A 111,991-nucleotide genomic window follows, 5' to 3' on the forward strand; every position below is an offset into this window, starting at 1 on the left:
CCTCGAGACCTTGGCCGACGCGGGCCGGCAGACCAAGGACGCGGGCCAGCTCGTCGAGCGCGTTCGCCAGCGCCTCGGCGCGGCGATCTGCCAGTCGCTTGTGGCCGAAGGCAACACGCTGCAAGTGCTGACGCTGGACCCGCAGGTCGAGGGCCAGCTGCTGCATGGCCTGCGCCAGGCCGAAGCCCAGCACGGGCCGGCGGTCGATCCGCTGTTGTCCGAGCAGTTCCTGTCGCGCCTGGTGCAGCAGGCCGAGAGGATGATGAAGAGCAACCTGCTGCCGGTGTTGCTGTGCGCGCCGGAGCTGCGCCGCCACCTGCGGCTGCTGAGCGAGCGGGTGCTGCCGCACCTGCGCGTGCTGGCCATGACCGAGGTGCCGAACACGGTGGAGCTGCGCTCCTACGCCGTGGTGGGCACCGCCCTAGCCGCCTGACCGAACCGACCTCCGAAGCCATGACCTCGATCTCCGCCATCACCCTGAACGCGCTCGGCAACGACCAGGCCCGCATCGAGCGTGTCGCCACCAACCTGGCCAACGTGCAGACGCCGGGCTACAAGCGCGAGCTGTGGGTCGAGCGCGCTGGCGCGCCGAGCGCCTTCGCGCAGGCCATGGCCGCGATGCAACAGGGCGCGGAAGGCGTTGACGCGCGCGGCGTGCCGCTGGCCGACATCACCCCCCTGCCCCAGGCCGCGCTCGGCCGCGACATGCATCCCGCCACCTTGCGCCCCACCGGCCGCACGCTCGACCTGGCCCTGGCCGGCTCGGGCCTGTTCGAAGTGGCCACCGAGCATGGCCCGGCCTATACCCGCCGCGGCGAATTCCAGGTCGACGCCCGCGGCCGCCTGGTCACGCCGCAAGGCCACGCGCTGCTCGGCCAGGGCGGCGAGATCAACGTGACGAGCGAGCACGTCGGCATCGACGCCGCCGGCCGCGTGCTGGACAACGACAAGCCGATCGCCCAACTGCGCGTCGTCGACGCCAAGGCCGAGCAACTGCGCGCATTGGGCGGCGGCCTGTACGCGGCCGATGGTGCGGTCCAGGAGCTGCCGGCGGCCCAGGTCGCCGTGCGCCAGGGCTTCTTGGAGAACGCCAACGTCGACAGCGCACACGAGATGGTGAGCCTCACGACCAGCGTGCGCCACTTCGAGGCCATGTTGCGCGTGGTGCAGGGCCGTGACGAGATGCTGGGCACCGCCATCCGCAAGCTGGGCGAAGTCTGACGCCTGCCGCTTTACTCAAGACTGACTGACCAAGGACTCCCTCAGATGTTCGACGCCCTGCAGATCGCCGCCACCGGCATGCATGCCCAGCAGCAGAACGTGGACGCGATCGCCAACAACCTGGCCAACGTCAACACCAACGGCTTCAAGAAGGCCCGCGTGAGCTTCACCGACCTGGTGTCGCGGCAGCAAGCCGATGCCGCCGCCAATGCCGCAGAGGCCGACGCCTCCCTGCCCACGCGTGGCACCGGCGTGTCCGTGGCGCACGTGGCGCGCTCCTTCGACGCCGGCGAGGCACGCAAGACCGATTCCGCCTACGACGTGACGATCGCCGGCGACGGCTTCCTCGAAGTGCTGATGCCCGACGGCAGCCGCGCCTACACGCGTGGCGGCACGCTGCGCGTCTCGCAGGATGGGCAACTGGCCGCGGCCAGCGGCCAGCCGCTGAAACCCGGCATCAACATCCCGGACGACGTGCAGGACCTGACCATCACGACCGACGGACGGGTGCAGATCAAGACCGCGCGTCATCCCACGGCCGTCGAGGTCGGCCAGCTGGAGCTGGTGCGCTTCATCGCGCCCTCGGGGCTGGAGCCCTTGGGCGAAGGCCTGTTCCGCGCCACCGAGGCCGCAGGCGAGCCGATCGCCGGGCGCGCCGGCCAGGACGGTTTGGGCAGCGTCCGCCAGGGCTATCTCGAAGGCTCGAACGTGAAGATGGTCGAGGAGATGGTCAACCTGATGGTGGCGCAGCGTGCCTACGAGGCGAGCGTCAAGGTGGTCCAGGCCTCCGACGAGATGCTGGGCATGGTCAACAACCTGCGCAAGTGAACGGGTCGAAGAGCGTGCCCTGCCCTGCCCTCGTTCCGCCGAGTCGCCAGATGGCCTCGGCCGCCTTGCTGGCGCTGCTCGCGCCTTTGGCAGGCGCGGCCGTGGCCGATCGCGCTACGGCCGGCGACGCCGCGCTCGGCCATGTGCCGGCGCTTGCCACCAGCGAGCGGTGGGTGGCGCCGGCCGAGCTGTTCGCGGCGGCCGAGCAGGCGCTCAAGCCCCTGCTCGAGGCCCGCGGCGCGCGGGTGGAGCTCACCATGCCCCGCGATGCCGTGCGGGGCGTGGTGGTCGACGCCGGCGCTGTCGAGCTGGCGGCACGCGCGCTGCCGGGCGACTTCGCCTGGTCATCGCGTATCGCGGTCTGGGTCGACATCCGGCAGGCGGGCGCGACGCGCCGTTCCGTGCTGGTGCCGGTGCAGGTGCAGGCCTGGCAAGCCGGGTGGAAGGCCGTCCGCGACCTGCCCGCTGGCACGCGACTGTCGCAGACCTTGCTCGAACGCGGCGAGGTGGACGTGGCGGCCGGTGGCCAGCCCGCGTGGCAGGGCGACCCCGAGGGCCAGTCGCTGCGTGCCCCGGTGATGGCCGGGCGATACCTCGGCGCATCGCAGGTCACGCCTGCGCATGCCGTGGCGCGCGGGGAGCGGGTCGAACTGGTGCACCGGATGGGTGTGGTGGAAGTCCTGGCCGCGGCCAGTGCGCTTCAGGACGGCGAGATCGGCCAGCACGTGCAAGTGCGCGTCGACGCGTCGCAAGGGCCTGTCATGGCGCGCGTGGTCGCGCCGGGACGGGTGGAGTTGCAGAGATGATGAACAACGAACAGCGGCGCGCCCTGCGATGGGTGGCGACGGCGGCACTGGCATGCAGCCTGGGCCTCCTCGCGGGGACGGCGAGTGCCCAGAGCCTGTACGACGAGACGACGTTTCGTCCGCTGACGGCGGACCACAAGGCGTTCCGGGTGGGCGACGTGCTGACGGTGCAGGTCGTCGAGAGCGCCACGGCGGCGGCGAACGCGGACACCGGCACGCAGCGGCGCAACAACCTCGGCGTCGACCTGTCGCTCGACTACCACCGCAGCCGGCACGCCAGCGCGAATGCCAGCGTGGGGGGCGACTTCGACGGCGGCGGCCGCACGGCGCGCGACGGCCGCCTGGTGGCGCAGCTCACCGTCTCCATCCGCGACGTGTTGCCCAACGGCGACCTGCTGGTGGCCGGCGAGCAGCAGCTGACCATCAATGACGAGCGCCAGCGCATCGCCGTGACCGGCCGCGTGCGGCCGCAGGACATCTCCGAGGCCAACGTGGTGCTGTCCACGCGCATCGCCGATGCCGACATCACCTACGTCGGCGAAGGCCACCTGGCCGATCGCCAGAAGCCGGCGTGGTGGCGCCAGGTGACCGACTGGCTGGGCTTCTGACCATGCGACTGACCTCGTTCAATGCACTCGTGCAGCGCCTGCTGCTGGCGGCCCTGCTGGGCGTGCTGCTGCCCGCCATGGCGGTGACGGCTCCGGCGACCGCAGCCGCCGACGGCACGGTGCGCGTCAAGGACCTGGGCCGGCTGCAAGGCTGGCGCGACAACGCGCTGGTCGGCTACGGCCTGGTCACCGGCCTGGCCGGCACCGGCGATTCGCCTTCGAACCGGGCCACGCGCCAGGCTCTGTCCAACCTGCTGTCGCAGTTCAACCAGGAGATCCCGCCCGACCAGGTGCAAAGCCGGAACGTGGCGGTGGTGATGGTGACCGCTTCGCTGTCGGTGCTGGCACGCGAGGGCGACACGCTGGACGTGACCGTGACCTCCAGCGGCGATGCCAGAAGCCTCGTCGGCGGCGCCCTGCTGATGACACCGCTGCGCGCTGCGAACGGCCGCACCTATGCATTGGCCCAGGGCCCCTTGTCGGTCGGCGGCTACCGCTACGACGCCAACGGCAACGTGGTGCAGAAGAACCACCCCACGGTCGGCTCCATCCCCGGCGGGGCGACGGTCGAGGTGGGCATGCCCCGCACGCCTGGCGAGACCCGCCAGGTCACCTTCGTGCTCGGCAACCCGGACTACACCACCGCCATGCGCGTGGCCGACGCCATCAACCAAGCCTTGGGCGCCGGGGTGGCGGAGCCGCGCGACGCCTCGGGCATCGAGATCCGCATCCCCGAGGACGACCGCTCGCGGCCGGTGGCCTTTCTCGCCCGCATCGAGAACGTCTGGGTCGAGCCGGACCGGCGGGCCAAGGTGGTGATCAACGAGCGCACCGGCACCGTCGTGGCCGGCGGCGACGTGCGCATCCAGCGCGTGGCGGTCTCGCATGGCGACCTGCGCGTGTCGATCGCGGCCGAGACCTCGGTCTCGCAGCCGGTGCTGATCGGCAGCAACGCCTCCGGTGCCCGCACGGCCCTGGTCACCAACAGCCAGATGGACGTGACCGAGAGCGGCGCCGGCTTCGTGGCCAGCGGCAACACGGTGGCCGACCTGGTGCAGGCGCTGGCCCGCATGCGCACCAACACGCGCGACATCATTTCCATCCTCCGCGCCGTCAAGGCCGCGGGCGCATTGCACGCCGAGCTGGTGGTGCAGTGACGGTGCCCTCTTCAGGACGACAAGCATGAACACGATCAACGGCATCGAGGCGCTCACCCTGCCCGCCCTCACCACCGCGCTGGACGCGGCCGCGATCCGCCAGCAGGTGATCGCCAACAACATCGCCAATGCCAACACGCCGGGCTTTCAGGCGCAGCGAGTGAGCTTCGAGGTGGCGCTGGACGCCGCCGCAGGCGACGGCGCGCCGGTCTCTGCGCGGCTCGAGCCGCAAGTCGGCCTGAGCGTCGACGGCGCGGTGCGCCTGGACAGCGAGGTCGCGGCCATGGCCCAGAACGGCGCGCACTACCAGGCGCTGCTCAAGGCGCTCAACCGCCACCTGTCGGTGCTGGCCAGCGCGGTCAGCGACGGCAAGCGCTGACCTTCAAGGACATTCCCATGGCAACTCCCAATCCTTTCGCGATCTCCGCGGTCGGCATGGACATCGAGCGCCTGCGCGCCGACGTCGCGGCCATGAACCTGGCCAACGCGAACGTGGCCGTCGGCGTCAACGGCGAGGGCTATCGCCCGATGCAGGTGGTCGCACGCGGTGCCGCCGGCGTCACGCCGTTCGGCACGCAGTTCGAGCAATGGATGCAGGCACCTTCCGTCAGCGTCGAGCCGACGCTCGCCACGACGCGCCAGGTGCTGGAGCCGGGCCACCCGCTGGCCGATGACAAGGGCTTCGTCCGCTACCCCGCTGTCGACCACACCTCCGAGATGCTCACGATGATGGGCGCGATGCGGGCCTACGAGGCCAACGTGGCGGCGATGAACATGACCCGCGCGATGGCGCTGAAGGCGCTGGAGATCGGAGGTGCGCAATGAGCTTTCCGGACTTCCTCGCGCCCGTCGCGGCGCTGCCCGCGGTCGAGGCCACCGGCCCCGCGGCCCTTCCGGCCGTCACGCAGGCTGCCCAGGGCGGTGGTTTCGGCCAATTGGTCACCCAGGGCCTGGAGCAGGTCAACGGCACGCTGCTCGACGCCCAGGTGGACATGCAGCGCCTGGCCGCGGGCGACGTCGGCAACCTGCACCAGGTGATGCTGCGCATGGAGGAGTCGCGCCTGTCGTTCCAGCTGATGCTGCAGGTGCGAAACCGGCTGCTCGAGTCCTACCAGGACGTGATGCGGATGCAGGTGTAGGCCTGGTTTCTTCGAGGGCAAGATCGCCAAGTGGTGGACGCCCGACGACGTCGTCTTCGTCGAGTCGATCCCACTCGGCGCGACCGGCAAGATGCTGAAGAACCGCCTGCGCGAGCAGTTCAGGGACCACCCCCTGCCCACCGCCCACTGAAAAGGCCCCCCGATGGACGCCCTCGCCCTGACCTCCTGGGCGCCGCGCGCCCGCACCCTGCTGCCCGGCCTGCTGGCCAGCGCGGTGGTCGCCTCGGCGGCCACCTTTCTTTCGCAGCACTACGGCGCGCCGGTGATGCTGTTCGCGCTGCTGCTCGGGCTGGCGATGAACTTCCTCTCGGGCGACCACGTCTGCGGCCCCGGCATCGAGTTCAGCGCCCGCGTCGTGCTCAGGCTCGGCGTGGCGCTGCTGGGCCTGCGCATCACCGCTTCGCAGGTGGCCGCGCTGGGCTGGCAGCCGGTGCTGGGCGTGGTGCTGCTGGTCGTGCTGACCATAGGCCTGTCGATGCTGGTCGCGCGGCTGATGGGCTTCCAGACCCTGTTCGGCCTGCTCACCGGCGGCGCCACGGCCATCTGCGGCGCCTCGGCGGCGCTGGCGCTTTCGGCCGCGATGCCGGCCCACGCCCAGAAGGAAAAGGCCACCCTTTTCACGGTGATCGGCGTCAGCGCGCTGTCGACGCTGGCGATGATCGTCTACCCCATGGTCGCCCGCTGGGCCGGGCTGGACGACCGGCTGGCCGGGATGTTCCTCGGCGGCACGATCCACGACGTGGCACAGGTCGTCGGCGCGGGCTACGGGATTTCGCACGAGGCCGGCGACGTGGCCACGCTTGTCAAGCTCATGCGGGTGGCGATGCTGCTGCCGGTGATCATCTTCGCCTCGGCGCTGACGCGCGCGCGCGAGCGCAGCACGGGCGAGTCGGCGGGCCCTCGGCCGCCGCTGCTGCCGGGCTTCGCGCTCGGCTTCGCGCTGCTGGTGCTCGTCAACAGCACCGGCTGGGTGCCGGCGGCCGTGCAGCAGGCGGGCAGCGATGCGTCGCGCTGGTGCCTGGTGGCCTCCATCGCCGCCATCGGCATGAAGACCCAGCTGAAGGAGCTGGCCACGGTGGGCCTGAAGCCCATCGTGCTGATGGTCGGCGAGACGGTGTTCCTGGCCGCGCTGGTGCTGGCGGCGCTGCGCTGGGTGAACTGAAAGCGGGGACGGGCGCACATCCGGCGTCGGGGTTCACCCTGGCTGTCGTCAAACGGCAAGCGCGCGTCGCCGAATGGGCATCGCCCGCCGGGGTGGATTCGAACAATGGCCACACCTACCCATCCCCCCGGAGACAAGCCGAATGAACCGTCACTTCCTCGCCTGCGCCGCGCTGTTCGCCCTCGCCGGAGCTTCCCATGCCCAGTCGGGCGTCAACATCTACGGCGTGTTGGATACCAACCTCGGCTGGGGCAGCGGCTCGGTCAGTGACAACAAGCAGGTAGGCACCGGCGGCCTGATGGGCAGCCGCCTCGGCTTCCGGGGCACCGAAGACCTCGGCGACGGCCTGAAGGCCAACTTCGTCATCGAGCACGGCCTGAACAGCGACACCGGCATGCAAGCCTCGCCCGCGCCGGGCCTGTTCTGGAACCGCCTGGCCTACGTGGGCCTGGGCAGTCGCTTCGGCGACGTGAACCTCGGCCGCCAGTACACCCCCACCTTCCTGGTCCACGCCACCTACGATGCCTTCGGCCCGCAGGGCGTCGCCGCGCAGCAGGTGCTCCTGGGCTCGATGGAGTTCGCCCAGCCGGCCAGCATCCGCGCCGCCAACTCCGTCAGCTACCTCACGCCCAACACCCTCGGCGGCTTCGCGCTGACGGCGATGGTCAGTGCCAACGAGGGCTCGCCCACCGGGGGCAAGTACACCGGCCTGAGCCTGACGTGGCAGGGCGGCAGCCTGTCGACGACCGCGGCCTTCGCGCGCTACTACAACCCGGCGCTCGACGACCTCGACGCGTTCACCCTCGGCGCGCGCTACAGTTTCGGCGCCTTCACGCTGTATGGCCTGTATGACCGTGCCAACAGCGGCAACGGGCCGGACAGCCATGGCGTGCAGGTGAGCGGCACGTACACCGTCGGCGTGCTCGACCTGAAGGCCTCGATTGCCCGCTCGGTGCTGAAGTCGCCCGGCGGCGTCGAGATCGGCAGCACGCAGCGCGCCGGCGTGGGCTTCGTCTACAACCTTTCGAAGCGCACGGCGCTGTACGGACAGTACGCCCACCTCGCGAACAGCCACGGCGCCGCCGCGGCAGTCAACGGCGCGGTGACGGGCCCGAACGAAGGCGCCAACGGCGTCGACCTCGGCATCCGCCACGCCTTCTGACCCACCGACACCAAGAGGCACGACGATGCACCTGCATGCCATCGACGACCGCGCCCCCGCCCACCACGGATGGCTGGTGCGCCCCGGCCATGCGTGGTTCGCCTTCGCGATGACCTTCGGCCTGATGCTGTTCGACTACATCGACCGGCAAGTCATCGTCTCGCTGTTCCCCTACCTGAAGGCCGACTGGGGCCTGAGCGACAAGCAGCTCGGAGGCCTGGTCTCGATCATCTCGATCGTGGTCGCCCTCGGTGCCATCCCTGTCGCGCTGCTGGCCGATCGCTTCAGCCGCGTGCGCAGCATCGTGCTGATGGCCACGCTATGGAGCGTGGCCACCATCTCGTGCATGTTCTGCAGCGGCTATGGCCAGCTGTTCGCCGCGCGGGCCGCGGTTGGCGCCGGCGAGACGGGCTACGGCTCGGTCGGCGCGGCCCTGATCGCCAGCCTCTTCCCGGCGCGCCTGCGCTCGGCCCTGCTCGGGGCCTTCTTCGCCGCCGCCTCGCTCGGCTCGGTGCTGGGGGTGCTGCTGGGCGGCCTGATCGCTGCACGCTGGGGTTGGAAGGCCGCCTTCGGTGTCGTCGGCTTGCCCGGCCTCGTGCTGGCTCTGGCGTACGTCCTGGTGCGCGATTACCGCACCGTGCCGCTGACGGCGAAGCTGGAGCGCGCCACTTCGTCAGCGGGCAGCGTGGTTCGCCACATTGCCCAGGCGATGCTGCGCTCGCGGACCCTGCTGTGGGCCTGCCTCGGCGCGGCCATGCAGCTGATCGTCGTGTCGGCCGTCTGGTCCTGGCTGCCGAGCTTCCTCAACCGCGTGCATGGCATGGCGCCCGACCAGGCCGGCAAGCATGCCGCGCTGGTCGTTCTCGCCGGCGCGCTCGGCAGCTTCGTCTGGGGCCTGGTGGTCGACCGGCTGGCGCAGCGCCGCCTGCGCAACAAGCTGCTGGCCGTCGCGCTGCTGTGCCTCGTGTCGCTGGCCCTGCTGGCCTATGCCTTCGGCGCCGCGCCGGCCGAACACCAGCTGGCCTGGATCGTCATCGGAGGCTTCGTGATGACCTGCAGCGTGGGCCCGATCGCTTCGGTGGTGATCGATGTCGTGCACCCGGCCGTTCGCTCGACCGGTGCCGCGGTGCTGTCGCTGTTCCAGAACCTGCTCGGCCTGGCGCTGGGCCCCTTCGTGGCCGGCGTGCTGTCCGACCAGTGGGGCCTGCCGACCGCGCTGAGCGTGATCCCCGCCTTCAGCGCCATCGCCGCGCTGCTGTTCGTCAGGGCCGCGGCGAGCTACGAAGCCGAAGTGTCCGCCCTGGCCAGCATCCGCCTGGCCGCCGAAGGCGACGACGCGCCCTCCCTGCCCGGCACGCCGGCCACCGCCTGACCCCGTTCCCCCACTTTCCCCTGGAGATTCCCATGACCAAGGCCATTCGCTTCCACCAGACCGGCGGCCCCGAAGTGCTCAGGCTCGAGAACGTCGAGGTCGGCGAGCCCGGCCCTGGCCAGGTGCGCGTGCGCCACACCGGCATCGCGGTCAACTTCATCGACATCTACTTCCGCATCGGCCGCTACCCCACTCCCTCGCTGCCAAGCGGACTCGGCTCGGACGCGGTGGGCGTGGTCGAGGCCGTCGGCGAAGGCGTGGCCTACCTGGCGCCGGGCGACCGCGTGGGCTACATGCTCGGCCCCTTGGGGGCCTACTCGGAGGCGCGCGTGATGCCGGCCGAGGTGCTGATCAAGCTGCCCGACGGCATCTCCGACCGCACGGCGGCGACGATCATCATGAAGGGGCTCACGGCGCAGTACCTCTTTCGCCAGGTCTTCCCGCTCAAGGCCGGCGACACGATCCTTTACCACGCCGCGGCCGGCGGTGTCGGCCTGATCGCCTGCCAGTGGGCCAAGGCGCTGGGCGTGACGATGATCGGCACCGTGGGCTCGGACGAGAAGGCGGCCGTGGCCAAGGCCCACGGCTGCACCCACGTCATCAACTACAACAGGGAGAACTTCGTCGAACGCGTCAAGGAGATCACCGACGGCAAGGGCGTGCCGGTGGTCTTCGACTCGGTCGGCAAGGACACCTTCATGGGCTCGCTCGACTGCCTGCAGAAGAAGGGCACCCTCGTCAGCAACGGCACGACCTCGGGGCCGGTGGTGATGGACGTGACGCTGCTCGCGATGAAGGGCTCGCTCTGGGTCACGCGGCCGGCGATGGTCGACTACGCCCTGCCGCGCCCGAACCTGCTGAAGATGGCCGACGAGCTGTTCGACCTGGTGCTGCAGGGCCACATCAGGAGCGAGCCGCAGCAGGTGCTGCCGCTGGCCGAAGCCGCCGAGGCCCATCGCCTGCTCGAATCGCGCCAGACCATTGGCGCGACGATCCTGGTGCCCTGACGAGGGCCGACACGATGAAGCTCTACGTCTCCCCCGGCGCCTGCTGCCTGGGCGCCGAGGTGATCGTGCACGCGCTCGAGCTGCCGGTCGAGATCGTCAGCGTGCCGCTGCGCCAGCCCGATTCGCCGATCCATCAGGTCAACCCGCTGGGCCGGGTGCCGGCGCTGTGGCTGTCCGGCGAATGCGTGGTGACCGAGAACTCGGCCATCCTGCCCTACCTCGCCGACCAGCGCCCCGGCACGCCCCTGTTCGCGCCGGCCGGCAGCGCCGAGCGCGCGCGCATCCAGGCCTGGATCGGCTACATCAATTCGGAGGTGCACGCGGCGGCCTTCCGGCCGATCAACCGCCCCGAGCGCTACTCGAGCGATCCGGCGATGCACGCAGCCATCCGAGCCCGGGGCCGCGAGCAGCTCTTCACCGCACTGCGCCATCTCGACCGCCGGCTGCTGCGCGAGCAGTGGCTCGAAGGCGGCCGCTTCACCATCGCGGATGCCTACCTCGGCGTCTTCGCGCGCTGGATCGTGCCGCTCGGCGCGCCCTTCGACGAACTCGAGGGCCTCGTTCGCTTCCGCTCGGCCTTCCATGCACAGCCGGCAGTGCAAGCCGCGCTGGCGAATGAAACCGCCCTGGCCGCCTGATCGCCTCAGCCGGACCGGGCCGCCCGGCTTTGCGACGGGCTGCAGCCGAACTGGCCCTGGTACCAGCGCGAGAAGCCGCTGGGCGCGGAGAAGCCCAGCAACGCCGCGACGTCGATCAATGCGCGGTCGCTCTGCGTGACGTAGCGCGTGGCCAGCTCGGTGCGGATCTGGTTCACCAGCTCGGAGAAGCTCAGGCCCTGTTCGGCCAGCCGGCGCTGCACCGTGCGCGAGACCAGCCCCAGGTGCTCTGACACCAGGTCGATGCTGCAACGGCCCGAGGGCAGCAGCAGCAGCACGGTGCGGCGCACGTCTTCCAGCACGCTGCGCGATTCGTCCACCGGCACCGCCTCGTCGAGCAGGCGCTGGGCGTAGCGCGCCATCAGCGGGTCGGCACTCGGGTTCTTCGCGTCGAGGTCGGATCTCGAACAGACGATGCCGTTGAAGTCGTGGCCGAATTCGACGCAGGGTCCGAACACGCGCAGGTGCGTGTGGATGTCCTTCGGCGCGGAGTGGGTGAAGCAGACTCGGCGCGGGCGCCACTCCTGCCCCAGCACGCGCCGCATCAAGCGCAGCAGCACGCCTATGGCCATCTCGATCGCCTGCCGCACCGGCACCCCGGGGGCGACGACGATCTCCTCCCGCACCACCACCACGCCGGCTGATTCCTCGAGCATCAGCGACAACGAGCCGTTCAGCGCCGCGTGGTAGCGGATCAGCACCGCGATCGAATCGCGCAACGTCGGCTGGTCCCGGATCAGCAGGCCCACCGGGCCGAGGTTGGACAACTGCCGCGTCTCGGCCATCCGCAAGCCGAAGCTCTCGATGCCGGACAGGCGGGCCGATTGATCGAGCAGTTGCGCCACCCTTTCGGCCGGAAGCTTCAGGTCGGGGTCGGCCAGCATGCCCGGCGACAGGCCGGCGTCCATCAGCAGGCGGTTCGGGTCCAGCCCGGCGCTGAGCGCCACCTCGGCGTAGTTCGTCAGGCTCGCGGCCCGCACCAGGTTCTGCATGTCGCGCAATGGTAAGTTGGCGTCCTGGCGCGTCAAGCCGGGTCAACACGGCTTCCTCACACTGGACCCTGCCAACGAGCGACAGGAGACCTGGCCATGAGCAACACCCCCGCGGCGACCGCCCCCGCCATCGTGCGCGCCGGCGCGCTGAAGGATTCGATCCGCGTCGAGCCGCTGACCTGCACCATCGGCGCCGAGCTTTCGAACATCGACCTCGGCATCGTCGCGGAAGACGACGCGCTGCTGGGCGAAGTGCGCGCGCTGCTGCTGAAGCACAGGGTGCTGTTCTTGCGCGACCAGACCTTCACGCGGGCCCAGCACGTGGCCTTCGCGCGCCGCTTCGGCGAGCTGGAGGAGCATCCCGTGGCCGGCAGCGACCCCGAGCATCCCGGCCTGGTGCGGATCTACAAGTCGCCCGAGTCGCCCAACGACCGCTACGAGAACGCCTGGCACACCGACGCGACCTGGCGCGAGAAGCCGCCGTTCGGCTGCGTGCTGCGCTGCGTGGAGTGTCCGCCGGTCGGCGGCGACACGATGTGGGCCAACATGGTCGAGGCCTATGCCCGCCTGCCCGACGACGTGAAGCACAAGATCGACGGCCTGCGCGCGCGCCACAGCATCGAGGCCAGCTTCGGCGCCGCGATGCCGATCGAAAGGCGCCTGGCGCTGAAGGCCCAGTTCCCCGACGCGGAGCATCCTGTCGTGCGCACCCACCCCGAGACCGGCGAGAAGGTGCTCTTCGTCAACGCCTTCGCCACTCACCTGACGAACTACCACACGCCGGCCAACGTCCGCTTCGGCCAGGACGCCAACCCCGGCGCCGGCCAACTCCTGGCCTACCTGATCAGCCAGGCCTATGTCCCCGAGTTCCAGGTCCGCTGGCGCTGGAAGCCCAACAGCGTCGCGTTCTGGGACAACCGCTCGACACAGCACTATGCGGTGATGGACTACCCGCCTTGCCATCGCAAGATGGAGCGTGCGGCGATCATGGGCGACCGGCCGTTCTGACACCGGGCGCGCAGTCTCGTTGTTGCTGGCCGCCGCGTGCCTCAACCGGGCCCGGGCGCCGCCGTCAAGCCATCACAGGTCGCCCGGTACGACTCTTCGGGGTGGAAGCGCTGCCAGTCTTCCTCGGACATCCCGTGGCGCATGCGCCGGCACGCCTGTGCCAGCAGGTCGACCGGGGTCAACGGCCAGACGCGGACCGCGCCTTCTTCGTCCAGCACCGCGACCCGTGTTCCGCCGGCCGCGAAGACGATGGCCCGCGCCGGCGCCTGCAGCTCCAGGCGCGCTTGTTCCTGCCGCGTCGAGACTTCCCACACGCGCAGCGTTCGGTCAGGGCCTGTCGTCGCCAGCCATTGCCCGTCTGCGCTGAAACTGCACAGCGGTGGGTGGGCGGCCTCGTCGACCACCGCCACGTCGGCGCCGGTGCGTGTGTCACGAACGACCAGGCTGTCGGCGAGCGCCATGGCAGCCAGCCGGCCGTCAGGCGAAACCCCGCACGGCGTCGCGGCGAAGCCACTGCGCTCGCGGCCCAACGGGCTGGAGGCGGGCGCGATGGAGTCCGGCATCGGCCAGCTGCGCAGCGTGTGCACGGCCCCGATGCGCCGATTCCCTTCGAAGTGGAACAGCGTGACGGGCCCGCCGCCGTCGCCGACGGCCAGGTGAGCGACGTCCGAGGCGGTTCGTTCTGCGGCCGGGACCAGGGCTCCCGAGGCCACCGACCAGGTCGTCAACCGGCCCTGATCGTCGATCGAGACCAGCGTCTCGCCCTTCGGGCTCAGTGCCAGGTCGTGCACCGGGCGCGGGAGTTTCACGAGAAGACGCTCGCCGCCGTTCGCGGTATCGACGACGCGCAGGCGATCGTGCTGAACGAGCGCGAGCCAACGCCCATCCGCGCTGAACGCGGCCCGCTCAGGAGGCTCCCCGAGCAGCCGCGTCGACGGCGCATCCGCGCTGCCGACCGTCCAGCGCGTGAGCGTCGCGCCACGCAGCGCCAGCAGCGAGCTTCCGCCGGCATCCAATGCAATGGCCATGCTCTCTCGACCGGCATCGAACTCGACCAGCGCACTGCCCTGCGGCTGCACGCGCCACAGGTCCACCGCGTCGGGCTGCTCGACGGCGACCAGCTTGCCATCCGGGCTGAACACGGCGAGACCTTCGGCCTGCCGCAGCAACCGCCCCAGCGGCAGGCCGGTGTCGGCCCGGAGCAACTGCGCCAGCGTGACCCCCGCGTCGGGCTCGATCCAGTACCGGCCCCCCGGGCCCACCGAATTCGGCGCGTTGCGGGTGAAGACCTTTGGCGCGCCGGCATCGGCGAGTGAGACGACGGCGACGCGCTCCGGCTGCTCGCCGTGGGGCACGAGCAGATACTGCGAGTCGACGCTGAATGTGGGCTTGCTCGCCCCCGGCAGGTCGACCCTGCGAGAGGGTCGGGCGTCGCCGCTGCGGGCAGCCTCGATGGTCCACACTCCGATGCCGCCGTCGTCGAGCAACCCGGCCAACCAGCGGCCATCGGCGCTGAATGCCGGGCCGTACAGGAACGGGAGCGCCGGCCGCGATTGCAGATCGCCTGGCCGGATGAGCCGGGTCCTGCTGATGCCGCGCCGGTCGTCGGCCACGGCCACCGCCACGGTCCCGTCAGGCGCGACGGCCACCCCGATGGCGGCGGCTTCCAGGTCGACCTGCCACGACGGCGTCTCGTTGCCGACAGCACGAACCGCAAGAACATGTCGGCCACTGCCATCGTCCAGCACGGCGGCGGCCCAGCGGCCGTCGGGCGACAGCGTGGGATCCGGGTACGCGTGCCTTCCGGCCGTCAGCACGCGCGTGCCGCCGCCAGCGTCCGTCCACCGTGCCACGATCCAGGGATCGTTGGCGACCCACGCCAGTTGCCCGTCGTTGCGGACGACGAGCGCCGCCAAGCGTGTCGCCACGGGCAGCGGAATGCTGCGGACCGGCTCGAGCGACTGCTGCAGCGCTCGGCGCAGCGCCAGGTCGGCATCGAATGATCGCTGGCCGAGTGCCACCAGGCGCCGGATCGCTTCTGCGGCGAGTTGCAGGCTGCGCTCGGCCGGTGCCACGTTCGCACCGTCGGGCGGCTGCTGCTCTCGCACTCTCTCCGACGCCGCCGCCAGGCGCCGCACGGTGGCCATCGCTTCCTGGCGCTGGGACTCCCGATGCGCCAGGATCGCCACGCTGCCGACCACGGCGATGGCCGCGAGCGCCACGCCGCCGACCGACATCCACAGCGTGCGCTGCCGCGTCGCGTGACGGCGGCTGGCCATGATCAGCTCCGCCTGCTCCGCGGTCGGCGATGGCGTCTTCGTCGGGCCAACGGCCAGCCATTGCTCCGCCGATCGAAGGTCGCGGCCGCGAAGCAGCAGGCTGGCATCCCCGGGCGACGCCTGCCACTCGCGGGCCCGCACGAGCAGCCGGGTGTGCGCGTGCACCCAATCCAGGTCGGTGTCCGCGGCCTCGAGCAGGCGGGCCACGCCTGCGTCGAACTCGTCGCCCTCTCGAAGAAAGATCCAGTTCAGCCGCGCCAGCTCGGCCGGTACCGGCGTGTCGCCGGCGTCGCGGATGACGACCGGCAACACGCGCTTGCGTTGCGCATGGGCATGGGCCAGCTCGCGGGCACAGACCACGGAAGCCAGCGACGACGGGCTCATCACGAACACCACGGCATCGGCGGCATCGATGGCGGTCTCGATCTCGCGCATCCAGTCGGCGCTGGGCGGGATGCCCTCCCAGTCGACCCAGGTTTCCCGGCCATGCGCCTGCAGCCCCGCGTGCAGGCGGCGAACGATCGGCGTGTCGGCGCGCGAGTAGGAAACGAACAGGCTCATCGGGGGGCCGTGACGGGCGGCGCAACAGCCAGGGTCGCCAGCGTACCAGCGCATCGCCGAGGCTCGCGACCGCGCCGGGTCGCCTTTCAGGGAGGGACGTGGCTATACTGTGATTATGTCCAGCCATCGCAGCTCCGGCGAGCCCCTCCGAGTCGGGCGTCCGCCGGGCGAGCAGGCGCCTGCACCTCGTGCGAACGTCGCAATCGGCTTCGGTTCACCCTCGCAGGAAACGGGCGTCACGCGGCTGGACCTCAACGACCTGCTCGTCAGGCACGCGCAGGCCACCTACCTGATGCGCATCGCTGGCGAAGCCATGCGCGAGGCCGGCATCGATTCCGGCGACATCGTCCTCGTCGACCGCGCCATCCCGCCAGCGCATGGCCACATCGTGATCGCCGTCATCGACGACGAGTTCGTCTGCAGGCGCTTCGTCAGGCGGGGGCACGGCGTGACTCTGCAGGCCGCCTCGCCAGGCCATCCCGACATCGTCCCCCGTGATGGCCAGGAGTTTCAGATCTGGGGCGTCGTGACCAACGCCATCAAGCCGATGCCGGTCTGAGCCTGGCCATGTACGCACTCGTCGACGTCAACAACATGTACGTGAGCTGCGAGCGGGCGTTTCGCCCCTCGCTGGTCGGCCGGCCGGTCGTGGTGCTGTCCAACAACGATGGGTGTGCCATCGCGCGTTCGAACGAGGCCAAGGACCTGGGCATCAGGATGGCCCAGCCGTGGTTTCAGATCCGGCACCTGCGGCGCGAGGCCGGGCTGATCGCGTTGTCGGCCAACTTCGAGCTGTACGGCGACATGTCCAGCCGCATGATGACGATCGCCGGCGAGTACGCGCCGCGGCAGGAGATCTACTCGATCGACGAGTGCTTTCTCGACTTCGAAGGGGTTCGAGACGACCTCGCCGGCATCGGCCGCGAGTTGCGCGCCAAGGTGCTGCGCTGGACGGGACTCCCAACCAGTGTCGGTTTCGGGCCCACCAAGACACTGGCGAAGCTGGCCAATCACGTGGCCAAGACGGCGGACCGAAAGCCTGGGAGCTACCCCTCCGCGTGGGCACAGGTCTGCAACCTGGCGGACCTGAACGCCGATGAACTGCAGCACCTGATGCGAAGCACCGATGCGGGCGACGTCTGGGGCGTCGGCCGAAAGACGTGTGCGCGACTGGCAGAGCAAGGGATTCGCACGGTTCACGATCTCGCCCATGCCAACCCTGCGACCTTGCGCGGCCAGTTCAGCGTGGTGATGGAGAAGACCCTGCGCGAGCTGCACGGCACCCCTTGTCTTGATGTCGAGGATGCACCCGCCGCCAATCAGCAAATCATGTGCTCGCGTTCCTTCGGCTCGCCGGTCACCGAGGTGGCGGCCTTGGAAGAGCTCGTGAGCCAATTCGCATCCCGAGTGGCCGAGAAGGCCCGCCAGCAGCGCAGTGTCGCCGGCGCGGTGCACGTGTTCGTTTCCACCAGTCCGTTTCGCAAGCAGGATCTTCAGCACAGTCCCAGCGGCACCCTGCCCTTGAGCCGCCCCACGGCGGACACGCGGGTGCTGGTGGGTACGGCGGTGCAGCTCGTGCGCGGCATGGCACGGCCTGGCTTCCACTACGTCAAGGCCGGAGTCATGCTGGTGGACCTCCAGCCGGATCACCAGGTCCAGGCCGAGCTCGACCTCTTTGCAGGCGTCGAAGAACCCGTTGCGGCCAGGCGCGACCGCACACAGCTGATGGGCACGCTCGACGCGGTCAACCAGCGCTTCGGCAAGGGGGCCATCTCGGTGGCCAGCGCGGCGCGACTGGAAGCCCACTCAGGCTCGGTGGCGGCCGCCAGGCAGGAATGGCGCTCCCCTCGCTATACCACCCGTCTGGACGAAATACCTAACGCGCGGGCTTGACGCCTTCTCTGAATTGCCAATGACTGATAACCGCCCATCCTGGGTGCCGGATTCGTTCCTGGCGCTGTTTGTAGAACCAGGGCGGTCCAAGCCCAACGCGTCGACAGACGTGATCCAGCAGCGGTACGCGTTCTGCGAAGACCTGGCCACCTTGCTGACAGACACGGCGCGATCGCGGCTCTGGGAGCTCCGCATCACGGAGGCTGACGTGCTCGATCGTATCCATGCCGGGCTCACCGCAGGCCAGATCGATATCACGACGGAAGAAGCGCTTTGGGTCCGGCACCGGCTGGCCGAGTTGCTCGGTTGGCGTGAGTGAGCGTGCTTGACGCATCAAGGCTGCGCAAGCAGGAACCGCCGCTTCTGTCGGCGCTTCGATCATCCCGCTGGCCGACATCACCAGTCCGCCTGCAACGCCAGTGTCCTTCCATGGGCCCCGCCCCGTAGAGCGAGGCGTAGACAGTGGTCGTCGCTTCACCAAGGCCAGGCCGCCCGCCCGATTTGCCCTGGGCGCGTCAAGCGCTCGCCCTGAGCCTCACCAACGCAGGGACGGCGTCAGCACCGGCGCGTCCCACAAGGCCTTCAGCTCGTCGTCCAGCGCCGTGAGGGTCAGCGACGCACCCGCCATCTCCAGCGAGGTGGTGTGGTTGCCGACGAGGGTGCGCGCCACCACGAGGCCTTCATCGGTCAGGCGCCGCCGGGCCAGGTGGTTGAGCAGGTAGAGCTCCATCAGCGGTGTGCCGCCCAGGCCGTTCACATGCAGCAGCACCTCGCGGCCCCGGGCGAGCTGCAGGTCTTTCAGGATGGGCGCGAGCAGCAGGTCGACGATCTCCCGCGCCGGCGCGAGCGGCAGCCTCTGCCGGCCGGGTTCGCCGTGGATGCCTACGCCCAGCTCCATCTCCTGCTCGCCGATCTCGAACGTGGCCACGCCCGATTCCGGAACGATGCAGCTGGTGAACGCCACGCCCATCGACGCCGTGGCGCCGTTGACGCGATCGCCCAGCGCCTTGCATTCGTAGAGCTCGGCGCCGGCCTCGGCCGCCGCACCGACCATCTTCTCGACCACCAGCGTGCCGGCCACGCCGCGTCGCCCCGTGGAGTGCGGCGAGTGCTCGATCGCCACGTCGTCGTCGACCACCACCATCAGGTGATCCAGGTCGTCCAGCATGTCGCTGGCCATCTGGAAGTTCAACCGGTCGCCGGCGTAGTTCTTGACGATGAACAGCACGCCGTGGCCGGCGTTCACCGCATGCGCGGCGGCCATCCACTGGTCAGGCGTCGGCGAGGTGAAGACCTGACCCGGACAAGCGGCGTCGAGCATGCCGGCGCCCACGTAGCCGACGTGCAACGGCTCGTGCCCCGAGCCACCGCCCGAAACGAGCGCGACGCGGTCCTGCTTGTGCACGCGGCGGTGCACGAAGGCCGGCTCGGCGTTGAGCTGCACGATGGCCTCGTGCGCCAGCGCGAGGCCTTGCAGGCTGTCGGGGATCAGGTCGTCGACCTGGCTGAGGAACTTCTTCATCGCTACGGGATGGTGGCGTGCGGGCGGGTGGCTGTCATGCGAGGTTCTCCGCGGTCAGGATCTCTACGCGCGGGCTGCTGACCGCCAGCGCCCCGCGCACACCCTCGCACAGTGCGCGCAGCACCCGCGCCGCGGTCGACACGGCGTACTGCACGTCCTGGTGCAGCACGAAGCCCAGGGCGCCGGACAGCAGCATCGCGCGGTGGACGTCGAGCAGGTCGTGGGCGATCAGGCCGACCTCGCCCGCATGGCCCAAGCCCTCTAGCGCGCGGTGCACGCCGTGGCTGCCGGGCCCGACGTTGTAGACGCCCACCAGCCGCTCGCCGCCCAGCGCGGCCGGCGCCAGGGCCTGCTGCACGCGCAGGCACGCCTCGTCGTCGGTCTCGGGCATGTCGTCCACCCGCAGCAGCCTGGCGCCCGGGAAGCGTTCTTGCAGCACCTGGGCGAAACCGATGCCGCGGTCGATCTCGGCGGCGTAACGCGTGGCCGGTGCCAGCAGCGCGCAGGTGCCCGTGCCGCCCGGGGCCTCGCGGCCCAGCAGGAGGCCGGCCGTGCGGCCGGCGGCGCGGTTGTCGGCGCCAATGAAGGTCTCGCGCATCGAACCGGGCACGTCGGAAAACAGCGTGACCACGTGCGTGCCGCCGCGCACCAGTTCGTTGACCGCCAGCTTGACCGCCGGAGTGTCCGGCGCGAGCAGCGCGATGCCATCCATCTCCGCCAGCTGCGCCAGTTCGTCGGCGAACGCGGCCGGCTCTCGCACCGGCAGGCGGCGCGTGACCTCGGTGATGTGCTGGTGACGGAACTCGCCCGCGGACTGCGCGACGACGCGGTCCACGAGATCGAAGAAGCCGCGCCGCGCCGCCGGCAGGACGAACGCGAAGCGAAACGAGGTGGTCGAGCGAGGCCGGCCGCGCACGGGCGCGCCGGCTCCCAGCTCCGCCATGGCTTGGCGCACCCGCTGGACGGTGGCCGGGTTGACGCCCGGCCGGTTGTTCAGCACCCGGTCGACCGTGGCGGTGCTGACGCCGGCGACTTCGGCGATCTGGGTGATGGTGACAGGGGTGGCCAACAAGCGCCTCAGAAAAATCAATCAAGCCATCTTCGCAGATGGCGTGGAAAGGGTCCATCCGGCATGGTCCCGATGGCGCCCGCCCTCAGCCGGGCCGACGGGGCCCGGATGCATGCCAGCCGCGACGCGATGGTCTTAGGGTTTGCGTTGATTGATTTATTTATTGCCGTCTTTAACCTCAACGTCACCGACCGGCCTCGCATTCAAGCCGGCCCCCGGCAGCGTGGCGTACCGCCACTCCCGACTCGACTGCACCAGGAGACGACCGGAATGAAGCTCACCACCAAGCCCTCCGCGCTCACTGCCGCGCTGCTAACGGCCGGCCTCGCCCTGCCCGGCGCCGCCCAGGCCCAGGCCAAGCAACTCACGCTGTGCTGGGCCGCCTGGGACCCGGCCAATGCCCTGGTCGAGCTGTCGAAAGACTTCACCGCCAAGACCGGCGTGCAGATGAAGTACGAGTTCGTGCCCTGGCCCAACTTCGCCCAGCGCATGCTCAACGAGCTGAACTCCAAGGGCAAGCTGTGCGACCTGCTGATCGGCGACAGCCAGTGGATAGGCTCGGCCGCCACCGAAGGCCACTACGTCAAGCTCAACGAGTTCTTCGACAAGAACGCGATCAAGATGGCCGACTTCATGCCGGCCACGGTGACGGGCTACTCCGAGTGGCCCAAGGGCACGCCGAACTATTGGGCCCTGCCCGCGATGGGCGACGCGGTCGCGTTCACCTACCGCAAGGACTGGTTCGCCAAGCCCGACCTGCAGGCCGAGTTCAAGCAGAAGACCGGCCACGCGCTCGAGGCCCCGAAAACCTGGGACGAATTCAAGCAGGTCGCCCAGTTCTTCCAGGGCCGCCAGGTCGACGGCAAGAAGGTCTACGGCGCGGCGCTCTACACCGAGCGGGGCTCCGAGGGCATCACGATGGGCGTCACCAACACGCTCTATGCCTACGGCTTCGAATACAGCAACCCGAAGAAGCCGTACGACATGAAAGGCTTCGTCAACAGCGCCGGCGCCGCCAAGGGCCTGGCTCTCTACAAGGACCTGTTCGACTGCTGCACCCCTCCCGGCCATGCCAACGCCTACATGACCGAAGACCTGGACGCCTACAAGAGCGGCCAGGTGGCGATGCAGATGAACTTCATCGCCTTCTTCCCCGGCATCTCGAAGGACCCGAACGTCGGCGGCGAGAAGACCGGCTTCTTCGCCATCCCCAAGGGCGACCGCCAGTTCGCCCAGCTCGGCGGCCAGGGCATCTCCGTCGTGAAGTACTCCGACAAGAAGGACCTCGCGCTCGAATACATGAAGTGGTTCGCCCAGCCCGCCGTGCAGAAGAAGTGGTGGGATTCGGGCGGCTTCACCTGCCTGCGTTCGGTGCTGGAAGCCCCGGGCTTCGACCAGAGCACCTCGTACGCCAAGGTGTTCCTCGACTCGATGAAGATCGTCAAGGACTTCTGGGCCGAGCCCGACTACGCCCAGTTGCTGCTCGCCATGCAGAAGCGCAGCCATGACTACGTGGTCGCCGGCAAGGGCACCCCGCAGGAAGCGCTCGACGGCCTGGTCAAGGACTGGACCGAGGTCTTTGTCGAGGACGGCAAGCTGAAGAACTGAGCGTGCCGCGCGTGAGCACCCCATCCCCGATGAGCACCCTCGAAATCGGTGGCCGCGCGGCACCCGCCGCCGGCCACATGGCCCCCGCCGTGCCGCAACGACACGCCACCCGCCGTGTGCCGCGCGGCCTGAGCGACCGCACGCTCGCCTGGTTGTTCGTCGGTCCGACCCTGCTGCTGCTGCTGGCCTTCAACATCTTTCCGCTGTTGTGGACCATCGCGCTGTCGTTCACCAACTACCGCGCGAACCGCCCCAACGCCGAGTTGGTGTGGGTCGGGGCCAGCAACTACGCCCGCGTGCTGGCAGACGAGGACGTGTGGGCCAACATGCAGGCCACCGCCCACTTCCTGCTCTGGTCGATCACGCTGGAGCTGCTGCTGGGCTTCGGCCTGGCCTTGCTGCTGAACAAGCGCTTCAAGGGCCACAGCTTCTTCTCGACCGTGATCCTGCTGCCGATGATGCTGGCGCCTGCCGTCGTCGGCACCTTCTGGAAGTATTTCTTCGAGCCGCAGTACGGCATCTTCAACCACCTCGTCGGCTTCCTCGGCGGCCCCTCCGGCTTCACGATGCTGGGCGACACCCGGCTCTCGCCCTGGGCCATCGTGCTGGTCGACACCTGGATGTGGACGCCCTACGTGATGCTGCTGCTGCTGGCCGGGCTGCGCTCCATCCCGCCCTACCTCTACGAGGCCGCGGAGATCGATCGCGCCAGCGAGTGGACCAAGTTCTGGCGCATCACGCTGCCGATGGTGATGCCCTTCATCGTGCTGGCGCTGCTGTTCCGCCTGATCGAGAACTTCAAGATGTTCGACCTGGTGGACCAGCTCACCAACGGCGGCCCCGGCTCCGTGACCGAGCTCGCCTCGATCCACCTCAAGCGTGAAGCCTTCGAGAAGTGGCGCACCGGCTACGCCTCGGCGCTGGCCATCATCCTGTTCGTCGCCATCTACGGGCTGTCGCTCGTCACCGTGCGCTACCTCGACCGGGTGAAGCAGCGATGAGACATCCTGGGTCAACCCCCCGGGCCGAGCGCCGGGCCGCTCCCAAGCCGGCCCGCATCCCCTCGGGGGATCGGCCGACGTACTCGTCGGGCGAGGGGCTGACATTGCGCCGGGCCGAGCGCAGGGCCGCTCCCAAGCCGGCCCGCATCCCCTCGGGGGATCGGCCGACGTACTCGTCGGGCGAGGGTCTCCAATGAGCGCCACCATCGACCGCCCCGGGCCGCTGGAGCCCACGCGCCGCGCCCAGTGGGCCGCGGGCATCATCGTCGTCGCCTACGCGGTGCTGTCGCTGATCCCGCTGGTGTGGATCGTTCTCACCAGCTTTCGCACGCCGCAGGATTCCATCGCCTACCCGCCCAAGCTGGCGGCCGAGCCCTCGCTGGTCGGCTACGTGAACCTGTTCACCACCCGCTCACGGATCAGTGCCGAGGATCTCGCCGCGCTGCCGCCAGCCGCCGACTGGGTGGAGCGCACGGTGCGCGAGCAGCAGATGATCCTCGCCGGCCCATCGCGCTTCGGCGACCGCTACCTCAACTCGGTGCTCGTGGGCTTCGGCTCCACGCTGCTGTCGGTGGCCCTGGGCACGCTCGCGGCCTATGCCTTCTCGCGCTTTCGGGTGCCGGGCAAGGACGATTGGATGTTCTTCATCCTCTCGACGCGGATGATGCCGCCGATCGCGGTGGCCATCCCCGTCTACCTGATGTACCGCGCGGTCGGCCTGTCCGACACCCACCTCGGCCTCATCCTGCTCTACACCGTGGTCAACCTGTCGCTCGCGGTGTGGCTGCTCAAGGGCTTCATGGACGAGATTCCGCGCGAATACGAGGAGGCCGCGATGGTGGACGGCTACACGCGCTTCCAGGCGTTCGTGAAGGTGGTGCTGCCGCAGGCCGCCACGGGCATCGCCACCACCGCGATCTTCTGCCTGATCTTCGCGTGGAACGAATACGCCTTCGCCCTGCTGCTCACGAGCGGCTCGGCGCAGACCTCGCCACCGTTCATTCCCACCATCATCGGCGAGGGCGGTCTGGACTGGCCGGCGATGGCGGCCGGCACCACCTTGTTCGTGCTGCCCGTGCTCGTGTTCACCGTGCTGCTGCGCAAGCACCTGCTGCGGGGCATCACCTTCGGAGCCATCCGGAAATGAACCTCACCAGCGTCCGGCGAATCGCCGAACCCGCGAGCATCGTGATGATTGGCCTCGGCCTGGCGATGCTGATGCAGCCCTGGTCGCTGTGGCTCTACGGCCATTCGTTCGGGGTGCTGCTCGCCGGCGTGGCGGGCTACACGGTGGCGGGCAAGCTGCCGCAGGCAAGCCAGGTCAGACACCATGGCTGAGATCCGCCTGCAGAACCTGCACAAGCGCTTCGGCGATTTCGTCGCCGTGCGCGATTCCACCCTCACGCTGAGCGATGGTGACTTCGTCGTCCTGCTCGGCCCATCCGGCTGCGGCAAGACCACCACGCTGCGCATGCTGGCCGGGCTGGACACCCCCAGCAGCGGCGCCATCCACCTGGGCGGTCAGGACGTGACCTGGGCCCGCCCGCGAGAACGCGACATCGCGATGGTGTTCCAGCTCTTCGCGCTCTATCCGCACCTGGGCGTGCGCGGCAACCTCGAGTTTCCGCTGCGCAATGAGGGCCTGAAGCGCGCCGAGATCGACCAGCGTGTGAAGGAGGCGGCCGCCATTCTGCGCATCGAGCACTTGCTGGACAAGCGCGTCGGCGGTCTCTCGGGCGGCGACCGCCAGCGCGTGGCGCTCGGCCGGGCGATCGTGCGCAAGCCGCAGGCGTTCTTGATGGACGAGCCCTTGGGCACGCTGGACGCCGAGTTCCGCGAGCTGATGTGCGTGGAGTTGCGCCGCCTGCACGAGCGGCTGCGCACCACCACCGTCTTCGTCACGCACGATCAGAACGAGGCGATGGCGCTGGCCGACCACATCGTCGTCATGGACCGCGGCGAGGTGCTGCAGGCGGCCGACCCGTCGACGGTCTATCACTTTCCCAGCTGCCGCTTCGTGGCCAGCTTCATCGGTCGGCCGGCGATGAACTTTCTGCCCGTCGACGGCGCCGTGGCCTGCGGCGATGGCGCCATCAGCCTGCGCGGCGGGGCGCGCCTGCCAGTGCCCACGACGCAAGCCGGCGCGGCCGGCGCGGTGCTGGGCGTGCGCCCCGAGCACATCCGGCTCGGCGCCGATGGCCATGGGCTGGCCGGTGTGCTGGGCCATGTGGAGTACTTCGGCTCTCACTGGGTGGCCGAGGTGGCCACGGCCGCCGGCACGCTGAAGGCGGTGATCGACAAGAGTCGCCGCCCGGCGACGGGCGATGCGGTCGGGCTGCATTTCGACACCGAGCGACTGGTGCTGTTCGATGCGGTCACCGAGCGGCTGCTGCCCAGTGCCAGCAGCCGCAGCCACCACGAAGGAGGGGCACGTCATGGCCAGCATTGAGCTCGCTGGCGTGGGCAAGCGCTTCGGGCATGTCCACGCCGTCGACGGCCTGTCGTTGCAGGTGGCCGATGGCGAGTTCCTGGTCCTGCTCGGGCCGAGCGGTGCTGGCAAGACCACCACGCTGCGCCTGATCGCGGGGTTAGAGAAGCCGGACAGCGGGCGGCTGCGCATGAACGGCGAAGACGTGACCGACTTGCTGCCCGCCGGGCGCGACTGCGCTTTCGTCTTCCAGCAGTATTCGCTCTACCCGCACCTCACGGTCTTCGACAATCTCGCCTTCCCCTTGCGCTCGCCGCTGCGGCGCATGCCGGAAGCCGAGATCCGCCTGCGGGTCGGCGAAGTGGCCGAGCTTCTGCACATCGAGAGCAAGCTGGCGCGCAAGGCCACGGCCTTGTCGGGCGGCGAGATGCAGCGCGTGGCGATCGGGCGAGCGCTGGTGCGCCGGCCGCAGGTCTTCCTGATGGACGAGCCGCTGTCTTCGCTCGACGCCAAGCTGCGCGAGGAGTTGCGAGTCGAGCTGCGCCGCCTGCAGCAGCGCCTGGGGGCCACGGTCGTCTACGTCACGCACGACCACGTCGAGGCCACGACCATGGCCGACCGCATCGGCATCCTCGATGGCGGACGCTTGCAGCAGATCGGCACGCCGGCCGAGGTCTACACCGACCCGCGCTCGCTGCCCGTGGCGCAGCGGCTGGGCTCGCCGGCGATCAACCTGCTGCCGGCACAGTGGTTCGCCGGCCACGCCCCGGCGGGAACGGCCACCGTCGCCATTCGGCCGGAGGACGTGGCGCTCGGGCCGGACGGCGCGGGCTTCGAAGTCATCGAGTGCTCGCTGGTCAAGCACCAGTTGGTCGCCGAGCGTGATGGCATCGAGGTGCAGGCCCGCTTGCTGCTGGACGACCCACTCTCGCCGGGCAGCCTGGCGCATTTTCATTTCCCGCCCGAGCGCTGCCTCTATTTCGACGCCACCGGCCAGCGCCTGTGAAGGACTCACCCCCATGAACACCAGCACCCTGCGAATCATCGATGCGCTGGAGGCCGTGCAGGCCGCGATCATCGTGAACGAGGCCGACATCGAATCGCTCGATCGCGCCATCGGCGATGGCGACCACTTCATCAACGTTCGCCGCGGCGCCGAGGTGCTGGTGGCGATGCGCGACGAGCTGGTGCCGCTGCTGCCGGCCGCCGCCTTCCAGAAGATCGGCATGAAGCTGCTGTCCACCATCGGCGGCGCGTCGGGCCCCCTGATCTCGAGCTGCTTTCTCGCCATGAGCAAGGCGCTGGCCGGCAACGAAACGCCCGGCCTTCGGGATTGGGCCAGCGCCTTCGCCGCCGGCGTGGACGCCATCAAGGCAAGGGGCAAGGCCGATGTCGGCGAGAAGACCATGCTGGACGTGCTGATCCCTGTCTCGCGCCAGTGGCTGGCGCTGGCCCAGGCCGGCACGCCGCTGCCCGCGCTGTGCCAGCGCCTGACGGACGACGCCCGCGCCCACATGCTGGCCACGCGCGACATGCTGGCCACCAAAGGCCGTGCGGCCTTCCTCGGGGAACGCGCGCTGGGCCACATCGACCCGGGCGCCAAGACCTGCCAGGTCGCCATCACCGCCGTCTGCGCCGTGCTGCTGCAGCCGCGGCCCCAATCCACGAGCATCACGAGCACCGCCCCATGAAGAAGTTCGTCAACCACGTCGACACCATGCTGCGCGAGGCCCTCACCGGGCTTGTCGAAGCGCACGCAGACCTGCTGGTGGTCGAGTTCGAGCCGACCTTCGTGATGCGCGCCCAGCCGGCACGCGGCAAGGTCGCGTTGATCTCGGGCGGCGGCTCCGGCCATGAGCCGCTGCATGCCGGCTTCGTCGGCCCGGGCATGCTGGACGCCGCCTGCCCCGGCCAGGTCTTCACTTCGCCGACGCCCGATCAGATGCTGGCCGCGGCGGCCGCCACCGACACCGGCGCGGGCGCGCTGTTCATCGTCAAGAACTACGCCGGCGACCGCATGAACTTCGAGATGGCCGGCGAAATGCTCGAGACCGAGCATGCCACCGTGCTGGTCGACGACGACGTGGCGGTCGAGAACTCCACCCACACCACGGGCCGGCGCGGCGTGGCGGGCACGCTGATCGTCGAAAAGATGGTCGGCTCGGCGGCCGAGGCCGGTGCCACGCTGGCTGAATGCAAGGCTCTGGGCGACCGGGTCAACGCCGCCACCGCCAGCATGGGCGTCGCCTTCACCAGCTGCACCGTGCCGGCCGCCGGCCGCGCCACCTTCGACATCGGCCCGGACGAGATCGAGATGGGCGTCGGCATCCACGGCGAACCGGGCCGGCGCCGAGCACCCATGGCCAGCGCCGATGAGATCGTCAACACCCTGCTCGATGCGATCCTGGCCGATCTGAAGCCCGAAGCCGGCCGCCGTGCCCTGCTGCACGTCAACGGCTTCGGCGGCACGCCGCTGATGGAGCTGTACCTGTTGCACCACTTGGCGGCCAAGCGCCTGAAGGCCGAAGGCATCACGCCCGCGCGATCGCTGGTCGGCAACTACACGACCTCGCTGGAGATGGCTGGCGGCTCACTGACGGTGACGCTGCTCGACGATGAACTGAGCGCCTTGTGGGATGCGCCGGTGCGCACGGCGGCACTGAGGTGGTGAAGAGTTCTGGGCACGTTCGACGACTGCGGGATCTTGCTGGAAGTTGATTCGGCAGGAAGGCGTCCGGAGGCAGACCTCCACCGAGTACGGCGCCAGCGACAGCTACCGCGTGTTCAGCGTCACTGCCGAACTCACGGCGCTGGGGGCAGTGCAGTACACCAAGCGCACTGACAAGTTCGACTACGACGAGTCGGGCCGCAAGCGCACCGAGTCCAAGGGCATCACCAATGCCAACACGACGGGCTTGGTGACCAAGTACTGGTGCGACCGCGTCGGTACGTCACCAAGACACTGCTGCCGCTGGGCACCACGGACAGCAGGTGCCGCTCCATCCCTTCGTTTGATGACAAGCCGGCACGCGGCGCCTTGAAAGGCCCACTGCCACTACCTAACATGACTTGGCATACGGGCGCAGCACTGCGGCCTTGCTGCCGATGGCGCCGTACCCGTCGTCGTTCGAAGGACTTTGATTGGCAGGACCCGATGGAAAAGATGTCCCGGTGCCCGGAAGGACATTACTACGCCAAATCCGCGCACGTAGACGGTTGCCCGCATTGCAAGGAGATGATGTTGCAGAACACTCCCAGGAACCGATCCGGAGGCGATCGCGCGAACGATGACGCCGCCGACCTCAGCGAGCGCACCATCCCTGCCCGCCGTCCGGAATCGCGCGCCCCCAAGGACGACACGCCCAAGGACGATGACGGCCGCACCTCCCCGGTATGGCGCCGCAAGACCGGCATCGATCCCGTCTGTGGCTGGCTCGTGTGCTGGGAAGGCGCGAACCAGGGCCGGGACTTTCGGGTGCTGTCCGGCCGGAACACGATCGGACGCGACACCGGCTCCGACATCTGCATTCGCGGAGACGAAACGATCTCGCGGACGAACCACGCCAGCATCTTCTACGACGCCCGCAAGATCGCATTTCACATCGTCGTCGGCGATGGGCGCGATGGCGTCTACGTCAACGATGACGTCGTGCTGGACAAGCAGCAGCTGAGTCCGTACGACATCGTCGAGGTCGGACACACCAAGCTGATGTTCGTGCCCCTGTGCGGCGATCGGTTCCAGTGGACGCAGGATCCCAAGGATGCCAAGGCACCCCGCGCGACCCGCGTCACAGGGCCGGACGACGACGACGACGATGACGAGGCAAGGCGTCGCCGGCACGATTCGGACGGCCTGACCACCTGATCACGGCAAGGCCGGGCACACCATGACGCTGATTCGCTTTTTCGCCCTGGCGCTTCTGCTCCCCGCCCTGCCCGCGGTCCATGCACAAGGCTTGCGAATCACGCAGGTCGTGGATCAGGAAACGCAGTTGCTGGCCTTCCTCAGCACGGAGGAGATCTGGGCTCCGCCTACCGCCGCGGGCGGCACTTCATTGCGCGAGATGAAGGCGGCTTTCGGCAAGGTGCCGCTGCCCGCCAAGGACGAAGGCGCATGGCAGCCGGATGCGCCGGTCGCCGTGGTGGTGGCCATGGATGTCTCCGGCTCGATGCAAAGCGTCAGCTTTCCGCTGCTTTGCGATGTCGTGTCCAACGTGCTCACGGGCCTGCCGCGCGACAGCAAGGTGGCGTTGGTCACGATCGGGGCCAACCCCGCCGTCAAGGTCCCGTTCGGTCCGGCAAGCGCCGTGATCGCTGCGGTGAGCCTGCTGACGGCGGGCGAACCGGAAACTGCGCTCAACGAAGGGCTGCAGCGCGCGCAGGACATGGCTGCCACCAACCGCGAGCTGCCACTGCGCCGTTTCGTGCTGCTCGTCACCGACGGCATGGACGAGAGCAAGAAGGCGATCGGCAACGAAGAGACGCGGGCTCGCCTGGAAAGCGGCGACATTCCCATCTACGCGGCCGCCGTCGTCAAGAAGGAACCCACGCGAGCGAGCGGGCTGGACCGCTTCGGCGACGTGATCCGCGCCAGCGGCGGCAGCCTGCTGATCAGCACCCCGGTGGCCTTGCGCGACGACCTGAAGAGCCTGATGTCGCAGGCCCTGAAAGCCGAGATGGTCGCCATCGAGTGTGGCCAGCCTTGCGCGCGCGACGGCGGCCTGCGCGAGCTGCAGGTCTCGTCGACGAACCTGGGCGCGAAGCTCAGCGGCGTCCGCCGGACGCGCCTGCTCGCCGTCGGCGATCCCGTACCGCCGCCGCCGATCGTGGATCCGCCCCCCTCGAAGAGCTGGTTCGAAAAGCTCGTCATCCAGATCAAGATCGTCCCGGCGTGGAACTGGCTGCTGATCATCTCCGCGCTGTGCGGCACCGCGACCACGGTGTATGTCCTGAGAGATCGCATCGTCAGGACCCTCACGACCGGGGTGCGCCAGAAGGAAGACCGGGTGGTCGTGGTCGGGAATCGCGAATCGCCGAAGAAGCCGTCTGCCGCCGCCATGTCGCTGACCGTGGACATCTCGGACGTCGGTCGCCAGCACGTCAGCGTCGACGCCAGCGGCATCGTGCTCGGACGATCGAAGGATGCGGACGTCTCGTCGGAGGACGACGCCGAGGCCTCCGCGCGGCACGCTTCGCTCTACCTGGACAAGGGCGTGCTGATGCTGCGCGACCTGAACTCTTCGAACGGCACCTATCTCAACGGTGTGCGCATCGTGAGGTCGGAGCCTGTCCACGACCGCGATGTCATCGGCATGGGCCGCACGGACGTCCGCGTCTTCTTCGGGCGCGTCTGACATGGCCAGCGTCGACTCCCCCATCGATTTCTACCCATTCACCGACCGAGGGCGCCGCGAACACCAGGAGGACTACTTCTACACCGATCCGCCGAAGCCCAAAGGCGACGCCTGGCTGGGCATCGTGACCGATGGGATGGGCGGGCTCGCGCATGGCGACGTGGCCAGCAAGACGGGTGTGCATGCACTGACGCAAGCCTTCCGGCAGGGCGTCGATGCCGGCCGCAGCGTGCAGCAAGCGCTGTCGGAAGCCGCCAAGCGGGCGCATGAAGCCGTGCTCGAGGCGGCCGAGGTGGCGGGCTCGTTGCGAAACATGGGCTCGACGGTCGTCGCCTTCGTGATCGACGGGACGCGCCTGATGTGGTGCTCGGCGGGCGACTCGCGGCTCTATCTGTACCGCCACGGCAAGGTGAAGCAATTGTCGCGAGACTTCACCATCGCGGAGGAGATCCGGCGCGGCGGCACGGTCAACGACTGGGAGGCGGATGGCTCGTCGAATCCGAAGGCCCAGGCGCTCACCAGCTTCATGGGAACCGACGAATGGCGCTCCGACGAAGGCGCGCAGGATCTGCAAAGCGGCGACATCGTCGTGGCCTGCACCGACGGTGTCTACGGGACGATAGAAGCCGAGGGGATCGCCGATGCGTGCCGGATGGCCGATCGGGGATCGGCCACCGCCGAGGAGATTGCCGGGGAGATGCACCGCCTGATCAACGATGCCGGCAAGCAGAACCAGGACAACAGCACTGCCATCGTCGTTCGCTACGTGCCGAAGAAGCCTGTCTTCCCCGGACTCGCCCTGTATCGCAGCACGCCGAAGAAGTCCGGTCGTCCGGCACCGATCTTGTCGCGCACCGCCACCGGCGCGGCGGCTGCCACCGTGGCGCTTCTCGTGGCCGGAGCGGGGCTGCGGATGCATCAAGACTCCTCCACCGACGCCTCGGCACCGTCGGAAGCACTCACGCAGGCATCGGCGCCCGGCAAGCCCGTCGAGACCCGCCCGGCCGCAAGTGCGCCTGCGCCGCCTGCGCCCCCTGCGCCACCTGCACTGGCCGATCCGGCGCAGTCCGACGAGCAGGCGCTCCGATTCATCGAGCAGTGGCATGAACAGCTGAACACCAACGCCGCGACCCCCAAGGCGGTGATCGACAACCTGCGACTGGTGAAGGGCCAAGGGGGTGAAAGGCTTGCGCTCGCCGTGCAAGCGCTCGAGGACCACGCCGCGTTGAAGACCCAGCTGAACAACGCGCGCGCCAAGGGCGCTGCAGGCGCACCCATGGCAGAGAGCGTCAGGATCAAAGCGCTGGAGCAGACCAATGCGTCGACCCCGATCGGCAGGATCGCCGGCAAGCATTTCGCCGCGTTGGCCAAGGATGCCGCGCAAGTCAGGGAGGACCTGAAAAAAAAAGTCGAAAGGGTCCCGGACGCAGCCAGTAACACCACGACGCGGGTAGCCGCCGAAGCGGCCCCGGGCGCATCGGGCGGCGCTTCCATGCCGCCGGCATCGGCCAGCACAACCGTGCCGCCGATCCCTGCACTGACAGTGCCGGCAACCTCCGTTGCCGCAGCTGCGCAGCCGGGGTCCGCACCGGCGTCTGCCCCCGCTCACGCTTCCGCACCCGAAGGCGCGAGCGCTCCTCCTCCGCAGCCGCCGCGTTGACCATGCTCTGCCCGAACTGCTTCGAAGACAAAGGCGACGGCGTCGCCTGCGCTCACTGCACCTTCGACGAGTCGCGGTCGCCGCCGAAACGCCTTTGCCTGCCCTACCACTATGCCCTGCACGATGGTCGCTACGAGGTGGGATGCATCCTCGGCAAGCCGGGCGGGTTCGGCGTCGCCTACAAGGCCTACGACCACAAGCGCCCATCGGTCGTCGTGATCAAGGAATTCCACGGTCCCGAGAATGACGAGGTCACACGCCTGGCGGGCGCGAGCCGGTTGCGGGTCGCTTCGGGGTTTCGAGACGACTTCGAAGCGCTGCTGGAGGACTTCCGCAAGGAGGTTCAACTGCTGGGAAAGCTCAGGCACCGGAACATCGTCTTCGTCACAGACGAATTCGAGCAGAACGGAACCCACTACTACGTGATGCCGTATGTCGAGGGCGGTGACTTGCGTGCCCGGCGCGAGGCCAACGGCGGCAAGCTCGACCAGGATGTCATGCTCATGGTCGCGCACGACCTGCTGGATGCGCTCGACGTGGTGCACAAGGCCGGCTACGTGCACTGCGACATCAAGCCAACCAACGTCCTGCTCACGACGCAGCGGCCCAAGGCCATCCTGATCGACTTCGGGGCGGCCCGGCGCAAGCGCGGCGACCGCCCCAAGTCCTATTCCAAGCGCCACGCGCCGCCGGAGTTGTTCGACGAAGACACCCGCTACCTCACGGACGCCACCGACATCTTTCTGCTTTGCGCCACGCTGCATCACTGCCTCGTGGGGCAGGCGCCGCCCGTATCCCCGGACCGCGTGAATGCCGATGAAGATCCATACCGCCCGATCGCATCGCGGGTCGCCGGCCTGCATCCCAGCTTCGCCGCTTTCATCGATGCCGGCCTGTCACTGGATCCGAGCGATCGCCCAGGATCCGTCGCCGAAGCGCGGCGCATGATCCCTCCAAGAGTCCAGGCGCCCCCGCCTCCGCCCCCACTGCCTGCGCCGCCCCCGCCTGCGTCTTCACCGCCGGCTCAGCCGGCGCCGTTGACTCCGCAGTCTGCGACACGGAAAAGGTCGCCTCACCCCGCAGCCCTCCTCCCCGCGGCATTGGCGCTGGTTTTCATGATCACGCCGCAAGGCAGCGAACTTGTCGGCCCGCTGCTGACGCTCGTGGTGCTCAACGTCGGAGGCTTCCTGCTCTGGAAGCAGCACGTCAATGTCAACCGGCCGCCGCCCGGGCGGCAGGGGATTCGCCTGACCCTCTACCTCGCGGGCGAGACGCCTCGGACCTTGACCCTGGGCCCGATGCAATCCGTGGTGATCGGCCGCCGTTCCCCGCCCAGCACGCTGGCCATCGCCAGCCGGACGCTGTCGAGCCAGCACGTCAGCGTCACCATCGAAGAAGACGGCAGCTTCACGCTGCGCGACCTGGGATCGACGAACCACACGTTCGCGCGCCAGCCTGGGGACGACGACGATCCCGAGGGCTGGGCCCAGGTGAGTCTGGTCACCAAACGCGAAGGCGAGTTCATGCTCGGCGCCCACTATGACGGCGGCGTTCGACTCGACATCCAGCCGGAGTGGATCACGCCATGAGCGGCAGAACCTTCGGCCGCTGCCAGGAGTGCTTCCAGTACGTCGTCCTGGACGACATCTGCGGGCGATGCGGCTGGTCGCTGCCCGACAAGCGACGAATCAAGCGGGCCCTGCCCTTGTGGAGCGTGGTGAACAACACCTACGTCGTCGGACGCGTGCTGGGCTCCGGCGGCTTCGGCATCACCTACCTCGCCTACCACGAGCGCCTGCACCGCCGCGTGGCGTTGAAGGAGTACTTCCCCGAAGGCCTGATGGAGCGGGCTTCCGATGAAGTTTCGCTGGTCTGCGAAGAGGCCGCAAACCAGGCGCCGTTCGAGCGCGGAATGGACCGCTTCTTCCAGGAAGGCGAGGTGCTGGCACGCTTCGACCGGCGCGACATCGTGCATGTCTACGACGTGCTGCATGCCAACCGCACGGCCTATCTGGCGATGGAATATCTCGATGGTTCGACCCTGCTCGAGAAGATCCGCGCCGACGGGCCGATGGCGGTGCCGCAGGCGCTGCAGCTGATCACTGCGGTGCTCGTGGCGGTGGAGGCCCTGCACGAGCAGAACGTCGTGCATCGCGACCTGAAGCCGGACAACATCTACCTCGCGTCCGATGGCCGTGTCCTTCTGCTGGACTTCGGCGGCGCCAAGCAGCTCGACGTCGACAGCGAAAGGACCATCGACGGGCATTACGCGGGCGGCTATTCGGCCCCCGAGCAGGAGGACCGGGACCTCGGCGAGATCGGCCCCTGGACGGACGTCTACGGCGTTGCCGCGACGCTGCACAGGATGCTCACCGGCCTGAAGCTGCGCAGCGCCTTGCTGCGCATGCATGACCCGCGCATCGACTGGGGCGAACGTCCCATTCCCGATCCAGTGCGCCGCGCGATCGAGGACGCCCTGACGCCCTCCTACAAGGACCGGTACCGCTCTGTCCGGCAGTTCAAGTCGGCCCTGCTGCGACAGGAAGCGGGCCCTTCCAAACAGGCCGGCGCGCAGCCAGCGACGCGAGCGAAGGAAGCGCCGGCCGCGTCGTCGGACCGGCCGGCGACATCGAACTGGTCGCCCGCGCTGATGCCGAGACTTGCCGCGGGCGGGGCCGCCGTCGTCGCGGTCGTGGCGGCGGTGGCCCTGCTGAACTGGGACCAGCAGACTGACAGCGGCAGGACGAGGCCCTCCCCGGAACTTGTCCCATCCGTCCCACCAGCCAGACCAGCCCCGCCAGCCCCATCGGCACCACCCGCGGTTCCGCCGCGTTCGCCCGAAGCCCTGGCCTCGCAAAGCCGTCAGTTGCTGGAAGGCATGCTGCTGGCCGCCGGCAGGGACCGCTGGACGGATGTGAGCGCCACGCCCGCGAAGATCCGCCGCCTTGCCGACCCAGAAGGGGCGCCGAACACCTCTGCCTCCGTGTATGTCGGCCAGGCGGACAAGGCCATCGCGCAGCGGGCTTACGAACGCGCCGAGCGCCTGCTCCTGCAGGCCGTCGACAAGCATCCGAACGACGACCAGGCCTGGGCCGCGCTCGGATACGCCTGCCTGCGCCTCGACAAGAAGAAGCAAGCCCGGCAGCACCTCTGGCGCGCGCTGTCGCTGGCCGCCGATGCCGGCGGCACCTGGGCCACCTTGGGTGAAGCCCTGGCCGCATCCGGCGAAACGGCCCAAGCCGGCCAGGCCGCCCGGCTCGGCGTCTACTTCTCGGCCAACCGCGGCGCACTCATCCAGCACCTGAAGGCATCGCCGGACGTGGATCCCCAATTCCGGGCGGTCGTCAACGCGCTCGGCGATGCCTTGTCAAACGTTCCGGCGAGGTCCCCATGAATCCGCGTATCGCATGCATCGGCCTTCTGCTCTTGCTTCCGCCGGCGGCCTGGGCACAGACCCTGACCAAGATCACCGTCACGCCCGAGCGCGCATCGATCGGGCAGGAGGTGACGATTCAGATCGACCTGCGGGCCGATGACCCAAGTCGCAACTGGTGCGGCGTGCGCTTGAATTTCGGCGAGGGAGATTCCAAAGTGCTCCGCGTCGAACAACTCTCCTTCTCGCGCCAGAAGGTCTTCAACGCCGCCGGGACGTACACCGTGTCGGTCCACGGCGAACTGAGCCAGAGGGGCGTGCTGATCGCCTCGGCCTGCAACGGCGGCCCGCTGCGTCAGCAGGTGTTGGTGGTCGACCCCGTGGCCGAGGCCAAGGAGCATGAGCGCATCAAGGCGCTGCAGGATCAGTTGGCCGCCGCGCAGGCGGCCGCGAGCCAGGCGCAGGCGGAAGCCGCGTCGGCGGCGGCAGCTGCTGCCAAAGCCCACGCCGCCCGGTCCGCCGTACCGCCGCGCACGGCGGCAAGCCAGGATCCCCCTGTGGTCAAGCCGCCCGACGCGCGTCCGAAGTAGCCGAGTCTTCCGCGGGCCTCACCGCCGCACCAGCGGCATGTCGTACCGGATGCCCTGCGCTGCGAGTTGCCGCCCCTTCTCGCGGTTGGGTCCGGCGGGCTCCATCTCGTAGTTGTCCGGGTTGTTCATGAAGGCCTCGATCTCGGGCGCCCTCAGACCGTAGAACACGCCATTGGCATTCCACCAGTGAACCGCGTCGACGGTGTGCCCGACGTCGCATTCGGCAAGCGGGTATCGGCTGCCCTCGTACAGGATCCGCGCGCTCGCGGCATCGGCCGACTCGCCCGGCCCAAGCGGCGCGTCCGCTGACGAGAACACCTTGCCCTGCCGGATCATGCGCTGCAGGACCCGTTGCCGCAGAAGCCTGCCCATGGCCGTGTTCGCGGGCGGAACCTCACCCAGGAAGGTCTCGCGGGCATCGGGCTGCGCCGGCTCGATCCTCGGAGAGGCTTCCCAGATCTTGCCCGTCGGCGAAACGCGCCGCGACCTCGGCCTGTCCACCCGGTACTGGATCATCCACATCGGCAACCCCCTCACGTCCTCCTGCACGCGCGCGGTGACTTCGGCCAGCTGTCCGTTGTCGAGCAGCCTGATCCAGTTCGCCAGCGAGCGCCGTGCGTAGATGAGGTCGATCAACGGCTGGATCTGGTTGCGCAGGTCGATGAACAAGTTGTTCATCGCCAGAACGTCTGCTTGTTGCCGGGGGTTGTCGGGGTGATGCAGCCTGTCGACCAGACCGACGATCTCGGTTGCCGTCTGCAGCGCCTGGACGCGGCTCGCCTCGAGATGCGGCCCGTTGGCAGCCTCGCCGATCACCCGCCGCAGTTCGGCCTTGCCGAGGAACTCGATGACCGGCATCTCGACCGAGGCCACGGTCAGCACCGCCGACGTTTCCCCACCTCGGAAGAACAGCTGGTGCGGCTGGCCGGAAGCGTCGTTGAAGCGCTGGCGATGGGACCACCAGTTCACCACCGCCCGCACGCCGGCGCTCACCGCACCGCCGATCGCCGACAGCCCCGCGCTCACGCGGTCCAGCAGCCACAGGATCCCTTCGTCGACCCGCGTGCGCAGGCGGTCCACGATGTCGCGCAAGGCCGTGCCGATGCCGCCGAGCCCGACCTGATCGGCCAGGAACCCGATCACCACCGGCATGCCGCGGCCCATCACTTGCTCGAATGCGGCGCCGGCCTGGGCCACATTGCCGGAGGCGACTTCGGTCACGCGATCGAGGACCCGCCCGGCCATGTCGATGATCCGGGCCGCCCAGCGGCGCGCGGTCAGCATGGCGCGGTAGACGCGGCGCGCCACGTCGAGCACTTCGGATAGCCCGCCGCTGGCCGCGGCCGCCGCGCCCATCTCGGCCAGCTCGGTCATGACGCGGCCGGCGACCCACTCGCTGACGCCCGTGAGTATCGAGCTGCCGAAATCCCGCGCCCGCGCCACCAGGCCGGCGGCGTTCTCCGCCGGCGACCGCGAGGTGTCGATGGCATCGTTGATCCAGTCCCAGGCGCGCCGAAAGCGGCTGGTCCACCTGGTGAGGGCATCCACCGCCGCCGGGAAGCGCTGTCGCGCCAGCTCGATCACGTGCGCGGTGGTCAGGCCCATCACATCGACCGCGAAGCCGAACAAGTCCCTCGGCGAGGTCCAGCTTTCCGGCGCCTGGATGCCTCGCTCGCCGAGCTCGCCGAACAGCCATCCTTCGATCCCGTTTCTCAGGTGCGTGCCGAAATGCGCCGCCATCAAGCGAAAGCCCTGGCCGATGGAGCGCACTGTGTTCTTGATGAATTCCAGCGGATTGCGCGAGACGATGTCCCAGGCCGCCATGGCCTTGCCGAACAAGGTGGCCAGCAACTCCGGCGGCACGTTGAAGGCGCGCAGCACGAGTTCGAAGGTCGCCTTGGCCGCTCCGACGAGATCTCCGTCGGTGAAGATCGAGCGCACGATGCGCATGACCTGGGCGCGCGTTCTCTGCCAGGCGGCGCCGTCGCTCACCAGCGATTCGAAGATCTCGATCTGCCGCAACAACAGCGGGACCACGAAGTCCACCACCGAATCTCGAATGCATGCCGGCAAGGCATGCCATGCCGATTCCAGCAGCACGCCGGGCAGCGTACGCACGTCGGCAACCACTCCCTGCAGCCGGCGCAAGAACTGGCCCACCGACTGCATGAAGCGCTGCAGCTGTCCGCCGGCGCCGATGAAGGCGTTGACGGCGCCATTCAGCTGCGCGCTCGCCCAGGCTGCCAGGGCAAGGGCCTGCCCGGACAGCCCCTGCACCACCGGCGCGGCAAAGCGCAATGCCGAGCGGCCCATGGCGCCTGCGGCGGCATCGAGGCCCGTGGCCACCCCCCCGAGCGAACCGGAGACCGCAGCCGCAGCCTGGCCAGCCGCCCCGCCCATGTGCTGGAGCGCGTTCGTGAGCATCGGCACCAGCGTGTGGCCGATGTGCGCGTGGGCCCGCACGAGCGGTCCGCCTTGCGCGAGGTCGGACGCGAATCGCCCGAGTCCACTGGCCAGCGCCGGTGCCTGGCGGGCAGCGGCCATGACCGGTCCGACCACGGCCTGCATCGCACGGCCGAGGCCACTGCGCACCACACCCAGCTGCGCACCGATGGGCTCGAGCAAGGCCCGCGCCGACACCCACGCGGCCTCCAGGCGCCCCTGCACCCACTGCAGGATGCCGTTCTCGCCTTGCGGCCCGTCACCGATGCCGATCAGGTTCTTCAGCCAGTTCCATGCATCTTCGCCAAGAGCGCGCAGCGGTTGCGACAGCGACCAGATCCAGCCGGCCAGCTGCGTCAACTCGTTCCATCGATCCGCCGCATAGGACTGGACCCACGACACCACCGGCGCACCCAGCGTGTCCCAGGCCTTCCCGAGCGCCGCCTGCACGGTCGCCAGCACGGGCTGCACGCGCTCGACGATCGGCGTCAGCAGGCGCTCGGCGGTCTCTTGAATGCGCTGCGCGGCCCGGCTCACCGGGCCGCAGTCGCCCGAGGCCACCTGGACGGCCGCCTCCTGGAGCCGGGCAGCCATGGGAGCGAACTCGGCAGCGAGCTCTGCACCGATACCGGCGAGGCCTCTCGCGGGCGCCAGGAAGCGGTCGACGATGCCGCTGGCCGCATGCGCCGCGCGCGCTCCCAGCCAGTCGAGCAAGCCCGCAGGTCCGCGCCGCAGGATGGGCGCCAAGGAGGGCGCGAACTGGTTGACCACGCCCCACGCGGCGGTGTCGAGCAGTTGCCCCAGGGAATGGGCACCTGCACTGCCGCTGGCGGCTTGCGGCGCGGTGACGGGCGCGGTGACGGGCGCGGTGACGGCTGCGGTGGTGGGCGCGCTGGCAGCAAGCGGCGCCGCGGTGGGCGCGCCGGGAGCGCTGGGCGCGCGCATCAAGGCCGGACTCTCTGCGCGGAGCAGCCGCTGCGCCGTCTGGTTGCCGTGCGTGCGCTGCAGATCCAGCAAGTACGCCGCGCGCGTCTGCGCGGTGGCGCCGCGCATCGAGGGCGACATCGCCCGCGCGTCCGGCGCAGGTGAGCGTCGCGCCGGCATCGGGCCCGCGGCGACGGGCCGTGCCGGCCCCGCCTCGCGATGGATCGTGGCGTGATGCGTCATCCCACGGCCCCGGCGCCGTCGTGCGCGCCTTCGCGCTTGTGCTCTTCGTTCCGCCCGGGCGGCTCGTCGTGGCGTGGGGAGGAGTGGGCCTGCCTGGCCTTGTCGTCCTCGTCCGGCGTGGCAGCACGCTCCGCTTCCACCACGGCGCGCGCGACGCGTTCGGCTTCCTGCTCGTGCGGATCGTCGGGATGGCTCACCGTCATGCGCAGCTGCAGTCCGGTGCCGTTCTGCTGCACGACGTGGGTCAACTCGTGAGCCAGCAGTTCGCGGCCCGACGACTTCCCCGGGTCGTACTCGCCCTGGCGGAAGAACAGGTCGTTGCCGGTCGCGAAAGCCCGCGCGCTGATGCCCCGCGCGAGGCCATCCGCGCGCGCATCGGTGTGGATGCGAACGGCAGAGAAGTCGGCACCCAAGGCGCGCTCCATGCGGCTGCGCGTGCCGCTGTCCATCGGCTGGCCGGCGCCGCGCGACTCGCCGATGCCGCGCTCGATGCGATCGAGGTGAGCCTCTTCGCCGGAAGGCCCGGAGCCGGCGCGCAGCACCTGGCCCACGTACTGGTTGCCGAAGTCTCTCTGCAGCTTGAGCAGCGAGCGTCTGACGGAGGCGTCCGGCGCCACGGCCGCCCGATGGACGGCCTGCGCGTGCGCCCCGGCGCAGGCGCCGTCGCCGAGCCGGCAAGTGATGCCGCCGACGGGCGCTGCGTCGGCGGTGCGCCAGGCCCAGCGGCGGTCCGGCGCGTGGGCGGACCGCGTTGCGGGAATGGCCTGCCAGCAGGCCTTGTCGATGGTGTCGCGCTGAACCATGACTCGCTCCCCGTTTTCAGCGGCCTGCTTCGGCCACTGCGGACCATTCATCGCCGCTCATCAGCATCCCCGACTTCTCGTATTCGCGACGAACCGCATGCAGCAGATGCGCCTGGCTCATTCGACGTTCGGGCTCCGGCCGGCCCGCATCGGACGCCGCCAGGAAGGCCGCCGCCAGGGCCGCATTGCGAATGAGGCCGCCCGTGATCTCGAAGCGGTGGGCCAGGGCACGCAGATCGACGTCGTCGCCACGCGGCAGCCCTTCGGGCCAGATGCTCTCCCAGATGGCCAGCCGGTGGCTTTCGTCCGGCACCGGAAAGTCCACCACGAAGTGAAGCCGCCGGATGAAGGCGTCGTCCATGTTGCGCTTCAGGTTGGTGGCCAGAATCGCGATGCCCTCGAAGGCTTCCATGCGCTGCAGCAGGAAGCCCACCTCGATGTTGGCGTAGCGGTCGTGCGAGTCGCGAACCTCGCCGCGCTTGCCGAACAGTGCATCGGCCTCGTCGAAGAACAGGATCACGTCGGCCTGCTCCGCTTCGTCGAAGATCCGCGCGAGATTCTTCTCCGTGTCGCCGATGTACTTGCTGATCACCGTGGAGAGGTCGATGCGATAGAGGTCGTAGCCCAGCGCTCTGGCAACCACGCCGGCGGCCATCGTCTTGCCCGTGCCCGAGGGCCCCGCGAAAAGCGCTGCGACCCCCTTGCCCAAGGACATCCGGGAGCCGAAGCCCCAGGTCCCGATCACCTTCTCCCGATGTTTCACCTGATCGCACAGCTCCGTCAGCTGTGCGAGGCACTCGGCCGGCAGCACGAGATCGCCCCAGCGGTGCGGCGTGGCCATCTTCTGCGCGAGTTCCCCCAGCCGGCGGCAGGCCTGCCGGCGGCACGCTTCGAACAGGTCTTCCTGCGTGATCGGGGCCGCTTCGCTGCCTCGCAGGCGAGCCATCCCGCCGGCGGCCACCGCGGCCGCCGGGATGCTGCTGCAGGCGATACGGAATCGCCCGGCCAGCGCTTCCAGGTCGGCCTCCGGAGCGAGCGGCAAGCCCTGCAACGCCGCGCGCCAGACTGCCAGTCGCTGCGCGGTGTCGGGCGCCGGCACCTCGCAGGCCACCCAACCTCTGCGGGGGTACGCCGCGGCGGCGTCGCCCGGTCCGAGGGCCAGCACGATGGCCGGCACGCTCGACGCATCGACGATCGCGGCCACGGCCTCCTGGCGTTGCACGACATCCTCGCCGGACATCCCATCGAAGCCATGCCAGCACGTGACAGCGTCGCGCAATCGCGCTTCACGTTCGACGAGTTCGGCCAAAGCCTTCAAAGATTCGGCGCCTGCGGCGGCGCGCATCAAGCGCGCCACATCCACCTCGATCAACGAACGCTGCTGCGCCTGCGCCAGCGCCTGCGCCATCGCGAGCGCACTGTCTTCGTGCAACGCGGATCCGCGCAACACCAGGACCGGCGCCTCGCCTGCGATGCCCTTGGTGACCGCCCACGCGCCGGCGCAGGCCTCCCGCGCACGTGCATCGATCCCGAGTGCCCCGGCATCGCCCGTGCCCTGCGCGAGGCGAGCAAAGGAGCCGATGCTTTCGTCGAGGGCCTGGCTGGCCGCTGCGTCTCTCAGCAGCCAGTCCACGATGCGATCCTCCACCTTGACATAACGGGCCAGCAGCGGTGGATGCGGCTGCGCCGCTTCGTCGACGAGCCGGACGAGGCGATGCGCGAGAAGGGGGGCGTCCGCCTGAAAGCGCGGACGCGCCGCGAGGCGATCCGCCGCGGTGTCCCCCAGCAGCTGAAGAATCAGCTCCACGCTGGGCCGCTTGCGGGTCACGTCGTCCTGCAGGTAGGCGTAGAGCTTCTCGTAGCGCAGGTCGAAGTCCACCGCCAGCGCGACCAGCAGCGCGTCGACGTCGACCGCGCTGAGTCCGAAGGACGCCCGCATGCGATCGAGGGCGAGGCTGCTGCCCGCGGCACGGCTGGCTTCGACTCTGCGCTCGTTGGACTGAAGCAGCGTCTCCAGCTTGCCGCGAACGTCTTTCAGCCAGCGCGCGTCATCGTCGAGCCAGCGCGGTTGGCCGAGCGGCCGCTCCAGCAGGCCGTCGACCTCTTCCTCCGAGACATAAAGCCCGCGGAAGTGCTCATCCTGCGATTGTCTGCGGCGCAGCACCGCCACGCGCGCGCGGATCAGCAGATCCACGCGCTGAAGCTCGGCGAGCAAGTGCTCGGTCGAGTTTGCGAACGGCTTGACGGTGGCCATGGCGAACGATGGAACTAGTAAGACACCTCGACCCCGACGAGCGACACGCTGGCAAAGGACGTCGCCCGGATCTCGACGCCGAGCGTGTCGTCTCCATCGCCCGACGCATTGAACAGGACGTGCTTTCCCGACAGGGGGTACATGACCTTCGAATAGGAGCCCGCCCTGTCGACCACGATCTCGCACAGCTTTTCCTTGCTGTGCTTCCACGCCTTCTCCTTCTTGTCTCGGCCTTCGGGCTCCACCTCGACCACGCCCCCCTTGAAGAAGCTGGCGGTGATCGTGCCGCGGTTGTGTTCGCCTGCCACCTTGAATCGGTGCAGCTCCCGGATGCCCGGCGGCAGCTGGAAGGCCATCGAGCCGCCGGCGCCCCGCTCATTCGGATGATCCTTGTCGGGATAGTGCTCGTAGGCCCAGGCCCGGGTCGGTCCGGCGTGAAACGGCGGCGGGTTGTTCTTGTCTTGCGGGTTCAGCCGCGATGGGTGGAAGGCCACGGTGATCCATCCTCGCCTCAACTCGGGCGCCAACGCCCGCGCGGTCACAGAGCCGGGTCGCAGGTGGAGCGAGCGTCGGCCCTGCATCGACACGCCGCCCTCGGCGCGAATGTGACCCTGGTGGTCCAGGTGCACCTGCGCGAGTACGACCTCGTGTTGCTGGCCCTCGGCGCCCGCAGGCCGCAGGCGCAGGACGGCGAATCGATCGAAGTGGGCATGCGGCGAAGGACCCTGCTGCGCGTGCAGCACCTTGTCGATCGCGAGCGTGAGCACGAGCTGGGACCCCTGGTCCAGGCCGAGCACCTCGATCCTGTGGTCGTGCTCGAGTTCGATCTCGCGGCCTTGCTCGTCGATGGCGAAGCCGCTCGACACGCCCAGCACGCCGTCGCCCAGGCGCGAGACCTCGAGTCCTCTGGCCACGCCCCAACCATGCAACCCGAGGTTCTGTCTGTGCCGCGCATGCAGCATGAACTCCTGCGCCTCGATGAAATCGGTCGCCATGAGGAGCTGGTTGTCGACATAGGTCGGTTGACGTCCCAGCGAAATCCTGCTCTCGGACATGATGAGCCTTTCGTGTGTCAAGCGGGCGGCGGCGCGGGCGGATCCGCCCAGGCCAGCTCGTAGCGGGTATGGGCGGGCTTGGCGTAGTCGATCACCGCGCGGATCCGCCCTTCCAGCGACTCGCCGCGCGGCATTCCACCGCCGGGCAGGCTGGCCCTGACCGTGAACCTGAACGGCACGGGCAGGCTCAGGCGGCTGCTGATGCCCATGCGGGCGCTCCCCACGAGCAAGCCCGCCGACGGCCGATCGTCGATCGCGAAGCTCGCCGCCTTGCCGAAGCAAAGCGCCAGCAGCCTTTCGAGGTGGTGGCGCGTGCCGCGCGATCCGTGCAGGTGAACCAGTTCAGGAATGATCCCCCGCAGCACCGGCGCGTCGAACAGCGCGTGCGGCGTGAAGCCGAGCCAGGCCGCCAGCCACCCGACGAAGCGGTCGGGCATCGCCAGCGGATCGAGCAGCTCGGGAATGGACTGCAGCTTCTGCTCGATTCCGGGCAGCTGGCTGCCCTCTTCGGCCTTGAACAGCAGCGCTTCGAAGCTGCCCAGCAGGCGGCCGAGTTCTCCGTCGCGATCGGACATCGCGTAGACGGCCGGCAGCGCTTCGAGCAGACGGCGGCCCGGGTCAGGATTCAACATCGTCTCCCTCGACCGCCACGATCCTCTGCGGCGACAACTTGACGTCCGCGACCTCCCAGGCCTGCAGTCGAACGGCCTCCGCCTCCCCGTCGGCACCGAACTCGAAGCGCTTCGCCGGCGGTCCCGCGTCGCCGCCGAACCTGGCGTCCACACCCAGCGTGGCGTGCACGCCCAGCCTCACCCCCAGGCGCGCGGCGGGAGCATCCAGGTTCGGGTCACGCCCGGCGGCAATGCGATCGATGAACAGCGATTCGACGTAGTCGACGCCGTCGTGGTTGTCGATCAACCCGATGATGTCGGCGAGGTGGACCGCGCCACCGAACGGAGACCCGCTTTCGGATCGCTCCACCCCGAAGCGGCGCGCGAGCTCGTCGTCGATGCCTTTCGCAACGTCCTTCCAGCGAACACCTGGCCGCAGCACGATCTTGCCGGCCAGGCGCACGCCCACCACCGTGCAGGGATGGACGTGCACGCGGGCGGTCAGCAGGCAATGCGGTTTCAAGGCGTCGTGCACCTGATCGCAAAACGCCAGCAGCTCGCCCTGGGGCAACGGCGGCAAGGTCGCGACGATGAGTCCGATGTCGCCCGCGGCGCGCGGATCGTGCCCCGGTCCGCCGGGCAGGTGCCTGAGCTCGCGGCCCTGAAGCCCGCGGACGTAGGTCTTGCACCGCGAGGCCGACGCGTCATGGCGTGCGCAGGCCAGCGCCAAGTCCTCCATGCCTTTCGCGGTCGATGCGCATCCGATCTGCGCAAGTTGCTTGACGCGCTCGCCGATGGCATCGTCGACGTCTGTCACCGCGCCGCCTTGCAATGCCGCCCAGCCGCTCCAGACGGGTTCGGACAAAAGGCGCAGGAACGCCAGCCGGGCATCGGGTGTGATGCGCAACGACCGATAGGAGAGGACCTCGCTGTAGTACGCCAGCAGCTCGATCAGCGTGATGCCCGGGTCGGACGGATTGTGGTCGGTCCAGTCGGGCGCGTAAGCGGGGATGAGGCTCATGCCCTCCTGCACGAGCTCGTCGTAGCTCCAGGCGCGAGCCTCGGAGGGGGCTGCCGCTTCGAGCCTCATCGCACGATCTCCACCGTGATCTCGCCCGGCGAGACGATGCAAGGCTCGTCGGAGGGCGCCGCCTCCACGTCGAGCTGCAGGGCGTTGACGCCTTCGACGCCTGGCGTCTCGCCGAGCACGCCGAGCAGGTCGGAGCGGCGCGGCCGGCGTCCCGGTGGCCAGCCGCGTCCTCGGTTGCCGGCTGCGGGATGCAGGAAGTTCGCCATGGCACGTTCGGCGGCGATGGTCACCTCCTGCGCCGACTCGCCGGCAGCCATGCGCACGAGGGCACGCACCGCCACCGAAACGTACCGAGGCCCGGACACGGTCAACGTCACTGCCGGCGGCCGCCGGACCGCGAGCGATGCCTGGATGGTCTCGAGCAGTTCGGGCGAGGGCCAGGGCCGGTCTGCCGGACCATCGGGGATCACGATGATCCTGACGTGCCCGGTCGATTCGGTGGGCCACGGATCTTCCCCGGCGATCGTCCAGGCCTTGGCGACATCGGGGGACGCCAGCCGCGCCAGATCCGCATAGTCATCCGCGCAGATCGCCTGATCGCGGTGGCGCAGCCAGGACCACGCCTCCCAGCGGGTGCGTGTCGGGTCGATCGCATCCGCGCCGCCCGCGGCAGCGACCGGATTGCGCACTCCCGCGACCCCGGGGATCGCCGTGCGCATCTTGTGGATCGCCAACGGCGGCAGGTTGCCGTGCCGCCCGCCGCCGGTGTCGTACCGCGCGAGCCGAATGTTCCCCGTGCCGACAGGCGGGATGCGGCCGTGGCGCCCGTTCCCGAACCGCACCGTACCATCGATCCGATCGAGCGTGAACACCTCGTCCCGGCCCCCGCAGGCGGAGAGCTCCTCCACCTCGCGCCAGGGCATCCAGCGTCCTGCCTCGTCCTTGACCTCGAGCTGCACGCCGCCCACGATGGGCGTTCGCAATGCACGTAGCACCTGGCCCGGCCGATGGCTGCCGGAGCCCAGCACTTCGTTGCGCACCCGCTCGGTCTGGCGGGCGGCCACGGCGTTGAGCGCGAGCAAGGCGGGCAGCGTGGCTTCGGCCGGCCAGGACACGCGCAACCACCAGCAGTCGCCTTTGGCGTCGAGGTCGCTGAGCGGCCACCGCTGAGTCATGTCGGGTACGTCCAGGCGGATCAGGCCTTTGCGGGTGAAGCCCGCGCTGCCATCCGCAACCGCTAGATCGTGCCAGCCTCCGGGCCCGCACGACTGCCATCGCACCGCGGGCGCCGGCGTCGTCCGGTGGATGCCGCTCAGCGCCGACGCCGTCGGCACGGCCAGCCATTGCAAGTGCTGCGGCCCGGCGTCTTTCAGCGCAGGGCCCTGGAATCCCAGGTACAGCGATGCGCCGGCGACGTCCGGCGTGACGAAGAGATCGAATGGCACCGAGGCAGCGTGCAGCCGCGTGCACAACGCCCCTTGGGAGACGATGTGTTCGACCTTCAGATCATTCGTCCGCAGCGATGCGGAGATCGCCACGCGCCGTATGTAGGGCGGGCTGCTGTCGTCCTTGTCTTCGTATGGCAGCTTTCGCGGCACCGAAGGTTCGTAGCGCCCTCCTTCGAGCGTGACCCGCACGGTGGGCGCGCGCACGCCGCCCAGCGGCAGGCTCACGACGCCCGGCGGCACCGTGAACGAGAGCCGGCCGGACTCCAGCAGCGACTTGGTCTCGTCGCGGCCCCCTACATCGATCGGAACATAGCCTCGATCGGTCAGGATCTCCCAGCGCAATCGCGGCTGGCCGGCACCGGACACCGGTTCGGGGATCCTCGCGCCGACGATCCTCGGCGTGGCGTCCACTGGATTGGCGATCTCCAGGTCGAGCGTCACGATGCTGCCTTCTTCGGCGAACGCCGTGGACTGCAGGTACCACGACGAGGCATAGCGCGGCCGCAGGCCCATCGGGGCGAACTCCTTGCCGGCGTCGATCGGGCCCGCGTCGCCCCAGATCTGCTCCGGAGGCCGTGGCGCGATGGCGCACTCCGCGGCGACGCCGATGCGCGCCACGCGCACGCGGGGAACGACGCTGGCGCCGACTGCGCGCCATCGGGCGGTGAGCCAACGCGCGACGACGCCTTGGCGCGCCGACGCCGGCCAGCCGGCGGCCGGTGCCGCGAGCACCACCCGCCCGTCGCGCATCAAGCCCTGGGTGGTGTCTTCCGCGACCTGGAGCGGGACGAAGTCGTCGCCGTCTTCGATGCCCCAATCCACCGATGAGGCCGATGCGGCGGGTGCGGCCAGCGCCAGCTGCAACTCGATCCGGCGCAGCCCCTCGAGCCCGAATGCGCTCGGTGAAGCGAGGTGAAGCGCCACCGGCACCGTCGGCGAGACCGCAGCGGCCGGGGCACCGAAGAGCGCACCGACATCCTCGCCATGCAGATGCCCCGCGTCGACGAGCACCGCGCGGGCGATGGCCGCGCGCACCAACGTGAGGTCTTCGATCGTCTCGAAGACGACGGCCGCGCTTTCGCCGGGCAGCGGATCGCCTGCGACGCGGGTGTGCGCGGGGACCACCACCGCGGTGCGGCCGCCGCCCGGCGCCGCGTCGAAGGCCAGCATGGTCGTCGCCGCAACCTGCGGCCTGCGCGGCGGACGCATCAGGCGCGCCATGGCGTCGAGATGCAGGTCCGGCGCCGAGTCCAGGCCATTGGCCAGGATTTCCCCGTAGCGCGCCGCCACGTGCAGCAGCGCATCGAGGAGCGGATCGGCGCCATGGTCCGTTGCGGCAACCCACCGATGCAGTGCACCCACGAGCGCCGGCGCGTCGGCGGGGCCGTCGACGAAGCGGGGGGTGTGCGGCAGGCTGTTCATGACCTTGCTCTCAGGCGCTCGCTCTATCCAGGTAGAACGGATAGACGAGGTTGAACCGGTTGTCCGTGCTGCGGACCCGATACTCGATGTTGATGAGCATCAGCTCGCCGCGCTCTCCGGCCGCGCTCGCACGCACCTGCAGCAGGTCGATGCGCGGCTCATCGCGCAGCAGCGCCTCACGCACCTCGAACTCGGCCGCGGCACGCGTGGCCGGGCTGTTGGCCGCGAAAAGCAGGCGATGCAGGCGGCTGCCGAATTCCGGCCGCATCACACGTTCGCCACGCTCCGTGCCCAGGATCAGCGCCATGCTTCGAACGACCGCATCCTCGTCGGACACGGTGGCGTAAAGCGTGCCCTCGGCGAGGGCCTGGCGGCGCACGGGAAACGCCCAGCCCAGGCCCAGCGTCGGTACCCGTGCCCGCGTGCTTTGCTGTGTGTCGTGATTGTCCATGGCGCCTCCCTGTCACGAGCCGTTGATGTCGACGATCGCCCCGTTCAGGCTCATCTGGCTCGTCGCGCGGGCCGAGAGCGTGCTTTGCGCCTCGATCTGGACGTCCGCGCTGGACTTGATGTCGATTCCGACGCCTTCGATCTTCACGCGCCCGCTCGTCGATTTCACCGAGATGTCGCCCGTGGCCTCGACCTGGATGCTGTTGTCCTGGCTGTGAATGACCACGCGGTTGTTCCCGGTCTTGTCGATGATCTCGACGCGCTCGTCGCCGCTCTTGTCGCTCAGCCGGATCACGTGGCCGCTGCGCGAGTGGATGCTGCGGTTGTCGTTGCAGCCATCCTGGTTGTCCTCCGGCGGCTTGTCCTGGCCATTCCACAACGCGCCGATCACGTACGGATGCTCCAGGCTGCCGTGCTCGAAGGCGACGAGCACTTCGTCGTCGACCTCCGGCAGGAAGTACACGCCGCGAGCGTTGCCCGCCATGGGCGTGGCCACGCGCGCCCAATGGCTCTCGTCTTCGAGATTCAGCCAGGGATAGCGGACCTTGACGCGATGCAGGCCGTCCGGATCCTGGTTGTTGGTCACGACGCCGCAGACGACACCGAAGTAGCGATGGCCGTCCGTCGGACCGCCCATCATCTGGTGCAGCAGGTCGAATGGGCTCATCGCGCGTTCCTCCGCGCCCGAAAGCGCGTGCGGTAGCCGCCGCGGCGACTGAAAACGTGCTCGACCGACGTCAGGTAGTACGCCCCCCCGAATCGCTCGCCCACACCGCCGATGCGCGCCACCGTTCCCGCGCGCAGCTGCGGCATGCCCAGGCTGACGCCATCGGCCACGATAAAGCCCAGCGCCATGTCGGCGAACGCGCCGCGCGCCATGGCATCTGCCTCGTCCTGACTCTGCAGCGGCGAAGTGACGCGTGCGCTGGCCACGTCCCCGACGGCGCGTTGCGTGTGGGACGGCCCGGCCTGCGGCACCTGATCGTCGTCGACGCCCGCCATGGCCGAAGGTTCGTCGCCGCCTTGGCCGCGTCCGACGAACTCGCGCTTGTTCGTCACGTCCCAACCCCTGACTTCCAACTGGGTGACCTGCCTCAGCGTGCTCGAGCGCGGCCGGAAGGACAGCAGGTCGGCCTGCGGCATCAGGGTCAGTACAGGTTCCGCGGTATGTGCCGGGCGGCGGAACAGCAGTTCGTCACCCCGTACCCAGACTTCGAAACCGATGCGCCGGGCCCGCCCCGACAGAAACTCCAGGTCGGTCTGGTTGTGCTGCAGCACGTAGGGCAACGTCACCCCGCTGTCATCGACGTTCGGCCTCAGGTTCACCGCACTGGCGATCTCGGCGGCGATGTCGCTGTCTTTGCACTGCGTGAAGGAGCGCGTGCGGCAGGCGCGCATCATGCGATGCCGCAGGTCGTGGGCCCGCACGACCAGGCGAGGCTGGGCCCCTTGCGGGAACTCCGGCTCCAAGCCGGTGATCTCGCCCTGGAACACGGAGTCGAGGTCGTCGCGATAGCCCAGCAGCACCTCGATGGCCGCACCCTCGTCGAACAGGCGGTCATCAATCCAGCGAGGCCTCATCTCGCCCGCGTCCCAGGCGGCGATGGTGAACTCGACCATGCCGGCTGCCTCGATGTCCTCGAGCACCGTCACGCCGATCACGTCGGCGGCGGCAGGTGCAGGCAATGCCTCGTTGCGCACCTTGAGCGTGAGCTGCGGCGCCAGAACGTCGAAGCCGTCGCGCGAGCTCATGGCCGCGTCCCCTTCGCCAGGCCACTGCGGCGGACCGGCAGCAGCAGGCGCTGCCCGGGATACAGCGTGAGCGGATCGTCGAGATCGTTCTCCTTCGCGATCGCGCGCCACTGCCTGGGGTCGCCGTACTCCTTGGCGGCAATCGTCGCGAGCGTCTGTCCGCGCTGAACGATCCAGACCTTCGCCACGTCCGCCGACATCAGGTTCTGCCTCTTGCGGTCGTCGACGCCCTTGAGCCACTGCTTGAGACTGCAATGGGCCGTCGCGCGCACCGGCAACCCCGACGGCAGGAACATGGTGTAGGTCGTGTTCAACTGCTCGAGCACGCCCTGGAAGAGCATGTGGTTCACCCCCCAGTTCAGCTGGCACAAGGGCGGCCGGTGCAGCGCGCCGTGATCCTCCACGCGGGTCAGCTCCATCAGCTTGTCGATGTAGGTCGTCTTCACCGAATCCTTCTCGGCCAATGGCTTGGGCGTGTCGTAGGTATCGAACGTGAGGTCGATGACCAGCGACGCCGGCTCCGAGCCGACGTATTGCAGCTCCAGCACATCGCGTTGCATGACGTGCGACTCCCACTTCACGGTGCGCGACAACGCAAGCTGGGCGGGATTGAAAAGCGCCTCGAGGCTGTCGTCGGAGCCCGGTTCCCCGAACTCGAGCGCCGTGCCGTTCTTCTCGATGAGGATGTTGAGTTTCTCTAGCTCCATCTCGCGAACCCCCGCCGTTCGTGCTCGATGGCCAACCGATCGAGCACCAATCGGCACGCGCGCTCGGCGATCGCGTCGACGTCGACATCGGACGGCACGGCACCCGCCGCCCTCGTGGGCGGCCGCGAGGCTCTGGAGCCAGGGTCGGGGGCCATGTCGATGGCGACCATGTCCGCCGCAGCCATGCCCGCCAGTGCCATGCCCACGGGGCTCGAGAAAGACTCCGCCGGTGCCAGCGAGATCTGCGACGACAGGCCCGCCGGCGCACCGGCGAAGCCGGCGATGTCCGCCGCTTCCGGCCCCACCCGTTCGCCTTGCACCGCGGCGCCGGTCAAGGCGGCGCGCCATGGGGATACATGGGGCAGTGAAGGCGTCGAACGCAACGTGGCGTCAGGAGGCGATGACCGGGCGAACCCCGGTGGCCCGGCCTGCAAGAGGGGTCCGGCTTGCCACGCTGAAACGGCTTGCCTCGGTACCAAGGTTTGCCTCAGTGTCAGGGCTTGCGCGTTGCTCACCGCCACGGGATCTTCGGCACGTGCCACGTCCACAGGCATCGTTGATTCGACGACCGCGATCGCCTCCGAACGACCGCGGCGAGCCCCCGCGTGTTCGTCCACACCCGAAAAGCTCAGCGCATGCACCAGCTCGTGCGACGGCGAAACAGGCGCCGACGTCGTGGAGGCTGCCTGGGGCAATCCGACCATGCCTGCCCCTTCATCTTGCACGCGGCCTGGTGGCCCATCCGCCAGTTGACGTCTTGCCGCCGCATCCGTGGCGGCGGCATGAACGTGCCGCGCCGTGAGCGAGGGCGCCACCATCGGACTCGTGGAGTGCATCGGCATCGAAGCTGCCCTGGCGGTCAGCGCAGCACCCACGCTGTGCCGCAGCACCAAGGATGGATTCGACGCCGGCTCGATCCGCGGCCGCCGCTCAGGCCCTTTCACGCTGGATGCTCGCCGGATCAGCGTGAACCGCCCGCCGGGCAAGTGCGCCGCGGCACCGGCATCGGCGCCTTCCAGCGCGATCGTCCGTTGCGTGATCGTCCGTTGCGTGATCGTCGGTCGCACGATTGTCGGTGGCAGCTCGTTCGGCACCACGTGGGTGTGGCTCAAGGCATGAGCCTCGTCGTGTGACGACGCGCCGCCCGCCGTCTGCGCGATGGCCGGCAGGTCTGCACCAGCATCACCCGGCGCTTCGAGACGGTCGGTGGCTGCGCGCATGACGCGCGAATGCGCGGCCTCCCTCGCGGGCGCGGCAGGGCCGGCGTCGGGGAGGGCCGCGGAGGTTACCGGGGCGATGGCTTGAGCGTCGCCTGTCGCTTCGTGGTGGACAGGCCTCCCCGCATGTCGCCATGCCTGTGCCAGGACCATCGCACGTTCGCCGCGCGCAGCCGTAATTCCGCCGCCTTCCGACACGCAGGTGACAGGAGCCCACGCGCGCGCCGCGGAACCGTGCGGCAATGGGGCGAGCGCCGTGGTGTCGGCAGCGGCGGCGGGTCTCGCTGCGAGCGTCTCGCGGTCCTCCTCTCGCGCATCAAGCGATGCCGACCGGTGCAGAACGGACCCGTCGGACGGCGCACGGTGCGGCATGCCGGGCAGGCCGGTGTGCGGCATGCCGGGCAGGCCGGTGTGCGGCATGCCATGCGACGCATCGAGCCGCAGCGATGAGCGGTGCGCCGGCAGCGACGCGCTCCATGGTGCGGCATCCAGTGCCGGGGGCACGGCATTCATGGCCAGGGGCGCGGCAGCCAGCTGAGATCCGAGCCGCCCACCCGCGCTCTCTGCCATCGGCCGGACGCCGGTCGCCAACGCAGGGACAGGGCCCGGCGCTTCCATCCGCGAGACCTGCAGAGAGACCTTCGTGTCGCCGCCGCCCGCCGCGCGCACGGCCATCGGAGCAGCGACGGGCATGTCGATCAACGCCATGGATCGCAAGGGATCATCTCGCCCGGGCATGCTGGCCATCACGCCAGGCTGCCCGCCTTCCTCGAACGAAGGGGCGGCCCCCGATGACTCCGGCACAAGCATCGAGGTTTGTTCCCTCGCCGTTTCGAAGGGTCGGCGCTGCACCGCGATGCCCGTTGGCTCGCGGACGCCCGACGAATCGCGGTCCATCCGGGAGACCTCGGCGACGCCGCCCATGGACGGGGACTCGGCGGGAGGCCCTTCGAGCGACCGAGGAACCGGGATCGTGATGGCCCGCGCGAGCGCAGGTGCGTTCGCAGGCACGGTCGCGGGCACGGTCGCTGTCGCGGCCGGTGACGCAATCTCTGGCGTGACCGCGGACGCACTCGCAGGTGCGGTCGCTGCCTCGATCGCAGGCATGTTCGTCGATGCCGCCACCGACGCGAGCGTCCGTGCTGCCGCCACCTCACTTTCGGCAACCTCGGTGACCACCCTGGCCACCGCCCTGCGCGGCGAAAGCGGTGTGGCGCCATGCAAGCCAGACGATTCGCCATGCCCCCGCGCGAACCGCAATAGCACGCGCTCCGGCCCGGACTCATCCCACGGGTTGAGGCGCCGATCGACCCCGCGCCTGCTCGCCAGATGAGCCAGGAATTGCCGATGCCTGCTCCAGACGGCCCCCATGCCCACGCCGCCAGCCAGGTCCCTGGACAGCCAGGCCGAGGTCTGCGTCATCGCAAGAGACCGCCGCACCGTTCCCTGGCCCAGGGTGCTGTCACGCCAGGCGGGCACGCCCTCGGGCATCGCTGGGGCGCTCTGCGTCATCTCAGGCCCCCGGCAGCACGATGCCGCGATGCACCAACTCGACGCTCTCCACCGACACCCCGGAGGAGCCTGCGTTCAGCACCGGCCCGATCCACTTGACGGGGCATGCATCGCGAAGCGTCCACGCGAACGCCGTCGTCTTCTGGGCCGACAGGACGGTGATGGTCACCAACTCTCGCCGGATCGTGCCCATGAGCACTTCCCGATACCAGTTCCACAGCGTTGCCGAGGTGGTGACGCCGCGCTTGAGCACGACCCGGCTGGTGTATTTCGTCGGACCCGCCAGGTCGTGCATGGCCTCGTTCACGCCGCCTTCCCGGATGCTTTGGATCTCGGTCTCGGCACCCAGGCCGGCAACCTCCGAGAAGCCGCCCAGCCGAAAGCTGCCGCTGGTGCCGAGCGACACCGCGAAGCTGAACGAGGAAAGAGGATCTTCGGTCACGCGAACCATGATTCGTGCTCCAGGCGGGACCTCGCGCACCTGCGCTCACGTCCCGCCGCTTCCATCGGCCTGCGCATTGATGCTGCGATTGATGCGCGCCACTTGCTCGACCCAGGTCCGGCGCTCGATGTGCTCCAGCGACATGATCTCGGAGCGCGGCCAGTGCAAGTAGTACGCAAGATAGGCCACCTCCTGGTGCAACTGGTCCGGGAGGCAGCCTAGCGCTCCCCCGACGCCTGTGCCTCCACTTCGAACCGATGCGCGCAGGACGGGCATTGCACGGCCAAGCGGTCGTCCCCCTGCGCGTTGATCCGCTGGTACATGTCCTGCAGGTGCGCGAAGTCGGCCACCGCCAGCCCTTCGATCACGCGCGGACTGATCACCTGCACGTCGCCGAGTTCGACCACCACGCGCGAAAGAATGACCACCGACAGGTAGGCCGGATTCGACTGCACGCTCGGCTGCCTGAGCGGCTCGAGTTCGTCCAGCGCCGTGGCCAGCCGCATCCGCCCATCGCGATGGGTGCGGCCCTCGCCGTCGACATAGCCGCGAGGCAGGGTGAACGGAAATGCGATCGCGCTCATTTCACGCGCTTGAGCCCTTCATGGGCCAGCTCCAGCGTCTCGATGAGGACTTCGTTGGACGACGCGTTGAACGACGACAAGGTCCATTTGAAAGGCCAGGCCGCGACGAAATCCCATTCGGCGGCATCCTTGCCCTCGTCGTCAACGTAGATGATCTGGCCGTCCTTGCGGGCGTCGCTCATCTTGCCGTCCAGCACCAGGCTTCGCCATTTCTGCAGATCCTGGTCGTCGCTCGCGCCTCGCTTGAGGGTGATGTTGGCGAACTTCACCAGGCCCGCGAGTTTGCGCGAGTGGGTCGGCTCGTCGCCATTGCGGTAGTCGACCACATCGTTGGCGATGTCCAGGCCCGCCACCTCTTTGAAGCCTGCGCGATTGACCCCACCGATCACGATCCGGAACTTGAAGCCGCGATACACATCGACGGGGCGATCTGAAGTTGCTGGCATGGGTTGACTCCTGATTGGGGGGCTCACCGCCCCGTGAGGGTGAAACGGTTGGCGTCCAGAAGGATCCGGACTTCGATGTACTCGGCGGGTACGCAGGTCGCCAGCCGGATTTCGGCCACGACCTGCCCCAGGTCACGCCCTTCGGGCGGATTCAGCGCTTCGTCGCACCGCACCTCGAATGCTTCCGAAGCATCGGCACCGACCAGCTCGCCGGCGCGCCACATCTCGCGGCAGCGCTCCGAGATCCGCAGGCGCAGGCGCTCGCGCAACTGCGGTGTCGCGGGTTCGAAGGCCAGGTCACGCATCGCATGCTCGAGCCAGCGGCGCAAGCCGATGACGACACGGGCGGTCGAGACATAGGCCCAGCGCGGCTCGCGGCTCAAGGTGCGCGCACCGGCAACCCGGATTCCCCTGGACTTCGTGCAGACCAGGACGTTGATGCGATCGTCTCCCAGGCGAGCCTCGTCGTCCGGGGATGTGATGCATGAAACATCGAGAGCGTCCTCGATTTGCATGTTGGCCGGGGCCCGTTGCACGCCAGCTTCGCGGCCGGCGCGCGCGTAGACGCCCGCGACGTGGCCGCAGGCAGGCACCGCCCGGCCGACGACCGCCGACCATGCGCGGGGCAACGGCGGATGCCGCCATTGCGGCGAGGAGGTCTGCTGATGGCCCTCTTCCTTCCAGGCGGGATCGGGCACCAGCCAGGGGAAGTACATGGCCGCATGGCCCGAGCGCAAGCCGCTGTGCAGCGACTCCGCGGCCCGCTCGGGCCCCTGCTCCGGCCCGTCGAGAATGGCGAATCGATTGCCCAGGTCTTCGCAATGCCTGACCTGCGCTTCCCTGACGGTCATCCTGTCCGCCTCCCCCATCGCCAGCGCCCCATGGGCGTGAGCGGCGTCCGGGATGCAGACGAGGTCGACGTCGGTCCGATCCTCCAGCAGGCCACCGCGCTGCATCAGCGAGGTCAAGGTCTTGGCCCGTTCGGCGGCTTCGGCGCGTGGGGGGATCGCTTGCACGAGACAGAAGCTGCCGCCGTTGGCGAAGTACCCTCGCACCGCCGCGCGCAGATAGCTCTCACGATGGGGCAGGATGGCGCGATCGAAATGCGCCATCCGCCGGCATTCGACGAGCCCATCACCAAGGCCGCGCCGCGCCGGCGCCGACTCCTGCATCGTCCCGAAGCCGATGAAGATGGGCGTCGAACGGTCCGGCGGCAGGTTCGCCAGGTGCATGCGGCTTTGCGTGCCGATGCGCAGCCCCGACAGACCGCCGGCCGTCTCGTCGATGATCCAGGGCTTGCGCATCGCGGTGGCTCTCGGTGCGGCATCGCGCTTCAGCGCTGGTCTTCAGCGCTGAACTGCGCGATGCGGAAGATCACGAACTCGGCAGGTCGCACGATGGCCACGCCAATCTCGGTGATCACCTGCCCGAGATCACGCACGCTCTGCGGATTCAGCTCTTCGTCGCAGCGGACGTAGAAAGCCTCCTCCTGCGTCACGCCGAACAGCGCGCCGTTGCGCCACACCACTGTCAGGAAGGAGGTGATGTTCAACACGATGCGGGCCCAAAGCCTGGCGTCGTTGGGCTCGAAGACCGCCCACTGGGTCCCCTGCTCGATCGACTTGCGCAAGAAGCCCAGGAAACGCACGACGTTGACATACATGAGGTCGGCGTTCTTCTGCCCGCCGACGGTGCGGGCACCCCAGACCGTCATCGCAGCGTCGAACGGCCGGATGCAGTTGACCCCTTGCGGGTTGAGCAGCTCCTGCTTCTGCTTGCTGACGTGGTACTTCACGCCGACGGCGCCGCGCACGATGGCATTGGCAGGCGCCTTGTGGACGCCGCGTTCCTGGTCGGTGCGGGCGTAGATGCCCGCCACATGGCCGCTGGGCGGCACGCAGCAACGGCCGGCCTGCTTCGGCGGCACGCCGCGCGCCGGATCGGAATCCTGCAGCAGCTTCGCAGGGCAGCTGACTTCGATGTTCGGCGCGTAGTAGGCGGCATGGGCACATTTGCGCGGCAGGTCCGATTCGTCGCCGGTGTCCTGGTACTGCAGCCGGTCGACCGAGAAGTTGTTCGACTCGCCGTCGTTCAGCACGAGTGACGAGTCGAGCACCGCGAACACGTTGACCCGGTCGTCGCTTTCGCAATAGGACTCCAGCTGCTCCCATACCGACGCCAGCTTCGGCAATCCAGGCGCAGCCAGGATGGCCACCTCCTCGTTGGATTCCAGTTTCTCGAGCAAGGCGGTCAGCTGGTCGATGCGGGAAATGCGGGCGACGTAAGCCGCGGTGCCCCCATTGGCGAAAAAGCCGTAGACCGCATGGGTCAGCTTGTGATGCCCGGGATGCAGGGGCTTGAAGCGGCGCAGCTCGGGCTTCTCTCCCGGGTTCTCCGGCTCGATCTCGAAGCCCGAGAAGTCTCCGAAGAGCTGGACATACTCGGAGAAATTGGTGCACAGCTTCACCGCCATCGAATCGGCATTCACCGACCTTTGCTCGAAGTAGTACGGACGCAGCGGCGATGGCTCCTGCCAGGATTTCTCCGGCTCACTGTCCTGATACGCCACGTCCTCTTTCTCGATGGAGGGCCGGTCCCCGTTGCCTGTGCCGGTGGGCACGGGCGCGGGGGGACTGGCCGGCAGGGCCGGGGCCGGGACTGCGTCCACCACCGGCGCCTCAGCGGCGGCGGCGCTCGGCTCAGCCTCCGGCGCGGCATCCGGAGCTGGCGCCAGGGCGATCGCTGGGGCAGGCGGGGACGCATCGACCGGCTGGCCTCGCCTGGCGAGCATCTGCTTGATCTCTTCCAGTTGCCCCGCCACGATCTCGCGCTCTCGCGTGGCGCTGGCAAGTTTGTTCATGGCACTCGCCACCGCCTGCTCCGCCGGAGGGATAGCGGCCTCGAGGGCCGCCCGACGGTTTCTGTTGGTGGCGTTTTCGAAAGCGGTCTGCGCCTGGCGCAGCGCCGCTCGCGCGTTCGTCAAGGCTCGTTGGCGATCCCCTTCCTGCACCTTCTTCTCGTCGACTCGCCGGTTCATGTCCTCCAGCACGCCGGCCATTTCCTCGTCTGACTTGCCGGCAAGGGCGTTGTTCCTCGCTTCCGCGATCTTTCTCGTCAGCACCGGGTCGTAGTCGGGGTTCGGCACCGGCACCCAGATCTTCTCCGGCACCAGTCCGATGAACGCCGCCGTGCTGGTGCCCACGCCGAAGATCGGTTGCCGCGCTGACGGCATGAGTTCGGTATAGATCCCGGGGGTCGCATAGGACAGTCTGCTCATGTCGCTTCCTTTGGTTCGAAGGCCGCTGAAGAATCGTTGATCGACGCCGCTGCTCGCGGCGGTTCGATCACGATGTCGAAGGCACTCTTCTGCCGACGCAGATCAACGGCGGCGGCCGCCGCGTCGATGCGCACTTCGGCGCGAAACAAGATGGCATCCGGAGTCCGGCGATAACAGCCGCGTTCGACATCGAACACCGGGACGCCGGGGCGCCTTGCGAGGAGCAGGTAGTTGTCGGCCTCTCGCACGCGCCTGGTGTTGAGCTTGAGCTTGAAGAAGTACGTACCGTCGGTGCGCAAGACTGCATGCCGAACTCTCGATGGCACGCGCGCCTGCTCTTCGTCGGCAGGAAAGAGCTCGAGCCAACCACCGGTGAGCCGACGGCGCGGATCGACGACGCGGCCGCCGAGCAAGACCAGCCAGACATCGCGACCGAGATCGCGGGTGCGCGGCGATGTGTCGTTCACGGCGCCGCCTCCTGTGGAGGCAGTGCCTTCACATCGAAGATCCGATCCAGCACGAGTGGCGCGGGCTCGAGGCTGCTGAACGCGTCGACCGGCAACGTGACCATGTAGTGCAACGCCGCTTTCGGGCGTCCCCCGATGGCCTGCCAGAACTCGCCCATGCTTTGCAGCCGGCTGGTCTGCATGGCCGTCGTCGGCAGCGCCAGCAGCGACTTCGCCAGGTCCCCGCGCAGGTACTTCTGCGGCAGGCGGCGGTGCCTCAGCAGTGCGACCATCGCCGCGCCGAGCAGCCTGTGCTCGTCCCGTATCGGATCTGCGGAGGATCCCGGCCACGCCGTGACGAGGTACGACGCATCGATTCGCACCGGCGCCGAACGCCGCGTGGCTTCTCTGCGCCCTTCGTCCACGGTGACGAACTCATCGTTGCCGCGCAGCTCGAGGTTCTCCTGCAAGGCGTAGAGGAACATGTCTATCGCCGGGAGTCGGGCGGAAAAGTTCGAGTCCGGCGCCGCAAATGAGATGCTGATCGCATCCGCCCCGAACGCAGCCAGCTCCTCCGACAGGAGCACCTCCAGCGATCGATCGAGATCATGAATCAACGCACTTCTCCAAGGTGAGGCCCAACGTGCCTTTGTCCATCGCCATGGAGGAATGACCGTTGTCGTGTCGGATCGTGGCGTGCGAGAGGTGCGCGATCATCATCTGCTCTGTGGATGCTGCGTCGGACCTCAAGGAATCGACTCGGTGAACTGCCCTGGGTTGGTGACCTGGATCGCTCCGCCCCAAAGGCAGTTGCAGCCGCAGGTGTTGTCCAGCGATGGCTTGCCGCCGAGCAGCACGGTCGCCGCGCCCGGCACCCAGGGCGTGAACGTGGCCGGGAGGCAAGGCTGGGGCGTCAGCACGCCTTGCGCAGCCGCGGTCGCCGCAGCCACTTGCGGATTGCTCGGGCTCGTGCACATGCCGAACGGAGTGATGTTGGTCATGGGCTGGTGATCGTTGATGGTCGCTGCCGGCTGGTTGCTCGTGCGCACCCTGTCGGTCGGCAGCACGATCAACTGACTCGGGGCCAGGCCGAAGCTGCACATCAGCGTCGCGCCATTGCAAACGTGCTGAGGCATCGGCGCGCCTGCGTGGATTCGAGCCCGCTTCAGGACGCGCCCAGGTCGCTGTCGACATAGGTGATCCACAGATCGCCGTCCAGCGCAGCATCGATCACCGTCGGATAGAACTTTCGATAAGCGGAGCGGCTGCTGGAGATCGACATGTTTCCGACATCCGTCACCGCGCCCGAGCCCACCAGAAGGCAGCCCGAGGTGTCGGCCTGCGTGTTGCCGCAGTGAATGAGGATGAACTCGAAACCCGGCACGTCGCGCACGTGGAGCATCCCTCGGTGGATGTCCGGAAATTGCGCGCGGTACTGACTGTCGTGCGACCCTTGGTTTCGCATCCTCACGGCATAGCGACCTGCAGGAATGCGCGTTTCATGCATCACCTTTTCGGCGCGGTACTCATCCTCCAATCCAAAGCACATGAATTGGCCGTCGACAAGGACATGACTGATGGTCGTGTCGTTGTCGGAAATGAATCGATCAACCAAGACATCCATGAGCCCTCCTGTCGGTCCTGTCGCGGAAAGTGTGCGACGGGAGCGCGCAACTGGAAATCCTCAAACGAGACGACAAGCGAGAGAGATCCGCTTTCGTGCAAGCTCCTCGCCGCGTCGATCACCAGCCTTCGGGTGTGCTCGTTCGATACTTCGCTGGGAACATCAATGCCTTCGGCGCCAGCCCAACGGCGGCGTTCAGTGCCTTGAAGACGCTGATCGAGAAGCTGCGCGATCGTTGCGCACCGCGCCTGATCCTTGTCGAGACGCCATCGGCCTCGCGCCTCATCACGCCCACCAGCAGCGTCTACACGACCGCACAGACCCTGCTGCGCCGCATGTGGACCGAGCTGCCGCGCCTCTACCCGTTCGTCCGTGTGGTCCCGTGCAGCGAGGCGATGATCCAGAACTACTCGGCCTTCGATGCCGCGCCGGGCGACGACGTGAGCAACGGCTGGCCCGAGCTGGCAGCCCTGGCCGACGATGGCGTGCATGCGGCCTATCCCTGGTCCGCGGTTCGTGGCGAAGTCCTCGCCGACACTCTGCTGCGGCACATGGCGCCGCACATCTCGCCCGAGATGGGGGTGCTGCCGGACACCAACCTGGTCAACACCGCGCTCGATCCCGACGGCGGCAAGAACCGCAACTACGCCCAGGGCCTGTGGGGCAACGTGGCAGCCTCTCAGGTGACCATCAGCAGCACCGGGTGCAGCGGCGTCGCGCCAGCCGGCTCGGCCATCAGCTTCACGGCCGGCCGCGGCACATCTACCGCAGTGAGTGCGCTGTCGACCAACCCGCGCGGCGGGTCGCGCTGGACGATCACCATCGACGGCAAGGGAAGCGCGGCCGGGTACACCCTGCAGATGGACCGGTCCCCCAGCTGGCTGCTGAGCATGCTGAACGACTCGGCCGTTCAAGGCAGCTACCTCGACTGGTTCGCCCCCCTCTCGGTGCAATGTGGCGACCTGAAGCTCGTCTTCGTCGAGGTCAAGCTGGTGGCGACCGCCGGCGGCGTTGAGTACACGCTGGCCGCGCCGCTCGCGAACCAGGGGCAGTTCCACCAGGCCGGCATCCTGCGCGGCATGGACGCTGGCTTCGCCGGCGTGCTGCGCGCCCCGCGCTTCAAGGTGCCGGCGGCCACCTTCACCGCCGCATCCATCCGCGTCACCGTGAAGGAGGTGAACGGCAGCGTCGCCTCCGGCCGCACCGTCATCACCTGGGAAGCCGGAGAGCGCTTCCAACTGGTCAGCTGATCATGCGCAAGCAGCTCTACGAGTACGAGAAGAAGGGCCTGGTCACCTACTGGCGCGACGCCGCGCGCAGCGGAATCATGTTCGCCCAGGCCCATGGCGGCCGCGCGGCCGGCTTCGACATCTGCGTCGAGCCCGCCTACGGGCAGTGGACCGACCTCAACGCCTACGACTACCTCAAGGCCATCCCAGGCGCCGAGGCCTTCGCCTGGGACATCGGCGAACGTGGCATCTGGCTCGTGGCGGACGGCACCTACTGGCGGCCGCGCAACGGTCGGCAGATCATCGTTCAGCGCTTCGGCACGCTGGCCGCGCCTCTCGCATCGCTCACCGGTGTGGCGTCGGGCGTGTTCGCGCTGCCCAAGGCGCCGGAGTTCCCAGCCGACCTCATCGCCCCGAACTCGCGCGTCGTTGCACAGGCAGATGTTGCCCGCACGGGCGCCAACGGCACGGCCACCTTGGCCATTCGCCTTGGCACGGCGGGCACCACGGCCGACTCATCCATCTACCAAGCGTCCATGGCCGCCACCGACGCCCTGCTGGCGCAGATCCACCAGTCGGCCCGGTTCGGCGCGTCGACCACGACGTTCTACACCTTGATCAACACCGGCCAGAACGCCCAAGCCACCAACGGCGCCGACCGCACGACCAACGTGAACACGGCCGCCAAGATGACCGGCACCGTCACGATCAGCGGCGCCAACACGCTCGATTCGTTCGCCGTGCTGGGCTACAGCTTCGCCTTGGAGGGTTGAGCATGCATGAAGTACTGCGCACCCCCTTGATGCTGCTGGCCGCCATGGCCTGCGCCGCGGCGATCGCGTGGCTTGGCGCCAGTGGCCGCGCCAACCAGGCCTGCGAGGCGCGCCAAGCCCGCATCGAGGCCAATGCGGCCGCAGGCCTGGCAGCCCAGTTCGAGCGCCATCGCAACGCTGAGAGGGCTCTGCGCGACCGCATCAACGCCGACAGCACCCGCCATCAACAGGAGATCGCCGACCTTGAACGCTCGAAGCACGACCTGGCTGCTCGCCTGCGCACTGGCGCTGTGCGCGTGTCAGTCCCCGCCACCGCTTGCCTGCCCGCCGCCGGTGGAGGCACCAGCGCTGCAGATCAAACCGCGCGAGCCGAACTTGCGCCAGAGACTGCACTCGCTCTGGACGGAATCGCCGCCGACGGCGACACCGCCATCATCGAACTCAACCACTGCATTGCCGCCTACGACGCCGCCCGTGCCGCCGTAGGGGAAACGCGATAGTCCAACGCGCCCATGCTCAAGCCGCAAAGCCTGTTCGATCACCTCAGTGCTGCCGTGCCGGCCTTTCGGACGTCGCCGGATCAACTCAGCATGCTGGTGCGGTCTGGCCGCATCGTGGCCGCTGGCGGCCCCTCGCTGAGCTTCGAGTACCGCTACACCGTGCAGCTCGTTGCACTCGATTTCGCCGGCCACCCCGACGCGATCATGGTCCCGCTGCTGGCTTGGCTGCGCGCGAACCAGCCCGAGGTCGCCGACAACCCCGAGCTGCGCGACAAGAGCGTGCGCTTCGAGGCCGAGTACCTCAACCGCCAAGCCGTCGACCTGTCCATCGAGGTGGATCTGACCGAGCGGGTCATCGTTGGCAGGCGACCGGCTGGCGCCGAACCGGATCCCGTCACGACCTTCGAGCGGTGGGATGTTCGGCACGTCGGCGAGCCTGCTCGTCTCGGCGTGGTTGACCAGGCCGAACACTGGGAGATCTACGAGCGCGACGAGCTCATCGCCACCTGGGATATTGTCCCGGTGCGCGCGTAGGCCACATCGTGGACACCACCCCTCCTCGAGACCTGGCTGGAGCCGCTGCTGGCTCAGCTTGAGCCTCGCCAGGTCCGCCAGCTGGCTCGCCGCCTGGCCACCGGTCTCAGGCGCCGCCAGTCCGAGCGCATCGCCGCTCAACGCAAACCCGATGGGAGCGCGTACAAGCCCCGAGCTCCGCAGCGCGTGCGGCACGCCGCGGCCACGCCGGGCCACCACCGTCGAGAGCGCAAACGGGTGCAGTCCATGTTCGCCAAGCTGCGCACCACGAAGCACCTGAAGGCGCGCGCCAGCGGGGACGCGGCCACGATCGAGATCGCCGGGCGCAGCGCGCGCATCGCCTCGGTGCACCAGTACGGCCTGCTCGACCAGCCCCAGCCTGGTGGGCCGGAGATCCGCTACCCGACGCGTCAACTGCTCGGACTCTCCGCCGGCGATCTCGAGTGGCTGCAGGACCAGGTGTTGCAGAGTCTCCGAACCGTCCAGTAGCATTCTCTGCCTGCCCTGGCCGGCCGAGGAGGTAATGATGCAGGCGCTCTCCGCGGTGGCAGCGTGACGTTGCCCCTTCAGAGCAGGTTCGTTTGCGGCGAAGCATCCACCTATGGCAACAACATCACTTGTTCGGGATCCTCGCATCCAGGGCGTGACGTCTAATTTACGTTGGGCGTCATCACTTTTCTCGATGCCACGCCATTGCCGCTGATGTACGTTGCAAAGTACGTTGCTCATCACTCAAATATCACAGGCTCACAGGGACGGACTATGAGCACATTGTCGAAATGTCTTTTCTTGCTCCTGGTCTCGCTGACATTGTCAGGATGCGAAACGGTGCTGTACAAGAAGATCATTTCCTACGACGACACCCGAACATGGCAAGGGCAGTATCAGATGCCTTCCGATGAATTGCTTCAGCGAGCCATGACTGCACTGCAGGCCCCCCCTTTCTCCGCCGTAGTCTCGCGATCCGCGAGCAACAAACTATCTGCGGCCACAGTCTTTCCGGGACGTTACGAAGGCATCTGGCCTTTCGGCTCTAGATGGGACAGCATCTTGTACATCGTTATTGAGACAGCACCAGTCCCCAACAGCACTAAGACGGAAGTCACGCTCAAGGTCGTTCATCAAGAAAGACGGAACATCTACTGGGGATGGCAGCGAGTTGAGGAATTTGGCGCCGCGGAACCACAGTTCGAGAAGGTTGCCCGCGCAGTCCAGGCAACGATTGAAACGAAGTGAGGAACACATGAACACAGAAAAGGTCACTTCTGTTCTTAGTTTGATGGTGGTCGGGTCCTTCTTGGCTACGAGCTCACTGGTCGTCCTCGTCCCCATCCTCCGGGGCATTCCACCTAGTGAGTACACGGAGCATCTAAAGACCTATTGGTCTCTCTATTCCGGCATCGTAGGGTTGATCATCGGCTATTACTTTGGCAAGAAGCAACCCTGAAGTTCGCACACCGCCCCTACAGCGGCGGAATGACGCTCAACCCTTCCACAGAGGGGACGTCTTACAGCCGGCTTCGCCGTCTGCAAGACGCCCCACATGTAAAGCGTTAGGCACCCAAGAAAGTCGGTTCCTTGCTCGTCATCGGAGTCGTCAAGTTCTTTCAGTTCTTCGATCCAGCACCTCCCACACGCGATCCTCAAGGTGTCGTGTTGCTCGTCACAGCATGGGTAGCCACCATTGCTATGTGCTTCGTCGCCGTCTTGCTCTTGTGCTGGCTCTTCAATCTGCTAGCTCGCTTCACCGGCGGCATTCGCTATCGCAGTTCAAGAGCTCAGTAGCATGAGCCTGCTCTCCGAGCTTCGTAGCTGCGGCGTACCCAAGGCCAATGTTCGCCGGTGCACCGCACCACGCGTGCCCACTCAGGCGGTGAGCTCTAACCCCTCCGTCAAGGGGACTGGCCTGCGGCCAGCCCCTTACGTCGAACGTTAGGCCTCATACTGCAGGCTCGTGAAGTCGATGATCGGTTCTTGTCTCGAAGGGAAATCATGGACTGGACCAAAGTGCTTCCTGCTGTGGTCGGCACTCTCGCATTCGCGCTGAGCCTGTACAACCTATATCGCGCCGTGGCAACGGAAGGAGACGTTCGATCTCTCGCGTATGCCCAAAGAAAGCAAGAGGTGCTGGCCGCCATCCTCAATGGCGAGGCTGCCTGGCTACGCGTTAAGGTTCAAGCGCAGGATCTTCGTGATGACGCGGAAGATTCAAAAGCCACAGAGGCGCAGATTGCAGTCAAGCAGGCAAACTTTCTTGTCGAGCAGTGCAATGTCGCGCTGAAGCTGCTTGAAGAATCGCGCGAAGCTCTGGCTACCGCAGGCTCGAAAGGAAAGAGCTCCGCAGATCTCCTCGCATTTATAGAGGAGCATGCGGCAGCTGTAGCCGAGTACACCAACACAGGCAAAATCGAGGCCGAGGCAGCTGCGGTACTTCAGCCTTCGCGGAGGCTCATGAAGCTGATTCTCGCTGCAAAGTCTGCATCGAAGTCCACATGAGGCCTAACCCATCAGTCAAGGGGACAAATTGCGGCGGGCCGCAATTTGTCACTTACCTCGAACGTTAGGCACCAGATGGCAAAGCTACGAGATGATGCGATCACCGCCTCGGATGTGGCCGACTACTTGGCGACGCGCGATGACTTTGCGTTGGAGTTATTTGTCTATAGCCAAGCCAGGGCCCTCGGTCTCCAGGCAACGCACGGCGGCGCATACGAAGATCCGGTGAGCAAGAAGACTCGTCAATACGACGTGCGTGCGTCGCTTCTCAAGAGCAATCGCAGAATCGATCTCGCGATCGAGTGCAAGAGCCTTCGCCCATCCTATCCGCTACTGCTCTCTCGCATCGGTCGCGTCGAAGCGGAGAGTTTTCATCAGTTCATCTACTCGCGCAAGCCGAGGACAAGCAACTTTGCAATGGGCCCTCTGGTACCAGCAGATGTGGCGACGGTCCGCGGAATCGAATCACTCTATCCTCCGGGCGAGTACGTAGGCAAGTCGACCGCCCAAATTGGCAAAAACGACAGGGGTGACTTTGTGTCTGCCGATGCCGAGGTCTACGAGAAGTGGACGCAGGCACTCGCGTCCGCAAGCGACTTAGTAATCAACGCAGTGCGTCACTACAAGACTTCTGAGCAGGGCGTTTGCATCACGTTTGTGCAACCAGTCCTTGTCGTTTCTGACGACACCCTGTGGGTTGCCGACTATTCAGACGAGGGAGTTCTCCAATCCGATCCTCGGCAGATTGATCAAGCACTTCTGTATGTTGGTCAAGAGTATTGGAAGCCGATGAGTGTTGCTTACACTGCGTCGCACTTGCACATATGCACAAAATCCGCAGCACGCTCATTGCTTGAGCGCGTAGCGAGTGACGAAGCTTTCTGGAACCGAGTCTTTCCTCACGAGGCCATCACCCGTGTGATCAAGGGTACCTAACCCCTCAGTCAACCGGCACCAAGGTAGGTAGCAAATGTCCGGGATAGGTACATGAATCACAAAGACCGAATTCACTTCCTGCTGCACGAATGTGCGAACGAGGTCCTCGCCTTCGTCCGCGAGCGCGAGTCGCTGCATGCCGGTCGCTGGGTTCCCGCGGTTGAGGTCAAAGAGTCGCTGCAGCTCAACTTTGTGCCCTACCCAAAGTCGTCTGAGCAACATGGCGAAAAAGGTTGGCTGTTTGCCATCCTCGCGCGAATGCTGGAGGATAGAGGCGCGCTCGAGTACAAACGCGACGGAAGCCGCTCGTTCTGTCGCAGCACGAGGCCCTAGGTTTCGCCGTGCACTCTTGCCAATTCCCAGTACGTCAGCCAAGTTCCATTCGCAAGCGCACAATGGTTCCCGGACACATCTACGTTCTTCAGAACAGAGCATATGGCCCCTATGTGGTGAAGATCGGGCTCTCTAAAAGATCTCCTGATGTGCGGGCTCGAGAGATTTACTCGGGAGCGACCGGAGTCCCAATGCCGTTCGACATCGCGGTTGCCTACACAGTTGGAGACTGCAAACTGGCGGAGAAGCTTGTCCACAAGCGCCTTCGCGCATACCGGTTGAACGGCCGGCGCGAGTTCTTTCGACTGTCGCCCGCGGTTGCGGGAGCAATCGCCCGCGAAACGTGCGCAAGTATTAACGCGGAGCTGGGCCTATTGCCTCCCGAACAGCTCAACTTCCCCCCAGCGGGCGGCCCGACCAGTCTGCCAGGGACAGTTGTCGACGCAGAAGCGGACGCGTCCGACGGACAACCCATCCACTGGCTGTCACTGAGTCTTCTGCGCGAGAGCCCAGTTGGCGCAAGTACCCCGACGGAGGAGCAGATCGATCGCGCACGGATCCTTCACATGAACCTGAAGAAGGTGACAGGAATTGAAGACAAGGCGTGGCTGGAGAGCTTCACCCGAGACGAAGAGCCCGAACGCGAACTGAAGATTTGGGAGCACATTGCAATGGCGTTCTTGACCGTCGACGGGATTGACATTGCACCAGATGGTCTCAAAAAGGAGGCCTACCAACTGTTGCTTGCACGATCGTTGTCGCCCACGGACAAGGTCCTTTCCTCGGCCACTCTGAAGCATTTGTCTCCCGCCACCGCAAGGAGCCTACTCGAACGATACCAACTTCGCCCGAGGCCCCTTGTCATTCGGCGCCCTGCGAATGCGGCCTAACCCACGAGGCCAACGCGTTCATTGAACCAAGTATCGAGACGCCGAGACTTCAACACGGAGGTAGTCATGTGAAGGAAATGCATCACTTCGACTACACGGCTGATGGTCTCCAACGAACAACCTGGTTCCTGTACGCGAGACAACTGCCCGAGCGAAAGGGCACCTACGAGATCTGTGCGTGGAAAGGTGCAGACATTACGCGGTGTCACTGGGATGGAGCAAAGTGGTGGGCCGCAGACCGCTTGGCGCATCAACTTACTGTTGGTTTCTGGCGTGGCATTACTCGAGAAGCCTATGTCAGCGCACGTGCGCAGCGCAAACGAGACACTGCATCCGAGGCATAACCCTTCATAAAGGGATCAGCCATGAGCGGGCTCATCCGCTTGCGGCCCCCTTATGTCGAAGGTTGGCCGTCGTGCCACTGCATTGCTCATGATCGACGGAAACTAGGAGGTCTGCACACCGCCTACCGACCGGCACGAACGTGCCTCGCGCGAGGCACGCCGGCACCATGCCGGCATGCATGGCGCCACCGTCACTGAACTAATCCGTCGCCCTCGAGCAGCTGCTGCGCTACGGCACCCTCGCCGAGGTAGACCTAGGCGCGGCGCGCTGTCGCGTGAAGTCCGGCGAGCTGCTCAGTAACTGGGTGCCCTGGTTCGCCCAGCGCGCCGGCGAGACGTTGCAATGGAGCCCGCCCACCATCGGCGAGCAATGCCTGCTGCTGAGCCCCGGTGGCGACACTGCTGCAGCGGTCGCCATCGTCGGCCTCTACAGCACCAGCGCCGCGGCGCCGAGCAGCAGTGCCTCGGTGCATACCACCCACTACCCCGACGGCGCGGTGCTGACCTACGACCACGCCAGCCACGCCCTCAGCGCCGTGCTGCCGTCCGGTAGCAGCTTCACGGTCACAGCCACCAGCGGCACGATCAACGTCGAACAGCTCACCGTCAACGCCGACGCCACCACCTGGAACGGCCCGATCCAGCTCAACGGCCACATGGACGCCACCGGCGACGTCACCGCCGGCGGCATCAGCCTCATCGGCCACAAGCACCCCGGCATCGACCGGGGCAATTCGCTGACGGATCCGCCGCAATGAGCACCGCCATCGGCATGAGCGCGACCTCCGGCGCCGCGCTGTCGGACATGGCCCACCTGCGCCAGGCCATCGCCACCATCCTCTTCACCCCGGTCGGCTCGCGCGTCATGCGCCGCAGCTTCGGCAGCCTGCTGCCCGAGCTGATCGACCAGCCCGACAACCCCACCACCCGCGTGCGCCTGTTCGCGGCCGTTGCCGGCGCACTGATGCGGTGGGAGCCGCGGCTTCGCATCAGCCGCGTACAGCTCGCCAGTGGCGCCACCCCGGGCACGGCCGAGCTGGTGCTGGAGGGCACCTATGTGCCGCCGGATGGCCCTCAGCAGTTGCTCGCGCTGCGCCTTCCGATCCACCTGCAGGCCTCCGCATGATCGACCTGTCCCTGCTGGCCCCGCCAGCCATCATCGACGCACTCGGCTACGAGACTATCCTGGCCGAGCTGAAGGCCGATGCCATCGCCCGGCTGCCCGGCCTGGCTGAGCTGCTCGAGCTCGAATCCGAACCGGTCACCGCCCTGCTGCAGGTGGTCGCCTACCGCGAGCTGCTGCTGCGCCAGCGCATCAACGAGGCGTCCAAGGCGGTCATGCTGGCCTACGCGGCCGGGACCGACCTCGACCAGATCGGCGGCAACTACGGCATCCCGCGCCTGGTGCTCACCCCGGGCGATCCGGACGCCATCCCGCCGGTGGACGACGTGATGGAGGCCGACACGGACTTCCGCATCCGCATCCTGCTGTCGCTCGAGCGCTTCAGCACCGCCGGCAGCGCGGCCAGCTACGAGTACCACGCGCGCACCGCCTCGGCCGAGGTCCAGGACGCCGCCGCCTCCAGCCCGGCGCCAGGCTATGTCACCGTCTACGTGCTCGCCTATGCGGGCATCGGCACCGCACCGCCCGAGCTGCTGGCCACTGTCGCCGGGACCTGACGCTGCGCCAGCGCATCACCGACACCCCCTGGGCCGACTTCGTCAGCCGTATCACCGCCTGAGGCGGTGGCCACTGACCTCGCATGACGCCGGCCCAGCCGCGCGCCCTTCCCGGAGCCCCCATGTCCCTGCCCAAGAAGCTCAAGAACTTCGTCCTCTTCAACGACGGCAATGCCTACCTGGACGAAGTGCCCGAGGCCCCCCTGCCCAAGCTCGTCACCAAGATGGAGGATTACCGCGCCGGCGGCATGCCCAGCACCGTCAAGATCGACCAGGGCCTCGAGGCCCTCACCATCGAGTGGACGGCCGCCGGCTACCTGGCCGATGCCATCAGCCAGTTCGGCGTCGCCAAGATCGACGGCGTCATGCTGCGCCTGACCCAGGCCCTGCAGGCCGACGACACCGAGGCCATCATCCCGGCCGAGATCGTCATGCGCGGCAACCTGACCGACCTGCTGCAGATGGACGTGGGCGCCTTGCAAACCGTGCTACCCCGCATCACGACGCCCCCGCTCACCAAGGTCGATGTGGCCGGCATGGACCCGGCCGACCTGCTGCAGCTCGGCACGGAGGTGGCCGGTTTCTTGTTGCCGAAGGCCGTGAGGCCGGAAGCATCCCCCCTGCAGGCGCAGAAGGCGTTCAGCTTCCTGGCCGGCGAGCACGGGTTTCTGAACTCGCGCAGCGGAAAGGCCTGGGAGGCCGACGCCCAGCTGCACCGACGCCCAGCTGCGCAAGACGATGTGGCAACCACTGTGGTTGCGCGCCGGCGTCAGTTACCGGAACCCTTCTAGCTGCGCCACACCTTCGCCAGCGCCCTTCTCACGGGCGACGGTACCCGCCCGGGTGCCAACCCCTGGTACGTGGCCCAGCAGCTCGGCCACGTCGAGGTCACTGTGGTCTTCCAGACCTACGGGAAGTTCATCAGCACGGACCATCAGCGGCCACGCCTGCAACTCGTCCAGGCCGCTTGACGCGCCGTGAAACGGCAAGCCGAAAAGGCCTAACCGGTGCGTTTCACACGCGCTCCTACCTATGGTCTTTCATAGGTGGGAGCGGTTTGAAATGGCGGCCGGGGTCACTTGAGCGCCCCAATGGAGACCTCCGCAGATGACCGAGAGTTGCTGCGAAAGTTAGTGCTGCAAAAGTGAGAAACCGCGGCGCATGGCCACTGACTGTCCCTGTGAGGTCATGACTCTCCGAGCGCCACCAAGCCGGCAATGGTCGCGCGCGGATCGATCGTCCACCGTTCCCAAGCACAGACCAACTGTCCCGCCGCGTGGAGCGTTCGCTCGAAATCCAGCTGCCGACGTGCCTGGCGCGCCGGTTGATGCCAGCCTTACGCGGGTATCAGAATCCTGCACGAATTGTTTGACTCAAGCGGCATCCGGAACGGCATCAGCGTTAAGCAGCGCCTGGCGATAGTGGAGCTGGTCGAAGTAGTAGTGCATGTGCCAAGTGGGCGAGCCCGCAGGCAGGATCTGCCGGTCGAAATGCGGCGAGTCGATGGACTCGAAGTCACCACCATAGCGGCAGGCGAGCGCCGCTTTCGCATGCGCCCGAAACTCCGCGAAGGGCGTGCCATCGGCCGCTTGCTGCATGTACCGGGCGTCCATCGGGTTCGTGCCCGCCAACAGCGTTGCGGAGTCGCCGAGCTGAAGATCCACGCCGCGGCCGATCTTGTGCGAAGAAAAGCTGGTCGGCCGCACGATCGCAGGGCTGTCGTCACCGCATTCGACACGGAACAATTGGTTCACGAAGATGTGGAGGCCGAGACGCTGCGCCGCGGCGTCCATGGCGTGCATGACCTCGGCAAACTCGCGTTCGCACAAGCCGATGCCGGCATGGCCACCCAGAAGCGCCGTGAACCCGGCGTTGGGCCAGGTGTGCCGCAGCCGGTCGATGCGAAGGCGCACCAACAGGCCTGTTGGCGCCCAGCCATGTTCTGAGAACGCCTGCATCACACGCCCTGTCCGTTCACCGACCACGCCGTCGACCTGCAACGGCATCAACGGCCTGTCTACAAACGCGCCAGATGCCGACAACGCGCCCGGCACATGGCCCGCGCACCACTGGAAGCGGCGCACGGCCAACTCGGTATGGGCGTCGAACAGCCCTCGGGTGACCGGCTCGTTCGGCTGAAGCAGCTGCATGTCCCGCAGCTTCGCCTGCAGCCCGGAGACCTGGCCCATCGAGCCCGAAACATCTCGGCGACCCCGCCGAAGTTCCTCGGCTCCCAGAAACCAATCCGGCATGTTTTGGCCCCCAGGACAGTTGCGACGACTCTTGCAGTAGAGCGCAGCAAGCGGGGTGGCGTCCAGGCGGTCCATCCACACGCCGTAGGAGGCGCCCCGCACCGGGGTTGTTAGGAATTATTAGTTGAACTTGGGGGACTTTCCGCGGGCCGCAGATCACAGTGCCTCCCGTCGCCCGTGCATCGAATCAACAGCTCCGCGCCGCGATGTTCACCATTCGGAGGATCAAATGGAAAGTTGCCTAAAGATCGAAACTTCGCCCGAACGTCCTACCATCGCCGCGATGGGCGCATCGCCAGGCGAGATGAGTGAACTGCCGAGCGAGCTCTTCGACGAAATCGACCTGGCCGTGATCGTCTGCCAAGCCAGTGGCCTGATGCGCTTCGCCAACCGAGCGGCCCGATGCGAGCTGGCGTCGGCCAGGCTCATCATCCAAGCGAATGGCTTCCTGCGCCAAGTCGACGGCGCTATCGGGGCGCTGGCTGAGGCCCTGCAAACGGCCGCGCAGCGATCACGCCGCAGCCTGGTGGCCATTGCCCGCGGCAACGATCGCTTGCTGGTCGCCACCAGCCCGCTGGGCGCGCCGCGCTCGGACGGCCATCGCGTCCTGGTCATGCTGGGCCGCAGGCAGCCCTGCTCTGAACTCGGGCTGCAGATGCTAGCGGCCAGCCATGGCCTGACGCTGGCCGAGAGCCGCGTACTGGCGGCGCTGACTCACGAGTTGTCGCCGCGCGAGATCGCCGAGCAACACGCGGTCGCGCTGAGCACGGTGCGGACGCAGATCCAGTCCATTCGAAGCAAGCTCGGCGCTCGCAGCATCGAAGGCTTGCTGCTGCGCGCGGCGGAACTCCCGCCTGTCGGCACGGCGCTTCGCCTCGCCATGTCGGGCGCGGAGTATCTGCGGGCCGCCTAGGCCAGTTGTCCATGGCCACATCGTCCGGCTTGAGGATGGAATGGCCATGGGCGCTTGCTAGAGTCGCTCGCGGCCCAATGGCGGGTCGTCATGAAAGGAGGCCAAGGTGGCGGCGGACAAACTGGATGCATTGCTGAGTCTCACTTCGTACCCCAGCATGCCCTACCCGGCGGCGTTGTCGGTGGAAAACGGCGTGCTCATGGTGAGCGCCGTGGTTGAAAACCAGCTTCGCAAGAACAGCGTCAAGAAATCGATCGAGCAAGGGTTCCAGGTGCACATCATGCTGGGGCGGACGCCCACGGCCACGGAGACGCCCGAGGCCGAAAAGGTCAAGTTGCATCGCCTCGGGCAGCTTCTTCAGGATCTCAACGACGACACCAAGTTTGCCTGCGACGCAACCTGCATCGGCCAGCCTTGAAGCCGGGCACCAGCCTGCGTTCCCGGCCCGCTGCCCAGACCGTGGCCGCTGGCCGGCCCTTCATGGGCAGCTTCGGTATCGAGCACCTCACCGAGATCACTTCGCTCGATCGACTGGGCTTGCCGGTGTTCGTCAGCGCGCGCCCGCGCGGGCTGACGGCGCGCATTCACGCGGGCAAGGGCATGACCGCCGAGGACGCGCATGCCAGCGCGCTGATGGAAGCCATCGAGTGCGCCGTGGCCGAGCGGGTGAGCGCCGGGTATGCCTATGACTGCCTGCGCTTGGGTGAGCTGGCGGCCCGCCTTCCGGATAGGCTCGCGCTCACCGATTTCTCGCCCCACCTTGGCACCGACCTGCAGCCGGATCGCGCGACGATGGCGGTGCCTTGCACTGACCTGCTGAGCGGCTCCGAGACTTTGCTGCCGGCCGAATTGGTGATGGTGCCGCCGCCGGAAGAAGCGGCTCCCCCGCTGTTCGGGTGGTCCTCGAACGGCCTGGCGTCGGGCAATACCGTGCAGGAGGCCACCCTGCACGGGCTGCTGGAAGTACTGGAGCGCGACACCATCACTTTCGGCCTGGCGCGCAGCGCGGCGGTCCGCGTCGACCCGGCGACACTGCCTGAATGCGTGGCGACATCGGCCGCGCGGTGGAAGAGCCTGGGAGTCCAGCTTTTCGTGCGCTGCCTGCCGGGTGATTTCGGCTTGCCCTGTTTCGAGGCCACGCTCCATGAGCCGGATGGCTTGCAGGCGGAGCTGGCGCGCGGCTGGGGCATTCACTTCGATCGGCAGGTCGCCCTCGCCCGCGCGGTGTGCGAGGCGGCGCAGTCGCGCCTGTGTGCGCTTCACAGCGCACAGCCAGGCATGGCGCCGTTGTATCGCGGGCGCCTGCGTGACGCGGAGACCTCAGGCCGATCCCTGCGGAAGTTCCTTCGGGACTTTGCCGGCCAGGCCGCGACCGTGAGTTTCCAGGATGTCCCGCATCAGGAAGTCGACACCGTCGACGATGCGCTCGAATGCCTGCTGAGCCGCCTGCCATCGCGGGGCTTTCCCCATGCCTTCCGCTTCATCATGCGCAGCGAGGCCTTGGCCGCCGCGAATGCGGGGCTGCATGTGGTGAAGGTCGTCGTGCCGGGTTGCGAGAATGTCCTGGGCTCTGACCGGCGCGCCGGGCCGCGTCTGCTGGAGCTCTCGGCCCGCCAGGATTGACTCAACTAGGGAAAGTCTGAACAACTCGCCATCCAGCACGTCGCGATGTCGACTAGCCGTCCGGTGAGCGAAATCGAATGATCAACGCGTCGATTGATCGCATTTGGCGGCTCGCGGGAGCCCTTTGGGTCCGTATTCATCCCGCCGTCACCGTTATCGGACGGACTTGTCCAGCCAGTGCCATCACCTTCCGTCGCGCCATCCACAGGTTCGTCAACGCGAACAGCGTGTGCAACTGCGCGGTGTTCTTGGCCAACCCACGGTAGCGAACCTTCGTGTGCCCGAATTGGCGTTTGACCACCCGGAACGCATGTTCGACTTTGGCTCGGACGCTTGCCTTCAGGTGCTCGATCTGGTCAATGGTTTCTCCGAGCTTGGCATCGTTCTGGAAGGGCTTGCGCGAACTCGGTCGGCGCGCGACGTGCCAGGTCACTGCCGGCTTCGCATCAGGCCGCTTGTGCGCGCCGCGATAGCCAGAGTCCGCGAACGCAACTTCCTCTTCGCCATGCAGCAGGCTGTTGGCCTCGACAACGTCGTTGACGTTGCCCGCCGTGCCGCGCACCGAGTGAACAGACCGGATTCGGCATCGACTCCGGCTGGAGCCGCTGCTCAAGCCCGCGAACTCCAGGTACAGCGGCACGTCATGCGGCGCCTCCTCCATCGCCGGGTCACTCAGGCCGAACCCCTGCTGCATTTAGTGGATGCGCAGCATCGTTTCGATGGGAAACGGCGGCCGGCCCGTCTTGCTCTTCGGCCAGTACGGCTCGATGATCTCGACGAGGACCTTCCACGGCACCACCCGCGCCATCTCTTCGAGGAACTCCCGCTTGCAGGTCTTCTTCGTCGACAGGTTCAGGCCCAGGCTGGCTTGCTTCATGCCATCAATGTTCCTTGCTCTGGCTGTCCGAGGCAACGCGTGTCATGCCGGGGTTTTGCAGACCGTCCCTAGCTCGCCTGGGCGAGCGACAATGCTTCGGGCGTCGACAGGGCGGCGCCGATCTGCATCAGTTCGTTCAGGCTGGGCGTTTCCAGTGCGTCGCGCAGAGCGCTGGCGGTTTCGGCGATCAATGCCGCTTCCGCCGGTTCGGAAAACCAGTCGATGTCCCGCTTTACTTGCGCGCTGCGCCCCGCCATCAGCGCCGCATGCTCGACCCGGCCCACTCGCAGCGCGACCCAGGCGAACAAGTCCAACACCATGTGCGCCGCGCCCGGCAGCGCGCGCAGCAGCACCTGCGCCGCTTCGCGCGCCTCCTCGAAGCGCTCCAGCCGCACCAGCGCCAAGGCCAGGTTGTGGCCTGCCAGTGCTCGCAGGCCGGCCCCGGCATGGGTGGCCACGAGCATGCCGCGCGCGGCCGCCGCCGCCTCCTCGTAGCGTGCGTTCAGCAGCAATTCGTTCGAGATGTGCAGTAGGCAGGCATTGGCCTGGTCATCGAAGCCGGCGCCTTGCGCGACGCGATGCAGGCGCCACAAGTGGTCGATATCGCGGCCGCCTTCGAAGTAGTAGGCCACGATGCTGCATCGCAGTCGGCTTCGCGGCGGGATCTGGCGTTCGTCGATCTGCTTGAGCCGGGCCCACATCGCTTCGGCCCGTTCCTGCATGCCGGGCCTTCCGCGGACCATGCGGATCAGCCGAGTGAGAGCGCAGTAGATGCCAACGTCGTCTCCCAACGCCTCGAAACCCTCGAGCGCGCTCTCGAGCAGGCGCGTTCCCAACTCCCGGCTGTCATGAAGATAGTGCGCCCAGCCGAATTCGAGGCACGCCCGTGCCCGTTGCAGCATGGGGGCTGACTCCAGCACGTCCAGCGGGATCGGAAACCGGACCACTTCGGCATCCGACAAGGCAAACGAATCCATCTGTGCCAGGGCGGCCGTCAAGCGGGCGAGAACGGACGGTTCACGCTGCGCACAAGCCCAGTTCAGCGCGACGCCGACGTTGGAGCGCTCCGGGCCGTATTTCGCCGCCCAATCCCGATCCCGCCAGCGCTCGAGCTCGTAGTTCGCCAGTTCGAACGCATCGGCGACGATCTCGGCATGCCGGCGACGCACGCTGTCCGTCTCGCCGTTGTGGGCCAACTGCAGCCTCGCGAAATCACGCGCGCTTTCCAGCAGGCTCAGCCGGTTCGATGCAATCAACGCGGCGGCCGGCTGGCTCTGGACAAGGGACTTTTCCACGAGCGCGCTCAGCGCTTCTAGCATCTCCCAGCCGTCCAGCGTGAGCGCACCATCTTCGCTGCCGCCGCAGCACAGCTGCTGCGCCATCTGCGCGCTGAATCCGCCGGCAAAGGGCTCCAGGCGGCGGAAGACCTGCTGCTCCAACGTCGACAGCAGGCCGTAGCTCCATTCGTAGGTCTGCAGCAGCGTATCGTGTCGTTCCGGCCCGCCCTGCCCGTGGGACCGCAGGCGCAGGCGCAAGCGCTGGTCGATCTGATCGAAGACAGCCTGCAAGCCCAGCGTCGCCACCGGCGCCGCCGCGATCTCGATGGCCAGGGGCAGGCCGTCCAGGTGCCGGCAGAGCTCGATCGCCAGGTCGACAGTTTCCGGCTGCAGCTTGAAATCCTTGTTGATGGCCGATACGCGCCCCTGCAGGAGCGCCAATGCGCCGCTGCTCGAGGCCGATGTCAGCCCGGCACCGGCACGAGGCACCTCCAGCGGCGCCAGGCGATAGACCGATTCACCTTCCAGTCGAAGCGGCTCCTGCGAGGTGATCAGGAAGTGGATGCCCAAAGCCCGGGAGATCAATGGGCGGATCAGGGTGGCGACCTCGTCGAGCAGGTGCTCGCTGTTGTCCAGCACGACCAAGGCGTCCAGCTGCGACAGGAGCAGGATGAGGTCTTCAGAAAGGGGGCCCGGGGAATCGGCGACGACGCCGAGCGTTCTGGCCAGCATCTGCCCGAGCGGCGCTCCCTTCGACAGTCGGGTCAGGTCGATCCAGTGGGTGCCGTCGCGCCAGGGCCTGCGGTAGGTTTCGAACGCCGCCCGTGCAAGTGAGGTCTTGCCGACACCGCCCGTCCCGACGATGCTCACCAGGCGAGAGCGCTCCATCAAGGTCAGCATCTCGGCCAGGTCTGCATCGCGCCCGATGAGGGCCGAAGACGACGGGCCGGGCTGCTTGCCCTGGCGCGCCGCCGCAAGCCGGTAGCCGAGGCCCGATACATTCAGGATCGCATTCGAACCCAGCGCGGCACGCAACTTGGTGAGTTGAACCGAGAGGTTCTTGTCGCTGACCACGCGATTCGGCCACGCCAGGGCAAACAGGTCATCCTTGCTGACAAGGCGGCCGTCGGCTTCGATCAGCGCCAGAAGCAGTTTGCAGGCAGGTCGGCCGATCTTGACCCGCTGCCCACGGACCAAGAGCTCATGTTCGTCGACCCGGTACTCCCATCCCTGGTATCGATGCACCGTGCCCCGAGGCAATTCCGGCGTCACAAGCCAGGCCTCCCTACAACGACAGCGCAGCGCCCGTGGCGTGAACCCGTATCGCGATTGGTGCGGACGTTCATCTGCTCCCCCCGAGCCTCGGCGTCCGTCATCCCTCACCTGCTCGACGCCTGGCACCGGCGATTCTAGTATTTGCAGGCACGGGTCAACAGCCGGAGAGTGCGTGTCCGGCCAGGTACGGTGCATCCACGATCTCACACCGAAAGGAGACAGCAGAGAACGGAGAAATGCAGCCTCGACAGGGGGGACGAGGCGGCGGCACAGAGCGGTAAGGCAAGGCGAGGGGTGTATCGCTCTGGGCACTCTCGCAGGAGAAGGGTCAGAAAGGCTTCGGACTCAGGGGGCGCCCCCTACGCCCTCAGGCCCCGCAGGAACTCGAGACTCGGAGCAAAGAAGAACTCGCCGCCCTTCATCTTGACGAAGAGCTCGAAGGTGGCCTCTTTGACAGACTGCGGATTCCCGTATTCCGTCCTCCATTTCTGCGGAATCCGCCTGTTCAACGGGTCCGCAGGCGTGTCACGGTCAAGTTGGCCGATGATTGGATCGAGTCCAGTGGACCGCCGGGGAATGAAATCCTGATTGTTCGCCCAGCCGCGCTGCATGAAGGCAAACTGGTTCCGGATACTCGCCTGGTAGCACATGAACAACAAACCGACGTCCTTGGAAGGCAGATCGTCGATCGCTTGAAACGCATTGGGATGGCGATTGCGATCGCCATAGGTGATGCCTCGGCGGGCGATGCGGTGATCTCGTTCAGCCGCCTCCGGAAGACCTAAGGCCTTGATATCGCCTCGAGGATTGGTCTTGCGGATGTGCGCATGGAAGGGGCACTTGTTGCCCTCACCGTCATGCACGTCGTAGCGAAAGTTGTTTTCCTTCGCCGGCACGAAACCGTCCGTCGGTGACAGCACGAGCGGCGTGCCGTCGCGGAAGCGCCCGACCGCCATCGCGCCGGCGCGCTCGCGATCCTCCTCCTTGAGCCCCAGCGTGTCTGCCAAGACCTGCTCGGCGACGGTGAACGCTCGTACGTTCTGTTCGAGCTTGCGAAAAACGAAATAGCTGCCGAAGCGATCTTCGGTTTGCACCATCGGGTCGCGGATCAACACAAGCTTGAGAGGCTCGAACGGATTCCAGACATCGACCTTCCCGTTGCTCTCTGATTCGAGCGTACCGGTGCCAATCGCACCGCCGTCCAGGCTCTTGAAATCGGCGGCAAGAAAAAGCGGCTGGCTTCGGCCGTCGACGTAACCGAAGTGCTCGATGCCTTCGCCGCTGTCGGTGCGCAGCGCATGACCGTGCTCGACGCAGACCACCTCGGCGCGCGGGCCTATTGAATCAATGGCCTTCCGGGCCTCGCGCAAGAGGAAGTCGCGATCGTCGTCCGCCAGCAGCAGCATGGCGTGAATCTGGCCTTCGCGATAGCCAGAACCCCACTCTTCTTGAGGTGGATCACCGAGGTCAGCGACGCCATGCGCGGCCATGCCTTCCAGGAAATTCGAGTCCGTGGGCCGGGGCTGGCCTCCGGCTTCGGCGAATTTCGTGTTCAAGTCGTTCTGCTCGAAGCCGAGAGCAAGGTATCCAAGGCTCGAAAGGCAGAAAGCGCCGAACAGTCCGCCCGGAATCTTGTGATCGCGGAATTGGCGGCGCTCCGCTTCCTGCTTAAGAGCCGACGTTACGTAGTGGCTGGTGAGTTCGCTCACCAGCTGGCGCGCTGTCGTGCTGTCGGCACTGAAATGAAGGAACAGGTGAACGGTGTGGTCCCTGCCGTGACCGGAGAGGATGTTGCCCTGCACGTTGTCCAGCCAATCCCGGTGGGCAGGATCTGCCGTGTCGATTGGCTTGGTGTTGTTCAGGTTCAGTGGCATGCCAGGTTCCCGGTGGTGGTGGGCGACAAGTGTTGGAGCTTTGGTTGCCGCCTGCATCAGCAGGCCTGATGACTGCGGAAAGACGATGAGGGAGAGTCAAAGGCGGGCGGGCGTCACCTCCGTTTGAGAGCGTCGCAGCGGGTCGGCCAGCATGCACTCGTCGGCTGTGTCCTTTGGATTGATGGTGACGATTGGGCTCGTGGGCGCAACAGTAGCCTCCCGACACCCGAACGGAGCGAACCATGGCCACCAAGCGCAGCAACGCACGACCGCCCACCCCGTCACCTCAGGCCAGCCCGCCGCCGCGCCTGGGCATGGTGATGCGATTCACGCCGGAAGCGGCAGGCGTTGCGATACGTCGCTTCGAAGGCGGCGGCTTTCGCGTTGCGTCGACGCGCGATTTCAAGACGGCCACCGCGGTGCCGAGCGATTTCGGCGGCGCGGACGTTCAGTACTTCGAACGCTTCGGGATCGCGATCGTCCGCCGCGATGGCGAGCGCCTGAAGCCCGTGCTGCAGAAGGCGATGGAGGACAAGGTGATCAGCTCGGCGCGGCCCGAGCGGATGTATCGCCCGCTCGGCATGCGCCAGGCGGCGGCCATCGCCGGCCTGAACCTGCCGGTCCCTCGAGTGGGAGACATGGGCGAGCTTGCCGACTACCTGCGCGGATACCGCGAGGGGATTGACCACCTCATCAAGCGCTTGCTCGAAGGGGGTGCGGCCGCGTCCGGCGGCGGGCCGGGCGTCGTACGCTTCGACGACACGAGCATGACGTGGGGCCTGCAAGCGATCAAGCTTCCGCTCGGCAAGTTCACCGGTGCCGGCATCAAGGTGGCCGTGCTGGACACGGGTTTCGACGACACGCACCCCGATTTCGTCGGGCGGATCGTGACCAAGAAGCTGTTCGCCAGCCACAGCTCGCCGAATGACGTTCACGGACATGGCACGCATTGCATAGGCACGGCCTGCGGCTCGGCGCGCCCCTCGAGCGTGCCGCGCTACGGCGTCGCATGCGACGCCGAAATCTTCGCCGGCAAAGTAATTGGCGACGACGGCTTCGGCACTGACCGCTCGATCATTGCCGGCATGGAGTGGGCGCTCGACCAGGGCTGCCACATCATCTCGATGTCGCTCGGCGCCGCGACGAACGTCGGCGACCAGCCCAGCGACGACTACGAGCACATCGGCCAGGTCTGCCTCGACGCCGGCACGCTGGTAGTGGCCGCGGCCGGCAATGAGAGTACTCGCCCTGGCTTGGTCAGCCCGGTGGGATCACCGGCCAACGCGAGCACGTTGATGGCGGTGGCCGCGGTCGATCGCGATCTTCGGCCGGCGGTCTTCTCGTGCGGCGGCGTCAATCCGGGGCAGGAAGTCGACGTCGCGGCGCCCGGTGTTGGCGTCCTGTCTTCCGTGCCGGGCGGAGGGCACGACGCGTGGGACGGCACCAGCATGGCGACGCCGCATGTGGCGGGAGTGGCGGCGCTCATCGCGGAATCCGACCCGAAGTTTCGGGGTTGGACACTGTGGGCGCGCCTGCTGCAGTTGACGCTACTGCTGAATCACCCGGCGCGTGACGTCGGCAAGGGACTGGTGCAGGTTCCGCGGAGCTAGACTAGGGATGTCTCCCTGCGAAGGACTAGGTGATGCCCGCCTCCGAAGACCGCGTCGACGTGACGATCCGGATCGATCCGGCGCAGGCCGCCGCGGGCTTCGACGAGATCGTGCAGCGCCTGGCGAAGGCAGGCCTGGTCGATCTTCAAACGCACCCTCGTTTCGGCATCGTTAACGGAACGGTGACGACCTCGGCGTTGTCGGCGATGCGGAAGGTGCCTGGCGTCCTGTCAGTGCGCGAGGATCGGCGCTACGGCCTGAGCAAAGGTTGAGCTGGCAGTTCGGGCGTGACGTCAACGCCTAGGCACTTGAGTAACTCGGCGAAGTGCTCGTCCATGGGATCGCTTTGCAGGTGCATTGAGTCCGGCCGGCCGGCGATGCGCCCATTGAAGTTGGCGTAGTACCCTCTCGAACGCTTGATGAAAACGAGCCGCGTGCTGACGTCCACCTCGGTGGCCCGGGCGGTGCGTCCGTCGCGGCACCCCCTTGTCCTTCCGTTCCCTTTCGCCACGCTTGTTGGCGCGAACCGTCCGCTGCCCGGTGACATGTGTGATCTGCACGTATCGGGCGAGCAGCTTATTGCCGCGCTCCAGCACCTGGCACGAACCGATGAGGCAGGGCGGCGAGCGATCGACCTGCAGAGTCGGGCCATGGCCGACGCGGCGCGGGTGGCCTTCGGCGCCGAGCTCGGTGCGACCATGCAGCGGCTGCAATCGAACTCGCCACCGCGGCTTGCACGATCGACCCGGCATTGGGAGCGGTGGCTGACACACGCCGTGGCCGCAGTCGCGGCGTCTGCTGTGACCTGGTGGTTGGCCGCCTACGTGTGTGCGCGATGAGTGCCGGCCCTGCGAATGGCCGCTCGCCGCTTCAGTGGTGGTAGTCGTCTTCGAGCTGGTGCCGCACTGCCACGACCACCACGTTCGAGGCGTCCTCGATGTCGAACAGCGCGACATACCCCGAATGCCCGAAGGGGATGATCAGTTCCCGCAGGAAGGGGCTTTGGCCCGCCTTGCGGCAGGTGAAGGGCGAGGTCTTGAGCGTGGCGATGCCCGCGCGCAACGCGGCCAGCGCCTGCTCGGGCAGGGCCAGGTCCCCGCCTTCGCGCGCCAGCTCGCGCTCGAGCACGAAGTCGAACAGCCGCTCGAGGTCCGCCTCGGCGCCCCGCGTCAGGCGGACCTTGAAACTCACTTGCGCTTCTTGGCCAGGCTTGCACGCGCGGCGTCGAGCTTGCGCTGCAGGCCCTGGAGGACCACGTCGGCGTCAACATAGTCGCCCGTCCGGCGGGCCTCGTCGCGCGAGCGCAGCCCGCGCGCGATGAATTCCGCCTGGACGCGGCGCCGTTCGACGCTGGCCCGGACCGACGCCTCGACGAACTCGGACAGGGTCTCGCCTTCGGCCAGCACGGACTCCACCTCGGCACGGAAGTCGGGCTCGACGCGGACGGACGGGATCGTGGCGGTCTTCATGCCGGCAGTGTATCGCAATTGCGCCACATGGTTGCAGACCGAGGCGGCGAGTCTCCTGTGAGGGGAGTCGCCGCCGGCCCTCCAGGCTGACGCCCCTGCGCGAATGCGAATGGGTGGTCTACGCCAAGCGCCCCTTCGCGGGGCCGCAGGCGGTGCTGGCCTACCTGTCCCGCTACACCCATCGGGTGGCCATCTCCAACAGTCGCCTCATCGCCTTGGACGAGCGCGGCGTGACCTTCCGCTGGAAGGACTACCGCGCCAAGGGCCGCACACGCTACAAGGCCATGACGCTCTCGGCGGGCGAGTTCATGCGCCGCTTCCTGCTGCACGTGCTTCCCGGAGGCTTCCACCGCATACGGCACTACGGGATGTTGGCCAACGGTTGCCGTCAATCCAGCTTGGCGCTCGCGCGGCAGCTGCTGGCCGTGCAGCCGGAGGCTGCGCAAGCCGACGCCGCTCCAACCAACCCGCCACCGACATTCATCTGCCGGCACTGCGGTCGCCCCATGATCGTCTTGCAGACCTTCACCAGGACGCCGGCGATCCGCGCTCCGCCTGTCTGTTCATGATCGCCACGACCGGCCACTGCTGCGTACCTTTGCCTGCCGCTGCCAAAGCACAGCAGGCACGGCAAGTTCGTACCCTGATGGACAAACGTTGGCATCCCTGCTCGCGATCCGCGACACGTGCCTCACCTTCAGCCGCCCGCACGACGGAAGGCGGCTGCATCAGCCCGGTGACCAATGCTCGCGTTGGCGCCATTCGCGGTGCAGCCGTGTCGCAATCACCATAGCGACGAGCAGTTTGAAGCGGCACGCCTACGCCGCGGTTTCCTCCCTAGAGGCTTGTCCGACACCTGCCCTCAGGTCGGTGTGGCTCCCTGCGTCGTGCCATGCACGGGCAGGTATCCGACAACCCTTAACTTGAACGGGCACGGCCCCCTGCGCCACGAGCGCACGCTCCTCACCGGCAAGAACCCCTCAACTCAGCCAACCCCACGGCCAGGCGGTCGATCTCGTCTCGCATGCACAAGCACTCCAGCCAGTCCCGAGGAATACCCTGCACGCCGAAATGCGCACCCGCCAGCTGCCCGACGATGGCGGCCGTGGTGTCTGCATCCTCTCCCAGGTTCACCGCACTCAGGACTGCTTCCTTGAACGAGTGGGAACGCGCAAAGCACCACAGCGCCGCTTCCAGTGACTCCACGCAATAGCCGGAGCCTCGGATCTGGCGCACTTCCTTGTTGAGGTAGGTCCGCCGCGCAAGTTCGTTCACTCGCTCGGAAGCAAAGTCAGCCCCGGCGCATATCAGCAGTTCCTCGCGGGACTGCCCTTCCAGGGCGTTCATCAGCACCTGGGAGAAGAGATCACAACAGTCGAGCGCTTCCGGTGCCGAATGGGTTGTGGCCGAGCTGAGGCGCGCATGCCGCCGAGCCTCCGCGCGGTCGGCCCGGAATGCCAACACCACGGGTGCGAGCCTCATCAGCGATCCATTGCCCGCGGTGGATGGGTCGATCGAGCCCGCCATGGGATCGCCCGTGACCTGGTAGCGCTGCAGCGCACGACAAACGGTCATTCCGATGTCGAAACAGTCCCCGGTCGAACTCAGGTAGCCCCACTGCCACCAGTTGATGTAGCGGTTCATCTGGTCCCGCGCGTCGAATCCCTCGCAGTGCAGCAGGCTTGTGGCCAGGCACAGGGCCATCGACGTGTCGTCGGTCCAGGCTCCGGCGGGCAGATCGAACGGTCCGCCGCCGAGCATGTCAGTCACAAGCGGAAAGCTGCCGCGCTCGGCGAACTCGACCGCCGTTCCAACAGCATCACCGCAGGCCAACCCAAGCAGGCAGCCGCGATACCGATCGACAAGTGAAATCTCCATGGCCGCCACTTCGAATCAATCGCCACTGCGTGGGCTGAACGTTCGTGGAAAGAACACCGGCGCGGCGCGATCCTTCAGCCGATAACCCATCGGCGGGCGATTCGAATCGCTCTCGACGTGACCGACCTCCTGCAGGAAGTCAGCCGCCATCATGCGAGTGCGGAAACCGCTCTTGTCCACGGGCCGCCCCAGCACGATTTCGTAGGCGCGCTGCAGTTGCGGCAGCGTGAAGGGCTCGGGCAGCAGGAAAGCCGGGAGGGAGGTGTACTCGACCTTGCTGCGCAACCGCTCAACCGCTGCCCTCAGGATCTCGCCATGGTCGAACGCCAGCTTCGTCTTCGGCGGCATCTGATCGACCGGGAACCAGGCGACGTCCGCCGCGTTGGCGCCGCGTACTAGTTTGACGTCGGCCGCGGGGATGAGTGCGAAGTAGGCATGCGTCGCCGACCAGCCACGCGGGTCCCGATCGGCGCTGCCCCAGCTTCCGAGCTGTTCGAGGTACGGGCTGGCCACGCCGGTCTTCTCCTTCAGCTTGCGGCGAGCGCAGCCCAAAAGATCACTATCGACATCGACATTGACGAAGCCGCCCGGCAGAGCCCACTGGGCCGGGAAGGGCTCGCTGGCGTCATCCGGTCGCTTGACCAGCAGTACCTCAAGCGAATCGCTCAGCACCGTGAAGATCACCACGTCCACGGTGGTGAAGGGGCGCGGGAAGTCCGGTACCGCCTTCGGATCGTTCCCTGCCTGCACCTTTCGGCTGGGCGTGGCGTTCTTGCTGACCATGCGTGTGGACCTCTTGACCTCGCACTTGATGGGTTGTACTGTACACCTTATTAAAGATGTACTGAGCAACTAACAACTTAGGGAAAGCCCATCATGTTCGGCATTCGCTATATCAAGACCCAACCCACCACCCACCTGCTGCAGTTCCGGGGCGGCAAGCTGACGCGCGAAGGCGCCGGCTTGTCCTTCTTCTACTATGCGCCGGCCACCACGCTGGTGGCCGTGCCGGTGGCAAGCCACGACCGCCCGTTCATCCTGGAGCTGGTCACCTCGGACTTCCAGAGTGTGACCGTTCAGGGGCAGGTGACCTACCGCATCAGGGAACCGCAGCGCACCGCTGCGATGATGGACTTCTCATTGCTGCCCGACGGCAAGACCTATGCCTCGGACGATCCGTCCCGCTTGGGTGACCGGGTCGTGCAGCAAGCCGAAGTGATCGTTCAGCAGGCAGTGCAGGCGCTGGACCTCAAGCAGGCTCTGCGCGCTTCGGCGCTCATCGCCCGCACGGCGCAGCGTGAGCTCGGTCTTCAACCTGAGATCGAGGCCCTCGGCCTGGAGATCCTGGGCGTATCGATCCTCAGCGTGAAGCCGACGCCCGACATTGCGCGCGCCCTTGAGGCCGAAGCGCGCGAGTCCAACCTGCAGGCGGCCGACGACGCGGTGTATTCGCGCCGCATGTCGGCAGTGGAAAAAGAGCGCGCGATCCGCCAGAACGAACTCGACACCGAAATTGCCGTCGAACAGAAGAAGCGCCAGATCAGCGAGACCAAGCTGGAAGCCAAGGCCGCGCTGATGCGCCGGGACAATGAGCTGCGCGCGGAGCAGATGGACTCGGACGTGGCGCTCGAAGACAGCCGCAAAGCCTTCGTCGCTGGCCAGGCCGCTAACAGCCGCACGCTGGCCGAAGCCGAAGCCCACCGAGTGTCCAGTGTCATGCAGGCGCTGCAGCAGGCAGACCCACGCATCGTGCAGGCCTTGGCCGCGGCCGGCATGCAGCCCGCCCAGCTGATCGCCCAGGCCTTCGGTGGCCTGGCTGAGAACGCGGGCCGCATCGGACAGCTGAACCTGTCGCCCGACCTGCTGCAGGCGTTAATGAGCCAAGGCACTGGCCAGACAGAGGACCCACAGAGGAACGGTCGTGAGCGCAGCCGCTGAACGCAAGGTCGTCCTGGTCACCCGCAAGACGCGGCTGCAGGAGCTGCTGGCGCGGTATCACACGCTGGGGCAGGCCCGCTTTTACATCGAGCACCTTGGTGCGGACTTTGGCGACTACGTACAGGAGGAGCTGGCCTACGAGGCCAGCCTGCGCACCGCGCGCGAAGCCCTGAACCAGTGGGGCCGGCACCAGGTGCTGGACCGCGCACACCTGCCGAACTTCGTGTTCAGCGCGGAAGACATCGTGGTGGCGCTCGGCCAGGACGGCCTGGTAGCCAACACGATGAAGTACCTGGACGGGCAACCCCTGCTGGGCGTGAACCCGGAGCCGTCGCGTTGGGATGGCGTGCTGCTGCCATTCGAACCCGGTGCCCTGGCCAGCATACTGGCCGAGGTAGCCCGGGATCGCCGGCCGACCAAGGCGGTGACGATGGCCGAGGCTCGCCTGTCGGACGGGCAGACGATGCGGGCAGTGAACGACCTCTTCATCGGGCCGCGCAGCCATGCGTCGGCGCTGTACGACATCGCCCTCGGTGACCGTGTCGAGCACCAGTCCTCGTCCGGCGTGATCGTCGCGACCGGGCTGGGGTCGACCGCATGGCTGAAAAGCGTGGTCACGGGGTCCTTGGCGTTGACCGCGGCCGTCGGTCGAAGGACAAGCACGGCCGCGTACCAGCCCACTGCCTGGGACGCTGAGCGCTTGACCTTTGCGGTGCGCGAGCCCTTCCCGACGCGCAGCTCGCAGGCAACGTTGGTCTACGGCGCCGTCACGAAGGCGCAACCCTTGCGATTGCGCTCGCGCATGCCCGAGCACGGCGTGATCTTCTCAGACGGGATGGAGGCGGATTTCCTGCGCTTCACCGCCGGCATGGAGGCAACGATCGGTCTGGCCCGGACGCGGGGCCAATTGGTGCTGTAGCCGCCAATCGAAAGCAAAATGACAACCAAGAGAACAACATGACTTCAAACACCAAGCTGACATCGATCAGCAAGTTCCTCAGCCTCGTGCTGCGACACGAGCCGCAGCACATTGGACTCGAGCTGGACGAGGCCGGCTGGACGCCGGTCGACGCCCTTCTGCACAAGGCGGCGCAAGCCGGGCGCCCGATTTCGCGCGCGGAGTTGGACCAAGTCGTCGCCACCAGCGACAAGAAGCGTTTCGCGTTCAGCGACGATGGCCTGCGCATTCGCGCCAACCAGGGCCACTCGGTCGATGTCGACCTCGGCCTGCCGCCCGTTCCGCCGCCCGATGTGCTGTACCACGGCACGGCTTCGCGCTTTCGCGATGCGATCCTGCGCGACGGTCTGCAGCGCCGAGAACGGCACCATGTGCATCTGACCGAGAGCGTGGCCACCGCCATGTCCGTCGGCCAGCGCTATGGTCAGCCGGTGCTGCTGCGCATCGACGCGCGCCGGATGGCGGCCGCGGGATACGAGTTCCGCTGCTCGGCCAATGGAGTCTGGCTGGTGGACAGCGTGCCGCCCGAGTTCCTGGAGGTGCAGCCATGGACGACACCGTGACGCTGCAAACCGCAGCCCTACCTGGCCCAGTGCCAGCGCTGGCCTGCTGAGGGCCAGCACATCCTCGCCCACTTCGACGACAGCAGCGTGGTCGTCTACCAGGCGTATCGACCCTCCACCGGCCAGTATGCGATCACCCATGGCCGCCTGGGCGGTCCCGACTTCAGCTTCAATCGCATGAGCTGGATCAAGCCCAACTTCCTGTGGATGATGTTCCGTTCGGGTTGGGGCACCAAGCCGGGCCAGGAGATCACCCTGGGCCTGAGGATCCGACGGCCGTTCTTCGATTCCCTGCTGCAGCAGGCCGTGGCCTCGTCGTTCGATGCGTCACGGCACGCCTCGGAGCAAGACTGGAAGGCAGCCGTCGAAGCCTCCGAGGTGCGCCAGCAGTGGGACCCTGACCATGCGCCTGACGGTTCGAAGGTGGCAAGACGCGCGATCCAGCTCGGCCTGCGTGGCGAGGCGCTGCGTGCGCTGGCGGGCCCCGAGTTGCTGGAAGTCATCGACATGACGCCATTCGTCGAAGCGCAGCGCGCGCACTCCGCAGGCGACTGGGCTGGGCTGCAGAGCCCGGTCGAGCTTGTCTACGAACCCTCGAGCCACGCTGCCGCTGCGGCGACCCGCTGATCGAGGCTGCCAGAGGCTTCGTGGACGGGCACTTCGAGCAATGCCATCTGCTCGAGGTACCAGGCATGCTGCGTCAATCGGAAACCTTCTTCGCGCCGGGTGCCATCCTGCACGAAGGAGAAGTCCGGCAAGCACAGCACCACCGCGTCGTAGGGCCGCTGGGCCAGCTCAACGAGCGCTGGGTCGGCACGGCCGAACATCCACAGGCTGTAGCCAAGGGTGGTCAACGGCGAGGTGTCGCAGAACAGGAGCCCGCGCACCTGCCGGGCGGCCTGTTTCTCGCGCCGAATCTGTTCCTGCGCGATTCGCAGCAAGTCTGATTCACTCAGAGCGCCACCCTGCTCTTCCCACAGTTGGCGGCCGTATTCCGGCACCCAATCGGTCTGGAAGCGCTGGGCGAGCGCTTGAGCCAAGGTGGTCTTGCCGCTGGATTCACCGCCCAGCAGCACAACGCGCCGCACGAACGAAGCTGCCACCTCGGGTGCCATCCATACCCGGTGATTGAGTGGGTCCTGGCGAATGCGTGTTGCGCTGATCGGCACCTGACTGCGTTCTCGGTCCACGACCACGGCTCGCACGGTCTTGCCCAATGCCGCCGACAGCGTTGCCGCGCAGGGCGATCCGTAGTCCTCGCTGCAGAACATCACATCCGGCGAGCGCCGCAGCACGTCGCGCAACAGCCAAGCCAGAAAGGCCTGGTGCGTTGCATCGTCAGCCGCGTTGTCGGGCAATGGCTGGAAGGCCACGCCATGCTGCGTGCAGGCACTACGCAGCCACCTGTCGTCGATGACCACCGACTCATGGTCCGGAAAGCGATCCGCCAGCCAACCACGCCGAGAATCGACGTCGCAACGATCGAACTCGGGTTTGGTGTAGCTGAGGATCAGCAGGCGCTCGCACTGCGCAGCGGCCTGCGCCACCAGGTATTCGTGCCCGAGGTGCAAGGGGGCGAGCTTTCCCACCACCAAGCCCAGCCGAAAGCGCGACCCTGCCATCGCGCCCACCATTACACCGGAATCGCGCTGGGCGACAAGGCCAACTTCGCGTCACGGCGCCAGCGCCACCAGCCGTACCAGGCGTTGAACCAGTAGGCCGTGTACAGAGCTGCGGTCAGCCAAAGTTCCCGCGAAGCGTACAGAGGCACCGACAAAGTGTTGACGACGAGCCAGATCGGCCACGTCTCGATCTGGCGCTGCATCAACAGGCATTGCGCGATCACGCTCAGCGCCAGCACGGCCGAGTCCACGTAGGGCATCCAGGCGTCTGTGAAGCGATGCAGCAGCCCGCCGTACCCCACCGTCACGACCAGCGCGGCCAGCCCCATCCACGCCAACGTGGCTGCAGAGGCACGCGTGATTGGCCGTTCCTGCACCGGCGCGCCAGGCTTGGCATGGCGCCACTGGTACCAGCCGACGATGCTCGTCAGGACAAAGAAGACCTGTAGCGTGACATCGGCATAGAGCCGGCTCTCGAAGAACTGGAAGCCGAACAGCGTGCAGCCGACGATGCCGGTGATCCAGGTGTGCACGCTGTTGCGGGCCGACAGCCAGATCGACCAGGCCGTGATGACGTTCGCGGCGAGCTCGAGCGGCGTCATGGTTCGCGCCGGCTTTCCGTCAGGCCGAGGAAGTGGTCGAGCATGTGGAAGTGGTCGTCGTGGAAGCGGTCTTCCAGGGCAGGCAGCTGCTCGATGGGCACCCACTCGACCGATTCCGCATCATCGTCGGCGCGCACCTCCGGCAACTCGCGCTCCCCCAGGTCGAAGTAGTGGGCGTGCGTGATGGTGCGGCCACGCAGGCTGCGGTCCGGGTGGTCGAAGACAGCCACCTCTCGCAGGCATTGCCGCATCGTGTCGGCCAGGAGATTCAGGTGGGTCTCTTCCTCGAGCTCGCGAAGTGCCGACTGGTATGCGGTCTCGCGCTGCTCGATGAAGCCGCCTGGCACGGCGTAGAGCCCACGTCCCGGCGCCTTTCCGCGGCGAATGAGGAGCACCCGATCTGCGCAACGCACGATTGCATCGACGGTCACGAACACCGGCGGATACGGCGCAGTGCGCCAGGCGGCTCGGTAGTCCCGCAGCATCTGCCATTCGGTGGTCAGGTCGGCGGCGAATGGCAGCGCCGTCCAAGCGCGCAAGAACGCCAGGGTCGACGGCGGAGCCTGGTCGACCAGAGAACCAAGCATCGCATCGATGTCAGCCGGTGCCGCGCCGAACAGCGCGTCGCGAAGGTGGGTACCGTCGGCCCCTGGCAGCCGCTCGACCGAGATCAAGGCCCAGCCAGGAAACCCGCGCAGATATTGACTGGTGGCATCCTTGAAGTGCCCCACCAACGCCATGTTGGCGGACCGCGTTCCCTGCAGCAGGCCGGCGACGCCTTCGCGCACAGCCTGCACCCAGCGCGCCTCGTCGTAGTGGTCGCGCACTGCCAAAAAGCTCACCCGGGCGCGATCTGCCTCCGGCAACGTCAGGCGAATCATCTCTGCCCGCTCGGTCCAGGTGAACGGATTCTTGGGCGAGCGAGCCTGATGAGCCGAGCCGATCACCACCACGCATCGCGGTGCCACCTCGAGCGCGCGCTGCAAGAGCACGAGATGTGCGTTGTGGAAGGGCTGGAAACGTCCGATCAGGACGGCCACATCGGGCTGGGGTGAGCTCATAGCGCCGGCCTTCACACGAATTTCGCCGCAATGGGCATCTGCCGGCCCGTACCGAAGGCGCGCGATCGCACGCGGATGATCGGCGGAGCCTGCCGGCGCTTGTACTCGTTGCGAGCAATCATGCCGCGAACGCGCTGCACCAGCGCGTCGCCTGCCGGGTCCGCTCGCAGGCGAGCGACGAACGCCGTAGCCTCTTCCCACTCTGCGGTCGAGAGTCGCCTTCCCTCGATCAGCAGCTTGAGGATCTCGTCGAGCACTGGATATGGCGGCAGGCTGTCTGTATCGCGCTGGCCGGGAGCCAGCTCGGCCGACGGTTCCTTGTCGATGATGGCTTGGGGGATGAGCTCGCGGCCCGCGGCCTCGTTGAGGTGCCGCGAGAGAGCGAACACCTCCGTCTTGTACAGGTCACCGATCAAGCCCAGGCCACCGTTGGTGTCTCCGTACAGGGTGCAGTAGCCGACCGAAATTTCGGACTTGTTGCCGGTGGTCAGCAGCAGGTGGCCGAAGCTGTTCGAGTACTCCATCAGCACGGTCCCGCGCACGCGAGCCTGAAGGTTTTCGAGCGGCAGCCCCTGCAACGGTCGCCCGAAGCTGGCTTCGAACTGCTGTGACAGCGCCGCCACCGTCTCGGCGATCGGGTGGGTGTCCAAGGTGATGCCAAGATTTCGGCACAGCACCACCGAATCGTCGACCGAGCCGGCCGACGAATAGACTGAAGGCATGGTGATCGCGGCGACGTTCTCCGCGCCCAGTGCTTCAACGGCCAGGGCGAGCGTCAACGCGCTGTCGATCCCGCCGGACGAGCCGACCACCGCCCGCTGGAAGCCGCAACGTCGGGCGTAGTCGCGCAAACCCAGGACGATCTGCGCTCGGTAGAAAGCCATGGTCGACAGGCCAGCGGTGTCCACATCGGGCAGCAAGCCACCGTCGCGCGCCAGAAAACGGCCCTCATCGAGCTGCAGCGTCGTGACGTCCTCTGCAAAGCGCCGGGCTTCGAAAGTGACTCGACCCGTCGGTTCCACCGCGAATGAAGCGCCATCGAAGACAGTCTGGTCCTGCCCGCCGACCTGGTTGACATACAGCAGCGGCAGGCCGTGGCGGCGGCTGGCGGCAGCGAAGATCTGGTGGCGCTGCTCGCGCTTGCCGATGTTGGAGGGGCTGGCGTTGATCGAGACCACCAGATCGGGCGCCGCATCGGCCAACCGGGCAAACGGGTTCACCAGGTAGTCCTGCCCCTCGTCATTCCAGCCGTCCTCGCAGATCATCAGACCAACCTGTGCGCTGCCGATGCGCAGCACGCGAGCGACGTCCGGCCCCGGCTCGAAGTGTCGCCGCTCGTCGAAGATGTTGTAGGTGGGCAGCAACTGCTTGGCGTAGCGCAGCACGATCTCGCCGGCCTTGAGGACGACCAACGCGTTCTCCAGCGCCTTGCCCGGGCCACTGCGCGCCAGTGGCGCCCCGACGATCCAGTGAAGGCCCGGCAACTGGCGCGACGCCCGCTGGAGCGCTTCGAGACCCCGCTCGGCCTGGGCCAGAAAATCCGGCTCGTCGAGCAGGTCACCGGGGTAGTAGCCGGTTAGCGACAGTTCGGAAAACACAACCAGCTCGGCGCCGTCAATGGCGGCCTGCTGGGCCGCGGTGATCATCTTCGAGACGTTGCCGTCGATGTCGCCGACCGTGTAGTTGAGTTGGGCAATGGTGATCTTCAGCATGCCAACACCTCAGGCCTCGACCTTGAACACCTGGCGCAGGTAGGCCAGGAAGGTCTCATCCTTGCACAAGGTCTTGCCTGGCGAATCCGAGAGCTTGGCCACCGGCTGGCCGTTGCAGCGCACGAGCTTCATCACGATGTTCAGCGGCGTCAGCCCCACGTCGTTGCTCAGATTGGTGCCGATGCCGAAGCCCAGTTGCGTGCGGTCGGCGAAATGGCGATAGATCGCGAAGGCTGTGGGAAGGTCCAGCCCGTCGGAGAACACGAGACGCTTGGTGTGTGCATCGATGCGCAGTTTGGAGTAGTGCGCGAGCGCCTTCTCGCCCCACTCGATGGGGTCGCCCGAGTCGTGGCGCAGACCATCGAACAGCTTGGTGAAGTACAGGTCGAAATCGGCGAGGAAGGCATCCATGCCGACCACGTCAGTCAGTGCCACGCCCAAGTCGCCGCGATACTCCTGCACCCAATCTTCGAGCGCCGCCTTCTGGAAATCTCGCAGCCGCACGTCGAAGGCCTGGTAGGACTGCAGGTACTCGTGGGCCATCGTGCCGATCGCCACGAGTCCCAACTCCTTGGCCAGGTGAACGTTCGACGTGCCCTTGAAATACTGTGGAACCTCGCGCTGCAGCGTCCGGACAACCTCTTCCTGCCAAGCGCGCGAGAAGCGTCTGCGCACACCGAAGTCGAAGAATTCGAAGGGGTGCCGATGTTCGGGCTCAGTGGCCAGGCCACGCAGCAACCCTACCTTGGCGTCGAGGCGCCGCCGCCCTTCGATCAGCGCGGGACCGGCGTCAAAGCGCCGGAAATACAACTCGTTGACGATGGCCAGGACGTAGATCTCGAACGCCATCACGTGGACCTGCGGCCCGCTCGCGACGATCTCGAGCACGTCGCGGTCTGCTCGGGCCTGAACGAAGCGACGCTGGAACTTGAAGATGCGCAGGAAATCGACGAAATCCGGCTTCACGTAACGCAAGCCACCCAGATAGCACAGTTCGTCCTCGGTAAAGGCCAGCGTACACAGGTGATCGAGCTGCTCGTCGACGTCGGCCAACAGCTCTGCCAACGGGAAGGCGCTGGCGTTGCGGCAGACGAAGCGGTATTCGGCCTGCGCCTGCGGGTGCCGATGCAGCATGGTCTGCCACATCGTGAACTTGTACAGATCGGTGTCCAGCAGACTGCGAATGATGGGGGTCATGGTGCGATTCTCGAATGGCGCCGGGAGAACATTCGTCAGGCATTGGCTTGCAGCAGCGGCAGAACCTCTGCCGCCGTGGCCAATTGCACGCCGCGAGCGCGCATGTCCGTGAAGAACGCTTCGTGCTGCGATTCGAAGCCACCGACGGGGCTCATGCAGTCGGTCAGCAGCGTGATGCGCTCAGGGCGTCCTCCGGGCAGGTGGGCCACGATGTGCTCAGTCGTCGCCTTGACGCAATGGCTGCTGGCCTCGCCGGCAATCAGGATCATGTCGGCGCGATCCAGATGGGCGAGCAGGGCTTCGTTGAGTTGGGTGTGCTCGTCATCCATGTCGGGTACTTCCGCCTGCATGGCGCTGTAGTGCTCTGTCCAGGGGTTCTCGCCCTTGGTGACTTTCTGCACCACCCGCAGTGCGCTCTCCTCCCACGCGTTGTAGGCGACGCGCAGGTCGGCGTGCACGTTGTGGCCCCAGCTTCCGATCTCGCAGTGGATGGGCCACACCATCAGCGTGTAGCGGCCGCGCGCTTCCAGTTCGTCCAGGTAGGCGAGCGTGCGGGGGAGCGCCGAGGGGTCACGTGGTACGAAGCTCCCTGCCCTGACTTGCTGAGCGGTGATCGGTGTGAATGGCGTTACCGCCGAGCCATCTCGCTGACGCCAGAACGTTGGATGCGCAATGTCCAGGCGCTGGTGCGAATCGAGCGTGATGGCGATGTCGGTGAGGCCTGCCCCGCCGTCGCGGATCAGGCCGGCAAGGCGCTGCATGTCTGCATGGGCGCCTGCAACGGGCAGCGCTGGTCTTACCACGTCGCCTGCTGCGTCGCGCGACAAATAGGCCTCGGGCAGGTCACAGAAGTCGTTCTGCGGGTCGATGACCAGGAGTTGAATGTGTCGGGTCATTTAGTGCCTCCATCCATTGAGTGAATCCACTATATCTCAACAAGTTGTTTTATACAACTTAATGGCGGAGCAGCGAGCAACGCGAGTCAGGGACAGAACGGCCGCCCCGAAAGCCTTGAAGGATGCGACCAAGCCGAAAGCGAACGCCTAGAGCCTCCGCAACTGATCCAAGTAGTCCGCCCACTTGGCCATCAACTCGCGGCGCTGATCCAGGTACTGTGTTCGGTTGTAGGCTTTGCCAAGTGCATCGGGAACTGCGTGTGCCAGCTGGGACTCGATGACCTCGGCAGGAAAGCCCAGCCGCTCTGCGGCCATCGTCCGAGCCATGGCGCGAAAGCCATGCGCCGACATGTCGTCGTTGCCATAGCCCATGCGCCGCAATGCGCTCCGCACGGTGTTGTCGCTCATCGGCCGCTCGTCGCTGAGCAACGACGGAAAGACGTAGCGCGCCTTGCCCGTGAAGGGCTGCAACTCTCGCAAAACCTCCAGCGCCTGACGAGCCAAGGGCACCAGGTGAGGTGGTCCCTTGGCCTTTTCCTCCTTGCGGCGCTTCATCATCGCGCCCGGAGTGGAGATCGTCGCGGCGTCGAAGTCCACCCAAGACCATTCAATCTGGCGCAGCTCGCCGGGCCGCAAGAACAGCAAGGCTGACAGCGCAAGGGCAGCGCGCGTCACCGGATTCCCCTTGTACTCGCCCATGGCGCGCAGCAGCTCGGCCGCCCGGCCAGGCTCGACGATGGCAGCAAGGTGCCGGCTAGGCACCGGCGGCAGCGCGTCGCGCAGTTCGCTGGCAGGGTTGCGCGCACACAGGCCTGAGGCGATCCCATAGCGAAACACCTGTCCGCACGCATCCTTGGCCCGATGCGTGGTTTCGATCGCTCCCCGCCCGACAATTCGACGCAGGCAGGCCAGCAACTCGCGCGGCTCGATGGCATCGATCGGCCGGCGCCCGATCCACGGAAAGATGTCCTGCTCGAGGCGAATGCGCGTCCGCTCCGCATGACCCTCGCTCACTTTGGCGCTGTGCACGGTGGCGAGCCATTCGCGCGCAACGGCCTCGAACGAGCCAGCCGGGGTCACTTGAACCACCTATGAGAATCGACCCGTTTCTCATTGAGTTACTGCATTTGTTACTGCGGAAAATTCGTTGTCCAGGTGACACACGAACCGGCGTCCGCATGCGCAATTTTGTAGCGGTGACGGCGGGGACGCGGTGCAGGACACCCTAAGTCCTTGTCGCGCTCAAAAGCCTTGTGCCCGCTCTCGAATGTTGCGTCCCCGTCGCAGCGTGGCGGCGGGGACACCACGGCCAAGACCGGCAAGGCAACTCCGTCGCGAAAGCTCGGCAGCTCGGTAGCTCCCTGCAAGTGGCCGCCCGCATCGACGCAAGCATCATTTGGGCGCCTGCGAATCCTCGCCGAGGATCCCTCGAAGAGCTCCGCGGCACCCGCTGCGTCGACCGCCTCGGTCAAACCGTGGTGAAGGACACCCATACCGGCGCGGGGACACTCAGCTTCACCCGCCCTCGGTGGCACGCATCCACCTGCACACTTTGAATGCGTGGGGCCAGCCCGCGCGCGCCTGTTCGCTGGCCATCTGTGCAGCTTGGGGACGTGGTCTGGGCAGATTGAGCATGGTGGCGGTGACGTCCGCTATGCAGCGGGGCTGTCCATTAGCGTTGACGCGCCAACTCACGCCGAGCTTCACAAAGCAGTTGCTGGGGCCCACCGGCAAGTGCGGGCGAGGCTGACCGCTGTCCGACGTGCAGCAGTCATAGGGCCGCGGGAGGCTGATGCCCCCAATTCGCGGTTCCCTCCCTGTGGTAAGGAACTCGCCGCATTCCCTTTAGACTTTCGAGAAAGGGAAGGAAGGACATGGCAAAGATCAAGTCCCCGCTGCGGTTCTCGAGGCACTTTGGAGTGCCGCCTGCAGAGATGCACAAGCTCGGCGTTTTCGACCCCGTGCTGCAGGCCGACACCAAGCTCTTTATCGACCCCGTTCTTCTCCGTCAGTCCGCAGCGCCCGAGTTGAAGATCGCGGCGACCGACAAGCTGAAGACGTTCTTCGAGAACCTGTATCGCCTGCTGGCGTTTTCTCGGCGCAAGGGTGACATCGCTTGGACCGCTGCTGTCGCCAGGCTAAAGTTTCACGAGGTCAGTGGAACGTGTCTGGGCTACGGCGGTGGTTCGATTCACGGAAGTGGTTGGGGTGAGGGGCTCACTGGTGAGCTGATGCTCAGGGCCAAGGAGCTCATCGACCTGGGCGTGGACGACCCCGAACTCTTTTTGCTCATCGGTCTCTTCTCCGAGAACGTGGGGCCCGATCGCATCAGCGACATGACCACCAACATCATCCTGGGGTCGCTGGGCGACTACACGGCCAGGATGTGCTGCGGGCTCGGAGTGCCGATCGAGCCATTCGTCATCAGCGGCGCCGAGTTCGAGCTTCCGGTCAACCCGCTCCAGCTCCGGCAGCGCACTCCGGTCATCTTGGTTCCCACCGATGTTCTGCGGGAGCTGCCCGTCGCATTTAGCGTAGAAGACATTTGGGTGGCGGCTAGGGAAAGCGAGGAGATTCGCAACCGCATCAACCAAGAAGTCGGTGTGATCTGGCGAGGCATTTCCAAGGAGCGCAAGTCCGATGTACTCAGGGCTCTTTTGAAGGACCCGGAGTACGCCAAGACGCTCATTCGTAAGGTGCTCGCGGCTCCTGCCAAGGAGTACGACCAAGGCAAGGACCCGCGTGGCCTGACGGTGTGGAGCGATCTGGCATACCTGCTCGCCCAAGACAACCCACACACCATTGCCAAGCCAGCGGACTCGAGCGTCGGTTCGCTCAATGCTGTGGTGGTGGCCATCATCGAGCAGTTCCGCTTTTTGATTGAGAAGCGTGACACCTGGCGAGTGCTGCACGAAGCTCCAACGCGCAAGACTGAGAAGACGGCCCAGATGCTCTTCTTCGCCGTCGCGTATTCCTACTGTCAAGCGAACAACTTGGACGTCACGCCCGAGGCCGACACGGGCAACGGCCCGGTCGACTTCAAATTCTCGAGTGGCGGCTCTCCAAAGATCCTCGTCGAGCTTAAGCTATCCAAGAATGACGTACAGCGCGGCCACGACGTTCAACTGCCAGACTACGTGGATGCTGAAAAGGCCGACGGTGCTCACTACGTGGTGGTCAACGTCGGCAGTCTGGGCAAGAAATGGATGAGCCTGCAGGCGTCCAGAACCGCCAAGGGCCAGGCGGAACCTCAGGTGTGGCTGGTCGACGCAACACCTAGAGCTTCCGCCAGCGTTCGGACAGCGCCCCGCGCACGTCGCTAAGACAGAGCCAGGCCAGGTACCTGCACCCTCTTTCCGGTAGGCGACGGTAATGGCATCAACCCCGCAAAAGCTCTTCCGAGAGGTGCTAGACGAGACACACGATCCTCTCGCAGCGATCAGAGCCGGTCCGAGAGGTTCTTGGCCTTCGGTAAGCGAAGCCAGCCAGGGCGGTCTGGTTGCAGGCGACTGGTCAGGCAGCAACACTGGACGAACATCAGGAGTAGCTTGCTGCTGTGCTCCCGCGGACCGTCTACGCGAGGTGCCTGTCGGACGCGACAGGCGTTCGCAAGATGCACGCCTTGCCGCCGGGTTTGGGATACGGATTGACCGAGAACCGCATCGACACGCCCCTGGGCTTCGTCAAAAGGTTCTGGTGTTCGGAATGCCAGGTCGGCTTCATTCCCAATTACATCCTCACAGAACTCGGCTTGTTGGCTGTGAGGCCGATCTAAGCGGCAGTTCTCGGCCACGAGCGGCCGGTCGACCTGAGCGCCAAAAGTTTGGCCGCGGCGAGCCTCTGAAGGACAGCTTTCCGGCGATGAGTCTGGACCTCACTTCGGCCCTACTCGGCCAGGAGCAGTCGGACGTCTCCGCCAGGCGAGTGACGGGTCAAGACTTGGGCACGGTCATACGCCGTCCGCGGCCTCAAGGTCGGAGAGCCTCATCACCGGACATTCGTCGGCCCGCACTGCGTACGCCCGCTGGACCTGCGTCACCGGTCACTCGACCGTTGCGCGAATGACGCCGGGCGTTCACGCTGGTCGGCGGCACCCGACCCATAAGCGACAGGCGGGCGGCCACTTAGGCGGACATCGGTTCAGGCATAGACCGGAGTGGTTCGATGGTTCGATGGTTCGATGGCTCGGTTGTCGGGCTCGATGCATCGCTTCCGGCGCTACCTGAAAGGTAGCAAGGTCGCAACAGGCGGGCGCAGATCAGACATCCAGTAGCCCCAACCGCAACAGCCGGTGCACGAGCCGGTGGCAGTTGGCGCACAGGCATTGGAGTTCTTCGAGATTCGTCGTGTGGCCTTCCTCCATTTCACTCAACTGCATCGTCGCGTGGTGGACCTCAATGCAGGACTCAGCGTGTTCGGTTTCGTATTCGACTACCGGGTCCTTGGTGCATCGCTGGCAGAACAGCTTGCCGTCGTGCTCTTCTCGGAAGGCCGCCTTCTTGGCCGTCGCAAGGCCGCGACCCCTTTCGCGCTTGAGGTGGGATACCAACTTCTTCGCACCCTCGTTCCACTCGTTCACCTCTGAAGTGCCTGAGTTCGGTTCCTCGCGTCGCTGTCCGGACTGGCCTTTCAAGGCGATTTCGTATCCAGCGGCGTTCAGCAAGCGAAAGCACGGCGATCCTATGCCGGCGGTGAAATGTTTGGGAAGCACCTCCCGTTCGAGCGCCCGCGCCAGCGCAATGCCGAAGACCACCTTGGGAGGCAACCGCTGTCCGTCATCGGTGATGAGGTCGTAGTCGGTGGACTCTCCAAACACGTGTTGAGCCTGTCCTGCGAGTAGCGCCTGCACCGCCCACCATACGTGCTGCGGAGTCGCCTTGTTGAGCACTGCTACGGGCAGCCTGTCTCGACTGCCGTCGTCATTCGGTTCTGCCTCTCCAGTAGCAGGTGTGGTGGTCTGCACGGCGGGGACATCGATGACCCAGGCGTTCGGTGCGTACGGCCTGCATTGGTGCAGCAGGCGATCTAGGAAAACAAGCGCATCGCTGTACAACAGGCCAATCCGAAAGCAGAAGTCTCCATTCAGCTTCTCCTCATCGCTCTGCCGAGGGGCAGCGGGAAGATTTTGGAGCGCTACTTGCTGACTGCGAAGCCACTCCATGGCCATAGCCAGTTTCGACCTGTCTCCGCGGAGCAGCTTGACGACGTCCATCGAAAGTTCAACGTCGTTTCCGGGCGCACCGTTGCTGCCCTTGGCAGTCTTGTGGCGGAAGATTGACAACAGCCAATCGCTGCCGCGTGTCACGTAAAGACTGCCGTGCTTAAGGCGATTGGAATGGACATCCCAATCAAAGAACCCCATATGTTCCGGGCGGCGAAGAACCCCCCGCAGCTCCCGCATCTGCTCGTCACTGAACATCGCACTCCCCCGAGAACCGACATGAGTCCGTATGATGGCTCAAACTCAAGTCGGGCTTCAGTTACCGCGCTTGCTCGCACCTAGGAACCACCGTGTCGTCAGGCTGTCGTGCGCGTACTACCGCGATTGGCCGGACTATTAGTTCGCGGACGATGCCGAGACCGACTACTGGCCGCGCCCGGGGGTCACGATCAACGTCAACTGTCGAGCCGCAGCGCGGATTCCCTCCCCCGTGGCCGGCGACTCTATGGCGCTCCACCTTGGGTGGCGAGACCTCTCCAACACTACCGAACGCAGCACGCCAGACCATGCTGGGCCTGTCGTTGGAGACGGTCGCCCTGCACTCTGAAAACGAATGAATGGCGTCGCGCGCAGGTGGTGCTCAAGCTTCTACTTCCAGTCGAGCACGCGGCGTGCACGACGTACTCAATATGCGCGATGGCAATCAGAGGTCACACGTGGATCTGCGCTCGAACCCATGCCCACGCATCCGGGGTAAGGTAGGCGTACACGATGTGTGACCCCAGCAGGCCCGCCAGGACGACAGCGTCGATGACCCACAGCACGACGGTCTGCGCGCGTGCCCGCTTCCTCAGAAACTCAAAGGCGCCAGCAAAAGATTCGCCAATCGCCGCAAATTCCTTTTGTATCTGTCGCTGCTGCCGACCGATTTCGTCCTTGAGTACCTTGAGTGTGTGCTTCTGGTTCCGGATCAGCAGAATCGTGAGCGCCGCAAACACCCAGCAGCCGACCAGCACGGCAGTGTTCACAAAGAATTCATAGCCGAATCCATTCGCGATCTTCATCTGCGTCGCGACGACAATCGTCGCGACTGGTATGCCCAGCAGCTGATTCTGAATGTCGGAAAATACCTTGTGAATCTTGCCGGCGTACTCGACCCGCGCGGCCTCCACCGTATCCTTGAGCTTCTCGTACGAGAAGCCGGACGCATACAGCCTGTAGCCTTGGTCGTACGCCTCCCTCAGGCCGCCGGCATGCGCGAGAAGCTGCGAGAAGCGAGCTGCCGGCGGCAGCGCTTTCGTGGCGTCGACAATGGCCGCGGCGAGGATGGCGTTGCACTGCTTCTGGTGAGTGTCAGTCGGCACCAGCGTGATCAACTCCTTGATCAACGCGATGTCTGTCTTGCGCAGATCATCGGCGCTGTAATTCACCGGTACGTCGAAGCGACCACCGCTAATGAAGACCAGATTCGACTCGTCGTTATCCAGGAATGCCGCAACATCGCGCAGACTCTGCACCAACTGCAGTACCAGCCGATAGCGACCGACCTCGCTCTTCTCATCGGCCTGCTCATTCGATGACACGAACCCGTCTAGCAGCAGGAAGCGGCGCCTCTCGCGCACGCGAGCGCCGGGCACCTGCAACAGCGCTTCCATATCCTTGACAATCGACCCGAAGGCCCTTCGCGGTTCGAACGAGATCGCGACGGTGTCGCCGCGCTGCGGCTCCTGGGCTCCGGAGCGAAGCTGCATGCCCGTGTCGTCCTGATGCTGCAGGCAGAGTTTCAGGGCAGCAAGATCATCCTCACTGGAAATCTCGAATTGGCCGCGCGTCTCTCCAGGCGTAGCCGGTTTGAAAGTCTTGGCCACGTGGAGCAAAGCGCCCCAGGCGAGTTCATTCGTCACCGCGAACCTCTTCGTCGAGTTCGGCTTTCAGAGCGGGAGGCAGGTTGTTGAGCACAATCGCGCCCTTCTCTTTGATGTAGACAGCAGATCCGTTATTGAATGCGCGGCGGTCAAGGTCGACTGACCAGAAGGCCGTCTTGCCATGGAACTTGAGCAGGCTCTTCAAGCTGCGGCCATCGGGAACAAAGCCATCGTTGATCTCGACGCCGGCCGCCGCCAGCGACCTCTGCAGCTTGGTGGGCTCCTGAGGCCATGCCGCGTTCGACAGTTCCTCAAGGCTGATGGGATTGTCTTTGCCTCGATTTCTGCAGTAGCCATGAGCGGTTCGCAAAAAGCTGTCCTCGGCCTCAGCGCTGAGACTTTCGCTGCGGGCAAAGCTCAGCAGGCCGTCGACGAGGCGTTTAGTCTCTTCGGCGTCCTTGACGACGACCTTGCAGCCGAGGAAGTACTTGAAGTAGTCCGCCACGTCGCCGCGATGCTTGAGAAAGCCAACGTAACGGGTCTGCTGATCGCCGGCCAACCATGTCGACAGATTGACCCGGCCGGCCACCCGTAGGTTTTCTAAGTCGACGTGAACCGCTTCCTCGATCTCCAGCGTCTCCTCGTTGACGGCGCTGCCGGAGACATTGTTAATGATAGCCACGAGGAACCAGTCGACCTTGGCGTCGTTCAGGCCGTGCGCCATCAGTACGTAGCCCCCTTTTGAGAGCGCGGCCTGATTGGCCTTTCCGGCGAGGACCGCCAGCAGCTTCTGCGAACCCTCTATGAAGCTGATGGCCTTGGTCTCGAACATCTCGCGCAAGACGGTCGATGAAGGGAAGGTCAGCGTGTCTTCTTCGAACTGTCCATAGCCCTTATTTGCCTTCTCGCCATACAAGGCACTAATGTCGTCCACAAGTTTGCGCACCGGCTCGTTGAGCTTCAGCTCTGTATCGCGCTGCTGCACGGTGGCCTCGCCATGGGGCTCTTTGATCAGCTTGTGGATGACGGCGCCGGTGATCGTGGTCATGCTCATCCTCCCATTGATTTGGCGTCAGTATCGCGCGCTTGCGGAGTCTCGAAGGGCGAGGTTTCCAGCAGCTTGCGGGAGAGATGCCTGTGTCGCGCCTTGCAAGAAAGCTTAGCGGCCGGTTGGCTCATCAGGTGAGCCACCATTCCGGTTCCCAAGCCGGTCGCCCCCTCAGCGTGCCAATGGTCACAAGGCGACAATGTCATCAATTCTGTGGAGGGAAAGCGCGGTCACTTCTGCGGTGTGGTATCGGGCTCAGCGTGGCGCCAATGAGGTGCGTCAGCCGTAGCGGACTTCGGACGCCAGTCGAAGCACACTACCGACAGCTTCGCGCGCCCAGTCCGCCGACCGTCAACATTGGGTCGGTACGGGGATTTAGAGCCGCAAAGAAGCGGTCGCCCCAGAGCTCCGGGCCGCGTCGCCAGTCCAGCGACCGCAGTACCTCGTACAACGGTCATTCGAGCCGGCGCTGGTCGCCGAGCCCAATGACTGCATGTGTCGGGCAGCGTATGTACGGCCGCCGCGGCCAGCGGCTCCAACCCGCCGCTGAGTAGTCAGCCGGCCATAAGCCACGAAGGACTGCAGCGGGTCGCGAGCCCCACTTGGCAGTCGGCGGAAACTGCCGTTGGTTCGTGACCTCGTCTTGACGGAGTCGATCGCTAACGTCCGGCAGGGTTGGAGGCGTTCAGCGGTCATCCACGTAGTCGGACGACCAACGGCACGTTCCGGCGGCCGCTTTCGCTCGGCTCGAGAAGTTGACCGACAGCACCCAGTCTAGACCTGAATTTGAAGTCAGCGGCGGCTCCGCAGCGTATCCGGTCGGCTGCCGATCAACGCGCTAGTCACGGTCACCGCCACGTTCCGGACACCCGCCTACGCGAACGATTGCTGCGTTACCGTCCGGTCCGGGAGGTACTGCTGACGTTCAACCGATGAGGCGGGCTGACACCCTTGGCGCGTCGAACGGAAGCTTCCCCAGGCTACCGATTCACGCACTCGACCCTTCAGCGGCGTTCACCGATTCGTCGCTGAATGGCCGACGCTTGAAACCATTGGAGCGTTGAAGAGGAAACACGGGCCTTTCAGGCCCGTTTTGCTTTCCTACCCCACTTTTTACCCCACCTACTGAGAGGCACAGTTGCGGGGGCACGGGGCCTATCCGATACTGTGCCCGACCGATGATGAGTGGCAAAGAGGGTAGCCATGAGGAACCTGTTCTACTCTGTGATGGACAAGCTGGGATGGGTCTACGCAACCATAATGGGCCTGCTGATGATTGGCTTCATCGGGTCAGCGTTTGAGACATTCCCTCAGGTCGTCGGACACCTCTTCAAAGGCGAGTCGATTTCGTCGCCTACAGCGGGAGCAGTGTTGGTGCTTGCGGGCTTCTTCAGTTGCTTTGTGATCGTGACGAACGAGCGCCGCGGAGAGTCGCTAACGCGACGAGCGTCCGGCACCGGCGTGATGCTCAGCCTGTGCATTTTAAGTTCCCTCGCAGTTGCGGCACTCGCGGCCTACTGGAACGTCGATTGGCACTCAACCAACCGCTTGGGCGCCGTTCTTTCCGGCGCCCCGAGGGTGCTCGTGACGCTGTTCCTTTGGATACTCGTAGTCGTGGCACCGATGTGGAGTTCACACATCTTTGCCGAGTCCGAGCGGCTGAGCGGGCTAGAAGCCGTTCGGAACACTCAGCGTTAGCCTCATTGCGCCACCGACTCGGATCGCTCATCCGACCTCAGATCCACGATCGGACGGCGCGCAAGCCCCTTTATGAAAATGGCGGGGTGAGCCTCACCAGGGGGAACTGCCACCCCCACCTCCACGCGGGGTGCCCACGCGGTCCCCATCAAGTCAAGATGCTCCGCGGCGCTGCGGACAAGGTCGGCGCTGCTTCCGATCAGATAGCGGTAGCAGTCCCCTGCAATGGGCCTGTTGAAGCGTTCCACCTGCACTGCTGTTGCGTCGGCATGCACGATGGTTCGTTCGGCACCACTCATCCCTAGCAGTGCCTTCCGAGAGAGCGGGAAGAAGACGCTTGCATGAGGCGATCTGTAGGAGGTTGGCAGGTCGTCGGTGCCCGGTCGAGAAATCAGCACTACGGGCGAATCTGAGGTTATGAAGTCGGTGCCAGGCGGCGCGTGCATGACTACCCAATCTCGTTCGAAGATCGCTTCCGCAACAATGTTCCATGTCTGAAGCGACGTTGCACGCGCAGCCTCGTCAGGAACATTGATCCGGAAGTGGTCGCCGCTGATCATCTCAAACAGCTTGTCGGCGAGGTCGCGAAGCTCGTCCTCAGGGGTCTCGGGCTTCCAGTCTTTGACCCATGCATACGCGGCGCGTTTGTCCGGCACGGTCAACTTCCACCTGGCCCGCTCCGCCTTCTCACGGACGATGCGAGACTCAGCAAGCGCTGCGGGAGTTCGTACCGCGTGCATCGCGATGAACAGCGAAAGATATTCGCGATCCAGGCTTGTGATCGGCAGCCTTGAGACGACCGACTTCAGGATCGAGCCGGCCCGACTCTCGACGATCCCGAACACCGCTTCGAGTTCGAAACGCTGTCGATCCTGGTTGTCGATGAAGGTATAGAAGTGCTCCAGCGCTGCTACCCGCTTCGGCGGCAAGGAGTTGACTGCGCCGTCCGTCCGGTCATACACCGCAACGCGTCGATTCTCCGCAAAGCCTTGCAGGTAGAACCTTGAGAGATAGTGCTGCTGAGCCGGCCCATGAAGGATCGGCTTCTCCGCAAGACGGTCGAATGCATCCACGCCTGGATTTTTATACAGTCCGGGTCCGGACGCAACCAACCGAGAAAGGGTGGCTGGAGCCCCCCCTAACTCCTGCGTGCCGCGTCAGCCAAGCGCTTGAGAAGGTCTTAGAGTGCATCGGCGCACGCATCGTCCGTCACGCCGAACTTGGTAGCCGGGCCGCCGTTGATCGTGATCTGCCGGCGCACCAAGAACTTGCGAGCCGTACAGCTGCTGCTCGGGCACTCCAAGCTTGAGTCGACGGTCAGGTACCTCGGCATCGAGGTGGACGACGCCCTTGAGATTTCCGAGCAGACTGAGATCTGATCGTTCGGAGGACGTGCCGCCCCGGGTCACTGCTCGGGCGGCAAAGGCCGAACGGCCGTTGTCTGGCGTCGGGCCCAACTCACAGTCCCGGCCATCAGTGGAAGTTCATCGCCCAACCCCATAGCTGTCGTACCAAGTTCGTTCCCGTTGCAGTTCGAGACTGAGACTGTCCTGATGCACAACGTTCGAGGCGAGGCCCGTTTGGTGTCTTCTCGTCGGGCCTTGCCTTCGAACTGGAAGTTAGCCGCCCGGCCATCCCTGCCATGCAAGGATCACTTAGCAATCCCGAATCTTGCTGCGAAACACGAATGGCTGCCCGGGGACAAGATCAAAGTTGCAGTCTTCGGGTCGCAGTCCACTTCGTTTCAGAAGGTTGATGGCCTTTGCTTTCTCCGTCAAGTCTTGCAGCATTTGTCGCTCCAGCTCTTCGATGTGGGAGAGCATGTGAACGAACCCGTTCAGCAACTGGTGGCTATCCTCCTGCAACTGCGACTTGGATGCCTGAACGTTGCGGACTGCAAGAGGTTGAACGCTGGAGTGCGCCGCCTCGGAGTTCCGAAGGCGATTCACCAGATCCATGTGGTCCATTGCGCAGTGCTCAAACGCGAGGCATAAACGAAAGGGATGCGCGAGCGTCCCGACAAGGGATACCTGATGTGGCCGGGCACCGTCTGTCTTCCTGCAGTCGGGGCAGGGCGATTCGAGCAGCGCGCCCAGCGCCATGCGCTTGTACCTTCGTTGTGGGACCTGTGTGCAGTACAGCATCTGCTTGACCGACACCTCGCACAGCCGCGCTGAGTACATGAGTAGTTCGTTGTAGAAGCGGATCCGCTCAACTTCCGCGTCTATGGCGTCATGAGTTACTGTCTCTGTGGTCGCATAGTCGTGCGAAGCGTTGATGACTCTGGCCATAAGGAACTGCAGTGCCACGCCACTTGCTGTGAACGGATTGGTGTAGCTTCCATTCGAAGGCGCAGCCGGCGCGGGCATGAGAGCGAGGTTCCCGCGTTGCTGCATCCATGCCCTCATCTCGCCGGCGAGTGGCAGCAGATTCGCTCCGGCGACGTACTCTCCGCTCCAGCGAAATGCGTTCGGGTGGTAGCTCCAAGCGTGGTGGCTACCGTGCCACTGACGCTTCACCGGAAGTGCACTCGCGTCGTTCATTGGCAGCGATTGGTCACGCGGATTGGGCTTCGCATCGGCCGAGGGGTTAGGCCTCGCCGGCGCTACTCGAGGTAGAAGTTGAACAGATAGATTCCTGAGTTGTCTTGGAGCCAGCAATCGACGTAGAGTGGTGTCGGATCAGCCAGGTCAAGCGAGCCATCTGATTCCGATGCAAATTGATCGATGCTGAGGGAAGTGGACTGCCCGCCACTTATGCGCGGTACAGACCTGGAGAAGGCGTCGCCGAAGCTCCAACTGTGCCTCTGCGACGCGGACTTAAAGAGGCCGATCCGCAGGTTTTCAATCGGGAGATCACCAAGGTTCTCTACCGACAATGCTGATCGCGATATCGCTACTGAAAGGTGAATCGCATGTGACTTTGCGACGTCGGGCGTCAAGCCACGCAGCGGCCGCGCGTCAATTGTGCAGTTGATGGTGATGGGGTTGACTAGCCCAGGCGGCGGGAGCTGAACTGGAGGTGTGACGTTTCGCAGCACTGGTTCAATGCGTTCAGGAACCTTCTTCCTGAATCTTGCCGTGAGTTCCTTCTGAAGTCGCTTCTTGGTGTCTTCCAGTCCATCTGCCAGCTTTGGCAGTTCCGCAAATGCTTTTAGGATCGTGTACGTTGTGCCGATGGTCCCAAACATCGTGAGGGCGGCCTCCATGATCCAGGAGCCGCGTCTCGAATCCGTGAGCTTGACCTTCGGCCGACGATTCTCTGGCAGACCAAGCTCTTGAAAGTAGTCATCAAATACTGACTGTGCCACTTCGACAAAGTTGTTGTTCCATTCGTAGCCGAATTCCGCGAGTAAGAGCTCGCCGGAGTCGCGGGCGAACCAAGCGTTCTCTCGATCCGAGAACTGCGAGAGGAATGCTTGAAGGTCTTGGCTCAGCGCAATCTCAGCGCGGACAATTGCTATGACGGTCTCTTTCTGCATCGAGAGTCTCCCTGTCGCTGTTTGCGGGGTCTAACGTGGTTTGGGCGACAGTTTAGACCGCTGCATTCGTAGGCTTCTGTCCGCCGAGACGTGCCGCGTGAGGCATGACCATCCGCCGACGTCGAGAAGCGTCCTTAGAATTGAGGATGTCTCGGGCACCTGCCCACGGGCGACTGCACAGGGCCTGGGGCGATGTCGACTGACCGCTCTTGCGTGGCGCGAGTGGCTGCATCGGGTCGGCAGCGCCAGTTGGAGATCGTTGTGAGCTGCCGCTGGAACGGCGCCGCGATGAACAAGGCCCGGGAGCTTGGCTGAGCGCCGTGTCGGGCCGCTTCCAATGCACAGCAGTCGCACACCGTGGCGGCCAACGAACGGCCGGTTCCGGCGGCCGCCGTCATTCATCCTTCAGCGGCGACCGGCCGCAATCAGTCTAAACCTGACCTCGAAGGACAGCGGCAGGTCTGCAGCGGTCCCTGACATTGGCCCGGGCACTACGAATGTCGGCTTTCGGCCGCACTCGTGACGGAAGCGTCTTGTCACCTGCCACGCGCACGGTCGATCTGTTCTTGTACATAGCCGTCGACCTGCGAGACGCCTTCGTCAAGAGCCTTGCGAAACGACTCGCTCTGCTTCATGAAGTCACAGTACTTCTTGAGGGCTGAATCGAGATTGCGCTCCTTCGCCAGCGAAGCGTGGCGCTTCTTCCAACTTGCGATCGGGTCCGACTTGACGGCCCACGTGTAGTTGCGGGCTAGCCACTCAATGAGTTCGCCCATGTTCGACGGTGCAAACCCCTTGGACCGCGCGAACTCCTCGCTCTCGTCAGTCCATGCGAAAGGCCACGCTTGGCAATAGCGAACGATTTCCGAACGCTCCGCCTTGTTTGGGGAATTCGTCGTGATGAAGTCGAGCCCTCGATCAGCTTGCTCGATGGTCGTAAGCATGTCCGCTTGGAGAGCTTCGACCAGGTTCTCTTCAAGGGCCAATGCCACTTCCTTGAGTCGTTCGCAGGCTTGCGCGAAGGCTTCCTTCTGACCAGACAGATCCAGCTTGCCGAGGTACTTCACGGCGCGGTGGGAGATCTTGTCGCCTGAGTGCAGGCTATAGAACATTGGCCTGTATGCGCCGAGCACGGTGCATGCCGCTCGAAAGTAGAACACCGCGAGCGAGTGCAGGATGCCCTCGTGTCGGCTCCCTTGATGGTAGGCAGAGTCGGAACGAGTGCAGGTACTGGATGCTGCCAGCCATCGACGCAGAGATCAAGTTTGTCTCACGCGCGTAGCGCACCTTGGAGTCGAATCCTTGCCCGGTCGCAGCGACGGCTGTCTTCCATTCCGACTTGGGCTTGTGGTTCGCTTCAAAGGCTCGTCCCCAGGTGACTTTGTCCTTTGCGTGCTGGTGAAACACCAGTTCCACAACGTTGTCGATCAGCATGAGTGCGAACCGATCGAAGTTCCTGTCACGGACGGCGAGTTGGTCAATCGCAGGGTCAAGTTGGTCGATCTGGTCTGCAAAAAACTGGCTCATGAGAGATCACCAAGTCAATTCGCCAAGAGTCTAGCCATGCGACCGCGGCGAAGCGGCCCTTCACCATCAAGGATTCGCCTCAGACTGAACTGAGTTCTTCAAGGAGGCCGCGCAGACCAGCGGCTACGATGGCGAGATTGCGACGACCGCGAGGATGATGGTCCCCGGTGGCAGCCAATTGACCCAGGCATGTGGCATTCTTGTCTGCGCCACTAGTCGGTCGCACTTGGGCGCGCAAGGGTCGCGACCACCGGACAGGCTCCATAGCTGATCTCACATAGGCCAATCAATGTTTGAACTTGAACGATCCTCAGTCTTCTTCGAGCAGATGGCAGCTGCTCATCCTACGGTGGTCCAGAACATTGAGATCGTCAACGAGAACAAGATTGCCATGGACGTCACCTACCACGAGCCGAAACACTTCATTCTTAGCCTGAACAATCTGCTGAGAAGCTTAATGTTCTTCATCGAAAACTCGACAAAGAACTCGCCGGCTTGGTTGAAGGGTTCGGTCGACTCCTTCGTATCATCAAACCAGGACGACTATCAGAAGCTCCGCCATCTGCGAAACGTTAGCGCGCATCACAGCCTGATCTTTCCTGAGGAGTCCTTGGTCGTCGGCCTCTATCGCATTCGGTCCCCTCGAAGCTACACGCTGAAGCTCGGCTTCGGTGACCATGGAAAGCCCGGCAAGTACGCTTGGGATCTCGCGCTCAAGAACACCGAGGACATC

The 111,991-nt window shown here is 66.4% G+C and carries 107 protein-coding genes and 4 pseudogenes (2 of these 111 only partly in view); 62 read left to right on the forward strand and 49 right to left on the reverse strand.

Features of this window, described 5'->3' with window-relative positions; translation table 11 throughout:
* The 14 genes from ACS5PM_RS20105 to ACS5PM_RS20170 form a co-directional block, all read left to right on the forward strand.
* Positions 1-433, forward strand: the final stretch of a protein-coding gene (locus tag ACS5PM_RS20105) for a flagellar biosynthesis protein FlhA (protein ID WP_439389463.1). The gene continues 1,658 nt to the left of window position 1, outside the view; only the last 433 of its 2,091 coding nucleotides appear in the window; its start codon lies beyond the left edge, outside the window; it ends in the stop codon at positions 431-433.
* A 20-nt stretch (positions 434-453) separates the two neighbouring features.
* On the forward strand, positions 454-1,221 hold the full coding sequence (locus ACS5PM_RS20110; RefSeq protein ID WP_439389464.1) for a flagellar hook-basal body protein: 768 nt from the start codon (positions 454-456) through the stop codon (positions 1,219-1,221).
* 45 nt (positions 1,222-1,266) lie between these two features.
* On the forward strand, positions 1,267-2,049 hold the full coding sequence (gene flgG, locus ACS5PM_RS20115; protein WP_439389465.1) for a flagellar basal-body rod protein FlgG: 783 nt from the start codon (positions 1,267-1,269) through the stop codon (positions 2,047-2,049).
* A gap of 50 nt (positions 2,050-2,099) precedes the next feature.
* Complete coding sequence (gene flgA / locus ACS5PM_RS20120; RefSeq protein WP_439389466.1) at positions 2,100-2,855, forward strand: flagellar basal body P-ring formation chaperone FlgA; 756 nt, start codon at positions 2,100-2,102, stop codon at positions 2,853-2,855.
* Positions 2,852-3,463, forward strand: coding sequence for a flagellar basal body L-ring protein FlgH (locus tag ACS5PM_RS20125; protein WP_439389467.1), 612 nt, complete (start codon positions 2,852-2,854; stop codon positions 3,461-3,463). The genes flgA and ACS5PM_RS20125 overlap by 4 nt, the downstream gene beginning before the upstream one ends.
* A gap of 2 nt (positions 3,464-3,465) precedes the next feature.
* Entirely contained in the window at positions 3,466-4,620 is a 1,155-nt protein-coding gene (locus tag ACS5PM_RS20130) for a flagellar basal body P-ring protein FlgI (RefSeq protein WP_439389468.1), read from the forward strand.
* A 25-nt stretch (positions 4,621-4,645) separates the two neighbouring features.
* Positions 4,646-4,999 carry a flagellar basal body rod protein FlgB gene (locus tag ACS5PM_RS20135; protein WP_439389469.1) on the forward strand — a complete coding sequence of 118 codons (354 nt, stop codon included), beginning with the start codon at positions 4,646-4,648 and terminating at the stop codon, positions 4,997-4,999.
* Between the two features lie 17 nt (positions 5,000-5,016).
* Positions 5,017-5,445, forward strand: coding sequence for a flagellar basal body rod protein FlgC (locus tag ACS5PM_RS20140; protein ID WP_439389470.1), 429 nt, complete (start codon positions 5,017-5,019; stop codon positions 5,443-5,445).
* Positions 5,442-5,759 (forward strand): flagellar hook-basal body complex protein FliE, encoded by a 318-nt coding sequence (fliE, locus tag ACS5PM_RS20145; RefSeq protein ID WP_439389471.1) that lies wholly within the window; start codon positions 5,442-5,444, stop codon positions 5,757-5,759. The genes ACS5PM_RS20140 and fliE overlap by 4 nt, the downstream gene beginning before the upstream one ends.
* A gap of 163 nt (positions 5,760-5,922) precedes the next feature.
* Positions 5,923-6,942 carry a YeiH family protein gene (locus ACS5PM_RS20150; RefSeq protein WP_439389472.1) on the forward strand — a complete coding sequence of 340 codons (1,020 nt, stop codon included), beginning with the start codon at positions 5,923-5,925 and terminating at the stop codon, positions 6,940-6,942.
* 142 nt (positions 6,943-7,084) lie between these two features.
* Entirely contained in the window at positions 7,085-8,104 is a 1,020-nt protein-coding gene (locus ACS5PM_RS20155; protein WP_439389473.1) for a porin, read from the forward strand.
* 25 nt (positions 8,105-8,129) lie between these two features.
* Positions 8,130-9,476 carry an MFS transporter gene (locus tag ACS5PM_RS20160; protein ID WP_439389474.1) on the forward strand — a complete coding sequence of 449 codons (1,347 nt, stop codon included), beginning with the start codon at positions 8,130-8,132 and terminating at the stop codon, positions 9,474-9,476.
* A 32-nt stretch (positions 9,477-9,508) separates the two neighbouring features.
* Positions 9,509-10,483, forward strand: a complete 975-nt coding sequence (locus ACS5PM_RS20165) for a quinone oxidoreductase family protein (protein WP_439389475.1) — start codon at positions 9,509-9,511, stop codon at positions 10,481-10,483.
* 14 nt (positions 10,484-10,497) lie between these two features.
* Positions 10,498-11,121 (forward strand): glutathione S-transferase C-terminal domain-containing protein, encoded by a 624-nt coding sequence (locus ACS5PM_RS20170; protein ID WP_439389476.1) that lies wholly within the window; start codon positions 10,498-10,500, stop codon positions 11,119-11,121.
* Positions 11,122-11,126: 5 nt separating this feature from the next.
* Here the strand turns inward: ACS5PM_RS20170 and ACS5PM_RS20175 are convergent, their stop codons facing one another.
* A complete protein-coding gene (locus tag ACS5PM_RS20175; protein ID WP_439389477.1) occupies positions 11,127-12,131 on the reverse strand; it encodes an AraC family transcriptional regulator in 1,005 nt (334 codons plus the stop codon).
* 159 nt (positions 12,132-12,290) lie between these two features.
* Between ACS5PM_RS20175 and ACS5PM_RS20180 the strand changes: the two genes are divergently transcribed.
* Positions 12,291-13,139, forward strand: a complete 849-nt coding sequence (locus tag ACS5PM_RS20180) for a TauD/TfdA dioxygenase family protein (RefSeq protein WP_439389743.1) — start codon at positions 12,291-12,293, stop codon at positions 13,137-13,139.
* A 41-nt stretch (positions 13,140-13,180) separates the two neighbouring features.
* On the opposite strand, the gene ACS5PM_RS20185 is transcribed toward ACS5PM_RS20180, so the two are convergent.
* On the reverse strand, positions 13,181-15,979 hold the full coding sequence (locus ACS5PM_RS20185; RefSeq protein ID WP_439389478.1) for a TIR domain-containing protein: 2,799 nt from the start codon (positions 15,977-15,979) through the stop codon (positions 13,181-13,183).
* Between the two features lie 115 nt (positions 15,980-16,094).
* On the opposite strand from ACS5PM_RS20185, the gene ACS5PM_RS20190 reads away from it, so the two are divergent.
* The 3 genes from ACS5PM_RS20190 to ACS5PM_RS20200 are packed head-to-tail and all read left to right on the forward strand — an operon-like array spanning position 16,095 to position 18,191.
* Complete coding sequence (locus ACS5PM_RS20190; RefSeq protein ID WP_439389479.1) at positions 16,095-16,538, forward strand: LexA family protein; 444 nt, start codon at positions 16,095-16,097, stop codon at positions 16,536-16,538.
* Between the two features lie 8 nt (positions 16,539-16,546).
* Positions 16,547-17,872 carry a Y-family DNA polymerase gene (locus ACS5PM_RS20195; RefSeq protein ID WP_439389480.1) on the forward strand — a complete coding sequence of 442 codons (1,326 nt, stop codon included), beginning with the start codon at positions 16,547-16,549 and terminating at the stop codon, positions 17,870-17,872.
* A 19-nt stretch (positions 17,873-17,891) separates the two neighbouring features.
* Positions 17,892-18,191, forward strand: a complete 300-nt coding sequence (locus tag ACS5PM_RS20200; protein WP_439389481.1) for an ATPase with chaperone activity — start codon at positions 17,892-17,894, stop codon at positions 18,189-18,191.
* Between the two features lie 216 nt (positions 18,192-18,407).
* Here the strand turns inward: ACS5PM_RS20200 and dhaK (ACS5PM_RS20205) are convergent, their stop codons facing one another.
* Together dhaK (ACS5PM_RS20205) and ACS5PM_RS20210 are read right to left on the reverse strand one after the other, a co-directional pair.
* The gene (gene dhaK, locus ACS5PM_RS20205) at positions 18,408-19,394 is read right to left on the reverse strand and encodes a dihydroxyacetone kinase subunit DhaK (protein ID WP_439389482.1); all 987 of its coding nucleotides are present in this window, start codon (positions 19,392-19,394) and stop codon (positions 18,408-18,410) included.
* A 34-nt stretch (positions 19,395-19,428) separates the two neighbouring features.
* The gene (locus ACS5PM_RS20210; RefSeq protein ID WP_439389483.1) at positions 19,429-20,463 is read right to left on the reverse strand and encodes a LacI family DNA-binding transcriptional regulator; all 1,035 of its coding nucleotides are present in this window, start codon (positions 20,461-20,463) and stop codon (positions 19,429-19,431) included.
* Between the two features lie 270 nt (positions 20,464-20,733).
* On the opposite strand from ACS5PM_RS20210, the gene ACS5PM_RS20215 reads away from it, so the two are divergent.
* From ACS5PM_RS20215 to ACS5PM_RS20285, 15 genes are all read left to right on the forward strand, one after another.
* Complete coding sequence (locus ACS5PM_RS20215) at positions 20,734-22,071, forward strand: ABC transporter substrate-binding protein (RefSeq protein ID WP_439389484.1); 1,338 nt, start codon at positions 20,734-20,736, stop codon at positions 22,069-22,071.
* A 29-nt stretch (positions 22,072-22,100) separates the two neighbouring features.
* The gene (locus ACS5PM_RS20220; RefSeq protein ID WP_439389485.1) at positions 22,101-23,072 is read left to right on the forward strand and encodes a carbohydrate ABC transporter permease; all 972 of its coding nucleotides are present in this window, start codon (positions 22,101-22,103) and stop codon (positions 23,070-23,072) included.
* Positions 23,073-23,265: 193 nt separating this feature from the next.
* Positions 23,266-24,219 (forward strand): carbohydrate ABC transporter permease, encoded by a 954-nt coding sequence (locus ACS5PM_RS20225; RefSeq protein WP_439389486.1) that lies wholly within the window; start codon positions 23,266-23,268, stop codon positions 24,217-24,219.
* Complete coding sequence (locus tag ACS5PM_RS20230) at positions 24,216-24,410, forward strand: hypothetical protein (protein ID WP_439389487.1); 195 nt, start codon at positions 24,216-24,218, stop codon at positions 24,408-24,410. Before ACS5PM_RS20225 ends, ACS5PM_RS20230 begins: the two co-directional genes overlap by 4 nt.
* A complete protein-coding gene (locus tag ACS5PM_RS20235) occupies positions 24,403-25,521 on the forward strand; it encodes an ABC transporter ATP-binding protein (RefSeq protein ID WP_439389488.1) in 1,119 nt (372 codons plus the stop codon). The genes ACS5PM_RS20230 and ACS5PM_RS20235 overlap by 8 nt, the downstream gene beginning before the upstream one ends.
* Positions 25,508-26,506, forward strand: coding sequence for an ABC transporter ATP-binding protein (locus ACS5PM_RS20240; protein ID WP_439389489.1), 999 nt, complete (start codon positions 25,508-25,510; stop codon positions 26,504-26,506). The genes ACS5PM_RS20235 and ACS5PM_RS20240 overlap by 14 nt, the downstream gene beginning before the upstream one ends.
* Positions 26,507-26,519: 13 nt before the next feature.
* Positions 26,520-27,191: a dihydroxyacetone kinase subunit DhaL gene (dhaL, locus tag ACS5PM_RS20245; RefSeq protein WP_439389490.1), complete on the forward strand. Its 672-nt coding sequence runs from the start codon at positions 26,520-26,522 to the stop codon at positions 27,189-27,191.
* Entirely contained in the window at positions 27,188-28,171 is a 984-nt protein-coding gene (gene dhaK, locus ACS5PM_RS20250) for a dihydroxyacetone kinase subunit DhaK (protein WP_439389491.1), read from the forward strand. The genes dhaL and dhaK (ACS5PM_RS20250) overlap by 4 nt, the downstream gene beginning before the upstream one ends.
* A 43-nt stretch (positions 28,172-28,214) precedes the next feature.
* The gene (locus tag ACS5PM_RS20255) at positions 28,215-28,541 is read left to right on the forward strand and encodes a hypothetical protein (RefSeq protein ID WP_439389492.1); all 327 of its coding nucleotides are present in this window, start codon (positions 28,215-28,217) and stop codon (positions 28,539-28,541) included.
* Between the two features lie 113 nt (positions 28,542-28,654).
* Positions 28,655-29,365, forward strand: a complete 711-nt coding sequence (locus ACS5PM_RS20260; RefSeq protein ID WP_439389493.1) for an FHA domain-containing protein — start codon at positions 28,655-28,657, stop codon at positions 29,363-29,365.
* Between the two features lie 22 nt (positions 29,366-29,387).
* Positions 29,388-30,854 (forward strand): FHA domain-containing protein, encoded by a 1,467-nt coding sequence (locus tag ACS5PM_RS20265; protein ID WP_439389494.1) that lies wholly within the window; start codon positions 29,388-29,390, stop codon positions 30,852-30,854.
* Position 30,855: 1 nt separating this feature from the next.
* Positions 30,856-32,514, forward strand: a complete 1,659-nt coding sequence (locus ACS5PM_RS20270) for a PP2C family protein-serine/threonine phosphatase (protein ID WP_439389495.1) — start codon at positions 30,856-30,858, stop codon at positions 32,512-32,514.
* Between the two features lie 2 nt (positions 32,515-32,516).
* On the forward strand, positions 32,517-34,103 hold the full coding sequence (locus ACS5PM_RS20275) for a serine/threonine protein kinase (protein WP_439389744.1): 1,587 nt from the start codon (positions 32,517-32,519) through the stop codon (positions 34,101-34,103).
* Positions 34,100-35,908 (forward strand): serine/threonine-protein kinase, encoded by a 1,809-nt coding sequence (locus ACS5PM_RS20280; RefSeq protein WP_439389496.1) that lies wholly within the window; start codon positions 34,100-34,102, stop codon positions 35,906-35,908. Before ACS5PM_RS20275 ends, ACS5PM_RS20280 begins: the two co-directional genes overlap by 4 nt.
* Positions 35,905-36,477: a hypothetical protein gene (locus ACS5PM_RS20285; protein WP_439389497.1), complete on the forward strand. Its 573-nt coding sequence runs from the start codon at positions 35,905-35,907 to the stop codon at positions 36,475-36,477. The genes ACS5PM_RS20280 and ACS5PM_RS20285 overlap by 4 nt, the downstream gene beginning before the upstream one ends.
* Before the next feature lie 18 nt (positions 36,478-36,495).
* On the opposite strand, the gene ACS5PM_RS20290 is transcribed toward ACS5PM_RS20285, so the two are convergent.
* From ACS5PM_RS20290 to ACS5PM_RS20395, 22 genes are all read right to left on the reverse strand, one after another.
* Entirely contained in the window at positions 36,496-40,086 is a 3,591-nt protein-coding gene (locus ACS5PM_RS20290) for a hypothetical protein (protein WP_439389498.1), read from the reverse strand.
* Positions 40,083-40,889 (reverse strand): eCIS core domain-containing protein, encoded by an 807-nt coding sequence (locus ACS5PM_RS20295; protein ID WP_439389499.1) that lies wholly within the window; start codon positions 40,887-40,889, stop codon positions 40,083-40,085. The genes ACS5PM_RS20290 and ACS5PM_RS20295 overlap by 4 nt, the downstream gene beginning before the upstream one ends.
* A gap of 16 nt (positions 40,890-40,905) precedes the next feature.
* Complete coding sequence (locus tag ACS5PM_RS20300) at positions 40,906-43,143, reverse strand: ATP-binding protein (protein WP_439389500.1); 2,238 nt, start codon at positions 43,141-43,143, stop codon at positions 40,906-40,908.
* A 14-nt stretch (positions 43,144-43,157) separates the two neighbouring features.
* Positions 43,158-44,198 (reverse strand): hypothetical protein, encoded by a 1,041-nt coding sequence (locus tag ACS5PM_RS20305; protein ID WP_439389501.1) that lies wholly within the window; start codon positions 44,196-44,198, stop codon positions 43,158-43,160.
* A 17-nt stretch (positions 44,199-44,215) separates the two neighbouring features.
* The gene (locus ACS5PM_RS20310) at positions 44,216-44,830 is read right to left on the reverse strand and encodes a hypothetical protein (protein WP_439389502.1); all 615 of its coding nucleotides are present in this window, start codon (positions 44,828-44,830) and stop codon (positions 44,216-44,218) included.
* Positions 44,817-45,830, reverse strand: coding sequence for a baseplate J/gp47 family protein (locus tag ACS5PM_RS20315; RefSeq protein ID WP_439389503.1), 1,014 nt, complete (start codon positions 45,828-45,830; stop codon positions 44,817-44,819). The genes ACS5PM_RS20310 and ACS5PM_RS20315 overlap by 14 nt, the downstream gene beginning before the upstream one ends.
* 65 nt (positions 45,831-45,895) lie before the next feature.
* A complete protein-coding gene (locus ACS5PM_RS20320; RefSeq protein WP_439389504.1) occupies positions 45,896-48,709 on the reverse strand; it encodes a putative baseplate assembly protein in 2,814 nt (937 codons plus the stop codon).
* A gap of 10 nt (positions 48,710-48,719) precedes the next feature.
* A complete protein-coding gene (locus ACS5PM_RS20325) occupies positions 48,720-49,160 on the reverse strand; it encodes a GPW/gp25 family protein (protein WP_439389505.1) in 441 nt (146 codons plus the stop codon).
* Between the two features lie 12 nt (positions 49,161-49,172).
* Complete coding sequence (locus ACS5PM_RS20330; RefSeq protein ID WP_439389506.1) at positions 49,173-49,826, reverse strand: phage baseplate assembly protein V; 654 nt, start codon at positions 49,824-49,826, stop codon at positions 49,173-49,175.
* Positions 49,823-50,911 (reverse strand): phage late control D family protein, encoded by a 1,089-nt coding sequence (locus ACS5PM_RS20335; RefSeq protein ID WP_439389508.1) that lies wholly within the window; start codon positions 50,909-50,911, stop codon positions 49,823-49,825. Before ACS5PM_RS20335 ends, ACS5PM_RS20330 begins: the two co-directional genes overlap by 4 nt.
* Positions 50,908-51,618: a CIS tube protein gene (locus ACS5PM_RS20340; protein ID WP_439389510.1), complete on the reverse strand. Its 711-nt coding sequence runs from the start codon at positions 51,616-51,618 to the stop codon at positions 50,908-50,910. Before ACS5PM_RS20340 ends, ACS5PM_RS20335 begins: the two co-directional genes overlap by 4 nt.
* The gene (locus ACS5PM_RS20345; protein WP_439389511.1) at positions 51,609-54,347 is read right to left on the reverse strand and encodes a hypothetical protein; all 2,739 of its coding nucleotides are present in this window, start codon (positions 54,345-54,347) and stop codon (positions 51,609-51,611) included. The genes ACS5PM_RS20340 and ACS5PM_RS20345 overlap by 10 nt, the downstream gene beginning before the upstream one ends.
* 1 nt (position 54,348) lies before the next feature.
* Positions 54,349-54,798 carry a phage tail protein gene (locus ACS5PM_RS20350; RefSeq protein ID WP_439389512.1) on the reverse strand — a complete coding sequence of 150 codons (450 nt, stop codon included), beginning with the start codon at positions 54,796-54,798 and terminating at the stop codon, positions 54,349-54,351.
* A 36-nt stretch (positions 54,799-54,834) separates the two neighbouring features.
* Positions 54,835-55,065, reverse strand: a complete 231-nt coding sequence (locus tag ACS5PM_RS20355; protein ID WP_439389513.1) for a DUF6760 family protein — start codon at positions 55,063-55,065, stop codon at positions 54,835-54,837.
* Positions 55,008-55,373 (reverse strand): phage tail assembly protein, encoded by a 366-nt coding sequence (locus ACS5PM_RS20360; RefSeq protein WP_439389514.1) that lies wholly within the window; start codon positions 55,371-55,373, stop codon positions 55,008-55,010. The genes ACS5PM_RS20355 and ACS5PM_RS20360 overlap by 58 nt, the downstream gene beginning before the upstream one ends.
* Positions 55,370-55,819, reverse strand: coding sequence for a phage tail protein (locus ACS5PM_RS20365; RefSeq protein WP_439389515.1), 450 nt, complete (start codon positions 55,817-55,819; stop codon positions 55,370-55,372). Before ACS5PM_RS20365 ends, ACS5PM_RS20360 begins: the two co-directional genes overlap by 4 nt.
* 23 nt (positions 55,820-55,842) lie before the next feature.
* Positions 55,843-57,123, reverse strand: a complete 1,281-nt coding sequence (locus tag ACS5PM_RS20370; RefSeq protein WP_439389516.1) for a phage tail sheath family protein — start codon at positions 57,121-57,123, stop codon at positions 55,843-55,845.
* 29 nt (positions 57,124-57,152) lie between these two features.
* Entirely contained in the window at positions 57,153-59,096 is a 1,944-nt protein-coding gene (locus ACS5PM_RS20375; protein ID WP_439389517.1) for a phage tail sheath family protein, read from the reverse strand.
* Complete coding sequence (locus ACS5PM_RS20380) at positions 59,093-59,563, reverse strand: hypothetical protein (RefSeq protein ID WP_439389518.1); 471 nt, start codon at positions 59,561-59,563, stop codon at positions 59,093-59,095. The genes ACS5PM_RS20375 and ACS5PM_RS20380 overlap by 4 nt, the downstream gene beginning before the upstream one ends.
* Complete coding sequence (locus tag ACS5PM_RS20385; protein WP_439389519.1) at positions 59,560-60,159, reverse strand: Pvc16 family protein; 600 nt, start codon at positions 60,157-60,159, stop codon at positions 59,560-59,562. Before ACS5PM_RS20385 ends, ACS5PM_RS20380 begins: the two co-directional genes overlap by 4 nt.
* A gap of 129 nt (positions 60,160-60,288) precedes the next feature.
* The gene (locus ACS5PM_RS20390) at positions 60,289-60,678 is read right to left on the reverse strand and encodes a DUF4280 domain-containing protein (RefSeq protein ID WP_439389520.1); all 390 of its coding nucleotides are present in this window, start codon (positions 60,676-60,678) and stop codon (positions 60,289-60,291) included.
* A gap of 29 nt (positions 60,679-60,707) precedes the next feature.
* Positions 60,708-61,166, reverse strand: a complete 459-nt coding sequence (locus tag ACS5PM_RS20395; protein ID WP_439389521.1) for a DUF5675 family protein — start codon at positions 61,164-61,166, stop codon at positions 60,708-60,710.
* Positions 61,167-61,369: 203 nt separating this feature from the next.
* Between ACS5PM_RS20395 and ACS5PM_RS20400 the strand changes: the two genes are divergently transcribed.
* The 14 genes and pseudogenes from ACS5PM_RS20400 to ACS5PM_RS20465 all read left to right on the forward strand — a co-directional run.
* Complete coding sequence (locus tag ACS5PM_RS20400; protein ID WP_439389522.1) at positions 61,370-62,416, forward strand: hypothetical protein; 1,047 nt, start codon at positions 61,370-61,372, stop codon at positions 62,414-62,416.
* A gap of 2 nt (positions 62,417-62,418) precedes the next feature.
* Positions 62,419-63,168: a hypothetical protein gene (locus ACS5PM_RS20405; RefSeq protein WP_439389523.1), complete on the forward strand. Its 750-nt coding sequence runs from the start codon at positions 62,419-62,421 to the stop codon at positions 63,166-63,168.
* Between the two features lie 26 nt (positions 63,169-63,194).
* Entirely contained in the window at positions 63,195-63,668 is a 474-nt protein-coding gene (locus ACS5PM_RS20410; protein ID WP_439389524.1) for a hypothetical protein, read from the forward strand.
* Positions 63,669-63,680: 12 nt separating this feature from the next.
* Positions 63,681-64,202: a phage tail protein gene (locus tag ACS5PM_RS20415; RefSeq protein ID WP_439389525.1), complete on the forward strand. Its 522-nt coding sequence runs from the start codon at positions 63,681-63,683 to the stop codon at positions 64,200-64,202.
* 36 nt (positions 64,203-64,238) lie between these two features.
* Positions 64,239-64,691, forward strand: coding sequence for a phage virion morphogenesis protein (locus ACS5PM_RS20420; protein ID WP_439389745.1), 453 nt, complete (start codon positions 64,239-64,241; stop codon positions 64,689-64,691).
* Positions 64,692-65,030: 339 nt separating this feature from the next.
* The gene (locus ACS5PM_RS20425) at positions 65,031-65,438 is read left to right on the forward strand and encodes a hypothetical protein (protein WP_439389526.1); all 408 of its coding nucleotides are present in this window, start codon (positions 65,031-65,033) and stop codon (positions 65,436-65,438) included.
* A gap of 756 nt (positions 65,439-66,194) precedes the next feature.
* Positions 66,195-66,698, forward strand: a complete 504-nt coding sequence (locus ACS5PM_RS20430; protein ID WP_439389527.1) for a hypothetical protein — start codon at positions 66,195-66,197, stop codon at positions 66,696-66,698.
* A 75-nt stretch (positions 66,699-66,773) separates the two neighbouring features.
* Positions 66,774-67,634 (forward strand): hypothetical protein, encoded by an 861-nt coding sequence (locus tag ACS5PM_RS20435; RefSeq protein ID WP_439389528.1) that lies wholly within the window; start codon positions 66,774-66,776, stop codon positions 67,632-67,634.
* Between the two features lie 51 nt (positions 67,635-67,685).
* Positions 67,686-67,967, forward strand: coding sequence for a hypothetical protein (locus ACS5PM_RS20440; protein ID WP_439389529.1), 282 nt, complete (start codon positions 67,686-67,688; stop codon positions 67,965-67,967).
* 62 nt (positions 67,968-68,029) lie between these two features.
* Positions 68,030-68,857: a GIY-YIG nuclease family protein gene (locus ACS5PM_RS20445; protein WP_439389530.1), complete on the forward strand. Its 828-nt coding sequence runs from the start codon at positions 68,030-68,032 to the stop codon at positions 68,855-68,857.
* Positions 68,858-69,422: 565 nt separating this feature from the next.
* Positions 69,423-69,959, forward strand: a complete 537-nt coding sequence (locus tag ACS5PM_RS20450) for a phage baseplate assembly protein V (RefSeq protein WP_439389746.1) — start codon at positions 69,423-69,425, stop codon at positions 69,957-69,959.
* Complete coding sequence (locus ACS5PM_RS20455; protein ID WP_439389531.1) at positions 69,956-70,327, forward strand: GPW/gp25 family protein; 372 nt, start codon at positions 69,956-69,958, stop codon at positions 70,325-70,327. Before ACS5PM_RS20450 ends, ACS5PM_RS20455 begins: the two co-directional genes overlap by 4 nt.
* The gene (locus ACS5PM_RS20460; RefSeq protein WP_439389532.1) at positions 70,324-70,881 is read left to right on the forward strand and encodes a baseplate assembly protein; all 558 of its coding nucleotides are present in this window, start codon (positions 70,324-70,326) and stop codon (positions 70,879-70,881) included. The genes ACS5PM_RS20455 and ACS5PM_RS20460 overlap by 4 nt, the downstream gene beginning before the upstream one ends.
* Positions 70,882-71,003: 122 nt before the next feature.
* Positions 71,004-71,498, forward strand: a pseudogene (locus tag ACS5PM_RS20465) (phage major tail tube protein); the annotation flags it as partial.
* A 756-nt stretch (positions 71,499-72,254) separates the two neighbouring features.
* Here ACS5PM_RS20465 and ACS5PM_RS20470 read toward each other — a convergent pair.
* Complete coding sequence (locus ACS5PM_RS20470; protein WP_439389534.1) at positions 72,255-73,208, reverse strand: peptidoglycan-binding domain-containing protein; 954 nt, start codon at positions 73,206-73,208, stop codon at positions 72,255-72,257.
* A 229-nt stretch (positions 73,209-73,437) separates the two neighbouring features.
* Between ACS5PM_RS20470 and ACS5PM_RS20475 the strand changes: the two genes are divergently transcribed.
* The 3 genes from ACS5PM_RS20475 to ACS5PM_RS20485 all read left to right on the forward strand — a co-directional run bounded on the left by ACS5PM_RS20475 (position 73,438) and on the right by ACS5PM_RS20485 (position 75,669).
* On the forward strand, positions 73,438-74,046 hold the full coding sequence (locus ACS5PM_RS20475) for a helix-turn-helix transcriptional regulator (protein WP_439389535.1): 609 nt from the start codon (positions 73,438-73,440) through the stop codon (positions 74,044-74,046).
* Between the two features lie 106 nt (positions 74,047-74,152).
* Complete coding sequence (locus tag ACS5PM_RS20480) at positions 74,153-74,464, forward strand: hypothetical protein (RefSeq protein ID WP_439389536.1); 312 nt, start codon at positions 74,153-74,155, stop codon at positions 74,462-74,464.
* Entirely contained in the window at positions 74,461-75,669 is a 1,209-nt protein-coding gene (locus tag ACS5PM_RS20485) for a YcaO-like family protein (protein ID WP_439389537.1), read from the forward strand. Before ACS5PM_RS20480 ends, ACS5PM_RS20485 begins: the two co-directional genes overlap by 4 nt.
* Positions 75,670-75,805: 136 nt before the next feature.
* Here ACS5PM_RS20485 and ACS5PM_RS20490 read toward each other — a convergent pair.
* From ACS5PM_RS20490 to ACS5PM_RS20500, 3 genes and pseudogenes are all read right to left on the reverse strand, one after another.
* Positions 75,806-76,546: pseudogene (locus ACS5PM_RS20490) on the reverse strand (transposase).
* 68 nt (positions 76,547-76,614) lie between these two features.
* A complete protein-coding gene (locus ACS5PM_RS20495) occupies positions 76,615-79,095 on the reverse strand; it encodes an ATP-binding protein (RefSeq protein ID WP_439389538.1) in 2,481 nt (826 codons plus the stop codon).
* 362 nt (positions 79,096-79,457) lie between these two features.
* Positions 79,458-80,972 (reverse strand): Dyp-type peroxidase, encoded by a 1,515-nt coding sequence (locus tag ACS5PM_RS20500; RefSeq protein WP_439389539.1) that lies wholly within the window; start codon positions 80,970-80,972, stop codon positions 79,458-79,460.
* 242 nt (positions 80,973-81,214) lie between these two features.
* Between ACS5PM_RS20500 and ACS5PM_RS20505 the strand changes: the two genes are divergently transcribed.
* From ACS5PM_RS20505 to ACS5PM_RS20515, 3 genes are all read left to right on the forward strand, one after another.
* Positions 81,215-82,582: a S8 family peptidase gene (locus ACS5PM_RS20505; RefSeq protein ID WP_439389540.1), complete on the forward strand. Its 1,368-nt coding sequence runs from the start codon at positions 81,215-81,217 to the stop codon at positions 82,580-82,582.
* A 32-nt stretch (positions 82,583-82,614) separates the two neighbouring features.
* The gene (locus ACS5PM_RS20510; RefSeq protein WP_439389541.1) at positions 82,615-82,854 is read left to right on the forward strand and encodes a hypothetical protein; all 240 of its coding nucleotides are present in this window, start codon (positions 82,615-82,617) and stop codon (positions 82,852-82,854) included.
* Positions 82,855-83,001: 147 nt separating this feature from the next.
* Positions 83,002-83,421: a hypothetical protein gene (locus ACS5PM_RS20515; RefSeq protein ID WP_439389542.1), complete on the forward strand. Its 420-nt coding sequence runs from the start codon at positions 83,002-83,004 to the stop codon at positions 83,419-83,421.
* Between the two features lie 31 nt (positions 83,422-83,452).
* Here the strand turns inward: ACS5PM_RS20515 and ACS5PM_RS20520 are convergent, their stop codons facing one another.
* A complete protein-coding gene (locus ACS5PM_RS20520; RefSeq protein WP_439389543.1) occupies positions 83,453-83,773 on the reverse strand; it encodes a type II toxin-antitoxin system RelE/ParE family toxin in 321 nt (106 codons plus the stop codon).
* Complete coding sequence (locus ACS5PM_RS20525; protein WP_439389544.1) at positions 83,770-84,051, reverse strand: YlcI/YnfO family protein; 282 nt, start codon at positions 84,049-84,051, stop codon at positions 83,770-83,772. Before ACS5PM_RS20525 ends, ACS5PM_RS20520 begins: the two co-directional genes overlap by 4 nt.
* A gap of 80 nt (positions 84,052-84,131) precedes the next feature.
* On the opposite strand from ACS5PM_RS20525, the pseudogene ACS5PM_RS20530 reads away from it, so the two are divergent.
* A pseudogene (locus ACS5PM_RS20530) lies at positions 84,132-84,620 on the forward strand (IS91 family transposase); the annotation flags it as partial.
* Between the two features lie 394 nt (positions 84,621-85,014).
* Here ACS5PM_RS20530 and ACS5PM_RS20535 read toward each other — a convergent pair.
* Positions 85,015-85,929 carry an ADP-ribosylglycohydrolase family protein gene (locus ACS5PM_RS20535; RefSeq protein ID WP_439389545.1) on the reverse strand — a complete coding sequence of 305 codons (915 nt, stop codon included), beginning with the start codon at positions 85,927-85,929 and terminating at the stop codon, positions 85,015-85,017.
* Between the two features lie 15 nt (positions 85,930-85,944).
* The gene (locus ACS5PM_RS20540; RefSeq protein WP_439389546.1) at positions 85,945-86,712 is read right to left on the reverse strand and encodes an NUDIX hydrolase; all 768 of its coding nucleotides are present in this window, start codon (positions 86,710-86,712) and stop codon (positions 85,945-85,947) included.
* A gap of 93 nt (positions 86,713-86,805) precedes the next feature.
* Between ACS5PM_RS20540 and ACS5PM_RS20545 the strand changes: the two genes are divergently transcribed.
* From ACS5PM_RS20545 to ACS5PM_RS20560, 4 genes are read left to right on the forward strand one after another with little or no spacing between them, the layout of a single operon-like run.
* Positions 86,806-87,867, forward strand: coding sequence for an SPFH domain-containing protein (locus ACS5PM_RS20545; protein ID WP_439389547.1), 1,062 nt, complete (start codon positions 86,806-86,808; stop codon positions 87,865-87,867).
* Entirely contained in the window at positions 87,851-88,786 is a 936-nt protein-coding gene (locus ACS5PM_RS20550; RefSeq protein ID WP_439389548.1) for a diacylglycerol kinase catalytic domain-containing protein, read from the forward strand. The genes ACS5PM_RS20545 and ACS5PM_RS20550 overlap by 17 nt, the downstream gene beginning before the upstream one ends.
* Before the next feature lie 38 nt (positions 88,787-88,824).
* A complete protein-coding gene (locus ACS5PM_RS20555; RefSeq protein WP_439389550.1) occupies positions 88,825-89,388 on the forward strand; it encodes an RNA 2'-phosphotransferase in 564 nt (187 codons plus the stop codon).
* A 21-nt stretch (positions 89,389-89,409) separates the two neighbouring features.
* The gene (locus ACS5PM_RS20560) at positions 89,410-90,015 is read left to right on the forward strand and encodes a DUF4291 domain-containing protein (RefSeq protein ID WP_439389747.1); all 606 of its coding nucleotides are present in this window, start codon (positions 89,410-89,412) and stop codon (positions 90,013-90,015) included.
* Here the strand turns inward: ACS5PM_RS20560 and ACS5PM_RS20565 are convergent.
* The 7 genes from ACS5PM_RS20565 to ACS5PM_RS20595 form a co-directional block, all read right to left on the reverse strand.
* On the reverse strand, positions 89,973-91,010 hold the full coding sequence (locus tag ACS5PM_RS20565) for an AAA family ATPase (protein ID WP_439389551.1): 1,038 nt from the start codon (positions 91,008-91,010) through the stop codon (positions 89,973-89,975). The two genes, ACS5PM_RS20560 and ACS5PM_RS20565, sit on opposite strands and share 43 nt — an antisense overlap.
* Positions 91,011-91,021: 11 nt before the next feature.
* Positions 91,022-91,612 carry a nicotinamide riboside transporter PnuC gene (pnuC, locus tag ACS5PM_RS20570; RefSeq protein WP_439389552.1) on the reverse strand — a complete coding sequence of 197 codons (591 nt, stop codon included), beginning with the start codon at positions 91,610-91,612 and terminating at the stop codon, positions 91,022-91,024.
* Positions 91,609-92,673: a bifunctional nicotinamide-nucleotide adenylyltransferase/Nudix hydroxylase gene (locus tag ACS5PM_RS20575; RefSeq protein WP_439389553.1), complete on the reverse strand. Its 1,065-nt coding sequence runs from the start codon at positions 92,671-92,673 to the stop codon at positions 91,609-91,611. The genes pnuC and ACS5PM_RS20575 overlap by 4 nt, the downstream gene beginning before the upstream one ends.
* Before the next feature lie 11 nt (positions 92,674-92,684).
* Positions 92,685-94,385 carry an NAD+ synthase gene (locus ACS5PM_RS20580; protein WP_439389554.1) on the reverse strand — a complete coding sequence of 567 codons (1,701 nt, stop codon included), beginning with the start codon at positions 94,383-94,385 and terminating at the stop codon, positions 92,685-92,687.
* Positions 94,386-94,394: 9 nt separating this feature from the next.
* Positions 94,395-95,582 carry a nicotinate phosphoribosyltransferase gene (gene pncB / locus ACS5PM_RS20585; RefSeq protein WP_439389555.1) on the reverse strand — a complete coding sequence of 396 codons (1,188 nt, stop codon included), beginning with the start codon at positions 95,580-95,582 and terminating at the stop codon, positions 94,395-94,397.
* A gap of 35 nt (positions 95,583-95,617) precedes the next feature.
* Positions 95,618-96,478, reverse strand: a complete 861-nt coding sequence (locus tag ACS5PM_RS20590) for a cysteine hydrolase family protein (RefSeq protein WP_439389556.1) — start codon at positions 96,476-96,478, stop codon at positions 95,618-95,620.
* 147 nt (positions 96,479-96,625) lie between these two features.
* Entirely contained in the window at positions 96,626-97,558 is a 933-nt protein-coding gene (locus ACS5PM_RS20595) for a tyrosine-type recombinase/integrase (protein ID WP_439389557.1), read from the reverse strand.
* A 794-nt stretch (positions 97,559-98,352) separates the two neighbouring features.
* Here ACS5PM_RS20595 and ACS5PM_RS20600 point away from each other — a divergent pair.
* Entirely contained in the window at positions 98,353-99,801 is a 1,449-nt protein-coding gene (locus tag ACS5PM_RS20600; protein ID WP_439389558.1) for a DUF8370 family protein, read from the forward strand.
* A 935-nt stretch (positions 99,802-100,736) separates the two neighbouring features.
* On the opposite strand, the gene ACS5PM_RS20605 is transcribed toward ACS5PM_RS20600, so the two are convergent.
* The 3 genes from ACS5PM_RS20605 to ACS5PM_RS20615 form a co-directional block, all read right to left on the reverse strand.
* The gene (locus tag ACS5PM_RS20605) at positions 100,737-101,897 is read right to left on the reverse strand and encodes an HNH endonuclease (RefSeq protein WP_439389559.1); all 1,161 of its coding nucleotides are present in this window, start codon (positions 101,895-101,897) and stop codon (positions 100,737-100,739) included.
* A 452-nt stretch (positions 101,898-102,349) separates the two neighbouring features.
* On the reverse strand, positions 102,350-103,543 hold the full coding sequence (locus ACS5PM_RS20610; RefSeq protein ID WP_439389560.1) for a hypothetical protein: 1,194 nt from the start codon (positions 103,541-103,543) through the stop codon (positions 102,350-102,352).
* Positions 103,533-104,552: a nucleoid-associated protein gene (locus ACS5PM_RS20615; RefSeq protein WP_439389561.1), complete on the reverse strand. Its 1,020-nt coding sequence runs from the start codon at positions 104,550-104,552 to the stop codon at positions 103,533-103,535. The genes ACS5PM_RS20610 and ACS5PM_RS20615 overlap by 11 nt, the downstream gene beginning before the upstream one ends.
* A gap of 1,203 nt (positions 104,553-105,755) precedes the next feature.
* Here ACS5PM_RS20615 and ACS5PM_RS20620 point away from each other — a divergent pair.
* Positions 105,756-106,250: a hypothetical protein gene (locus tag ACS5PM_RS20620; RefSeq protein WP_439389562.1), complete on the forward strand. Its 495-nt coding sequence runs from the start codon at positions 105,756-105,758 to the stop codon at positions 106,248-106,250.
* Positions 106,251-106,252: 2 nt separating this feature from the next.
* Here ACS5PM_RS20620 and ACS5PM_RS20625 read toward each other — a convergent pair whose 3' ends face one another.
* On the reverse strand, positions 106,253-107,323 hold the full coding sequence (locus ACS5PM_RS20625; protein WP_439389563.1) for a DUF4238 domain-containing protein: 1,071 nt from the start codon (positions 107,321-107,323) through the stop codon (positions 106,253-106,255).
* 171 nt (positions 107,324-107,494) lie between these two features.
* On the opposite strand from ACS5PM_RS20625, the pseudogene ACS5PM_RS20630 reads away from it, so the two are divergent.
* Positions 107,495-107,629 (forward strand): annotated as a pseudogene (locus tag ACS5PM_RS20630) (integrase); the annotation flags it as partial.
* A 276-nt stretch (positions 107,630-107,905) separates the two neighbouring features.
* On the opposite strand, the gene ACS5PM_RS20635 reads toward ACS5PM_RS20630, so the two are convergent.
* The 4 genes from ACS5PM_RS20635 to ACS5PM_RS20650 all read right to left on the reverse strand — a co-directional run bounded on the left by ACS5PM_RS20635 (position 107,906) and on the right by ACS5PM_RS20650 (position 111,258).
* Positions 107,906-108,793, reverse strand: coding sequence for a hypothetical protein (locus ACS5PM_RS20635; protein WP_439389564.1), 888 nt, complete (start codon positions 108,791-108,793; stop codon positions 107,906-107,908).
* A gap of 62 nt (positions 108,794-108,855) precedes the next feature.
* Positions 108,856-109,731 carry a hypothetical protein gene (locus ACS5PM_RS20640; RefSeq protein ID WP_439389565.1) on the reverse strand — a complete coding sequence of 292 codons (876 nt, stop codon included), beginning with the start codon at positions 109,729-109,731 and terminating at the stop codon, positions 108,856-108,858.
* A 536-nt stretch (positions 109,732-110,267) separates the two neighbouring features.
* Entirely contained in the window at positions 110,268-110,843 is a 576-nt protein-coding gene (locus tag ACS5PM_RS20645) for a hypothetical protein (RefSeq protein ID WP_439389566.1), read from the reverse strand.
* On the reverse strand, positions 110,833-111,258 hold the full coding sequence (locus ACS5PM_RS20650) for a hypothetical protein (protein ID WP_439389567.1): 426 nt from the start codon (positions 111,256-111,258) through the stop codon (positions 110,833-110,835). Before ACS5PM_RS20650 ends, ACS5PM_RS20645 begins: the two co-directional genes overlap by 11 nt.
* A gap of 289 nt (positions 111,259-111,547) precedes the next feature.
* Here ACS5PM_RS20650 and ACS5PM_RS20655 point away from each other — a divergent pair, with 289 nt between their 5' ends.
* Positions 111,548-111,991: the start of a hypothetical protein gene (locus tag ACS5PM_RS20655; protein WP_439389568.1), read on the forward strand. It continues 750 nt past the right edge of the window; the window shows 444 of its 1,194 coding nt (coding positions 1-444); it begins with the start codon at positions 111,548-111,550; the stop codon falls past the right edge of the window.

It is taken from the genome of Ideonella flava, from assembly GCF_051857595.1.
Classification (GTDB): Bacteria; Pseudomonadota; Gammaproteobacteria; order Burkholderiales; family Burkholderiaceae_C; genus Ideonella.

What these genes read in the sequence shown, in the direction of transcription:
- ACS5PM_RS20110 (WP_439389464.1), top strand. Translation starts at nt 454, where the DNA reads ATGACCTCGATCTCCGCCATCACCCTGAACGCGCTCGGCAACGACCAG.
- flgG (WP_439389465.1), top strand. Translation starts at nt 1,267, where the DNA reads ATGTTCGACGCCCTGCAGATCGCCGCCACCGGCATGCATGCCCAGCAG.
- flgA (WP_439389466.1), top strand. Translation starts at nt 2,100, where the DNA reads ATGGCCTCGGCCGCCTTGCTGGCGCTGCTCGCGCCTTTGGCAGGCGCG.
- ACS5PM_RS20125 (WP_439389467.1), top strand. Translation starts at nt 2,852, where the DNA reads ATGATGAACAACGAACAGCGGCGCGCCCTGCGATGGGTGGCGACGGCG.
- ACS5PM_RS20130 (WP_439389468.1), top strand. Translation starts at nt 3,466, where the DNA reads ATGCGACTGACCTCGTTCAATGCACTCGTGCAGCGCCTGCTGCTGGCG.
- ACS5PM_RS20135 (WP_439389469.1), top strand. Translation starts at nt 4,646, where the DNA reads ATGAACACGATCAACGGCATCGAGGCGCTCACCCTGCCCGCCCTCACC.
- ACS5PM_RS20140 (WP_439389470.1), top strand. Translation starts at nt 5,017, where the DNA reads ATGGCAACTCCCAATCCTTTCGCGATCTCCGCGGTCGGCATGGACATC.
- fliE (WP_439389471.1), top strand. Translation starts at nt 5,442, where the DNA reads ATGAGCTTTCCGGACTTCCTCGCGCCCGTCGCGGCGCTGCCCGCGGTC.
- ACS5PM_RS20150 (WP_439389472.1), top strand. Translation starts at nt 5,923, where the DNA reads ATGGACGCCCTCGCCCTGACCTCCTGGGCGCCGCGCGCCCGCACCCTG.
- ACS5PM_RS20155 (WP_439389473.1), top strand. Translation starts at nt 7,085, where the DNA reads ATGAACCGTCACTTCCTCGCCTGCGCCGCGCTGTTCGCCCTCGCCGGA.
- ACS5PM_RS20160 (WP_439389474.1), top strand. Translation starts at nt 8,130, where the DNA reads ATGCACCTGCATGCCATCGACGACCGCGCCCCCGCCCACCACGGATGG.
- ACS5PM_RS20165 (WP_439389475.1), top strand. Translation starts at nt 9,509, where the DNA reads ATGACCAAGGCCATTCGCTTCCACCAGACCGGCGGCCCCGAAGTGCTC.
- ACS5PM_RS20170 (WP_439389476.1), top strand. Translation starts at nt 10,498, where the DNA reads ATGAAGCTCTACGTCTCCCCCGGCGCCTGCTGCCTGGGCGCCGAGGTG.
- ACS5PM_RS20175 (WP_439389477.1), bottom strand. Translation starts at nt 12,131, where the DNA reads ATGCAGAACCTGGTGCGGGCCGCGAGCCTGACGAACTACGCCGAGGTG.
- ACS5PM_RS20185 (WP_439389478.1), bottom strand. Translation starts at nt 15,979, where the DNA reads ATGAGCCTGTTCGTTTCCTACTCGCGCGCCGACACGCCGATCGTTCGC.
- ACS5PM_RS20190 (WP_439389479.1), top strand. Translation starts at nt 16,095, where the DNA reads ATGTCCAGCCATCGCAGCTCCGGCGAGCCCCTCCGAGTCGGGCGTCCG.
- ACS5PM_RS20195 (WP_439389480.1), top strand. Translation starts at nt 16,547, where the DNA reads ATGTACGCACTCGTCGACGTCAACAACATGTACGTGAGCTGCGAGCGG.
- ACS5PM_RS20200 (WP_439389481.1), top strand. Translation starts at nt 17,892, where the DNA reads ATGACTGATAACCGCCCATCCTGGGTGCCGGATTCGTTCCTGGCGCTG.
- dhaK (WP_439389482.1), bottom strand. Translation starts at nt 19,394, where the DNA reads ATGAAGAAGTTCCTCAGCCAGGTCGACGACCTGATCCCCGACAGCCTG.
- ACS5PM_RS20215 (WP_439389484.1), top strand. Translation starts at nt 20,734, where the DNA reads ATGAAGCTCACCACCAAGCCCTCCGCGCTCACTGCCGCGCTGCTAACG.
- ACS5PM_RS20220 (WP_439389485.1), top strand. Translation starts at nt 22,101, where the DNA reads ATGAGCACCCTCGAAATCGGTGGCCGCGCGGCACCCGCCGCCGGCCAC.
- ACS5PM_RS20225 (WP_439389486.1), top strand. Translation starts at nt 23,266, where the DNA reads ATGAGCGCCACCATCGACCGCCCCGGGCCGCTGGAGCCCACGCGCCGC.
- ACS5PM_RS20230 (WP_439389487.1), top strand. Translation starts at nt 24,216, where the DNA reads ATGAACCTCACCAGCGTCCGGCGAATCGCCGAACCCGCGAGCATCGTG.
- ACS5PM_RS20235 (WP_439389488.1), top strand. Translation starts at nt 24,403, where the DNA reads ATGGCTGAGATCCGCCTGCAGAACCTGCACAAGCGCTTCGGCGATTTC.
- ACS5PM_RS20240 (WP_439389489.1), top strand. Translation starts at nt 25,508, where the DNA reads ATGGCCAGCATTGAGCTCGCTGGCGTGGGCAAGCGCTTCGGGCATGTC.
- dhaL (WP_439389490.1), top strand. Translation starts at nt 26,520, where the DNA reads ATGAACACCAGCACCCTGCGAATCATCGATGCGCTGGAGGCCGTGCAG.
- dhaK (WP_439389491.1), top strand. Translation starts at nt 27,188, where the DNA reads ATGAAGAAGTTCGTCAACCACGTCGACACCATGCTGCGCGAGGCCCTC.
- ACS5PM_RS20260 (WP_439389493.1), top strand. Translation starts at nt 28,655, where the DNA reads ATGGAAAAGATGTCCCGGTGCCCGGAAGGACATTACTACGCCAAATCC.
- ACS5PM_RS20265 (WP_439389494.1), top strand. Translation starts at nt 29,388, where the DNA reads ATGACGCTGATTCGCTTTTTCGCCCTGGCGCTTCTGCTCCCCGCCCTG.
- ACS5PM_RS20270 (WP_439389495.1), top strand. Translation starts at nt 30,856, where the DNA reads ATGGCCAGCGTCGACTCCCCCATCGATTTCTACCCATTCACCGACCGA.
- ACS5PM_RS20275 (WP_439389744.1), top strand. Translation starts at nt 32,517, where the DNA reads ATGCTCTGCCCGAACTGCTTCGAAGACAAAGGCGACGGCGTCGCCTGC.
- ACS5PM_RS20280 (WP_439389496.1), top strand. Translation starts at nt 34,100, where the DNA reads ATGAGCGGCAGAACCTTCGGCCGCTGCCAGGAGTGCTTCCAGTACGTC.
- ACS5PM_RS20285 (WP_439389497.1), top strand. Translation starts at nt 35,905, where the DNA reads ATGAATCCGCGTATCGCATGCATCGGCCTTCTGCTCTTGCTTCCGCCG.
- ACS5PM_RS20290 (WP_439389498.1), bottom strand. Translation starts at nt 40,086, where the DNA reads ATGACGCATCACGCCACGATCCATCGCGAGGCGGGGCCGGCACGGCCC.
- ACS5PM_RS20295 (WP_439389499.1), bottom strand. Translation starts at nt 40,889, where the DNA reads ATGGTTCAGCGCGACACCATCGACAAGGCCTGCTGGCAGGCCATTCCC.
- ACS5PM_RS20300 (WP_439389500.1), bottom strand. Translation starts at nt 43,143, where the DNA reads ATGGCCACCGTCAAGCCGTTCGCAAACTCGACCGAGCACTTGCTCGCC.
- ACS5PM_RS20305 (WP_439389501.1), bottom strand. Translation starts at nt 44,198, where the DNA reads ATGTCCGAGAGCAGGATTTCGCTGGGACGTCAACCGACCTATGTCGAC.
- ACS5PM_RS20310 (WP_439389502.1), bottom strand. Translation starts at nt 44,830, where the DNA reads ATGTTGAATCCTGACCCGGGCCGCCGTCTGCTCGAAGCGCTGCCGGCC.
- ACS5PM_RS20315 (WP_439389503.1), bottom strand. Translation starts at nt 45,830, where the DNA reads ATGAGCCTCATCCCCGCTTACGCGCCCGACTGGACCGACCACAATCCG.
- ACS5PM_RS20320 (WP_439389504.1), bottom strand. Translation starts at nt 48,709, where the DNA reads ATGAACAGCCTGCCGCACACCCCCCGCTTCGTCGACGGCCCCGCCGAC.
- ACS5PM_RS20325 (WP_439389505.1), bottom strand. Translation starts at nt 49,160, where the DNA reads ATGGACAATCACGACACACAGCAAAGCACGCGGGCACGGGTACCGACG.
- ACS5PM_RS20330 (WP_439389506.1), bottom strand. Translation starts at nt 49,826, where the DNA reads ATGAGCCCATTCGACCTGCTGCACCAGATGATGGGCGGTCCGACGGAC.
- ACS5PM_RS20335 (WP_439389508.1), bottom strand. Translation starts at nt 50,911, where the DNA reads ATGAGCTCGCGCGACGGCTTCGACGTTCTGGCGCCGCAGCTCACGCTC.
- ACS5PM_RS20340 (WP_439389510.1), bottom strand. Translation starts at nt 51,618, where the DNA reads ATGGAGCTAGAGAAACTCAACATCCTCATCGAGAAGAACGGCACGGCG.
- ACS5PM_RS20345 (WP_439389511.1), bottom strand. Translation starts at nt 54,347, where the DNA reads ATGACGCAGAGCGCCCCAGCGATGCCCGAGGGCGTGCCCGCCTGGCGT.
- ACS5PM_RS20350 (WP_439389512.1), bottom strand. Translation starts at nt 54,798, where the DNA reads ATGGTTCGCGTGACCGAAGATCCTCTTTCCTCGTTCAGCTTCGCGGTG.
- ACS5PM_RS20355 (WP_439389513.1), bottom strand. Translation starts at nt 55,065, where the DNA reads ATGCCCGTCCTGCGCGCATCGGTTCGAAGTGGAGGCACAGGCGTCGGG.
- ACS5PM_RS20360 (WP_439389514.1), bottom strand. Translation starts at nt 55,373, where the DNA reads ATGAGCGCGATCGCATTTCCGTTCACCCTGCCTCGCGGCTATGTCGAC.
- ACS5PM_RS20365 (WP_439389515.1), bottom strand. Translation starts at nt 55,819, where the DNA reads ATGCCAGCAACTTCAGATCGCCCCGTCGATGTGTATCGCGGCTTCAAG.
- ACS5PM_RS20370 (WP_439389516.1), bottom strand. Translation starts at nt 57,123, where the DNA reads ATGCGCAAGCCCTGGATCATCGACGAGACGGCCGGCGGTCTGTCGGGG.
- ACS5PM_RS20375 (WP_439389517.1), bottom strand. Translation starts at nt 59,096, where the DNA reads ATGAGCAGACTGTCCTATGCGACCCCCGGGATCTATACCGAACTCATG.
- ACS5PM_RS20390 (WP_439389520.1), bottom strand. Translation starts at nt 60,678, where the DNA reads ATGCCTCAGCACGTTTGCAATGGCGCGACGCTGATGTGCAGCTTCGGC.
- ACS5PM_RS20395 (WP_439389521.1), bottom strand. Translation starts at nt 61,166, where the DNA reads ATGGATGTCTTGGTTGATCGATTCATTTCCGACAACGACACGACCATC.
- ACS5PM_RS20405 (WP_439389523.1), top strand. Translation starts at nt 62,419, where the DNA reads ATGCGCAAGCAGCTCTACGAGTACGAGAAGAAGGGCCTGGTCACCTAC.
- ACS5PM_RS20415 (WP_439389525.1), top strand. Translation starts at nt 63,681, where the DNA reads ATGCTCAAGCCGCAAAGCCTGTTCGATCACCTCAGTGCTGCCGTGCCG.
- ACS5PM_RS20430 (WP_439389527.1), top strand. Translation starts at nt 66,195, where the DNA reads ATGGACTGGACCAAAGTGCTTCCTGCTGTGGTCGGCACTCTCGCATTC.
- ACS5PM_RS20435 (WP_439389528.1), top strand. Translation starts at nt 66,774, where the DNA reads ATGGCAAAGCTACGAGATGATGCGATCACCGCCTCGGATGTGGCCGAC.
- ACS5PM_RS20440 (WP_439389529.1), top strand. Translation starts at nt 67,686, where the DNA reads ATGAATCACAAAGACCGAATTCACTTCCTGCTGCACGAATGTGCGAAC.
- ACS5PM_RS20445 (WP_439389530.1), top strand. Translation starts at nt 68,030, where the DNA reads ATGGTTCCCGGACACATCTACGTTCTTCAGAACAGAGCATATGGCCCC.
- ACS5PM_RS20455 (WP_439389531.1), top strand. Translation starts at nt 69,956, where the DNA reads ATGAGCACCGCCATCGGCATGAGCGCGACCTCCGGCGCCGCGCTGTCG.
- ACS5PM_RS20460 (WP_439389532.1), top strand. Translation starts at nt 70,324, where the DNA reads ATGATCGACCTGTCCCTGCTGGCCCCGCCAGCCATCATCGACGCACTC.
- ACS5PM_RS20470 (WP_439389534.1), bottom strand. Translation starts at nt 73,208, where the DNA reads ATGGACCGCCTGGACGCCACCCCGCTTGCTGCGCTCTACTGCAAGAGT.
- ACS5PM_RS20475 (WP_439389535.1), top strand. Translation starts at nt 73,438, where the DNA reads ATGAGTGAACTGCCGAGCGAGCTCTTCGACGAAATCGACCTGGCCGTG.
- ACS5PM_RS20500 (WP_439389539.1), bottom strand. Translation starts at nt 80,972, where the DNA reads ATGCCACTGAACCTGAACAACACCAAGCCAATCGACACGGCAGATCCT.
- ACS5PM_RS20505 (WP_439389540.1), top strand. Translation starts at nt 81,215, where the DNA reads ATGGCCACCAAGCGCAGCAACGCACGACCGCCCACCCCGTCACCTCAG.
- ACS5PM_RS20510 (WP_439389541.1), top strand. Translation starts at nt 82,615, where the DNA reads ATGCCCGCCTCCGAAGACCGCGTCGACGTGACGATCCGGATCGATCCG.
- ACS5PM_RS20515 (WP_439389542.1), top strand. Translation starts at nt 83,002, where the DNA reads ATGAAAACGAGCCGCGTGCTGACGTCCACCTCGGTGGCCCGGGCGGTG.
- ACS5PM_RS20525 (WP_439389544.1), bottom strand. Translation starts at nt 84,051, where the DNA reads ATGAAGACCGCCACGATCCCGTCCGTCCGCGTCGAGCCCGACTTCCGT.
- ACS5PM_RS20535 (WP_439389545.1), bottom strand. Translation starts at nt 85,929, where the DNA reads ATGGAGATTTCACTTGTCGATCGGTATCGCGGCTGCCTGCTTGGGTTG.
- ACS5PM_RS20540 (WP_439389546.1), bottom strand. Translation starts at nt 86,712, where the DNA reads ATGGTCAGCAAGAACGCCACGCCCAGCCGAAAGGTGCAGGCAGGGAAC.
- ACS5PM_RS20545 (WP_439389547.1), top strand. Translation starts at nt 86,806, where the DNA reads ATGTTCGGCATTCGCTATATCAAGACCCAACCCACCACCCACCTGCTG.
- ACS5PM_RS20555 (WP_439389550.1), top strand. Translation starts at nt 88,825, where the DNA reads ATGACTTCAAACACCAAGCTGACATCGATCAGCAAGTTCCTCAGCCTC.
- ACS5PM_RS20565 (WP_439389551.1), bottom strand. Translation starts at nt 91,010, where the DNA reads ATGGCAGGGTCGCGCTTTCGGCTGGGCTTGGTGGTGGGAAAGCTCGCC.
- pnuC (WP_439389552.1), bottom strand. Translation starts at nt 91,612, where the DNA reads ATGACGCCGCTCGAGCTCGCCGCGAACGTCATCACGGCCTGGTCGATC.
- ACS5PM_RS20575 (WP_439389553.1), bottom strand. Translation starts at nt 92,673, where the DNA reads ATGAGCTCACCCCAGCCCGATGTGGCCGTCCTGATCGGACGTTTCCAG.
- ACS5PM_RS20580 (WP_439389554.1), bottom strand. Translation starts at nt 94,385, where the DNA reads ATGCTGAAGATCACCATTGCCCAACTCAACTACACGGTCGGCGACATC.
- pncB (WP_439389555.1), bottom strand. Translation starts at nt 95,582, where the DNA reads ATGACCCCCATCATTCGCAGTCTGCTGGACACCGATCTGTACAAGTTC.
- ACS5PM_RS20590 (WP_439389556.1), bottom strand. Translation starts at nt 96,478, where the DNA reads ATGACCCGACACATTCAACTCCTGGTCATCGACCCGCAGAACGACTTC.
- ACS5PM_RS20600 (WP_439389558.1), top strand. Translation starts at nt 98,353, where the DNA reads ATGGCAAAGATCAAGTCCCCGCTGCGGTTCTCGAGGCACTTTGGAGTG.
- ACS5PM_RS20605 (WP_439389559.1), bottom strand. Translation starts at nt 101,897, where the DNA reads ATGTTCAGTGACGAGCAGATGCGGGAGCTGCGGGGGGTTCTTCGCCGC.
- ACS5PM_RS20615 (WP_439389561.1), bottom strand. Translation starts at nt 104,552, where the DNA reads ATGACCACGATCACCGGCGCCGTCATCCACAAGCTGATCAAAGAGCCC.
- ACS5PM_RS20620 (WP_439389562.1), top strand. Translation starts at nt 105,756, where the DNA reads ATGAGGAACCTGTTCTACTCTGTGATGGACAAGCTGGGATGGGTCTAC.
- ACS5PM_RS20635 (WP_439389564.1), bottom strand. Translation starts at nt 108,793, where the DNA reads ATGAACGACGCGAGTGCACTTCCGGTGAAGCGTCAGTGGCACGGTAGC.
- ACS5PM_RS20640 (WP_439389565.1), bottom strand. Translation starts at nt 109,731, where the DNA reads ATGCAGAAAGAGACCGTCATAGCAATTGTCCGCGCTGAGATTGCGCTG.
- ACS5PM_RS20645 (WP_439389566.1), bottom strand. Translation starts at nt 110,843, where the DNA reads ATGTTCTATAGCCTGCACTCAGGCGACAAGATCTCCCACCGCGCCGTG.
- ACS5PM_RS20650 (WP_439389567.1), bottom strand. Translation starts at nt 111,258, where the DNA reads ATGAGCCAGTTTTTTGCAGACCAGATCGACCAACTTGACCCTGCGATT.